General features: G+C 60.0%; 109 protein-coding genes and 4 pseudogenes (2 of these 113 only partly in view). 61 read left to right on the top strand and 52 right to left on the bottom strand.

The window, feature by feature from the left end; translation table 11 throughout:
• From JTJ32_RS26740 to JTJ32_RS08430, 3 genes and pseudogenes are all read left to right on the top strand, one after another.
• A pseudogene (locus JTJ32_RS26740) lies at window positions 1-458 on the top strand (HAMP domain-containing protein); its annotated part reaches 313 nt to the left of the window's first position; the annotation flags it as partial.
• Window positions 450-1,313 (top strand): methyl-accepting chemotaxis protein, encoded by an 864-nt coding sequence (locus JTJ32_RS26735; RefSeq protein WP_408004591.1) that lies wholly within the window; start codon window positions 450-452, stop codon window positions 1,311-1,313. The pseudogene JTJ32_RS26740 and the gene JTJ32_RS26735, both read left to right, overlap by 9 nt.
• A 119-nt stretch (window positions 1,314-1,432) precedes the next feature.
• Complete coding sequence (locus JTJ32_RS08430) at window positions 1,433-2,677, top strand: D-mannose isomerase (RefSeq protein WP_210041755.1); 1,245 nt, start codon at window positions 1,433-1,435, stop codon at window positions 2,675-2,677.
• Window positions 2,678-2,693: 16 nt separating this feature from the next.
• Here the strand turns inward: JTJ32_RS08430 and JTJ32_RS08425 are convergent, their stop codons facing one another.
• The gene (locus JTJ32_RS08425) at window positions 2,694-3,764 is read right to left on the bottom strand and encodes an AbrB family transcriptional regulator (RefSeq protein WP_210041754.1); all 1,071 of its coding nucleotides are present in this window, start codon (window positions 3,762-3,764) and stop codon (window positions 2,694-2,696) included.
• A gap of 157 nt (window positions 3,765-3,921) precedes the next feature.
• On the opposite strand from JTJ32_RS08425, the gene JTJ32_RS08420 reads away from it, so the two are divergent.
• Window positions 3,922-4,827, top strand: a complete 906-nt coding sequence (locus tag JTJ32_RS08420) for a LysR family transcriptional regulator (RefSeq protein WP_184323390.1) — start codon at window positions 3,922-3,924, stop codon at window positions 4,825-4,827.
• Between the two features lie 106 nt (window positions 4,828-4,933).
• The gene (locus tag JTJ32_RS08415; RefSeq protein WP_184323391.1) at window positions 4,934-5,149 is read left to right on the top strand and encodes a hypothetical protein; all 216 of its coding nucleotides are present in this window, start codon (window positions 4,934-4,936) and stop codon (window positions 5,147-5,149) included.
• Between the two features lie 91 nt (window positions 5,150-5,240).
• Here JTJ32_RS08415 and JTJ32_RS08410 read toward each other — a convergent pair whose 3' ends face one another.
• Window positions 5,241-5,738: a nucleoside 2-deoxyribosyltransferase gene (locus JTJ32_RS08410; RefSeq protein WP_184323392.1), complete on the bottom strand. Its 498-nt coding sequence runs from the start codon at window positions 5,736-5,738 to the stop codon at window positions 5,241-5,243.
• 170 nt (window positions 5,739-5,908) lie between these two features.
• On the opposite strand from JTJ32_RS08410, the gene JTJ32_RS08405 reads away from it, so the two are divergent.
• Entirely contained in the window at window positions 5,909-7,609 is a 1,701-nt protein-coding gene (locus tag JTJ32_RS08405) for a VRR-NUC domain-containing protein (protein WP_210041753.1), read from the top strand.
• 84 nt (window positions 7,610-7,693) lie between these two features.
• Here JTJ32_RS08405 and JTJ32_RS08400 read toward each other — a convergent pair whose 3' ends face one another.
• Window positions 7,694-8,002, bottom strand: a complete 309-nt coding sequence (locus JTJ32_RS08400; protein WP_099227913.1) for a hypothetical protein — start codon at window positions 8,000-8,002, stop codon at window positions 7,694-7,696.
• A gap of 115 nt (window positions 8,003-8,117) precedes the next feature.
• Entirely contained in the window at window positions 8,118-8,414 is a 297-nt protein-coding gene (locus JTJ32_RS08395) for a hypothetical protein (RefSeq protein WP_210041752.1), read from the bottom strand.
• A gap of 520 nt (window positions 8,415-8,934) precedes the next feature.
• Here JTJ32_RS08395 and pstS point away from each other — a divergent pair.
• From pstS to pstB, 4 genes are all read left to right on the top strand, one after another.
• The gene (pstS, locus tag JTJ32_RS08390) at window positions 8,935-9,954 is read left to right on the top strand and encodes a phosphate ABC transporter substrate-binding protein PstS (RefSeq protein ID WP_210041751.1); all 1,020 of its coding nucleotides are present in this window, start codon (window positions 8,935-8,937) and stop codon (window positions 9,952-9,954) included.
• An 82-nt stretch (window positions 9,955-10,036) separates the two neighbouring features.
• Window positions 10,037-11,032: a phosphate ABC transporter permease subunit PstC gene (gene pstC, locus JTJ32_RS08385; RefSeq protein WP_099227910.1), complete on the top strand. Its 996-nt coding sequence runs from the start codon at window positions 10,037-10,039 to the stop codon at window positions 11,030-11,032.
• Window positions 11,029-11,913 (top strand): phosphate ABC transporter permease PstA, encoded by an 885-nt coding sequence (gene pstA, locus JTJ32_RS08380; RefSeq protein WP_099227909.1) that lies wholly within the window; start codon window positions 11,029-11,031, stop codon window positions 11,911-11,913. Before pstC ends, pstA begins: the two co-directional genes overlap by 4 nt.
• The gene (gene pstB / locus JTJ32_RS08375; protein ID WP_004883964.1) at window positions 11,913-12,692 is read left to right on the top strand and encodes a phosphate ABC transporter ATP-binding protein PstB; all 780 of its coding nucleotides are present in this window, start codon (window positions 11,913-11,915) and stop codon (window positions 12,690-12,692) included. Before pstA ends, pstB begins: the two co-directional genes overlap by 1 nt.
• Here pstB and JTJ32_RS08370 read toward each other — a convergent pair whose 3' ends face one another.
• On the bottom strand, window positions 12,693-13,622 hold the full coding sequence (locus tag JTJ32_RS08370; protein ID WP_210041750.1) for a LysR family transcriptional regulator: 930 nt from the start codon (window positions 13,620-13,622) through the stop codon (window positions 12,693-12,695).
• Between the two features lie 241 nt (window positions 13,623-13,863).
• Here JTJ32_RS08370 and JTJ32_RS08365 point away from each other — a divergent pair, with 241 nt between their 5' ends.
• Window positions 13,864-14,862 (top strand): alpha/beta fold hydrolase, encoded by a 999-nt coding sequence (locus JTJ32_RS08365; RefSeq protein WP_210041749.1) that lies wholly within the window; start codon window positions 13,864-13,866, stop codon window positions 14,860-14,862.
• A gap of 170 nt (window positions 14,863-15,032) precedes the next feature.
• Here the strand turns inward: JTJ32_RS08365 and JTJ32_RS08360 are convergent, their stop codons facing one another.
• Window positions 15,033-15,860, bottom strand: a complete 828-nt coding sequence (locus tag JTJ32_RS08360) for an HDOD domain-containing protein (protein ID WP_210041747.1) — start codon at window positions 15,858-15,860, stop codon at window positions 15,033-15,035.
• On the bottom strand, window positions 15,847-16,233 hold the full coding sequence (locus JTJ32_RS08355) for a hypothetical protein (RefSeq protein ID WP_210041852.1): 387 nt from the start codon (window positions 16,231-16,233) through the stop codon (window positions 15,847-15,849). The genes JTJ32_RS08360 and JTJ32_RS08355 overlap by 14 nt, the downstream gene beginning before the upstream one ends.
• Between JTJ32_RS08355 and JTJ32_RS26730 the strand changes: the two are divergent.
• The 17 genes and pseudogenes from JTJ32_RS26730 to JTJ32_RS08275 all read left to right on the top strand — a co-directional run.
• Window positions 16,132-17,169, top strand: a pseudogene (locus tag JTJ32_RS26730) (HAMP domain-containing protein); the annotation flags it as partial. The gene JTJ32_RS08355 and the pseudogene JTJ32_RS26730 overlap by 102 nt on opposite strands.
• 90 nt (window positions 17,170-17,259) lie before the next feature.
• Window positions 17,260-18,024 (top strand): methyl-accepting chemotaxis protein, encoded by a 765-nt coding sequence (locus JTJ32_RS26725; protein WP_371682152.1) that lies wholly within the window; start codon window positions 17,260-17,262, stop codon window positions 18,022-18,024.
• 193 nt (window positions 18,025-18,217) lie between these two features.
• Window positions 18,218-19,051, top strand: coding sequence for a phosphonate ABC transporter ATP-binding protein (gene phnC / locus JTJ32_RS08345; RefSeq protein ID WP_210041743.1), 834 nt, complete (start codon window positions 18,218-18,220; stop codon window positions 19,049-19,051).
• A 68-nt stretch (window positions 19,052-19,119) separates the two neighbouring features.
• Window positions 19,120-20,127: a phosphonate ABC transporter substrate-binding protein gene (gene phnD, locus JTJ32_RS08340; RefSeq protein ID WP_210041742.1), complete on the top strand. Its 1,008-nt coding sequence runs from the start codon at window positions 19,120-19,122 to the stop codon at window positions 20,125-20,127.
• A gap of 61 nt (window positions 20,128-20,188) precedes the next feature.
• Window positions 20,189-20,977: a phosphonate ABC transporter, permease protein PhnE gene (gene phnE / locus JTJ32_RS08335; RefSeq protein ID WP_210041741.1), complete on the top strand. Its 789-nt coding sequence runs from the start codon at window positions 20,189-20,191 to the stop codon at window positions 20,975-20,977.
• Window positions 20,978-21,014: 37 nt separating this feature from the next.
• The gene (phnF, locus tag JTJ32_RS08330) at window positions 21,015-21,719 is read left to right on the top strand and encodes a phosphonate metabolism transcriptional regulator PhnF (protein WP_099227902.1); all 705 of its coding nucleotides are present in this window, start codon (window positions 21,015-21,017) and stop codon (window positions 21,717-21,719) included.
• A gap of 14 nt (window positions 21,720-21,733) precedes the next feature.
• Window positions 21,734-22,219: a phosphonate C-P lyase system protein PhnG gene (gene phnG, locus JTJ32_RS08325; protein WP_099227901.1), complete on the top strand. Its 486-nt coding sequence runs from the start codon at window positions 21,734-21,736 to the stop codon at window positions 22,217-22,219.
• Window positions 22,219-22,815 (top strand): phosphonate C-P lyase system protein PhnH, encoded by a 597-nt coding sequence (gene phnH, locus JTJ32_RS08320; protein ID WP_210041739.1) that lies wholly within the window; start codon window positions 22,219-22,221, stop codon window positions 22,813-22,815. Before phnG ends, phnH begins: the two co-directional genes overlap by 1 nt.
• Complete coding sequence (locus tag JTJ32_RS08315; protein ID WP_210041737.1) at window positions 22,815-23,894, top strand: carbon-phosphorus lyase complex subunit; 1,080 nt, start codon at window positions 22,815-22,817, stop codon at window positions 23,892-23,894. Before phnH ends, JTJ32_RS08315 begins: the two co-directional genes overlap by 1 nt.
• Complete coding sequence (locus tag JTJ32_RS08310; RefSeq protein ID WP_210041735.1) at window positions 23,891-24,763, top strand: alpha-D-ribose 1-methylphosphonate 5-phosphate C-P-lyase PhnJ; 873 nt, start codon at window positions 23,891-23,893, stop codon at window positions 24,761-24,763. Before JTJ32_RS08315 ends, JTJ32_RS08310 begins: the two co-directional genes overlap by 4 nt.
• 8 nt (window positions 24,764-24,771) lie before the next feature.
• A complete protein-coding gene (gene phnK, locus JTJ32_RS08305; RefSeq protein ID WP_184323461.1) occupies window positions 24,772-25,581 on the top strand; it encodes a phosphonate C-P lyase system protein PhnK in 810 nt (269 codons plus the stop codon).
• Window positions 25,582-25,603: 22 nt separating this feature from the next.
• Window positions 25,604-26,320, top strand: a complete 717-nt coding sequence (phnL, locus tag JTJ32_RS08300; RefSeq protein WP_210041733.1) for a phosphonate C-P lyase system protein PhnL — start codon at window positions 25,604-25,606, stop codon at window positions 26,318-26,320.
• Window positions 26,314-27,459 carry an alpha-D-ribose 1-methylphosphonate 5-triphosphate diphosphatase gene (locus tag JTJ32_RS08295; protein WP_210041731.1) on the top strand — a complete coding sequence of 382 codons (1,146 nt, stop codon included), beginning with the start codon at window positions 26,314-26,316 and terminating at the stop codon, window positions 27,457-27,459. The genes phnL and JTJ32_RS08295 overlap by 7 nt, the downstream gene beginning before the upstream one ends.
• Window positions 27,459-28,025: a phosphonate metabolism protein/1,5-bisphosphokinase (PRPP-forming) PhnN gene (gene phnN / locus JTJ32_RS08290; RefSeq protein ID WP_210041730.1), complete on the top strand. Its 567-nt coding sequence runs from the start codon at window positions 27,459-27,461 to the stop codon at window positions 28,023-28,025. The genes JTJ32_RS08295 and phnN overlap by 1 nt, the downstream gene beginning before the upstream one ends.
• Window positions 28,016-28,765 carry a phosphonate metabolism protein PhnP gene (gene phnP / locus JTJ32_RS08285; RefSeq protein ID WP_210041729.1) on the top strand — a complete coding sequence of 250 codons (750 nt, stop codon included), beginning with the start codon at window positions 28,016-28,018 and terminating at the stop codon, window positions 28,763-28,765. Before phnN ends, phnP begins: the two co-directional genes overlap by 10 nt.
• A gap of 456 nt (window positions 28,766-29,221) precedes the next feature.
• Entirely contained in the window at window positions 29,222-29,680 is a 459-nt protein-coding gene (locus JTJ32_RS08280) for an REP-associated tyrosine transposase (RefSeq protein ID WP_210041728.1), read from the top strand.
• A gap of 276 nt (window positions 29,681-29,956) precedes the next feature.
• Window positions 29,957-32,317: a glucose/quinate/shikimate family membrane-bound PQQ-dependent dehydrogenase gene (locus tag JTJ32_RS08275; RefSeq protein ID WP_210041727.1), complete on the top strand. Its 2,361-nt coding sequence runs from the start codon at window positions 29,957-29,959 to the stop codon at window positions 32,315-32,317.
• 40 nt (window positions 32,318-32,357) lie between these two features.
• Here the strand turns inward: JTJ32_RS08275 and JTJ32_RS08270 are convergent, their stop codons facing one another.
• From JTJ32_RS08270 to JTJ32_RS08230, 9 genes are all read right to left on the bottom strand, one after another.
• On the bottom strand, window positions 32,358-33,260 hold the full coding sequence (locus JTJ32_RS08270) for an AEC family transporter (RefSeq protein WP_210041726.1): 903 nt from the start codon (window positions 33,258-33,260) through the stop codon (window positions 32,358-32,360).
• Window positions 33,261-33,374: 114 nt separating this feature from the next.
• Window positions 33,375-34,898 carry an amidase gene (locus JTJ32_RS08265; protein WP_210041725.1) on the bottom strand — a complete coding sequence of 508 codons (1,524 nt, stop codon included), beginning with the start codon at window positions 34,896-34,898 and terminating at the stop codon, window positions 33,375-33,377.
• A gap of 220 nt (window positions 34,899-35,118) precedes the next feature.
• Complete coding sequence (locus JTJ32_RS08260) at window positions 35,119-36,267, bottom strand: M20 family metallopeptidase (protein ID WP_210041724.1); 1,149 nt, start codon at window positions 36,265-36,267, stop codon at window positions 35,119-35,121.
• Complete coding sequence (locus JTJ32_RS08255) at window positions 36,264-37,691, bottom strand: M20 family metallopeptidase (protein ID WP_210041723.1); 1,428 nt, start codon at window positions 37,689-37,691, stop codon at window positions 36,264-36,266. The genes JTJ32_RS08260 and JTJ32_RS08255 overlap by 4 nt, the downstream gene beginning before the upstream one ends.
• A complete protein-coding gene (locus JTJ32_RS08250) occupies window positions 37,688-38,698 on the bottom strand; it encodes an ABC transporter ATP-binding protein (protein WP_210041722.1) in 1,011 nt (336 codons plus the stop codon). The genes JTJ32_RS08255 and JTJ32_RS08250 overlap by 4 nt, the downstream gene beginning before the upstream one ends.
• The gene (locus JTJ32_RS08245; protein ID WP_210041721.1) at window positions 38,695-39,696 is read right to left on the bottom strand and encodes an ABC transporter ATP-binding protein; all 1,002 of its coding nucleotides are present in this window, start codon (window positions 39,694-39,696) and stop codon (window positions 38,695-38,697) included. The genes JTJ32_RS08250 and JTJ32_RS08245 overlap by 4 nt, the downstream gene beginning before the upstream one ends.
• A 16-nt stretch (window positions 39,697-39,712) precedes the next feature.
• Window positions 39,713-40,621 (bottom strand): ABC transporter permease, encoded by a 909-nt coding sequence (locus tag JTJ32_RS08240; RefSeq protein ID WP_210041720.1) that lies wholly within the window; start codon window positions 40,619-40,621, stop codon window positions 39,713-39,715.
• Window positions 40,622-40,629: 8 nt separating this feature from the next.
• Complete coding sequence (locus JTJ32_RS08235; RefSeq protein WP_184323413.1) at window positions 40,630-41,547, bottom strand: ABC transporter permease; 918 nt, start codon at window positions 41,545-41,547, stop codon at window positions 40,630-40,632.
• 68 nt (window positions 41,548-41,615) lie between these two features.
• Complete coding sequence (locus JTJ32_RS08230) at window positions 41,616-43,136, bottom strand: ABC transporter substrate-binding protein (RefSeq protein ID WP_184323414.1); 1,521 nt, start codon at window positions 43,134-43,136, stop codon at window positions 41,616-41,618.
• Between the two features lie 201 nt (window positions 43,137-43,337).
• Between JTJ32_RS08230 and JTJ32_RS08225 the strand changes: the two genes are divergently transcribed.
• The 4 genes from JTJ32_RS08225 (at window position 43,338) to JTJ32_RS08210 (ending at window position 47,162) form a co-directional block, all read left to right on the top strand.
• Complete coding sequence (locus tag JTJ32_RS08225; protein ID WP_099227884.1) at window positions 43,338-44,246, top strand: LysR substrate-binding domain-containing protein; 909 nt, start codon at window positions 43,338-43,340, stop codon at window positions 44,244-44,246.
• Between the two features lie 179 nt (window positions 44,247-44,425).
• Window positions 44,426-45,331 carry a GTP cyclohydrolase FolE2 gene (gene folE2, locus JTJ32_RS08220; protein ID WP_210041719.1) on the top strand — a complete coding sequence of 302 codons (906 nt, stop codon included), beginning with the start codon at window positions 44,426-44,428 and terminating at the stop codon, window positions 45,329-45,331.
• 11 nt (window positions 45,332-45,342) lie between these two features.
• Window positions 45,343-45,903 carry a gamma carbonic anhydrase family protein gene (locus JTJ32_RS08215; protein WP_004885233.1) on the top strand — a complete coding sequence of 187 codons (561 nt, stop codon included), beginning with the start codon at window positions 45,343-45,345 and terminating at the stop codon, window positions 45,901-45,903.
• Between the two features lie 92 nt (window positions 45,904-45,995).
• Window positions 45,996-47,162, top strand: coding sequence for an acetyltransferase domain-containing protein (locus JTJ32_RS08210; RefSeq protein WP_210041718.1), 1,167 nt, complete (start codon window positions 45,996-45,998; stop codon window positions 47,160-47,162).
• A 250-nt stretch (window positions 47,163-47,412) separates the two neighbouring features.
• On the opposite strand, the gene JTJ32_RS08205 is transcribed toward JTJ32_RS08210, so the two are convergent.
• From JTJ32_RS08205 to JTJ32_RS08185, 5 genes are all read right to left on the bottom strand, one after another.
• Window positions 47,413-48,141, bottom strand: coding sequence for a DUF4198 domain-containing protein (locus JTJ32_RS08205; protein ID WP_210041716.1), 729 nt, complete (start codon window positions 48,139-48,141; stop codon window positions 47,413-47,415).
• A 24-nt stretch (window positions 48,142-48,165) separates the two neighbouring features.
• Entirely contained in the window at window positions 48,166-50,286 is a 2,121-nt protein-coding gene (locus tag JTJ32_RS08200) for a TonB-dependent siderophore receptor (RefSeq protein ID WP_210041715.1), read from the bottom strand.
• 203 nt (window positions 50,287-50,489) lie between these two features.
• A complete protein-coding gene (locus tag JTJ32_RS08195) occupies window positions 50,490-51,029 on the bottom strand; it encodes a hypothetical protein (RefSeq protein WP_236059220.1) in 540 nt (179 codons plus the stop codon).
• Between the two features lie 95 nt (window positions 51,030-51,124).
• Window positions 51,125-52,153, bottom strand: a complete 1,029-nt coding sequence (locus JTJ32_RS08190) for an ABC transporter substrate-binding protein (RefSeq protein ID WP_210041714.1) — start codon at window positions 52,151-52,153, stop codon at window positions 51,125-51,127.
• A gap of 100 nt (window positions 52,154-52,253) precedes the next feature.
• Window positions 52,254-53,231 carry an ABC transporter substrate-binding protein gene (locus tag JTJ32_RS08185; protein ID WP_210041713.1) on the bottom strand — a complete coding sequence of 326 codons (978 nt, stop codon included), beginning with the start codon at window positions 53,229-53,231 and terminating at the stop codon, window positions 52,254-52,256.
• A gap of 202 nt (window positions 53,232-53,433) precedes the next feature.
• Between JTJ32_RS08185 and JTJ32_RS08180 the strand changes: the two genes are divergently transcribed.
• From JTJ32_RS08180 to JTJ32_RS08165, 4 genes are all read left to right on the top strand, one after another.
• Entirely contained in the window at window positions 53,434-54,249 is an 816-nt protein-coding gene (locus tag JTJ32_RS08180; RefSeq protein ID WP_210041712.1) for a class II aldolase/adducin family protein, read from the top strand.
• 32 nt (window positions 54,250-54,281) lie between these two features.
• Window positions 54,282-55,289 carry an ABC transporter substrate-binding protein gene (locus JTJ32_RS08175; protein ID WP_210041711.1) on the top strand — a complete coding sequence of 336 codons (1,008 nt, stop codon included), beginning with the start codon at window positions 54,282-54,284 and terminating at the stop codon, window positions 55,287-55,289.
• 54 nt (window positions 55,290-55,343) lie between these two features.
• Window positions 55,344-56,252, top strand: a complete 909-nt coding sequence (gene glsB, locus JTJ32_RS08170) for a glutaminase B (RefSeq protein ID WP_210041710.1) — start codon at window positions 55,344-55,346, stop codon at window positions 56,250-56,252.
• An 81-nt stretch (window positions 56,253-56,333) separates the two neighbouring features.
• Complete coding sequence (locus tag JTJ32_RS08165) at window positions 56,334-57,407, top strand: DUF1615 domain-containing protein (protein ID WP_210041847.1); 1,074 nt, start codon at window positions 56,334-56,336, stop codon at window positions 57,405-57,407.
• 76 nt (window positions 57,408-57,483) lie between these two features.
• On the opposite strand, the gene JTJ32_RS08160 is transcribed toward JTJ32_RS08165, so the two are convergent.
• Window positions 57,484-57,909: a DUF1810 domain-containing protein gene (locus JTJ32_RS08160; protein WP_099227874.1), complete on the bottom strand. Its 426-nt coding sequence runs from the start codon at window positions 57,907-57,909 to the stop codon at window positions 57,484-57,486.
• A gap of 91 nt (window positions 57,910-58,000) precedes the next feature.
• On the opposite strand from JTJ32_RS08160, the gene JTJ32_RS08155 reads away from it, so the two are divergent.
• The 4 genes from JTJ32_RS08155 to JTJ32_RS08140 all read left to right on the top strand — a co-directional run bounded on the left by JTJ32_RS08155 (window position 58,001) and on the right by JTJ32_RS08140 (window position 63,670).
• Window positions 58,001-59,812 carry an ABC transporter ATP-binding protein gene (locus JTJ32_RS08155; protein WP_210041709.1) on the top strand — a complete coding sequence of 604 codons (1,812 nt, stop codon included), beginning with the start codon at window positions 58,001-58,003 and terminating at the stop codon, window positions 59,810-59,812.
• A gap of 119 nt (window positions 59,813-59,931) precedes the next feature.
• Entirely contained in the window at window positions 59,932-60,969 is a 1,038-nt protein-coding gene (locus JTJ32_RS08150) for an NADP(H)-dependent aldo-keto reductase (protein WP_099227872.1), read from the top strand.
• An 81-nt stretch (window positions 60,970-61,050) separates the two neighbouring features.
• Window positions 61,051-61,851: a glucose 1-dehydrogenase gene (locus tag JTJ32_RS08145; RefSeq protein ID WP_210041708.1), complete on the top strand. Its 801-nt coding sequence runs from the start codon at window positions 61,051-61,053 to the stop codon at window positions 61,849-61,851.
• Window positions 61,844-63,670 carry a glycoside hydrolase family 15 protein gene (locus tag JTJ32_RS08140; protein ID WP_210041707.1) on the top strand — a complete coding sequence of 609 codons (1,827 nt, stop codon included), beginning with the start codon at window positions 61,844-61,846 and terminating at the stop codon, window positions 63,668-63,670. Before JTJ32_RS08145 ends, JTJ32_RS08140 begins: the two co-directional genes overlap by 8 nt.
• Window positions 63,671-63,695: 25 nt before the next feature.
• On the opposite strand, the gene JTJ32_RS08135 is transcribed toward JTJ32_RS08140, so the two are convergent.
• The 5 genes from JTJ32_RS08135 to JTJ32_RS08115 all read right to left on the bottom strand — a co-directional run bounded on the left by JTJ32_RS08135 (window position 63,696) and on the right by JTJ32_RS08115 (window position 69,650).
• The gene (locus JTJ32_RS08135; RefSeq protein ID WP_210041706.1) at window positions 63,696-65,126 is read right to left on the bottom strand and encodes a DUF2723 domain-containing protein; all 1,431 of its coding nucleotides are present in this window, start codon (window positions 65,124-65,126) and stop codon (window positions 63,696-63,698) included.
• A 66-nt stretch (window positions 65,127-65,192) separates the two neighbouring features.
• Window positions 65,193-66,152: a lysylphosphatidylglycerol synthase transmembrane domain-containing protein gene (locus JTJ32_RS08130; RefSeq protein ID WP_210041705.1), complete on the bottom strand. Its 960-nt coding sequence runs from the start codon at window positions 66,150-66,152 to the stop codon at window positions 65,193-65,195.
• A complete protein-coding gene (locus tag JTJ32_RS08125; RefSeq protein WP_210041704.1) occupies window positions 66,149-66,889 on the bottom strand; it encodes an SDR family oxidoreductase in 741 nt (246 codons plus the stop codon). The genes JTJ32_RS08130 and JTJ32_RS08125 overlap by 4 nt, the downstream gene beginning before the upstream one ends.
• Window positions 66,886-68,202 carry an FAD-binding oxidoreductase gene (locus JTJ32_RS08120; RefSeq protein WP_210041703.1) on the bottom strand — a complete coding sequence of 439 codons (1,317 nt, stop codon included), beginning with the start codon at window positions 68,200-68,202 and terminating at the stop codon, window positions 66,886-66,888. The genes JTJ32_RS08125 and JTJ32_RS08120 overlap by 4 nt, the downstream gene beginning before the upstream one ends.
• Window positions 68,199-69,650 carry a UbiA family prenyltransferase gene (locus tag JTJ32_RS08115; RefSeq protein ID WP_210041702.1) on the bottom strand — a complete coding sequence of 484 codons (1,452 nt, stop codon included), beginning with the start codon at window positions 69,648-69,650 and terminating at the stop codon, window positions 68,199-68,201. Before JTJ32_RS08115 ends, JTJ32_RS08120 begins: the two co-directional genes overlap by 4 nt.
• Window positions 69,651-70,007: 357 nt before the next feature.
• Between JTJ32_RS08115 and norR the strand changes: the two genes are divergently transcribed.
• On the top strand, window positions 70,008-71,561 hold the full coding sequence (gene norR / locus JTJ32_RS08110) for a nitric oxide reductase transcriptional regulator NorR (protein WP_236059219.1): 1,554 nt from the start codon (window positions 70,008-70,010) through the stop codon (window positions 71,559-71,561).
• Window positions 71,562-71,674: 113 nt separating this feature from the next.
• Entirely contained in the window at window positions 71,675-71,899 is a 225-nt protein-coding gene (locus JTJ32_RS08105) for a DUF6555 family protein (protein WP_099227863.1), read from the top strand.
• Between the two features lie 18 nt (window positions 71,900-71,917).
• On the opposite strand, the gene JTJ32_RS08100 is transcribed toward JTJ32_RS08105, so the two are convergent.
• Window positions 71,918-73,336 (bottom strand): MFS transporter, encoded by a 1,419-nt coding sequence (locus JTJ32_RS08100; protein WP_184323432.1) that lies wholly within the window; start codon window positions 73,334-73,336, stop codon window positions 71,918-71,920.
• 314 nt (window positions 73,337-73,650) lie between these two features.
• Here JTJ32_RS08100 and JTJ32_RS08095 point away from each other — a divergent pair, with 314 nt between their 5' ends.
• Both JTJ32_RS08095 and JTJ32_RS08090 read left to right on the top strand, forming a co-directional pair.
• The gene (locus JTJ32_RS08095) at window positions 73,651-74,958 is read left to right on the top strand and encodes an Nramp family divalent metal transporter (protein ID WP_184323464.1); all 1,308 of its coding nucleotides are present in this window, start codon (window positions 73,651-73,653) and stop codon (window positions 74,956-74,958) included.
• 63 nt (window positions 74,959-75,021) lie between these two features.
• Window positions 75,022-76,479 carry an MFS transporter gene (locus JTJ32_RS08090; RefSeq protein WP_236059218.1) on the top strand — a complete coding sequence of 486 codons (1,458 nt, stop codon included), beginning with the start codon at window positions 75,022-75,024 and terminating at the stop codon, window positions 76,477-76,479.
• Here JTJ32_RS08090 and JTJ32_RS08085 read toward each other — a convergent pair.
• The 3 genes from JTJ32_RS08085 to JTJ32_RS08075 form a co-directional block, all read right to left on the bottom strand.
• Window positions 76,476-76,673: a hypothetical protein gene (locus tag JTJ32_RS08085; protein ID WP_099227859.1), complete on the bottom strand. Its 198-nt coding sequence runs from the start codon at window positions 76,671-76,673 to the stop codon at window positions 76,476-76,478. The two genes, JTJ32_RS08090 and JTJ32_RS08085, sit on opposite strands and share 4 nt — an antisense overlap.
• 122 nt (window positions 76,674-76,795) lie before the next feature.
• On the bottom strand, window positions 76,796-76,999 hold the full coding sequence (locus tag JTJ32_RS08080) for a hypothetical protein (RefSeq protein WP_184323433.1): 204 nt from the start codon (window positions 76,997-76,999) through the stop codon (window positions 76,796-76,798).
• A gap of 63 nt (window positions 77,000-77,062) precedes the next feature.
• Window positions 77,063-77,557, bottom strand: a complete 495-nt coding sequence (locus JTJ32_RS08075) for a DUF3828 domain-containing protein (protein ID WP_099228039.1) — start codon at window positions 77,555-77,557, stop codon at window positions 77,063-77,065.
• A gap of 196 nt (window positions 77,558-77,753) precedes the next feature.
• On the opposite strand from JTJ32_RS08075, the gene JTJ32_RS08070 reads away from it, so the two are divergent.
• Entirely contained in the window at window positions 77,754-78,338 is a 585-nt protein-coding gene (locus tag JTJ32_RS08070) for a LysE family translocator (protein ID WP_210041700.1), read from the top strand.
• Between the two features lie 10 nt (window positions 78,339-78,348).
• Here JTJ32_RS08070 and JTJ32_RS08065 read toward each other — a convergent pair whose 3' ends face one another.
• The 3 genes from JTJ32_RS08065 to JTJ32_RS08055 form a co-directional block, all read right to left on the bottom strand.
• Window positions 78,349-79,170, bottom strand: a complete 822-nt coding sequence (locus JTJ32_RS08065) for a helix-turn-helix transcriptional regulator (protein WP_210041698.1) — start codon at window positions 79,168-79,170, stop codon at window positions 78,349-78,351.
• A gap of 124 nt (window positions 79,171-79,294) precedes the next feature.
• Window positions 79,295-79,603: an RcnB family protein gene (locus JTJ32_RS08060; RefSeq protein ID WP_184323436.1), complete on the bottom strand. Its 309-nt coding sequence runs from the start codon at window positions 79,601-79,603 to the stop codon at window positions 79,295-79,297.
• Window positions 79,604-79,700: 97 nt separating this feature from the next.
• Window positions 79,701-80,558, bottom strand: coding sequence for an SDR family oxidoreductase (locus JTJ32_RS08055; protein WP_210041697.1), 858 nt, complete (start codon window positions 80,556-80,558; stop codon window positions 79,701-79,703).
• 87 nt (window positions 80,559-80,645) lie between these two features.
• Between JTJ32_RS08055 and JTJ32_RS08050 the strand changes: the two genes are divergently transcribed.
• The 3 genes from JTJ32_RS08050 (at window position 80,646) to poxB (ending at window position 85,172) form a co-directional block, all read left to right on the top strand.
• Window positions 80,646-81,086: a winged helix-turn-helix transcriptional regulator gene (locus JTJ32_RS08050; RefSeq protein WP_210041696.1), complete on the top strand. Its 441-nt coding sequence runs from the start codon at window positions 80,646-80,648 to the stop codon at window positions 81,084-81,086.
• 135 nt (window positions 81,087-81,221) lie between these two features.
• Window positions 81,222-83,111: a penicillin-binding protein 2 gene (mrdA, locus tag JTJ32_RS08045; RefSeq protein WP_099227853.1), complete on the top strand. Its 1,890-nt coding sequence runs from the start codon at window positions 81,222-81,224 to the stop codon at window positions 83,109-83,111.
• A gap of 342 nt (window positions 83,112-83,453) precedes the next feature.
• On the top strand, window positions 83,454-85,172 hold the full coding sequence (poxB, locus tag JTJ32_RS08040) for a ubiquinone-dependent pyruvate dehydrogenase (RefSeq protein WP_210041695.1): 1,719 nt from the start codon (window positions 83,454-83,456) through the stop codon (window positions 85,170-85,172).
• On the opposite strand, the gene JTJ32_RS08035 is transcribed toward poxB, so the two are convergent.
• Entirely contained in the window at window positions 85,169-85,591 is a 423-nt protein-coding gene (locus tag JTJ32_RS08035; protein WP_210041694.1) for a GFA family protein, read from the bottom strand. The two genes, poxB and JTJ32_RS08035, sit on opposite strands and share 4 nt — an antisense overlap.
• 339 nt (window positions 85,592-85,930) lie before the next feature.
• On the opposite strand from JTJ32_RS08035, the gene JTJ32_RS08030 reads away from it, so the two are divergent.
• The 9 genes from JTJ32_RS08030 (at window position 85,931) to JTJ32_RS07990 (ending at window position 93,328) form a co-directional block, all read left to right on the top strand.
• Complete coding sequence (locus JTJ32_RS08030; RefSeq protein WP_210041693.1) at window positions 85,931-86,314, top strand: DUF4279 domain-containing protein; 384 nt, start codon at window positions 85,931-85,933, stop codon at window positions 86,312-86,314.
• A 194-nt stretch (window positions 86,315-86,508) separates the two neighbouring features.
• Entirely contained in the window at window positions 86,509-87,435 is a 927-nt protein-coding gene (locus JTJ32_RS08025) for a LysR substrate-binding domain-containing protein (protein WP_099227847.1), read from the top strand.
• 135 nt (window positions 87,436-87,570) lie between these two features.
• Window positions 87,571-88,197 (top strand): antibiotic biosynthesis monooxygenase, encoded by a 627-nt coding sequence (locus JTJ32_RS08020; protein WP_099227846.1) that lies wholly within the window; start codon window positions 87,571-87,573, stop codon window positions 88,195-88,197.
• Window positions 88,198-88,342: 145 nt separating this feature from the next.
• Window positions 88,343-90,181, top strand: coding sequence for an amidohydrolase (locus JTJ32_RS08015; RefSeq protein WP_099228036.1), 1,839 nt, complete (start codon window positions 88,343-88,345; stop codon window positions 90,179-90,181).
• A gap of 69 nt (window positions 90,182-90,250) precedes the next feature.
• Window positions 90,251-90,880, top strand: a complete 630-nt coding sequence (ycaC, locus tag JTJ32_RS08010; protein WP_004885305.1) for an isochorismate family cysteine hydrolase YcaC — start codon at window positions 90,251-90,253, stop codon at window positions 90,878-90,880.
• A gap of 520 nt (window positions 90,881-91,400) precedes the next feature.
• Window positions 91,401-91,718: a hypothetical protein gene (locus JTJ32_RS08005; RefSeq protein WP_099227844.1), complete on the top strand. Its 318-nt coding sequence runs from the start codon at window positions 91,401-91,403 to the stop codon at window positions 91,716-91,718.
• 230 nt (window positions 91,719-91,948) lie between these two features.
• Entirely contained in the window at window positions 91,949-92,320 is a 372-nt protein-coding gene (locus JTJ32_RS08000; RefSeq protein ID WP_184323442.1) for a hypothetical protein, read from the top strand.
• On the top strand, window positions 92,250-92,771 hold the full coding sequence (locus tag JTJ32_RS07995) for a chalcone isomerase family protein (RefSeq protein WP_099227843.1): 522 nt from the start codon (window positions 92,250-92,252) through the stop codon (window positions 92,769-92,771). The genes JTJ32_RS08000 and JTJ32_RS07995 overlap by 71 nt, the downstream gene beginning before the upstream one ends.
• A 17-nt stretch (window positions 92,772-92,788) precedes the next feature.
• On the top strand, window positions 92,789-93,328 hold the full coding sequence (locus tag JTJ32_RS07990) for a DUF3833 domain-containing protein (protein WP_099227842.1): 540 nt from the start codon (window positions 92,789-92,791) through the stop codon (window positions 93,326-93,328).
• A 13-nt stretch (window positions 93,329-93,341) separates the two neighbouring features.
• Here the strand turns inward: JTJ32_RS07990 and moaA are convergent, their stop codons facing one another.
• The 9 genes from moaA to JTJ32_RS07945 all read right to left on the bottom strand — a co-directional run bounded on the left by moaA (window position 93,342) and on the right by JTJ32_RS07945 (window position 102,960).
• Window positions 93,342-94,340, bottom strand: a complete 999-nt coding sequence (gene moaA, locus JTJ32_RS07985; RefSeq protein WP_210041692.1) for a GTP 3',8-cyclase MoaA — start codon at window positions 94,338-94,340, stop codon at window positions 93,342-93,344.
• Window positions 94,341-94,574: 234 nt separating this feature from the next.
• Window positions 94,575-95,927, bottom strand: coding sequence for a cation:proton antiporter (locus JTJ32_RS07980; protein WP_184323445.1), 1,353 nt, complete (start codon window positions 95,925-95,927; stop codon window positions 94,575-94,577).
• 386 nt (window positions 95,928-96,313) lie between these two features.
• Window positions 96,314-97,366: an ABC transporter substrate-binding protein gene (locus tag JTJ32_RS07975; RefSeq protein ID WP_210041691.1), complete on the bottom strand. Its 1,053-nt coding sequence runs from the start codon at window positions 97,364-97,366 to the stop codon at window positions 96,314-96,316.
• Entirely contained in the window at window positions 97,363-98,580 is a 1,218-nt protein-coding gene (locus JTJ32_RS07970) for an NAD(P)/FAD-dependent oxidoreductase (RefSeq protein WP_210041689.1), read from the bottom strand. Before JTJ32_RS07970 ends, JTJ32_RS07975 begins: the two co-directional genes overlap by 4 nt.
• Window positions 98,577-99,938 carry an FAD/NAD(P)-dependent oxidoreductase gene (locus tag JTJ32_RS07965; protein ID WP_210041687.1) on the bottom strand — a complete coding sequence of 454 codons (1,362 nt, stop codon included), beginning with the start codon at window positions 99,936-99,938 and terminating at the stop codon, window positions 98,577-98,579. Before JTJ32_RS07965 ends, JTJ32_RS07970 begins: the two co-directional genes overlap by 4 nt.
• Entirely contained in the window at window positions 99,935-100,243 is a 309-nt protein-coding gene (locus tag JTJ32_RS07960) for a (2Fe-2S)-binding protein (protein ID WP_210041685.1), read from the bottom strand. The genes JTJ32_RS07965 and JTJ32_RS07960 overlap by 4 nt, the downstream gene beginning before the upstream one ends.
• Window positions 100,244-100,264: 21 nt before the next feature.
• Window positions 100,265-101,059 (bottom strand): ABC transporter permease, encoded by a 795-nt coding sequence (locus JTJ32_RS07955; RefSeq protein ID WP_099227836.1) that lies wholly within the window; start codon window positions 101,057-101,059, stop codon window positions 100,265-100,267.
• Window positions 101,060-101,062: 3 nt separating this feature from the next.
• Window positions 101,063-101,935: an ABC transporter permease gene (locus tag JTJ32_RS07950; protein ID WP_184323450.1), complete on the bottom strand. Its 873-nt coding sequence runs from the start codon at window positions 101,933-101,935 to the stop codon at window positions 101,063-101,065.
• The gene (locus tag JTJ32_RS07945; RefSeq protein WP_210041683.1) at window positions 101,932-102,960 is read right to left on the bottom strand and encodes an ABC transporter ATP-binding protein; all 1,029 of its coding nucleotides are present in this window, start codon (window positions 102,958-102,960) and stop codon (window positions 101,932-101,934) included. The genes JTJ32_RS07950 and JTJ32_RS07945 overlap by 4 nt, the downstream gene beginning before the upstream one ends.
• 228 nt (window positions 102,961-103,188) lie before the next feature.
• On the opposite strand from JTJ32_RS07945, the gene JTJ32_RS07940 reads away from it, so the two are divergent.
• Both JTJ32_RS07940 and JTJ32_RS26370 read left to right on the top strand, forming a co-directional pair.
• Entirely contained in the window at window positions 103,189-104,040 is an 852-nt protein-coding gene (locus JTJ32_RS07940; protein WP_210041682.1) for an IclR family transcriptional regulator, read from the top strand.
• A pseudogene (locus JTJ32_RS26370) lies at window positions 104,022-104,129 on the top strand (methyl-accepting chemotaxis protein); the annotation flags it as partial. The gene JTJ32_RS07940 and the pseudogene JTJ32_RS26370, both read left to right, overlap by 19 nt.
• Window positions 104,130-104,144: 15 nt before the next feature.
• On the opposite strand, the gene JTJ32_RS07930 reads toward JTJ32_RS26370, so the two are convergent.
• The 5 genes from JTJ32_RS07930 to JTJ32_RS07910 form a co-directional block, all read right to left on the bottom strand.
• Window positions 104,145-105,107: a class I SAM-dependent methyltransferase gene (locus JTJ32_RS07930; RefSeq protein WP_184323453.1), complete on the bottom strand. Its 963-nt coding sequence runs from the start codon at window positions 105,105-105,107 to the stop codon at window positions 104,145-104,147.
• Between the two features lie 48 nt (window positions 105,108-105,155).
• Complete coding sequence (locus JTJ32_RS07925; RefSeq protein ID WP_099227830.1) at window positions 105,156-105,854, bottom strand: YoaK family protein; 699 nt, start codon at window positions 105,852-105,854, stop codon at window positions 105,156-105,158.
• 52 nt (window positions 105,855-105,906) lie between these two features.
• Window positions 105,907-106,134, bottom strand: coding sequence for a hypothetical protein (locus JTJ32_RS07920; protein WP_099227829.1), 228 nt, complete (start codon window positions 106,132-106,134; stop codon window positions 105,907-105,909).
• Between the two features lie 131 nt (window positions 106,135-106,265).
• The gene (locus JTJ32_RS07915) at window positions 106,266-106,607 is read right to left on the bottom strand and encodes an FKBP-type peptidyl-prolyl cis-trans isomerase (protein WP_099227828.1); all 342 of its coding nucleotides are present in this window, start codon (window positions 106,605-106,607) and stop codon (window positions 106,266-106,268) included.
• A gap of 119 nt (window positions 106,608-106,726) precedes the next feature.
• Window positions 106,727-107,005: a hypothetical protein gene (locus JTJ32_RS07910; RefSeq protein WP_099227827.1), complete on the bottom strand. Its 279-nt coding sequence runs from the start codon at window positions 107,003-107,005 to the stop codon at window positions 106,727-106,729.
• Window positions 107,006-107,654: 649 nt separating this feature from the next.
• Between JTJ32_RS07910 and JTJ32_RS07905 the strand changes: the two genes are divergently transcribed.
• Together JTJ32_RS07905 and JTJ32_RS07900 are read left to right on the top strand one after the other, a co-directional pair.
• Window positions 107,655-109,223, top strand: coding sequence for a TerC family protein (locus JTJ32_RS07905; RefSeq protein ID WP_099227826.1), 1,569 nt, complete (start codon window positions 107,655-107,657; stop codon window positions 109,221-109,223).
• 157 nt (window positions 109,224-109,380) lie between these two features.
• A complete protein-coding gene (locus JTJ32_RS07900) occupies window positions 109,381-109,653 on the top strand; it encodes a hypothetical protein (RefSeq protein WP_004886613.1) in 273 nt (90 codons plus the stop codon).
• Between the two features lie 109 nt (window positions 109,654-109,762).
• Here the strand turns inward: JTJ32_RS07900 and JTJ32_RS07895 are convergent, their stop codons facing one another.
• From JTJ32_RS07895 to tssI, 3 genes and pseudogenes are all read right to left on the bottom strand, one after another.
• Entirely contained in the window at window positions 109,763-110,338 is a 576-nt protein-coding gene (locus JTJ32_RS07895; RefSeq protein WP_184323456.1) for a GNAT family N-acetyltransferase, read from the bottom strand.
• A gap of 123 nt (window positions 110,339-110,461) precedes the next feature.
• Entirely contained in the window at window positions 110,462-111,694 is a 1,233-nt protein-coding gene (locus JTJ32_RS26365; protein ID WP_236059217.1) for a hypothetical protein, read from the bottom strand.
• A gap of 279 nt (window positions 111,695-111,973) precedes the next feature.
• A pseudogene (gene tssI / locus JTJ32_RS07885) lies at window positions 111,974-112,217 on the bottom strand (type VI secretion system tip protein TssI/VgrG); its annotated part runs 620 nt beyond the window's last position; the annotation flags it as partial.

The following is a 112,217-nucleotide window of genomic DNA, read 5'->3' as shown; positions in this document are numbered from 1 at the left end:
TTGTCGACACCCCGGAAGAGAAGGTCCTCGCCGATCAGTTTCTGGTCACCATGGGCCAATACCGTACCGCGCTGGATCAATCTTTCGTGCTGGCTTCTCAAGGCGACAGCAAGGGGCTGAACAAGCTGTTGCTGGCCGACATGAAGCAGATCGTCGACGGTTCCGGCAAGCAACTCAATGACCTGGCTGATTTCTATGTCACCAAAGTCGATGCGGAGGGCAAGGCGGCCGAGGCTCAGTACAAGGCGTCGCGCAGTATCGTCCTGGCGTTTGTCGTACTCGCCGCGCTGGGTACCATTGGTCTGGCGCTGTGGTTGACCCGTAGCATCGTCGGTCCGCTGCAGCGCGCCGTCAGTGTCGCCGAGCATGTGGCTCAGGGCGATCTGACCCAGAACATCGCGGTCGATGGCAACGATGAAGTCACTCGCTTGTTGCGGGCACTGGAGCAGATGCAGGGCAATCTGCGCGAAGCGCTGCGCCATATCGGCAGCTCCGCCGGTCAACTGGCGTCCGCCGCCACCGAACTGAACTCGGTCACCGAGGACAGCTATCGCGGGTTGAACCAGCAGAACGCCGAAATCGATCAGGCCGCCACCGCCATCAACGAAATGACGTCGGCGGTTGAAGAAGTGGCCCGCAACGCAGTGTCCACGTCAGACGCGTCCAGCCACTCCAGTTCGTCGGCGCAGGCCGGGCAGAGCCGGGTGATCGAGACGGTTCAGTCGATCCAGACCCTGACCGAAAACGTCCAGGCCACGTCGGTTCTGGTGCAGAACCTGGCGGATCAGTCTCAGGACATCGGCAAGGTGCTGGATGTGATCCGTTCGATCGCCGAGCAAACCAACCTGCTGGCGCTCAACGCCGCCATCGAAGCGGCGCGCGCCGGGGAGTCGGGTCGTGGTTTCGCCGTGGTGGCGGATGAAGTGCGGGCGCTGGCGCATCGCACCCAGCAGTCGACGCTGGAAATCGACTCCATGGTCAACGCCATGCGCAGCGGTTCGGCCCAGGCGCTGGAGTCCATGAACACCAGCCGCGACCGCGCCAGCTCCACGCTGTCGCTGGCCAAGGGAGCAGGCGAATCGTTGAGCGAAATCACCTCGTCCATTAACCAGATCTCGGAGCGCAACCTGGTGATTGCCAGCGCCGCCGAAGAGCAGGCCCAGGTCTCTCGTGAAGTGGACCGCAACATCGTCAACATCCGTGACTTGTCCATGCAGTCGACCCAGGGCGCCAATCAGATCAGTGCTTCGAGCCACGAACTGTCGCGTCTGGCCGCTGATCTGAACCAGGTGGTGGCTCGCTTCAAGGTCTGAAAAGCCGACATCGACAAGGCCTGAGCGCGCTTGCCGCCAACCGGCCGGGCGCGCATTATTGCACCCGGTCGCGAAGACCACCGTGCAGGTATGTCTATCGATGGAGGCTGCTCAGCGTCATGAACAATAACAAACAAACCTTCAGCAGTTGGCTGCGCTCGCCAGCCCATCATCAATGGCTGTCCCAGGAAGGCAGTCGTCTGCTGGCCTTTGCCAAGGCTGCGAAACTGCAGAACGGGTTCGGCAGCCTTGATGACTACGGCCGTCTGATGGTGGGAGCCACCGCCGAAACCATGAACACCGCACGCATGACGCACTGCTTCTCCATGGCCCACGCGCAGGGCATTCCCGGTTGCGCCGCACTGGTGGATCACGGCGTCGCCGCGCTCAGCGGTCCATTGCGCGACGCCGAGCATGGCGGCTGGTTCAGCGCGGCGCTCGAAGACGGTGGAACCACTGACAAGCAAGCCTATCTGCACGCCTTCGTCGCACTGGCGGCCAGTTCCGCGGTGGTGGCCGGAAGGCCCGGTGCGCAGGCACTGCTGTCGGATGCGATTCAGATCATCAATACGTATTTCTGGAGCGAGGCCGAGGGCGCGATGCGCGAATCCTTCGCCCGTGACTGGAGCGGCGAAGAAGCGTACCGCGGCGCCAACAGCAACATGCACAGCACCGAGGCGTTTCTTGCCCTGGCCGACGTGACGGGTGACGCGCTCTGGCTGGACCGTGCATTGAGCATCGTGGAGCGTGTGATTCATCAGCACGCAGGCGCCAACGACTTTCAGGTCATTGAACACTTCACTCAGGACTGGACGCCACTGCCGGATTACAACCGTGAGAATCCTGCCGATGGCTTCCGTCCTTTCGGCACCACGCCGGGCCACGCGTTCGAATGGGCGCGTCTGGTGCTGCACCTTGAGTCAGCGCGCCGTGATGCCGGGCGTTCCAGTCCCGAGTGGATGCTCGAAGACGCCCGTCAGTTGTTCGCCAACGCTTGTCGCTATGGCTGGGACGTCGACGGTGCGCCGGGTATTGTCTATACGCTGGACTGGGAGAACAAGCCGGTGGTTCGCCATCGTCTGCACTGGACGCACTGCGAAGCGGCTGCGGCTGCGGCGTCTTTGCTGCAACGGACCGGCGAGCAGCAGTACGAAGACTGGTATCGGGTGTTCTGGGAATTCAACGAAACGCTGTTCATCGATTACGAACACGGCAGCTGGCGTCATGAGTTGAATGAACAGAATATTCCCAGCGAAGACATCTGGCCCGGCAAGCCCGACCTGTATCACGCGTATCAGGCCACGCTGTTGCCGGTATTGCCGTTGTCGCCAAGCCTGGCCAGTGCATTGGCGGGGCTGGACTGAGGCCGCGTCCGAAACCTCAGTGTGACGCTGCGCGCTTGTCGGTCAGGCGGATGATCTGTCTGGCCAGAAAGCTGCCGGTGAGGATCACGCCGAACAGGCGCAAGGTCTGCATGGCCAACACGAAGCCGACATCGGCGTGGGTGTCGATGGCGATGATCGCCATGGTGTCCAGGCCGCCGGGGCTGGTGGCCAGGTAAACCGAAAGGTAGTCCTTGCCCATCATCATGGCGATCAACCAGGCGGACAGGGCGCACAGTACGATCAGCACCAGCGAGGCCAGAATCATCATCGGCAGACGCCGCCAGACATACAGTACGGTGGGGCGGTCGAAACGCAGGCCGACGTAGCAGCCAATTGCTCCGTAGCCCAGTGGCAGCAGCCATTGCGGGATGGTGATCTGCAGCATGCCACTCAATTGCAGCGCGCCGCCCAGTATCAAGGGCATCAGCAATGCACCGGCAGGCAACTTCGAGCCCAGCAGTACGCCGACTACGATGACCGCCAGACTCAGGCCCAGATCCAGCACGCTGGAGCCTTGCAGCAACACTTCGTTGCCGTGCGCCTCAGTGCCGCTGCTCGATGCGCCCATGAAATGGCTGACCAGCGCGCCGATCACGACCACACAGACCACCCGCACATACTGCATCGTCGCGACGACCCGCGAATCGGCACCGTAGTCCTCGGACATGGCGACCATTGCCGAAGCGGCGCCCGGCGATGTGCCCCAGGCCGCTGTGCTGCTCGGTATGCCGGCAAAACGCACCAGCAACAGGCCGACGGCGGCGCTTAGCACGACGGTCAGCAGCGTGGCCAGCAACATCACATGCCAGGACTCGAGAGCGGTCATCAGCACGCTGACTGACATGGCGTGCGCAATCAGCACACCCACCGTGCCCTGGCCGAATTGAAAGAGTCGTTTGTTCATGCGAATCGTGGCGCCCGACACACCGAAACCAATAGCGACCAGCATCGGTCCGAGAAACATCGCCGCAGGCATGTTGATCAATTTCAACAGTTGGCCGGCACTGCCTGCGAGAAGGATCAGACCCAGCCACTGAGCCGGCGGGGAAAGGGCGGGAATAGACATACTGTAAGCACGTTGCAAGAAGATTCTCCCTGTTGTTGCGAGTGTTGCGGGTTGATCGACAGGCACACGGCCCTGATCAAGTACGACAAGTATCGACATCACAACCCATCAAGTCTATTTTCTAATAATCATGAATTGATAACTTTGGTTGATAGATATGGACCTGCGCGATCTGACGTATTTTGAAACCATCGCCGAACTGGGCCACTTGGGCCGGGCGGCTGAAAAGCTCAACCGCAGCCAGCCCGCGCTGACCAAAAGCATTCAGCGACTGGAAGAGTCGTTCGGCACCAGACTGTTTCAGCGAGACGGCCGGCGTATCAAACTGACACCGGTGGGCGAACTGCTACAGGCGCGGGGCAAGGAGCTGCAACAGAGCATCGCCCAGACCCAGCGCGAGGTACGGGATTTTGCCAGCGGCATGGTGGGCAACATTCGCGTCGGCTGCGCGGCGACCATGGCTGAACACCTGATGCCGAAGCTGACCTCGGCCCTGTTGCAACGCACGCCGGACGTCACCTTCAAACTGGTGATCGGTCAGGACGACCTGCTGCGCGAATCGCTGCGCTCGGGGCAGTTGGACATGATCATCTGCGCGCTGGCACCGGACAGCGAAGGCGTCACCAGCTTTGCGGTGCTTGAGGACGAAGCGGTGGTCATCGCCAGCAAACAGCACCCGATCTTCAAGAGCACACCTCTGCAAATGAGCGACCTGTGCGCCTTTCGCTGGGTGTTGCCGCCGGTCAGCGTGTCGTCGCGCAAATGGCTGGATGCGACCTTTGCCGCGCACGGCTTGCCGTTGCCCACGGTGCAGATCGAAGCGAATTCGATCTCGCTGTTGCCCAACCTCATCGCGCAGAGCAACCTGTTGAGCTTCGTCGCCCGTGAGTCGCTGGAGTTCGGCAAGACCATGCAGCACCTGCGCGAGGTGCCGCTGGAACAGACCACCATGAAGCGTACCATCGGCGTCACCCTGCGCAGCGGTGGCTACCTGTCGCCGGCCGCGCAGGGCATGCTGCAGATGCTGCGCGACAATGGCGGGGACTTTCTGGTGTGGGCCTGAATATCTCGGCTTCGGTTGCTGGCTTTTGGACGCCGCTGGGTTAGTCTTTGGTGACGCGGACACCTGGAGTGTGTCCGATTCGTTGACGACTCACAGGAGCACCCAGATGATACAGACGTCTTCACATGCACAGATTTACGTGACTCGAGATATCCATCACTTCGGCGGCGACCAGTCACCCCTTAACGACGCAGACGCCGATGAAGACAGCGATCCCGAGGCCTATCTCGATCTGGACATCCTCGGTCTGGACGACTTCGTCGACGCAGACAAGCTCGACCCGATCGTGACGGGTGATATCGGATCTTCCACATTGGGATGAATGGTTCGGTGCTGGCCGGACGATGTGGTCGAATGTGATGCGTCGCGTCACGGGCGGCATGCCTGCGCTTCAGGCACACCGCCGATCTCCGTTACCGCTTGCTCAAATACAACGCCAGCGCCTCAGCCCCAAGCTCCACCGTTGAGCTGCTTCCGGCCCAGCTGCAGGCGAGCATCAGGTTGCGGGGCAGGGCGAAGTCCTCCACTGAAAAGCCGTTATCGTCGAATCCGTGCTTATCGTGCGGCACCAGATCCCGCAGCGAATCCACCGGCTCGAAATACGCCCACACCGGCTTGTCGAGCGCGACCGCCATCCCCACTTCGAAGGCGGTGCCTGAATCCGGCTCCAGACCTCGAAACACGTTCAGATTGGCGAGCACGGCAGTGCAGCGCTGAATCATCGCCACATTCATCGTATAGATCTGCCGCGCGGTTTCATGAGGAGATAGGCCGGGTGTTACGTCGTTATCGAACGGAAACAACCCCTCCAGGCCATGTGCGGTACACAGCGCTTTCAGGTAACGCCCGTGCTCGATGGCGTCCGGACGAAACACGTCGAAACCTGCGAGATAAACCAGAGGTGCCTGCATTACGGTCGCTCCGCCATTGGGAAAATCGCACTGATTCTACGGCGGGCAGTACGCTGAATGAAGAGCACCATTGATCGGCCCGCACGTAGACAGTGGCTTTTTGGGCTGGCATCTGTACGGATAGCCAGTATCCTTGACCAGTCTGTTCACCGAATCTGTGACCGTTGGCCTTGAATACCTCACCTCTCGACAATCCGTTTTATTACCTGGAAAACTTTCGCCAGGTGCTGGACTGGATCGCTCAGCGTTACGACGACCTGCTCGACGAATCGGAGCGCCAGTTCATCGAGTCGTTTGCCGGGCTGCCGGTGGCCGCTCAGGGCTTGCTGGTGCGAATGGTCATGCGCAAGGGCACGTTGTTTCGGGCGAGCAAGTTGAGCTACGACGAAATAGGCGACCCGATCGAAAGTGCAGGCCCGCTGCTTGAATTGGGATGGGTCGATGACCGTCCTGCGCTGGGTCTGGATGAGCTCTTCCAGTTGCTGCGCAAGGATGAGTTGAGCCAGTGCTTCAAGGCGCACGGCGTGAAGAGTGCCGAGCGCAAGGAGCTATGGTTCGACCGCCTGCAGCCACTCTATACAGAGTCCCGATCCCTTGATCAGTGGCATGCCTCGTTACCGGATGCCGTGTTTTCTCTGAAGGTCATGCCGCTGTGCGACCGTCTGCGATTGTTGTATTTCGGCAATCTCTATCAGGAATGGTCCGAGTTCGTGCTGGCCGATCTGGGTATCTATCGCTACGAGAAGGTCGAGTTTTCCATGGATTCCCGGGCAATCACGACGCGGGAAGACATCGAGGTCTGCCTGCAATTGCATGCCTGCCGCGAAGCACTGGAAACCAGTCTGGCGCTGCATGATCTGGCTGAGCAGACCATTGCCATTCACTGCCGTAGTCCCTGGCTACAGATGCGCCGCGCCAAGCTGCTGTTTCGCATCGGTCAACAGGCCGAGCGACTGCAGGACTGGCTGCTGGCGCTGTCTGTTTACCGGCAATCCAGCTACCCCGGTGCCCGCTCGCGACAGATCCGGGTGCTGGAGCGTAATGAACAATACGCCGAGGCCATGGCCCTGTTGCAACAGGCCCGGCTGGCGCCGGAAAACGATGCTGAGGTTCAGCATCTGGCGCGTGTGTTGCCACGCCTGCAGCGCAAGCTGGGCCTGGCAGCCGAACGCCGTCGTACGGCGAGGGTGGTCGAGCGCATGGACGTGCAAGTCACGCCGTTGCCTGGCTGCAGTGTCGAATACCTGATCCGCGAACATTTGCAGCAAGAGGGCGGCGAGGTGCATTACGTCGAGAATACGCTGATCAATTCCCTCTTCGGACTGTTGTGCTGGTCGGCGATTTTCTCACCTTTGCCGGGTGCGTTTTTCCATCCGTTCCACAGTGCTCCGAGCGATCTTTACAGCCCGGATTTCTACGAGCGCCGTGCCCACCTGTTCGACGGCTGTCTGGCCCAGCTCGAATCCGATGCATACCGCGCCACCATCCTTGAGAATTTTCTCGGCAAACATGGCTTGCAATCGCCGTTCGTGTTCTGGGGCGCGCTGACGCCCGGCTTGCTGGAGCAGGCGCTGGTTTGCCTGCCCGCCGAGCATCTGCGCCACTGGTTTCGTCGTCTGCTGCAGGATATCAAGGCCAATCGCACAGGAATGCCGGACCTTATCCAGTTTTTCCCTGAGCAGCGCGGTTACCGGATGATCGAAGTGAAAGGGCCCGGGGACCGCTTGCAGGACAACCAGTTGCGTTGGCTGGATTTCTGTGCGGAGCATGGGATGCCGGTGCATGTGTGCTATGTGAAATGGACGCTGGAAAGGGCCGAGGGAGGAGATGAGGCGCAGGGGATGTTGCAGGAAAGCCGTGTTCAAGCCTGAAAAAAAGAGGAGGCGAGGCGGTCCTTGAAGATGCTTGAAATGGGCCGCCGCGCTGCGCTTATGTGTTCTCGATCATGATCGGAATCACGGTGCGCTGTCGTCGTCATCGTCCTGATCGTCACCATCGGTGTCCATCCCGGCCTTACCGGAGTCATTCGTCTTGTCGCGCATACCGCTGTTGTTGCCTGGCTGGGGATCCATGCCTTTGGTGCCCGGACTGGTGCCTTGAGTGCCTGGGGTTGTGCCGTCAGTATTCTTTTCCATTCCCGTGCCCGGCACTTTCGGGCCGCTGCTGTCAGGATTGGTCGGCCCGGTCGAGCCTGCGAGTACGCCTGCACTGACGCTGCCCAGCAGCGCCGCAAGGGTCAATGCGCCTACTGTTTTCAGGTTCATTTCTGCGATTTCCTATGAGTGTGGTCCGTACATTGATTGAGCGCGCGACAAGGGCGCTGGTGCCAGTCGACCGACCAGTGGCAGGGGAGGTTCCCGGCCACTGTCATTCGGATAATCAGTTGACCTTTGGCTTCTCGGTCACGCCGCTCTTGTCGTGCGTACCGTGGGTGCCTTTGTCATGGGTCATGGTGCCGGAGCCGTTTTTCATCGACTTGTTGGTCTGCTCACCTTGCTGAGTGCCTTTGGTGTTGGACGAGTTGCGATCTGCCGGCGGCGGATTGGTACCTGGCAGCTTGGTCGCGTTGTCGTTCACGGGATTGGCAGGCGTTGGCGAGGTTTCAGCAAAGGCAGCACCTGATGCAACGGCCATCAGGCCAGCGAGGGTTAGGGCAGTCAGTTTGGTCTTGATCATGATGCGTACTCCAATTTTTTTAAGATACCCATGTTGGTCATTGGCCACTTGCCATAGGTGCCAGCGATCCCGACGAACGGTAGCACAATGATTATGGCTATATTTAATACCACCCCTTAATAAGAATCTCCGAACAGTCTTCCATCAGCGGTAGAGAAGCGAGTAAACAGAGTGTGAATGACGTCGTTTTTCAGGCGATCTGGTTATAAGCATTTTCCGCTTGGAAAACCTGATCTTCTAAAACAGCACATTTTTTTACACTTTTATAACGGTGATGGCTTTGAGCTATACGGCGATGGATGGCACATGGCTAGCTGTGCAGCCAGGCCCTTTAGGCCCCGGAAACATTGAGTCAAAGGAGTTTTCAGGAAAAAACGAGTGTAGGAAATTGACTCTAAAAAGCGACGTCATTCGAGGCTGCTCGACGGATTGTCATTAAACAGAAACATTTGAGCGTTTAAATCCGCCTCGGGCCTCCTCAAGTGGGCCACCACACAATCTCCTGGACTGAGGTATTACCGTGATTCTGCTGACTAAAAAACGCTTGTCGCTTCTGATCGCTTCGCTGTGCCTGAGCGGTGTAGCGCACGCGACTGATGTAACCGGCGCTGGTTCGAGTTTCGTCTTCCCGGTCATTTCCAAATGGTCCCAGGACTACAGCAAAACTGCCGACAACCGCATCAACTACCAGTCGATCGGTTCTGGTGGCGGTATTGCCCAGATCAAGGCTGCTACCGTTGATTTCGGTGCTTCTGACGCCCCGATGTCCGCCGAAGACCTGCAGGCTGCCGGCCTGGGTCAGTTCCCCAGCGTCATTGGCGGTATCGTGCCGATCATCAACGTGGAAGGCATCGAAAGCGGCAAGCTGAAACTTGATGGCGAAACCCTGGCCAAGATCTTCATGGGCACGGTCAAGAAGTGGAACGACCCTGCAATCGTCGCGCTGAACCCTGGCGTGACGCTGCCTGAGACCGCAATCACGGTCGTTCACCGTTCGGACGGTTCGGGCACCACTTACAACTTCACCAACTACCTGAGCAAAGCCAGCGCCGAGTGGAACGAGAAGCTGAAGTTCGGTTCGACCGTGCAGTGGCCGGCAGGCGTGGGCGGCAAGGGTAACGAAGGCGTTTCGGCTTACGTGAAGCAGATCAAAGGTTCGATCGGCTACGTTGAATACTCCTACGCTGTAACCAACAAGTTGTCCTACACCCAGCTGAAAAACGCTGCCGGCAAGTTCATCGCGCCGACCGCCAAGTCGTTCGCTGCTGCTGCCGACACCGCTGATTGGGCAAACGCCAAGGACTTCGGCCTGATCATGACCAACGCTCCGGGTGAAGAAGCATGGCCGATCACTGCCACCACCTGGATCATCATGTACAAGAAGGCCAAGAACGCAGAGAAGAGCGCAGCGGCGTTCGACTTCTTCAAGTGGTCTCTCGAAAACGGTCAGAAGCAGGCTGCAGAGCTGGATTACGTTGCCTTGCCGAAATCGCTGGTCGATCGCGTAGAAAACTACTGGAAAGCTGAATTCACCAAGTAAGTGATTCAAGCTTGTACGACCCCTGTCATCGGCCGCGATATCGGTCCGACGGCGGGGGCTTTTCCTTGCGAGTGGACTCAACATGACTGAAAACACCCAATACCTGTCCGCTGCCGTCAAAGCTGTCGAGACCGAAGGCGAGAAACGCGCCAAACGGGATCATCGCCATGACCTGTGGTTCAAGCGTTCATTGCAGGCCGCAGCCATGCTGGTGCTTGCTTTGCTGGGTTGTATTGCCCTGTCGACCCTCTGGGGTGGCAGTCTGGCATTCCAGACTTTCGGGTTTGGCTTTCTGACCAGTACCGAGTGGGATGTGAACGCCGGCAAGTTCGGCGCGCTGGTTCCGATCTACGGCACGCTGGTGACCTCTTTTCTGGCTTTGCTGATCGCCGTTCCGGTGAGTTTCGGCATTGCAATTTTTCTGACCGAAGTAGCGCCGCCGTGGCTTCGGATGCCCATCGCCTCGGCCATCGAGCTGTTGGCAGGTATTCCGTCGATCATCTACGGCATGTGGGGGCTGTTCGTGTTCGGGCCGTTCATGGCTGAGCACATGTCACCCTGGATCACCGAAAACCTGGGCGCGCTACCGGTGGTCGGCCCGATGTTCCAGGGCCCTCCGCTGGGTATCGGCATGCTGACGGCGGGTATCGTGCTGGCAATCATGATCACGCCTTTCATCACCTCGGTGATGCAGGAAGTTTTCCGCACTGTACCTGTCGCGCTCAAGGAGTCGGCCTATGCATTGGGCGGCACAACCTGGGAAGTGGTCTGGGACATCGTGCTGCCTTACACCCGCTCGGCGGTGGTAGGCGGTGTGTTCCTGGGCCTGGGTCGTGCGCTGGGTGAAACCATGGCGGTGACCTTCGTACTGGGCAACGCTCACCAGTTCTCGGCGTCGCTGATGATGCCGAGCAGTTCCATCGCCTCGGTCATCGCCAACGAGTTCAATGAGGCCTACACCGATATTCACCGTTCCGCGCTGATCGCCTTGGGCTTCCTGTTGTTTGTGGTCACCTTCATCGTGCTGGCCCTCGCACGTCTGATGTTGTCGCGTCTGTCGCGTAAGGAGGGGTTATGAGTCAGGACCTGACGGGCAGCGAGCGCATTTACCGTGTTCGCAATATCAAGAACAAGATAGCCATGGTGCTCAGCTGCGGCGCCACGGCGTTCGGTCTGTTGTGGCTGGTCTGGATCCTGCTGACCACCATTATCAAGGGCATCGACGCCCTGAACCTGCAACTGTTCACCGGCATGACGCCTCCGCCAGGCACCGAAGGCGGTCTGGCCAATGCTTTCTACGGCAGCGTGCTGATGTCCGGCATCGGCCTGCTCATCGGTACGCCAATCGGCCTGATGGCCGGTATCTGGCTGGCAGAGTTTGCGCGCTACACCAAATTGGGCAATGCGGTGCGTTTCATCAACGACATTCTGCTGTCGGCGCCGTCCATCGTGCTGGGCCTGTTCGTGTACACCGTCGTCGTTCTGCCGCTCAATGCGGTGACTGGCCATCAGGTCGGCTTCTCGGCAATTGCCGGTGCGCTGGCGCTGGCGTTGCTGGTGATCCCGGTGGTGGTACGTACCACCGACGAAATGATGCAACTGCAACCCTCGACCATGCGCGAAGCCGCGCTGGCGCTGGGTGTACCTCAATGGAAACTGACCCTGCAGATCGTTCTGCGCGCCGCCAAGGCAGGTGTCGTGACCGGCGTATTGCTGGCTCTGGCACGTATCACTGGCGAAACCGCGCCGCTGCTGTTCACCGCATTCGGCAACCAGTTCTGGAGCAGCGATCTGCTCAAGCCAATCGCCAGTGTTCCGGTGGTGGTGTTCCAGTACGCAATGAGTCCGTTCGACGACTGGCACTCCCTGGCATGGGCCGGTGCACTGGTCATGACGCTGTTCGTACTGATACTGAGTCTGCTTTCTCGCTTAATTCTTCTGCGCAATAGGGCGTCCTGATGAACAACCTTTCCCTGGCCAACGAAAAGACCAAGATTCAAGTGCGCGGTCTGGAGTTTTTCTACAACAACCAGAAGTCGCTGAAGTCCATCGACATGACCATTCCCGAGAAGCGCATTACTGCGATCATCGGCCCCTCGGGTTGCGGCAAGTCGACCCTGTTGCGTGTGTTCAACCGTATTTACGCGATGTACCCGAAACAGGAAGCGCGCGGCGAAGTGCTGCTCAATGGCGAAAACATCCTGGCGCCTGGCTACTCGATGAACCGCCTGCGCAGCCATGTCGGCATGGTGTTCCAGAAGCCGGTGCCGTTCCCGATGTCGATCTACGACAACATCGCCTACGCCATCAAACACCATGAAAAACTGTCGCGTCGTGAAATGGAAGATCGCGTCGAGCAGGCACTGCGTGGCGCCGCGCTCTGGGATGAAGTGAAGGACAAGCTCAAGCAGAGCGCCACCGGTCTGTCCGGCGGTCAGCAACAGCGTCTGTGCATCGCCCGGACCATCGCGCTGCGGCCTCAGGTGCTGTTGCTGGATGAGCCGACTTCCGCTCTGGACCCGATCTCCACCGGCCGTATCGAGCAATTGATCACCGAGCTCAAAGAGCAGTTCACTGTGATCATCGTGACCCACAACATGCAGCAGGCCGCACGCTGTTCGGACTACACCGCGTTCATGTTCATGGGTGAACTGATCGAGCACGGCGACACCGACACCATCTTCACCAAGCCTTCCAAGACCCAGACCGAAGACTACATCACCGGTCGTTTCGGCTGATCAGCCGGCCAGGGCGGGCGCTTCCCGGCGCTCGCCCATGAATTCCTCGATCCTGCTGCGCAACCAGCGTTCGGCAGGGTCGTTGTCCATCACGCTCAGCCATGTCATCGACAGGTCCAGTCCCGGCGTGGGGAAGGGCAACGGTTCGTCGTACACCAGCCCCAATGCACTCATGGCACTCGCCGCGTAATCGGACAGCCCCGAAATCAGGTCGGTACCGGCCATCAGCGCGGGCAGGGTGGTGAATTGCGGCACCGATAGCACCACCTGACGCTTGCGGCCCAGCGCGGTCAGCCACTCATCGGCGAAGCTGCTGACGCTGGCGACGTGCGATACCACCACGTGCGGCCGCGAACAGTACTCTTCCATCGACATCGGGCCTGACGGTTTATCGGCCCTGACCAGACGTGGCTGAACATTGCGCAGCGTCTTGCGTTTGGCGTTGGCGGGCAGCTCGCGCGTCAGGCAGACCCCGACCGTGATGTCCCCCGACATCAGGACCTCGGAAATATTCAGGTAATCGACGTGCTTGACCACAATCACTACGCCCGGCGCTTCCTTGCGGATCGCCTTGAGCATGGCGGGGAACAGACCGAATTCGACATCGTCGGACAGGCCGATGCGAAAGGTCATCTTGCTCACCGAAGGCTCGAAGTCCGTGGTCAGGCTCAGCGCTGTGGACATGGCGTCCAGAGCCGGCGTCAGGTGCTTGAGGATTTCATGGGCGCGAGCGGTCGGCTCCATGCGATGGCCGACGCGAATGAACAGCGGATCGTTGAGCAGGCCGCGCAGACGGTTGAGCGCCGCGCTGATGGTTGGCTGGCCGAGGAACAGTTTTTCCGCCGCACGAGTCACATTGCGCTCCTGCATCAGGGTCTCGAAGACCACCATCAGGTTGATATCGGCCTTGCGCAGTTCATTGCGATTCATGTGGGTTCCTTGGCATCAGACTGGTTCATCCGGATGGCGCCTGCAAGAGGATGCGCCAGTCTAGGGACGCGCCGCAGGGGACGTCCAGCATTTTGCCTCGCAGCCCGGAAACGTCTTCTTACGTTTCTGTAGGTAGGAAAAGGGCGAATCTGTTGTGGGATCTGGGGTCTACTTCCGGGGCCGGAACGCCTGTACCTGTGCGTTCCGGCATTCCCTACCCATACCCACAGGAGGTGCCCCTATGCGGGCTGCAAAGATTGCCGGTCTGTTGATGTCAATGACGCTGCCCTGCGTGGCGCTGGCTGAAACGCCCAGTTATGGTCAGCAACTGGAAGGCTTCACCTATCCCCACCCACTCAAGAAATTCGACTTCCAGTCCCAGGGCCAGGCGTTGGAGATGGGTTACATGGACGTCGCTCCCACCGGCAAGGCCAATGGCCGAACCGCCGTGCTGATGCATGGCAAGAATTTCTGTGCTGCCACTTGGGAAGACACCATCAAGGGCTTGAGCGCCGCAGGCTATCGGGTGATTGCCCCCGACCAGATCGGTTTCTGCACCTCGACCAAGCCTGGCTATTACCAGTACAGCTTCCAGCAACTGTCGGTGAATACTCATGCGCTGCTGGAAAAGCTCGGCATCGACAAGGTATCGGTCGTTGGCCACTCAACCGGTGGCATGCTGGCCACGCGTTATGCATTGATGTACCCGAAGCAGACCGAGAAACTGGTGATGGTCAACCCGATTGGCCTGGAAGACTGGAAAGCGCTCGGCGTGCCGTACCGCACCGTGGATCAGTGGTATGAGCGGGAACTGAAGACCACCGCTGAAGGCATTCGTGCCTACGAGCAGAAGACCTATTACGACGGGCGCTGGAAGCCTGAGTACGACAAGTGGGTGGATATGTTGGCAGGGCTGAACAAAGGGCCCGGTCAGAAAGCCGTTGCCTGGAACTCGGCGCTGATCTACGACATGATTTTTACCCAGCCGGTGTTCTACGAATTCCCGAAATTGCAGGTGCCGACTGTGCTGATGATCGGTGACGCTGACACCACTGCCATTGGCAGCGACATCGCGCCGCCGGACGTGAAGGCCAAAATCGGTCAGTACAAGGTGTTGGGCAAGCAGGTCACTGAGATGATTCCGGGTGCCAGGCTGGTGGCGTTCAAGGGTATGGGCCATGCGCCACAGATGGAAGAACCGGCTGCGTTCAACAAGGCGCTGGTCGAGGCGCTTGAATAAGCCCGAAGCGTGCCTGATGGATACCTACCTGTGAGAGGCGGCTTGCCGGCGATGGCGTCAGTTCAGTTGCTGATGTGTTGCATCAGCAACGCATCGCCGGCAAGCAGCCTCCCACGATCCCTTGATTGCTTCAGGGTCTGCCAAGCGCTTGGTGCAGGGATCACTGGCGATCAACTCAACAGCTGTGCAAACGCCTTGTCCGCCTCCAGCACCGCAGGCAATCCGGCGAACAGAGCATCCAGGTCGATGCCCTCCATGATGGGGCCGTCGGACGCTTTCTGCGCTTCAGGCGTAGCGCCGCCGTGGGCTTCCAGTGCATCGGATATCACGATGGCCTGAGCGACGATGCGCGGCAAGGGCGCGTCATTGGGAGCTTGCATCGGCTTGGCCTGATACGCGATTGCTTCCTGGATCACTTTGGGCAGTTGCCAGCGCCGCGCCAGTTCGGTGCCCACTTCCGGGTAGCCGAAACCCAGCTGCACGGTTTCATTGGCTGCGCGTCCGGCTGTTCCGGCCTTGGTCGCGCTGTTCAGGCGTTCGGCTACCTCTGGCGCGCCGGTCTGGATCAACAGCTCGCCGATGTTGTGCATCACGCCGCAGGTGAAGGCGATCTCTGCATCCGCACCGCTTTGCCTGGCCAGCATCCGGCAGATTCCGGCCACCTGGAAACTCTTCAGCCAGAACGCCTTGAGGTCAAAGCTCGGCCCCGCCTTGAACGCGCCGGTCACTGCCGATGCCATCACCAGCGTGCGCAGCGTGTTGAAGCCCAGGCGCATGGCGGCGTCTTCGATACTGGATGACTCACGGGAACCCCGGAAACGCGCCGAGTTGGCCAGACGCAGGACCTTGGCGGCAATCACCGGGTCTTTCTCGATATTGCGCGCGATGCTTTCCAGGTTGGAGGAGGGGTTGTCGAACTGCAGCATCAGGTCCTGAGCCACTTTGGGAATGCTCGGCAGACTGTGCAAATCGTCAAACAGCTTTTCAATACTCATCATGGCGGGGACCATCCTCTGGAATACGGGATGATTTGACCATAGCCAGTTTTTTCCGCTCTGCACGTTTTGCCGTCATTTGTGGGAAGGGTTTCTCACCCGGTTCGAAAATAAAAATAAAAGACTCGTCAAGGCTGGCCGATATACCACCAAGGGGCTGTTTGACTGTTTCGATTCGAGTTCCAGAAACCCCTTCGAAAAGCGGCACCGTTTCTGAAGATTGTCTGGCGATCACTGGATCGTCCTTATTGTTTATGCCGTGGAAGTGCTCGCTATGATGAAAAGCCTGGGTTTCAGCAAGAAAATCCTCTTGGCCGCCGCTTTGATTGTGATTGTCGCGTTCAGTTTGTTCATTGTCGTCAATGACTATCGACAACGTCAGTCCCTGAAGTCCAGTGTTCAGTCGGAGCTGCAACAACTCGGCACGTTGACTACACAGAATATTCAGACCTGGCTGGAAAGCCGCATTCAGTTGCTGCAGTCCATGTCCCAGCAGATCGCCATCGACGGCAAGGAACTGCCGCAGTTGCAGCGTGCCGTGGGGCTTTCGGTTTACAGCGATAACTTTCAACTGGGTTACTTCGGCACCACCGAAGGCGTGATGCTCTCCAACCCGTCTGCGACCCGGCCGGCCGACTACGATCCGCGCGCCCGTGGCTGGTACAAGGCGGCTCAGAATGCAACAGGCACCATCGTTACCGAACCCTACATTGCCGCGTCGTCCGGCAAGCTGGTCATGACCATCGCGACCCCGGTCAAGATCCAGAACCAGTTGGCCGGCGTGGCCGGTGCCGACATCTCGCTGGACAGCGTCAGCAAGATCATCAACTCGTTGAACTTCAACGGCCATGGCTACGCCTTTCTGGTCAGCGCCGAAGGCAAGATTCTGGTGCACCCGGACAGCAAACTGGTGTTGAAAAACATCAGCGAAGCGTACCCGAGCAATACGCCGAAGATCGCTGCGGGCGTCACGGAGATCGATTCCGGCAACAAGCCGGAGATCATCTCGTTCACCCCGGTGCAGGGCGTTTCCACGGCCAACTGGTATGTGGCACTGGTGCTGGAGCAGGACGCCGCCTATTCGATGCTCAGCGAATTCCGCGCTTCGGCCATCACGGCGATGGTCGTGGTGGTGGTAGTGATCATACTGCTGCTGGGCCTGCTGATCCGTGTACTGATGCAGCCACTGCACCAGATGGGCCGCGCGATGCGTGATATCGCGGACGGTGAGGGTGACCTGACCAAACGTCTGGCGATCACCTCGCAGGACGAGTTCGGCGCGCTGGCGCAATCGTTCAACCACTTCGTCGAGCGCATCCACGCGTCGATTCGTGAAGTTGCCTCCACGGCCGCTCAACTGGGGGCGGTCGCGACGCAGGTGGTGAAGGTCTCCAACGCCTCGATGAGTAACTCCGACCAGCAGGCAAACCGCACCGAGAGCGTGGCGGCGGCGATCAACGAACTGGGCGCTGCTGCTCAGGAAATCGCGCAGAACGCAGCGCGCACGTCGCAGCATTCAAGCGATGCAAGTGGGCTGGCCGGTGACGGTCAGGCGGTCGTGCAGCAGACCATCAAGGCGATGAACGAGTTGTCCGGCAAGATCAGCGAGTCGTGCGTGAACATCGAAAGCCTGAACGACAAGACCGCCAATATCGGGCAGATTCTTGAAGTGATCACCAGCATTTCCCAGCAGACCAACCTGCTGGCACTCAACGCGGCCATTGAAGCGGCACGTGCCGGTGAAGCAGGGCGTGGTTTCGCGGTGGTCGCCGATGAAGTGCGCAACCTGGCTCACCGGACCCAGGACTCGGCGCAACAGGTCCAGAAGATGATCGAAGAGCTGCAGGTCGGTGCCCGTGATGCAGTGATCAACATGACCGAAAGCCAGCGTCAGAGCGAAGACAGCGTGGGCATCGCCAACCGCGCCGGTGAACGTCTGGGCAGCGTCACCCGCCGCATCGACGAGATCAACGGCATGAACCAGTCGGTGGCCGCCGCGACAGAAGAGCAGACCTCGGTGGTGGAGTCGATCAACGTCGATATCACCCACATCAACACGCTTAACCAGCTCGGTGTCGACAACCTGCGCCAGACCCTGGAAGCCTGCAACTCGCTGGAAGAACAGGCCGCGCGCCTGCAGCAACTGGTGGGCAGTTTCCGTATCTGATAGCGGCTGGGGCATTCCCACGCTCTTGTGGGAATGTGCCCCGGCATCGGGCCTGACGCGCCTGCAACGCAACCTGCGAAAAACTGTTACGGGTTCGTCATCCCCGCTTCACGCCTCTGCAACACGTCCGGTTCAGTCTGGCTGACAACCGAATACGACCTGCACCGGGTCGTAGGGCAGACCGAGACAGACCATGACTCCAGCTATCCATGTCGAAGGGTTGAACAAGAGTTTTTCCCGTAAAAGCGCTTTGGTTGGCCTTGAGTTGTCTATACAACACGGCGAGATGGTTGCGCTGATCGGAGCCTCCGGGTCGGGCAAGTCCACCTTGTTGCGGCATCTGGCCGGGCTGGCGTGCTGTGATCGGGAAAACGGTGGCCGGGTCAAGGTGCTGGATCGCGAGGTGCAGGCTTCAGGTCGTCTCAACCGCCATGTACGCCGTCTGCGTGCCGACATCGGTTACATCTTTCAGCAATTCAATCTGGTCAATCGCCTCAGCGTGCTCGACAACGTGCTGCTCGGCTGCCTTGGCCGCATGCCTCGCTGGCGTGGCAACCTGGCGCTGTTCAACGCCGAGGAAAAGCAGTTCGCCATGGCGTCGCTGGAGCGCGTCGGGCTGGCCGACCTTGCCGCTCAGCGCGCTTCGACCCTGTCGGGTGGTCAGCAGCAGCGCGTGGCCATCGCCCGTGCACTGACCCAGCGCGCCGAAGTCATTCTGGCTGACGAACCCATCGCCTCGCTCGACCCCGAATCCGCTCGCCGGGTCATGGAAATCCTTGCCGACATCAACCGCCGCGACGGCAAAACCGTCGTCGTTACCCTGCATCAGGTCGACTATGCAATGCGCTACTGCCCGAGAGCTGTAGCGCTCAAAGGCGGACGCATCCATTACGACGGCCAGGCGCAAGGCCTCAGCGCCACCTTTCTCGATGACCTCTACGGCGCCGAACAGGGCAGCAGCCTGATCAGTACCGGGAAAAAGCTTCGCCTCGAAAAGCCTGCGCGTCTGGCGCTGGCCAAAGTCTGAGTCACTTTTGCCGTCAGTCCCCCTGACATCAACCGCTGTTGCACGAACCTCACTTCAGGAGTGCTTTCATGTTCAACCGTATCGGTCGCGTCCTCGCGTCTGCCGCTCTGCTGGCCACTTGCGCAATGGGCACTGCCCAGGCGGAAGAGAGGGTCATCAATTTCGGCATTATGTCCACGGAATCGTCACAGAACCTCAAAACCATCTGGCAGCCGTTTCTGGATGACATGAGCAAAAAAACCGGGCTCAAGGTCAACGCGACCTTCGCTTCGGACTACGCGGGTTTGATTCAGGGCATGCGTTTCAACAAGGTGGACGTGGCCTGGCTGGGCAACAAGGCAGCCATGGAAGCGGTCGACCGTTCCAATGGCGAAATATTCGCTCAGACCTCCGCAGCCAATGGTGCAGCCGGTTACTGGAGCCTGCTGATCGTGCGCAAGGACAGCCCGATCAATTCCGTTGAAGACATGCTCAAGAACGCCAAGACCCTGACCTTCGGCAACGGCGACCCGAACTCCACCTCCGGCTATCTGGTGCCGGGGTATTACGTATTCGCCAAGAATCATGTCGATGCCTCCACCGCATTCAAGCGCACGCTGAACTCCAGCCACGAAGTCAACGCGCTCAGCGTTGCCAAGGGCCAACTGGACGTGGCGACGTTCAACACCGAGAGCTGGGACCGTCTGGCAGTCACGCAACCGGACAAGGTCGAGCAGCTGAAAGTGATCTGGAAATCGCCGCTGATCCCGGCCGACCCGATGGTCTGGAGCAAGGCCCTGTCGGACGAAAACAAAGCGAAGATTCGCGAGTTCTTCGCCAGCTACGGCGATACCGATGAAGAAAAAACCGTCCTCAAGAACATGCAGTTGGGCAAATTCCTGAAATCCAGTGACGACCAGTTGCTGCCGATCCGCCAGCTGGAACTGTTCAAACAACGCACCGAAGTCGCGGCCAGCACCACGCTCGATGCCAAGGAAAAGGAAACGCGGCTGAAAGAAATCGACGCCGGCCTGAGCAAACTGCAGGAGCGTATTACCGAGCTGAACCAGCAAACGGCAACCCGCACCGCAGGCTGAACAAGCGGGGCGCGAACCTTCCGTTCGTGCCCCGACGGTCGCTATCAGGACATTGATTGCTATGAATACTCACGTTGCATACGCCCAGGTCGCGGGAAAACGCATCTGGCCTCGCTACCTGGGCTGGGGGCTGTTTCTGGTCGCACTGGCCTGGGCCTGGCAAGGGGCTGAAATGAACCCGATGTCGCTGGTACGCGATTCGGGAAACATGGCGACATTCGCCTCCGACTTCTTCCCACCGGATTTCCGCGAATGGCGCAGTTACCTCAAGGAAATGCTGGTCACGATCCAGATTGCGGTGTGGGGCACGGTGCTGGCGATCGTCTGTTCCGTTCCGCTGGGCATTCTGTGTTCCGAAAACATTACGCCGTGGTGGATTCACCTGCCGCTGCGCCGTTGCATGGACGCCTTTCGTTCCATCAATGAAATGGTGTTCGCGATGCTGTTCGTGGTCGCCGTGGGCCTTGGACCCTTCGCGGGCGTACTGGCGTTGTGGATCAGCACCACGGGAGTGCTGGCCAAACTGTTCGCCGAGGCCGTGGAAGCGATTGATCCGGGCCCTGTCGAGGGGGTGCGTGCCACTGGCGCCAGCGCATTGCAGGAAGTCATCTACGGGGTGATCCCGCAGGTCATGCCGCTGTGGATCTCCTACGCTCTATACCGTTTCGAGTCCAACGTACGCTCGGCAACGGTGGTCGGCATGGTCGGTGCAGGGGGAATCGGGGTGATCCTCTGGGAAAACATCCGCGCCTTTGCGTTCGTCCAGACCAGCGCCGTGTTGCTGGTGATTATCGTCGTCGTCAGCGTGATCGACATTGCGTCGCAACGCTTGCGCAAGCAATTCATCTGACCGGAGAGGGGTGTCCCGATGGGCACTTTTTTTAACCATGCAGTTGTCTAGACAAACAGAGCCGTTGTACCGCGAACTGGCCGACACGCTGCGCGCCGAGCTGGGCACTTACCGGCCCGGGGACTACTTGCCTGCTGAGTTTCAACTGGCCGAGCGTTTCAGCGTCAATCGCCACACCGTTCGCCGCGCTGTCGATGAACTGGTGCGCGAAGGCTGCGTGCTGCGCCGTCAGGGCAAGGGCACTCAGGTGCTGGAACGTCCGTTGATCTACCCGATGCAGGCCGACAGCGCGTACAGCCAGTCACTGTCGGCGCAAGGCATCGGGGTCGAGGCGATCCTGCTGCTGTGCCGCGACTGTCAGGCCAACGCCGAGGACGCCATGCACCTGGGGCTGAGCGCGCAGGCCCCGATGATCGAACTGCGTACGCTGCGCAAACTCGATGGCCAGCCCGTGAGCCTGATTCTGCATCGATTCAGCGCCGACTACCGCGAGTTGCTGGCTGATTACCCGGGCGGTTCGCTGCGTCAGCACCTGGCCGAGCGCGAACTGCCGTTGACCCGCAAACAGAGCCTGATCGGCGCCCGGCTGCCGACCCGCGAAGAAGCGGCGCAGTTGTTGATGCCACGCCATATGCCCGCGCTGACGGTCTTGACCGTCTCCTGCGACCGGTCCGGTCGGCCGGTGGAACTGTCCCGTTCCACCAGCCGCAGTGACCGCTTCCACTATCAAGTGACCACCTGATGCCGAGGTTATCCATGCAATCGTCTCAGCAATCCCCTCAACCCGATCCTGAAACAGCTGCCCGCCAGCACTGGATGGGCGTGCTCGCCCGGGCGCACGTCGATGAACACAGTCGCGAGCACATGAAGCGCCACGAAGCAGCCTTGCGCGACATTGACTACCAGATGATCCGTGCGCCGGAAATCGGCATGACGCTGGTGCGCGGGCGCATGGGCGGCACCGGTGCAGCGTTCAATCTGGGCGAAATGAGTGTGACCCGTTGTGTGATCCGTCTGGCGGACGGGCGCACCGGCTACAGCTACCTGGCCGGACGCGACAAGCACCACGCTGAACTTGCCGCGCTGGCCGACGCCCATTTGCAAGGCCCTCAGCAGGCATCGTGGCTGGCTGAACTGATCGAACCCCTTGCCCAGGCACACGCCCGGCGCAAGGCCGACAAAGACGCAGAAACCGCCGCGACCAAAGTGGAATTCTTTACTCTGGTCCGAGGAGAAGACTGATGAACGCCGTCCTGTTGCAACCTGCCTTCACCGACCCGGTACTCGACGCTCAGCGCAGCTTTCGCGCCGCCCTCAAGGCGCTCGCCGGCCCCGGCATTGCCCAGACCTTGAACGCTGCGCATCAGCCACCCGCGCTGTCGGGACTCGACAGCGCCAGCCACGCGCTGTGCCTGGCGCTTCTGGACCTTGACACGCCGGTCTGGCTGGCGCCGGCCTTCGACACGCCGGCGATTCGCGCCAACCTGTCATTCCACTGCGGCTGCCCGATTGTCAGCGAGCGGCAGAACGCCCGCTTCGCTCTGCTCGATGCCACGGTCGCACAGGACCTGGCCGGGTTCGATCTGGGCAACGATCGCTATCCGGATCAGTCCTGCACGCTGCTGATCCAGTTGCCGGCCCTTGAGGGCGGAACCCCGCTGGACTGGAGTGGCCCCGGCATCGAGCACTGCAATCGTGTGGCCTTGCCGCTGGAAAAGGCATTCTGGACCGAACGGTCGGCGCGCAACGACTTCCCGCGCGGGCTCGACGTATTCTTCCTGTCGGGCAGCCGGATGCTCGGCCTGCCACGCAGCACCCGCGTGCAGGAGTGTGCCTGATGTATGTCGCCGTCAAGGGTGGCGAACAGGCCATCGATAACGCCCACCGCCTGCTCGCAAACAGGCGTCGTGGTGATACCGCCGTTGCCGAGCTGGACGTCGAGCAGATCCGCCAGCAATTGCCCCTGGCCGTGGCCCGAGTCATGACCGAAGGCTCGCTGTACGACGAACAACTGGCCGCGCTGGCGATCAAGCAATCGGCGGGGGACCTGGTCGAAGCGATCTTCCTGCTGCGCGCCTATCGCACGACACTCACACGTTTCTGCGCCAGTCTGCCCATCGATACTTCGAACATGCAGCTCAATCGCCGCTTGTCCGCTACGTTCAAGGACGTACCGGGCGGGCAATTGCTGGGGCCGACCTTTGATTACACCCATCGTCTGCTGGACTTCACGCTGCTGGCCGAAGGGGAGCATCCGGGGCCGAGCGTAACGCCTGACGCCGCCCTGCAGCCGTGCCCTCGGGTACTGGGTCTGTTGGCGAAAGAAGGCCTGATGAACCCTGAAGTCGACAACGACGAGCCGATCGCCGACATCACCCGCGAGCCGCTGGAATATCCCTCCAGCCGCGCCGAACGGCTGCAGGCTCTGGCCCGGGGCGACGAGGGTTTTCTGCTGGCGCTGGGGTACTCGACCCAGCGGGGCTACGGCCGCAACCATCCGTTCGCAGGTGAAATTCGGATCGGCGAAGTGGAAGTCTGGATCGAGCCCGAGGAGCTGGGCTTTCCCATCCTCATTGGTGACATTGAAATCACCGAGTGCGAAATGATCAACCAGTTCGTCGGTTCGGCCACTGTGCCTGCGCAGTTCACACGCGGTTACGGTCTGGCCTTCGGCAATGCCGAGCGCAAGGCGATGGGCATGGCGCTGGTGGATCGCTCGTTGCGTGCCCACGAGTACAACGAGGAAATCCGCTCGCCGGCCCAGCAGGAAGAGTTCGTGCTGGCCCACTGCGACAATGTCGAGGCGGCCGGTTTCGTTTCGCACTTGAAGCTGCCGCATTACGTGGACTTCCAGTCCGAGCTGGAACTGATCCGCAAACTGCGCAAACCCACCGCGCCCGGGGAGAACGAGCAATGAGCACCCTCAACCCGCCCGTCGAGCGGGACACCGCGTACAACTTCGCTTATCTGGACGAACAGACCAAGCGCATGATCCGCCGCGGCCTGCTCAAGGCCGTCGCCATTCCCGGTTATCAGGTGCCGTTTGGCGGCCGCGAAATGCCGTTGCCTTATGGCTGGGGTACTGGTGGCATGCAGCTGACTGCCGCGATTCTGGGCGCCGAAGACGTGCTCAAGGTCATCGATCAGGGGGCGGACGACACCACCAACGCGGTCTCGATACGGCGCTTCTTCGCCCGTACCGCAGGCGTTGCTACCACCGAGCGCACGCCCGACGCGACGGTGATCCAGACCCGGCACCGCATCCCTGAAACCCAGCTGCACGCCGACCAGATCATGGTCTATCAAGTACCGATTCCCGAGCCGCTGCGCTTCATCGAACCGTCCGAAACCGAGACCCGGACCATGCATGCGCTGGACGATTACGGGGTCATGCACGTCAAGCTCTACGAAGACATCGCCACCTTCGGCCACATCGCTACCAGCTATGCCTATCCGGTGATGGTCGATGAGCGCTATGTGATGGACCCGTCGCCGATTCCCAAATTCGACAACCCCAAGCTGAACATGAGCCCGGCGCTGATGCTGTTCGGTGCCGGTCGCGAGAAGCGCCTGTACGCAGTACCGCCGTTCACCCGCGTGGTGAGTCTGGACTTCGAGGATCATCCGTTCGAAGTGCAGCGTTGGGAGCATTGCTGCGCGATCTGCGGCAGCCATGATTCCTTTCTCGACGAGCTGATTCTCGACGACGCGGGCACCCAGCGCTTCGTCTGCTCCGACACCGATTATTGCGCCCAGCAGGCCAGTCAGCAGGAGAACGCCCGATGATCAGTGCCATGTCGGTCAACCCGACCAACGCGCCACGACCCGAGTTGGACGAAGCACTGCTCAGGGTCCGCGGTCTGACCCGGCTGTACGGGCCGGAAAAGGGCTGTCAGAACGTCAGTTTCGACCTGTATCCCGGTGAGGTATTAGGCATCGTCGGCGAGTCCGGCTCGGGCAAGTCTACGTTGCTGTCGGTGCTCAGCGGCCGCTCCGCCCCGGAGAGTGGCGGCATCGACTATCGCAGCCAGGACGGCACATGGCTCGATCTGTACAGCGCCAGCGAGGCGCAACGGCGCACCTTGCTGCGCACCGAATGGGGCTTTGTCGAGCAGAACCCGCGTGACGGCCTGCGCATGGGCGTCTCGGCGGGGGCCAACATCGGCGAGCGTCTGATGGCCCAGGGCGTGCGCAACTACCAGCAGTTGCGCGGTGCTGCGCTGGACTGGCTGAGTCAGGTGGAAATCGATCCGCTGCGTATCGACGATCTGCCGCGCACCTTTTCCGGCGGCATGCAGCAGCGTCTGCAGATTGCCCGCAATCTGGTGTCTGGTCCCCGGCTGGTGTTCATGGACGAACCCACGGGCGGGCTGGATGTGTCGGTGCAAGCGCGCCTGCTGGACCTGCTGCGCGGTCTGGTGCGCGAACTGGACCTGGCGGTGGTGATCGTCACCCACGATCTGGCCGTGGCCCGATTGCTGGCAGACCGGCTGATGGTGATGCGCCGTTCGCACGTGGTCGAGGCGGGGCTCACCGATCAGATCCTCGATGACCCGCAGCATCCGTATTCACAGCTGCTGGTTTCCTCGGTATTGCAGCCATGATCCGCACACAGAGATAAGCCTGATGACTACCTTGATCGAGGTCCGTGACCTCTCGAAAACCTTCACGCTGCATCAACACAACGGCGTGGTGCTGAGTGTACTCTGCGGCCTGAACTTCTCGGTGCGCAGCGGCGAGTGTCTGGTGTTGGGCGGGGCGTCCGGCACGGGCAAGAGCACCTTGTTGCGCACCTTGTACGGAAATTACCTGCCCGCCGCAGGCAGCATTCGCGTGCAGCACGACGGTGAGTGGACCGAACTGGTCGGTGCCACCCCGCGTCAGGTGCTGGAAGTGCGGCGCAGGACGCTGGGCTATGTGAGCCAGTTTCTGCGCGTCATCCCGCGCGTGTCGAGCCTTGACGTGGTCATGGAACCCGCCCTGGCACGCGGCTGGCCGCGCGAACAGGCGAGGGCGCGAGCCGAGTTGCTGCTGACCCGTCTGAACATCGCGCCGCGTCTGTGGCCGCTGGCACCCAGTACGTTTTCCGGTGGCGAACAGCAACGCATCAACATCGCCCGCGCGTTCATGGTGCCCTGGCCAGTGCTGTTACTGGACGAGCCGACAGCTTCGCTGGATGAAGCCAATCGTCAGGTGGTGCTGGAACTGATCGACGAAGCCAAGCGCGAAGGCGCCGCGCTGATCGGCATTTTCCATGACCGCGACGCCCGCGAATCGGTGGCCAGCCGTCAACTGGACATGACCCCGGTGGACCTGACTGCCAAGGAGTTGCTGCAATGTTGAACGAACAGATTTTCACCAACGCCCGGGTGGTCACCGGTGATGCGTTGTTCTCCGGAACGGTGGTCGTGCGCGACGGCCTGATCGCCGAGGTCGATTCGGGCCGCAGCCCATTGAGTCAGGCGCAGGACCTGCAGGGTGACTACCTGCTGCCGGGGCTGATCGAACTGCACACCGACAACCTGGAAAAGCACCTGTCGCCGCGTCCCGGTGTGGACTGGCCTTCAACGTCGGCGTTGATCAGCCACGATGCGCAGATTGTCGCGGCAGGCATCACCACGGTGTTCGATGCGCTGTCGATTGGCGACATCAATCCCAAGGGCAAGCGCATGCAGCAACTGCCTTCGATGCTTGCCGCCATTGCGGCGGCCAGCGATGCAGGCCTGACCCGCGCCGAGCATCTGCTGCATTTGCGCTGCGAAGTGAGTCACCCGGACACCCTGAGCGTGTTTCGCGATCTGGTGGATCAGCCGCTGGTTAAACTGGTGTCGGTCATGGACCACGCGCCCGGCCAGCGTCAGTTCGCGCTGGAGTCCAAGTACCGCGAGTACTACATGGGCAAATACCATATGAGCAGTCAGGAGATGGACGGCTTCATCGTCGAACAAGTGGCCAATTCCATTGAGTACGCTGATCGATATCGCCGTGCGATTGTCGAACTGTGTCTGGCGCGCGGGTTGTCCATCGCCAGTCACGATGACGCTACCATGGCGCACGTCGAGGAATCGGCGGGCTTCGGCATGAACATCGCCGAGTTCCCGACCACGCTGGAAGCGGCCCGTGGCTGTCGGCGCCTGGGCATGAGTGTGCTGATGGGTGCGCCGAACATCGTGCGCGGCGGCTCGCACTCCGGTAACGTGGCGGCCGCGTCGCTGGCCAAAGAAGGGCTACTGGATATTCTCTCCAGCGACTACTATCCGGCGAGTCTTCTGCAGTCGGCGTTCATGCTGGCCGGACAGGACAACGACTGCGGGTTGCCGCAAGCCGTGAACATGGTCAGCCGCACACCGGCACTGGCGGCCGGGCTGGCGGATCGCGGTGAAATTCGTATAGGTCTGCGTGCCGACCTGATTCAGGCGCGCAGTCACGGCAATCTGCCGGTAATCGACAAGGTCTGGCGACAAGGCAAGAGGGTATTCTGATGGCAGGCAGGTTGATCTATCTCATCGGGCCGTCCGGTTCAGGCAAGGACAGTCTGATGGACGCAGCTCGCGACACCCTGGCAGAACGCAACTGCCGGGTGGTACGTCGGGTCATCACCCGTTCCGCCGAGGCCGTGGGCGAAGCGGCACAGGCCGTGGACGTCGAGCAGTTCGAGCACATGCGCGAGCACGGCGCGTTCGCGCTGAACTGGCAGGCCAACGGCTTGCATTACGGCATCCCGATTGTCATCGATCAGTGGCTGCTGGAAGGCCATGACGTGTTGATCAACGGTTCGAGGGCGCACCTTGAGCGCTCGCAACGCCGCTACCCCAATCTGCTGGCGGTGCTGCTGACGGTGGATCAGGACGTGCTGCGTCAGCGTCTGCTGGCGAGAGGCCGGGAAAGCCTGCCGGAGATCGAGGCACGGCTGGACCGTAACCAGCAATTTGCCGGTGATCTGCTGGCCAGCCACCCTGGTGTCTATCCGCTGGACAATTCCGGCGATCTGCAGCAGACGGTTGCTGCGCTGGTTCGCTACCTGGAGAAACACCCGGCGTGCGCCTGACCCTGCTGGGGACCGGCGATGCGCGGCAAGTACCGGTTTACGGCTGTCAGTGTCCGGCCTGTCTGGCGGCACTGAGCGACAGCACATTGTGTCGTCTGCCGTGCAGCGCGCTGATTGAATTCGACGACCAGCGCTGGCTGATCGACAGCGGTTTGACCGACCTCACCGAGCGTTTCCCGCCGCGCAGCCTCAGCGGCATCCTGCAGACCCACTACCATGCCGATCACGCTCAGGGCTTATTGCACCTGCGCTGGGGGCAGGGGCTGGTGATTCCGGTGCACGGTCCGATGGACCCGGAAGGATTGGCGGATCTGTACAAACATCCTGGCATCCTGGATTTCAGCCAGCCGTTTGCCGCTTTCGAATGCCGTTCTCTGGGCGCTTTGCGTGTCACCGCAGTGCCGCTGCAGCATTCCCGGCCGACATTGGGTTACCTGCTTGAAGGTGGCGGACGACGGATTGCCTACCTTACCGACACGGTGGGTCTGCCCGAAGCGACTCACGAGTACCTGCAACGCCTGCCGCTGGACGCCCTGATCCTCGACTGCTCCATGCCGCCCCAACCCCAGCCCCCGCGCAACCACAACGACCTGACCCTGGCGCTGCACATCATCGAACGGCTGAACCCGGCCAAAGCCGTACTGACCCACATCGGCCACACCCTGGATGCCTGGTTGTCGGAGCAGCATCGTTCATTGCTGGACAACATTGTGATCGCTCGTGACGGGATGGTGGTTTGACTCGTTTGTGGTTTATCTACGGACTTGGCGCAATCTTGCTGTGAGCAGCGGGCTGTGGGAGGCGACTTGCCAGCGATAGCGTGGGTTCAGTCACTGAATTTTCGCCTGAAAAGCTGCATCGCCGGCAAGCCGCCTCCCACAGGGATTGTGTTCGTTCAATGGGTTGGTGATGTTACCCGGGCCTGTGGCAAAGCCCTGCGTAAATTGAAGAAACGACTTTTATCGTGGGAGGCGGCTTGCCGGCGATAGCGTCGGTTCAGTCAATGAATTTTCGCCTGAAAAGCTGCGTCGCCGGCAAGCCGCCTCCCACAGGAATTGTGTTCGTTCAATGGGTAGGTGATGTTGCCCGAGATGAGTTGGCGGGCCTATGGCAACATTCTGCGTAACTATCGAGAGATGATCGCCTGCTTCTTTAACTATCTTTGCCTGCTCACCCATTAACGAGAGGGCAAGCGAATGGGTGGGCAGGGACGTTCACGAACCTTGCGCAACGGAAGGGTTTCACTACCGGGTCAGATCTACCTGGTGACCGCTACTACGATGAACAGGCATCCCGTTTTCAATCAGCTCGTACTGGGTCGGCTGCTAGTGCGCGAAATGAGACAAGCCGATGAAGCAGGCTTGGTTCAATCACTCGCCTGGGTCGTGATGCCAGACCATATGCACTGGTTGTTCGAGTTGCGCACCGATGCACTGGCAGGGGTCATGCGCAGCGTAAAGTCGAAAGCTGCGATATCGGTCAACAGAGCATCTGGACGCGAAGGACGGCTCTGGCAGGATGGTTATCACGACCGAGCTGTACGCAGAGAGCAGGACGTGATTAACGTCGCTCGCTATATCATTGCCAACCCTCTGAGAGCAGGGCTGGTGAAAAATGTCAGAAACTATGCGCTATGGGATGCCATCTGGATTTGATGTCGTTTGCGTTGCTACAGGTGTCGAAAAAAACTGCCCCATCACTGAAGAAACGATATTTAGCGTCTGCCAAGTCAGAAACTGCGCGCGTCGGCCAAATGCATCACATTTCGTTCGCTGATCGCCCACAAATTCAACGCCATACCGTTCCAAGCCTGCAGGCGCATTGTTATCCGCTTAAAGTCTGATTTCGAGCTGAAACAGTCTGCGACAATTTGTCATTATGAACCAGTTAGTACATTCTGCGCGGCTGTAAAAATCCGACAGGTTTGAAACATGACTAGCAAACAAGGCACAGGGGCGGGCGGCAGATTCTGGCTGCTCGCATTGGGGGGGCTCATCGCGCTGATCGGGCTTGGCCTGGCAGGCGGGGGTGGTTATCTGGTGGCACTGGGTGGGAGTTGGTTCTTCCTGCTCATTGGCCTGGCGATGCTGATCAGCGGTGTGTTGATTGCGAGGCGGCAGCCCAAAGGCGCGCTGATCTATGGCGTGGCGCTGATTCTGACTGCCATCTGGGCAGTCTGGGATGCCGGTCTTCATTACTGGCCGCTGGTGTCCAGAGTGCTGACCTTTGCCGTGATCGGCCTGGTGGTTGCGCTGATCTACCCGTCACTGGTTCGCGCTTCCGGCGCTCAGGCCGGGCGCGGCGCTTACGGCCTGGCAGGCATTCTGGCCATTGGCGTCGTGGCGACCATCGGCTACATGTTCGTGCCGACCCATGTGGTCAGCGCCAGCAGCGTGCCGGACATTGTGCCGGTTGCTCCGGGCAGTGAGCAGAAGGACTGGGCGCACTGGGGCAACACCCCGGCGGGCAATCGTTTCGCGGCGCTGGATCAGATCAACAAAGGCAACATCGACAAGCTGCAGGTCGCCTGGACCTTCCACACTGGCGACATCCCGCAGAGCACCGGCGCAGGGGCCGAAGATCAGAACACGCCGTTGCAGATTGGCGATACGGTCTACACCTGCACCGCCTACGGCAAGGTCTTCGCGCTGGATGCCGACACCGGCGAGCAGCGCTGGAAGTTTGACCCCAAGGGCAGTGCGCCCAACTGGCAGCGCTGCCGTGGCCTGGGCTACTTCGCAACCCCCACAGCCGAGGCGAGCGCTCAACCTGCAGCCTGCGCCAGCCGTATTTTCCTGCCGACCGGCGATGCACGCCTGATCGCGCTGGATGCCAGAACCGGCGAGGCCTGCACGGACTTCGGCACCCAAGGCGTGGTTGACTTGAAGACCGACATGGGTGAGGTCAAGGAAGGTTATTACCAGCAAACCTCGACGCCTCTGGTTGCTGGCAACGTCGTGGTGGTGGGCGGCCGTGTCGCCGATAACTTCTCCACGGGCGAACCGCCGGGTGTAGTGCGCGCCTTTGACGTGCACAGCGGTGAACTGGTCTGGGCCTGGGATCCGGGTAACCCGAATACCAGCAAGCGTCCACCGGCAGGCGAGACCTACACGCGCGGCACGCCGAACGTCTGGTCGGCCATGTCCTACGACGCAAAACTGGGCCTGATCTACCTGCCGACCGGCAACGCCACACCGGATTTCTTCGGTGGCACGCGTACCGCGGCCGATGACAAGTGGTCGTCCTCGGTCGTCGCCGTTGACGTCAATACCGGTCAGGTGCGCTGGCATTTCCAGATGACTCACCATGATCTGTGGGACTTCGATATTCCGGCTCAGCCGCTGCTTTACGACATCCCGGACGGCAAGGGCGGCACTCAGCCCGCTCTGGCACAGGTCACCAAGCAGGGCGAGATTTTCCTGTTGAACCGCGAAACCGGCGTGCCGATTTCCCGTGTCGAAGAGCGTCCGGTGCCGCAGGGCAATGTGCCGGGCGAGCGTTATTCGCCGACCCAGCCGTTCTCGGTGGACATGCCGTCGATTGGCAACCAGACCTTGAAAGAGTCCGATATGTGGGGTGCCACGGCGTTTGACCAGTTGATGTGCCGTATTGCCTTCAAAGGCATGCGCCATGAAGGGGTTTACACGCCACCCGGTATGGACCATGCGCTGCAGTTTCCAGGCTCGCTGGGCGGCATGAACTGGGGCAGCGTGTCGGTCGATCCGACCAACAGTTACATGTTCGTCAACGACATGCGCCTGGGGCTGGCCAACTACATGATCCCGCGTGACAAGATCGCTGCCGGTGCCAGCGGCATCGAGATGGGCGTTGTGCCGCAGACCGGCACGCCGTTTGGCGCCATGCGTCAGCGCTTCCTGTCGGCGGTGGGTATTCCGTGTCAGGCGCCGCCGTTCGGCACCATGTCGGCAATTGACCTGAAGACCAAAAAGCTGGTCTGGCAGGTGCCGGTCGGCACGGTCAAGGACACAGGACCAATGGGCATTCGTATGGGGCTGCCCATTCCGATCGGTATGCCGACCCTGGGCGCTTCGTTGTCCACGCAGTCGGGTCTGCTGTTCTTCGCGGGTACTCAGGATTTCTACCTGCGCGCCTTCGACAGTGGTAACGGCGATGAAATATGGAAGGCCCGCCTGCCAGTGGGCAGCCAGTCGGGTCCGATGACCTACGTGTCGCCGAAGACCGGCAGGCAGTACATCCTGCTCACCGCCGGTGGAGCCCGTCAGTCGCCTGATCGTGGCGATTATGTGATTGCCTACGCGTTGCCCAAGTAACCTGTGGCAGGCCCGAGAAGCCGTGGCTGCTTCTCGGGCCTTATCCGATCAGGCTCACCAGCCACATCCATAACGGCAGTGTCGCGGCCGACAGCACCGTGGTCAGGCAAATCGCCGAGCTGGTTTTCTGCACATGTGGCACGCTGCGGGCAAAGCCCAGCACGTTCACCCCGGCAGGACCTGCAGCCATCAGCACCAGCACGCCTCGCGACAAACCTTCGATACCCAGCAGCATGCACGCCAGCAATACCAGCAGTGGCATCAGGAACAGCTTGCCGACGGTAATGCCCAACGCCTGCGGGCTGGGCGTCAGTTTGAAGCTGGACAGGTTGGAGCCCAGCGCAATCAAGGCGCAGGGCAGCGCCGCCTGGGCGAGCCAGGTGGTCAGGTGATCGGCCCATTCGGGCAGCGCAAGGTTCGACAGGTTGACCACGATCCCCAACAACAGGCCAATGATCAGCGGGTTGGCCAGACTGGAAAACAGCGAGCGGGAGTTGAATGGCTGATCACCGGCCATGCTGTCGTACAGGCTCTGGAAGGTGAACAGGGTCAGGCTGTGCACGGCGATGACCGTGAACAGCAGCACCAGCCCTTGGTCACCGAACACACCGACCACCAATGGAATGCCGATCAGGATGTTATTGGAAAAGCTGGCGGTCAGACCGAATGGCGTCGAATGGGTGCCGGAGCGGTGCATGATCAGGTTGATGAGCACAAACACGATCAGGGCAGGAATGAAATACGCTGCCAGCACCCGCAGGTCGAGGCCGTCGTGCAGCGGGGCCTTGACCATCCCCGTGAACAGCACCATCGGCAGGAACAGTTTGAAAGCCAGCACGCTCAAGGCCTTGGTGCTTTCGGCGGTCAGGGTCTTGCGTTTGCCCAGCACATAGCCGAGCACGATCAACAGGAAAACGGGCAGGATGGCTTGCAGAACGGCCACGGGCTCTGGCTCCTTGAGAACATGGCCGCGCAGTATGAACGAGCGTCGCAACTTTACCTATGCTCCGCTGCGCCTCACCTAGCCCTTCACCTCGCTCTTTACATAGATAGCCCCTTACATCGCACCGATATCCGGCCTGACTGTCTGCGAGCCTTCGTAGACCGGCGGATGGGTGACGATGTGCGTCAGGTCGACAGCCGAAGCCAGCAGTTTCTGCAGATCGGGACGCGGGCGACACACGCGTGAATCTGCCGAGGTGGCCTGCTCCAGTGCGTGAGCGCAGGCCATCAACGCGGCATCGCCACGGAAGCCGCCGATCAGTTGCAGGCCGAACGGCATGCCCTTGTGATCGGTGCCGCAGGGCAGCGACAGCGCCGGATTGGTAGTCAGGGTTATGGTGTAGCAGAGCGCCAGCCAGCGGTAATAGTTGTCCAATTGCACGCCGTTGACTTCACGCAGGTACAGCTCGCTCCACGGAAATGGCGACACCGGCGTGGTGGGCGCCAGGATCAGGTCGTAACGCTCGAACTGCTTTTGAAAGCTGCGAAACAGACGACTCTGCTCCGCATGTGCCTTCACGCAATCCTGCAGCGACATGGCCGCGCCCATGTCGAAATTGGCGCGGGTGTTGGGGCCGAGCGCGTCGGGATCCTTGTCGTGGGCGTCCTGCAAGCCGGCGACGAAGGCCTCGGCGCGCAATACGTCAAAGGTGCGATGGGCGCTGCTCAGCTTCAGATCAATGGGCTCGCAGGATTTGAACAGTGATTTCAGGGCCCCGATCTTTTCCCGGAACACTGCACGAATCTGCTCGTCTACCGCGCAGGTGCCGAAGTCTTCGCTGTAGCCCACCCGCAATTGGCTCAGGTCGAGGGTGCGCGATGCGAATTCATTGTCCGTCACCGCATAGCTCAGCGGATCGGAGTGCGCCAGACCGGCGCTGGCACGCAGCTGCAGCAGCGTGTCTGCGACGTTGCGCCCCATGGGGCCCACCACCGACAGTGGCGTCCAGCCAAGCTTTTTGCGCTCGCTCGGCACAAGGCCAGGGGAAGGGCGCAGGCCGACGATGCCGCACAGTGCGGCGGGGATGCGCAATGAACCGCCGGTGTCCGAGCCGCTGCACAACGGCACCATGTCCACCGCCAGGGCTGCGGCGGAACCGCCGGACGAGCCGCCTGCATTCAGTTCGGGGTTGAACGGGTTGCCAGTCGCGCCCCACACCACGTTTCGCGTGTTTGCGCCTGCGCCCAGTTCCGGGACGTTGGTCTTGCCGACCATGATCGCCCCGGCGCTGCGCAAACGCGCTACCAACAGATTGTCCTGGCTTGGGATATTGTCGCGAAACAATTGCGAGCCGTAAGTGGTGAGGACGCCTGCGGTTTCTTCCAGGTCCTTGATGCCAATCGGCAGACCATGCAACAAGCCCAGCGGCTTGCCGTGCATCACCGCCTGTTCGGCCTGCACCGCTTCCTGCCTCGCCCGCTCGAAGCAGGTTGCGGCGAAGGCGTTGATCTTCGGGTTGAGGGCTTCGATGCGCTCGATGCTGGCGTTCAACAATTCGACCGGCGATAGCTGCTTGTTGCCGATCAGGGCACGCAGTTCGGTGGCGGATTTTTTCAGCAGGTCGGATGAGGCAGGCATGGGGTTTCCTCAAGTAATCAGGGGCGGCTCAGGGCTCGTAATGATCGTCTTCGTGCTTCGTATTCAGCGCGTATAGATAAACCCTGCAGCGACATCGGACAGTGGGAGGCGGCTTGCCGGCGATGACGTCAGTTCATTCACTGCGATGGCGCGTCGGAAATCGCGTCGCCGGCAAGCCGCCTCCCACAGGTTATGCATCTAATCAGGTACGTCCACATCCTCAATCTGCCAGCGCCACAATGGTGGCCACCAGCGCCTGGCCGCGTGGCACGAGGGTGTCAAGTTCCAGGTATTCGCGGTCCGTATGCACTTTGCCGCCCACCGGCCCCAGTCCGCACAGGGTGGGGATGCCCAGGCTTGCGGTGAAACCCGAGTCTGCGCAGCCACCGGTGAATTCGCCGTCCACGCTGAAACCCAGCTCCGTCGCGACGCTTTGGTAGCGCTGCAACAGGTCGGTGCTGTGCTGCGCCTCCATCGGCAGGAAAGTCGTGGCCTCCAGCAGTCTGGCCGAAGTGCCGGGCAGTTCCTCTGCATCGACGATGGCCCGAATGGCCGTGAGTATGGTGTCCCACTGGCGCAGTTCGATAAAGCGTACGTCGAGTCTGGCTGTAGCGGTCGGTGCCACGGTATTGCTGGAGGTTCCGCCCGAGATCAGCCCGACGTTAGTAGTGATGCCCGCCGCGTAATCGGTCAGCGCGTGCAGCTTGATCACCTTGTGTGCCAGCGCCTCAATGGCGCTGGCACCGTCGGCATGGTTGACGCCAGCGTGCGCAGCACGGCCGCTGACTTCGATGACCAGCGTCGCGCCGCCTTTGCGGGCGCTCACCACATTACCGCTGGCCCGGCCCGGCTCGGGATTGAGCACGGCGCGGGCAGCGCTGGCATGACGTTCGATGTGCTCGCGTGCACTGCCTGAGCCGATCTCTTCGTCGCCTGTATACAGAATCTGCACCGGGAACGGCAACGGACCGGCGCGCTTGAGTGCCTTGAGCGCAAAGCAGTTCAGCACCAGACCGCCTTTCATGTCGGCAACGCCGGGTCCGTAGGCCAGCTTATCGTCACGCGTATAGCCACGGGTCGCGGTCGTGCCCTTGGGGAATACCGTGTCTCGATGCCCCAGCAACAGGACCGGCTTGCCCGGCCCACCCGGCAGCTCAGCCAGCAACACATCGCCGAAACCCTCGACCGCGATGCGTTCCACGGGTATCCCGTCGGCCTGTAACTGGGCCGCAAGCAGGTCGCCGACGGCATCGACACCGGCCTTGTCGTAGCTGTTGGAGTCGGTGTCGACCAGTTGTTGCAGCAACGCCTCCATGGCGTCGAATTGCCCGGCCAGCCATTGGGTTGCGTCGAGTTGTGCCTGATTCATTGGCCTGTTTCCTGTGCCTGATGTTCGCGGGCCAGGCGTGCGCCGTCATTGCCCAGGTCCCAGAATAGCCCGGCCATGATCTGCAGGCTTTCTTTCACGACCGGGGCCAGCAAATGCTCATCGGGCGCATGTTGCGAGCACGCCGGATAGGAATGCGGAACCCACACGGTCGGCAGGCCGAGTACTTCGGCGAATACATCGTTGGGCAATGAGCCGCCCAGGTTGGGCAGCAGCGCAGGTTTTTTGCCAGTGGTTCTGCTCAGCGACTCCAGCGCCCAGCTGACCCAGGGGCTGTCCGGGGACAGGCGCGTGGCGTGCATCACGTCCATGCGTGTCTGCTTCACTTCCACCTGAGTAAAACCCTGTGCATCCAGATGCGCCCGTACAGCCGGAATGAACGTCGTGTAGTCGCTGTCGACCACGAAGCGCATGTGGCACAGCGCGTGGGCCTTGCCGGGAATGGCATGGACCGGAGCATCTGGATTGCCGGTCTTGAAGGCCAGAACGTCCAGTGTGTTCCAGCCGAAGACTTTCTCGCTCAATGAAAGCCCCGGCTCGCCCCAGTGCGCATCGATGACCGGATCGCCCGGGCCGCCGCCGACTTCGATATCCGCCAGTGCCGTGCGTACGGCGTCGGGAATGGCGGTCGGCATCAGCCCCGCGACTTTGACCCGACCGTGTTCGTCGACGAGGCTGGCAATGGCGTTGGCCAGAATGATGCCGGGGTTGGCCAGCAATCCACCCCAGTTGCCGGAGTGATGCGCGCCGTCGCGCAAGTGCACGCTCAGCTCGAAGTTGAAAACACCACGCGAGCCGAGAAACAGTGTCGGTCGTGCCGCCGCCAGACGCGGTCCGTCGGAGGCAATGAAAATGTCGGCAGCCAGATCTTGAGCGTGCTGCTGACAAAACAGGCTCAAGCCTGGCGAGCCATCTTCCTCGCCCATTTCCAGCAGCAGCTTGACGTTGAAACCCAGCCTGCCGTCCCGCGCCTTGAGCGTCTGTTCAAGCGCCGTCAGGTTAATCAGGTGCTGGCCCTTGTTGTCCGCCGTGCCCCGGCCATACCAGCGCTCGCCGCGCTCGACCACCTGCCAGGGCGACAGGCCCGGCCGCCATTGCGCATCGTAGCCGCGCACCACGTCGCCATGCCCATAGCTGAGCAGGGTGGGCAGGGATGGGTCTTCGATCCGCGTGGCAATCATCAGCGGGCCGCGCCCGGCTACCGGGTTGTCGTGAAGGCTGGCGGTGAAGCCCAGCCGCTCGACCTGCGGCGTGATGAAGTCGGTGAGGTAGCGGTACAGCTCGGACAGGCTTTCCGGTTCCTGACTCTGCGTCGGATAGGCGACGCTCTCGCCGAGCAGAGCGAAGAATGCGCCGTTGTCGAACTGTTCGGTGACGTTGTCGATGGCGTGCGAGCGGCTAGTCATGAGGGAATCAGCTCCAGGGTTTTCGGGGTGTCACGCAGATGGCAACGGACGGTTCCGCCTTCCATGCTGTCCACTGCGGGGTAATGGTTCTGACAGACGTTCATGCAACTTGGGCAGCGCGGATGAAACGCACAGCCGGAAGGCGGCGACACGGGATTGGGAAACGCACCCTGCAGACCCAGCTCGGGAATGCCCAGATGCGGGTCGGGTGTGAGCACCGAGTCCAGCAGCGCCTGGGTGTAGGGATGACCGGGCCGGGCGAACAGCGATTCGCGGCTGCGTTCTTCGACGATCCTGCCCAGGTACATCACGGCCACCCGGTCGGCCAAATGTTCGATGACCGCCAGGTTATGGCTGATCAGCAGATAGGTCAGGCCGAACTCCTGCTTGAGGTCCTGCAACAGATTCAGAATCTGCGCCTGGACCGACACGTCCAGCGCCGAGGTGGGTTCGTCGCAGATCAGCACGTCCGGGCGCATCACCAGCGCCCGCGCTATGGCCACACGCTGGCGCTGGCCGCCGGACAGCTGGCTGGGGTAACTGTCGATGACCCGCTTTGGCAGGCCGACCACCTCCATCATGTCTTCGGTGCGTTTACGGCGTTCTGCGGTGCTGCCGATGTCGTGCACGATCAGCGGCAGTGTGACGATCTCGCGCAGGGTCTTGCGCGGGTTGAGTGACGAGTAGGGGTCCTGAAAGATAGGCTGGATGCGCCGCGCCATCTCCTTGCGATCCGTTCCCGCCAGATGCTTGCCATTGACCAGCACGTCGCCGCTGCTGGGCGCCAGCAACCCCAGCAGCATCTTGGCCAGCGTGCTCTTACCGCAGCCGGACTCGCCGACCAGCCCCAGGGTTTCACCGCGCATCAGGCGCAGCGAAACACCATCGACGGCCTTGAGCGTGGCCGTCGGTTTGAAGAAGCCCCGGCTGATGGTGAACTCGCGGCGGATGTCACACAGCTCCAGGGCGATGTCTTTTTTTACGCCGGTTTTCAGTGCCTGATTCATGACCGTACGCCCTCGCTATGAAACACCGGCTCTTCGCCTGATTCCGCAAACAGACAGCGGGTCATGTGGTCGTGGCCGTTGACGGCCGGGACGTCGTCGGCGCAGGCAGGAATCGCTTGCGGGCAACGGTTGCGAAACGCACAGCCGTGCTGTTCGCCAACGAGGCTGGGCACCAGACCGGGAATCGAGCCCAGCGGCTGGCCCGGCCGAGTGCGGCCCGGAATCGGAATGCTCGCCAGCAAGCCGCGTGTGTAAGGATGCTGCGGGTTTTCGAACAGTTCGACGGCCGGTGCGGTCTCGACGATCTGCCCGGCGTACATCACCGCCACCCGGTCGGCGATGCGCGCCACCAGTCCCAAATCGTGGGTGATGAAAATCACCGCCAGGCCCAGTTCCTTCTGGATATCGCGGATCAACCGCAGGATCTGCGCCTGAATGGTTACGTCCAGCGCCGTGGTGGGTTCGTCGGCGATGATCACGTCCGGCTCGCACATCAGTGCCATGGCGATGATCACCCGTTGGCGCAGACCGCCCGAAAGTTGATGCGGATACTGGCGCAAACGCTCTCCGGCGTTGCTGATGCCGACCTTTTCCAGCATCTGCGCAGCCCGCAGCAGGGCATCCTTGCGTGACACCTTGCGATGCCGGGTCAGCACTTCGCTGAGCTGATCGCCAATGCTGTAGGCCGGATTGAGCGAGGTCATGGGTTCCTGAAAGATCATCGCCAGCCGGTTGCCGCGCAGGTCACACATCTGGCGTTCGCTCTGGCCCAGCATGTCGATGCCGTCCAGGCTCAACCGGGTCGCGGTGCGCCGGGCCTTGCGTGGCAGCAGGTCCATGAGCGCCAGCGACGTCAGGGATTTGCCGCAGCCCGACTCGCCGACGATGCACAGCATTTCGCCGCGTTCGACCTGAAAGTCCAGACCGCGTACCGCGTGCAGCGTGTCCTGCCCCAAGGGGATATCGACACGCAGGTTTTCAACATGCAACAGCGCCATGTCCGAATCTCCTCTGTCAGTTGCGCCCGTCGGGCAGGATCAGATCACGCAGGCCGTCGCCGACCAGATTGATGCCCAGTACCAGCACCATCAGCGCGACGCCGGGAATGGCGATGACCCAGGGGGAAAAGAACATGTACGGCTTGCCTTCGGCGATCATCAGGCCCCAGGACGGAATCGGCGGTTGCACGCCGACACCAAGGAACGACAGCGCCGACTCCAGCAGGATGGCGTGGGCCATTTCCAGCGTGGCGACGACGATCAGCGCACCGACCAGGTTGGGCAGGATTTCATTGGCCAGAATGCGCAGTGTCGAGCAGCCGAGGGCCTGGGCCGAAGCGACGTATTCGGCATCGCGAATCTGCTGCACGGCGGCACGCACGACGACGGCGAAGCGGTCCCACAACAGGCAGCCGAGCAGGATGATCACCACCTTCAGCGAACCACCGATCAGCGAGGCCGAAGCCAGGGCGATCATGACCACCGGCATCGCCAGACGTGTCGTGATCAGGTAGCTGATGACAGCGTCCACCTTGCCGCCGAAGTAACCGGCGAGCAGGCCCATGATGGTGCCGATGACGCCGGAAATCAGCGCCGCCGAGAAACCGATGAACAAGGAAATACGCGCGCCATACAGCAGCCGGGACAGGTAATCGCGCCCCAGCTTGTCGGTGCCGAGTACATAGTCCCAGGTGCCGTTGGCCATCCACACCGGGGGTTTCATGCGCAGCATCACATCCTGCGTGTAAGGGTCGTAAGGCGCGAGCCACGGCGCGAACAGCGCGCCCAGCACGATGATCATCAGCAATACGGCACCGATGGCAAATCCACGATGGCCGAAGCTCAGGCGTAACGTGCGAAACACGCTTCTGGCGGGCGGCTGGTAATCGTTGATCACCAGTGGCGATGCGGTGGTTGTGCTCATGGAACCTCCTATCTGACGCGGATGCGCGGGTCGAGCAGTGCGTTGAGCACATCGGCCAGCAGGGTGAGGACGATGTAGATCACGGCGATCAACAGCACGACCGCCTGCACCACCGGGAAGTCGTCACGGGCAATCGCGTCCCAGGCCAGTTGGCCGATGCCTTGCAGAGAAAACACGGTTTCGATGACCACCGAGCCGCCGAGCATGAAACCGAATTCAACGGCAGCCAGCGCGACGACAGGAATCAATGCATTGCGCAGCGCATGCTTGAACAGAACCGTGCCGGGGCGCAGGCCCTTGGCGCGTGCCGTACGGATGTAGTCGGAATTGAGCACGTCGAGCATGCCGGCGCGGGTCAGGCGCATGATGGCCGGGGTGGCGTAATAGCCCAGCGCAATGGCCGGCATCACGAAGTGCGCCCAGGTTGAATTGCCCGAGACCGGCAGCCACTTGAGCGTCACGGAGAACACCACAATCAGCATCAGCGCGAACCAGAAACTGGGCATCGCCTGACCCAGCACGGCGATGCTCAGTGCCAGCCGGTCAATCCAGGTGTCGCGTTTCACCGCCGCCAGCACGCCCAGTGGAATGGCGATTAACAGCGCGATGCTCAACGCCATGGCACCCAGCCCCAGAGTAATCGACAGGCGCGAGGCGATCAGGTTGTAGACCGATTCCTGAAAGAAGAACGAATCGCCCAGATCAAGGCGCAACACATCGCTCAGCCACTCGAAATACTGGGTGACCAGCGGCTTGTTGAGGCCGTATTGCACGCGGATCTGTTCGATCTGCTCGCTGGTGGCTTCCGGGCCGCCAATGGCAGTGGCCAGGTCGCCTGACAGGTGCAGCAGGGAAAAGCTGATCACCGAGACGGTAATCGCGACGCACAGGGCAATTCCCAGGCGGCGCAGCAGAAATCCAGACATGGCACGTGACCTTGTATCCATGGGATGACGGGGTGAGCCGCGTCAGGCGCGGCCACCCATTCAGGACGTTACTTCCAGCTCGACAACACGAAGCGCGGCAGTTCGTCCGGGTACGGCTTGAAGTTCAGGTCCGAGACGTAGGCGTAGTTCATCGAGTAGTTGAACAGCGGTGCCCAGTACGCCTGTTCGCTGATGCGCTGTAACGCCTTGCGGTAGTTGTCCTTGCGCACTTGCGGGTCCAGCGCGTTGTCGGCGGTTTGCAGCCAGCCCTGGACTTGCGGGTCCTTGATGTTGTCGTCGGGGTTGCCCTTGAACCAGGTGCCCGCCGAGGCCGACGTGTCGAGGATCGAAAACGAGCCCCAGGCCTGGAACGACATCGGCACCTTGCCGCCGCGTTGCTGGTCACGCAGGGCGGCGTATTTCAGATAGCGCAGCTTGGCGTTGATACCGACGGCACGCAGGTTGCCGATGATTGCCTCGACATAATCACGGTCGCGGTAAGCAAAAATCTCGGTTTCAAACCCGTTTGGATAACCCGCTTCGGCCAACAGTGCCTTTGCCTTGGCCGGGTCATAGTTGTAGACCGTGGCCGCCGTGGTGTCGCAACCGAACTGGCCTGGATAGCAGGCCACCTGCAGCGGTTTGCTTTCACCGCCCACCAGTTGGGTGGCCAGACCTTCGCGGTTGATGGCGTGATTGATCGCCTGCCGTACCTTCAAGTGCTTCATGGGCGAGTCGGCCGTCGACGTACCACGTGCATCGAGGATCAGAAAACCGATGCGCATCGTGGCGCCGCTGGTGACCACCAGATTGGGCATGGCCTTGAGGTTTTCGGCCTGATCCGGCGCGACACGCCAGGTCCAGTCGATGCCGCCGGTCATCAGTTCGGCAAGTCGGGTTTCAGCGTCGGCGATCACGCGAAAGTTGATATGGCTGATCTTCGGCTGACCTTGCGGGCTGTCCTTGAAGTAGTCCGGGTTCTTGTCCATTTTCACGCCTTCGCCGGTGGCGATGGCGGTGACCTTGTACGGCCCGGTGCCGATGGGGTTGCGGCTGAAGCCGGCGAGACCGACCTGTTCGAAGTACTTTTTCGGAAACATCGGCACCGCGTTGGACAGGTACTCCAGTGCCGGCGGGAAGGGCTTCTTCAGGTGCAGACGGACGCTGTAGTCACCGAGTTTTTCGGCACTCTTGATCCAGTCGACGTTCTGCACCGTCACCACCTTGGATTCGGGAGACACCACGTAATTGAGGGTGAACACCACATCATCAGCGGTGAATGGATCGCCGTTGTGAAACTTCACGCCTTCGCGCAGTTGAAAATCGAGGGTGGTGTCATCGACCTGTTTCCAACTGGTCGCCAGCATCGGTTCGTACTGACCGCTGTCGGGGTTGCGATAGACCAGGTTGTCCCAGATCAGGCGTCCGAGGATCACGCCTTCGCGCAAGTCATTGTGGTAGGGGCTGATATTTTCCGGCTCGCTGTCGGAGGCATAAACCAGTGTGTCGTCGGCCTTGCCGGCGAAGGCGGAAAAGCTGCTGAACAGGCCCAACAGCGCGATGCTGCGAGCGAAACCCTTGATGCCCATGCCGTCGTCTCCCTAAGGCAAAGTGATTGGATCAAAGGGCAGTTGGGTCGCAAATGCGAGAAGAGGGGGTATGTCTTGAGCGGCCATGATTTTCTTTTGGTCTAGCCGACGGCCTCGACACGACTCTAGGCAAAGCGTATCAATGCCACAAGTACAATATTTCGAACCTTTCATTGCCGAAAAGGCAACACAGGAGTCGCGATGCAACTTTACGGCGTTCAATCCACGGCCCTGCGCTATTTTCTGGAGGTGGCCAGGTGCGGCTCGATCAGTGAGGCATCCACCCGGCTCAATGTTGCGTCTTCGGCGGTCAGTCGACAGATCAGCAAGCTGGAGCGCGAACTGGACGCCGTCCTGTTCGAGCGTCAGGCGCGAGGCATGGTGCTCAGCGAAGCGGGCACACGGCTGGCGGCCTATGCGCGCAAGTCGCAGCTGGAAGCCGAGCAGGTGGTGCTGGAAATTACCGAGTTGCAGGGGCTGCAGCGAGGTCATGTGCGACTGGCCTGTTCCGAGGGATTTGCCCTGGATTTCCTGCCGCAGTGCATTGCCCGTTTCAGGCAGGTCTATGAAGGCATCCATTTTTCAATGGAGGTCTGTGCGCCCGCGCAGGCCACCGAACGTGTGCGTTCGGGCGATGCGGATCTGTGCCTGACGTTCAGCCTCACGCCGCAGAATGAGATCAAAGTCGAACACGTGCACAGCGGCGCGATCTGTGCGGTGGTCAGCCCCAACCATCCGCTGGCGTCACGCAAGGAAGTGGCGCTCGCCGAGCTGCAGCCCTATGTCATTGCCCTGACCAACACCGATACCACGCTGCGACAACTGTTCGACATCTGTTGTGGCGTGCAGGGCCTGATGTTCGATCCGGTGCTGACCAGCAACTACATCGGTGCGCTGCTGCGCTTTGTGCGCGAGGAGGGTGGAATCAGTCTGTCCAGCGAAATGACCCTGGACAAGCGCGTGCAGGAAAAACAACTCGTTTCCGTGCCGATCAGCGATGAGGGCATGAAGGCGCGACGCATCGAACTGCAGAGCATGGCAGGGCGCAACCTGCCGGCGGCCGTATCGGCATTCCGGGACTTTCTGATCGAGGAACTGGTGAAGACCTGAAACCTGTTGCCGGATTGTTCTTCGAATGCGTCCGCAGGGTCGGGACGGACCCTGTGTTCGGTTGATGCCGTTGGTGTTGATGATGTTATAGTGTAACGAATTTGTACGGGGCGGATAGACGCCCCATGACATCAGGCGTCGCGTCCAAGCGAGGCCAGCCAACGAGACGACCGACTCACATGAACAACTCTCTCCCTGATGTTGCCCTGACGGAAGCGTCCTCGGCCCTGATCGCCCTCGACTGGGTCGGCATGCAAGCCATCGAAGTGCCGATACGCTTGAGCGAGGAGGGTGTCAGCCATTCGGTGCATGCCTATGTTGACTTGCACGTTGACCTCGCCGATCCGAGTGTCAAAGGCATTCACATGTCGCGGCTGTACCGCTTGCTCGACCGGTTTGCCGAAGAGCGTGAGCTCAACGTCGCGTCCTTGTCGGACCTTTTGGAAGCCATGGTTGAAAGCCACGCCGGTTGCCGTTCGACCCGCTCGCGTATCAGGCTGAACTTCAACCTGCTGTGTCGCCGTCCCGCGCTGGTCACCGAAGGGCTCAGCGGCTGGAAATCCTATCCGGTTACCCTTGAAGGCCTATGGGAAGCGGGGCGTCTGTGCCTGGATCTGACGGTTGGCATTACCTATTCCTCTACTTGCCCATGCTCGGCGGCGTTGTCCCGACAATTGCTGGAAAGCGCGTTCATCGCCCATTTCGACCGCCAGACCTTTGTCGACACCATGCAGGTCGCGAACTGGCTGCGCACCAACGGCTCGCTGGCCACGCCGCACAGCCAGCGCAGCGTGGCGACGGTCCAGGTGCGTATTGCAGAAAACGCCACCGGGCTTGGTTTGATTACACTGATCGAGGCCACCGAACGTGCTCTCGGGACGCCAGTTCAGACCGCCGTCAAGCGCGCCGATGAGCAGGCATTCGCCCGGCTCAACGGCCAGAACCTGATGTATGTCGAAGACGCTGCTCGCAAGATCCAACAGGCACTGGAAGGCCTGTACACCGCTTCCAGCGTCGGCGTTCGCCATTTTGAAAGCCTGCACCCACATGACGCCGCTGCACAAACGTCCAACTACCCGACCTGAGGTTTGCCACCGTGATCCGTAAAAACCCGTCCGGCCATTTGCCGGTGATCGCCGAATCCGCTTACATCGACAAGACCGCGATCATCTGCGGCAAGGTCATCATCAAGGACAATGTTTTCGTCGGGCCCTATGCGGTGATCCGTGCCGATGAAGTCGACGCCACGGGCGACATGGAGCCCATCGTGATCGGCGCCAACTCCAACATCCAGGACGGAGTGGTAATCCACTCCAAATCCGGCGCTGCAGTAACCATCGGCGAGTTCACGTCGATTGCCCACCGCTCCATCGTGCACGGACCGTGTCAGGTCGGTGACCGGGTATTCATCGGCTTCAACAGCGTGCTGTTCAACTGTCAGGTCGGCAACGGCAGCGTGGTGCGCCACAACTCGGTGGTCGACGGCCGCGACCTGCCGGAAAACTTTTACGTGCCGTCCACCACCCGGATCGGGCCTAATACCGACCTGTCGCAATACCCGCCGGTAAGCATCTCGGCTTCGGAGTTCTCCGAGGACGTGGCACACACCAATATCGATCTGGTGCGCGGCTACAAGGCGCTGCAGAACGAGTTTTAACCGGTGTCGAAGGGCTTCCCGTTCTGGATCGGGAAGCCTGCAACATCCAGGACAATCGACACTGCCCACCCAACCACGGACTTCTATCTTTCATGACGACAGCTGTTCATCCCACCCGCGCGCCGACTTCCCGGCTGCGCTCCATCGACGCTCTTCGCGGGCTGATCATTCTTTTCATGCTGCTGGACCATGTGCGGGAAACCTTTTTTCTGCACCGTCAGGTACTGGACCCCATGGAAGTGGCGAACACCGAGCCCGAGCTGTTTTTCAGCCGCTTGCTGGCACACCTGTGTGCGCCGCTGTTCGTCCTGCTGACCGGGCTTTCGGCGTACCTGTATGGCGAAAAATACAGCGGCCGGGCGGACGTCTCGGCGTTCCTGCTCAAGCGCGGCCTGTTCCTGATCGCCCTCGAGTTCACGCTGGTGAGCTTTGCCTGGACCTTCCAGTTCCCGCCGACCGTGATCTACCTGCAAGTGATCTGGGCCATCGGCCTCAGCATGGTGGCGCTGTCTGCAATGGTCTACCTGCCGCGTTGGGCGCTGGTGGTGATTGGCGTGGTGATCATTGCCGGTCACAACCTGCTGGATTCGCTGCACTTCGGCGTCGAGTCGGCGATGCACATTCCCTGGGCCATCCTGCATGACCGTGGCTGGATCGACGTCTCGGACAACCTGCGCTTGCGTACCTCGTATCCGTTGCTTCCCTGGATCGGCATCATCGCGCTGGGTTACGCCGCCGGGCCATGGTTTTCGGCGGGGTACGACGCCGCCTCACGCCGCGCCAGATTGTGGATGTGCGGTCTGGGTGCGCTGCTGGGCTTTCTGGTATTGCGTCTGATCAACGGCTACGGTGAAAAGCCGTGGCGTGTGGGCGAGACCGAACTGCAGACCGTGATGAGCTTTCTGAACATCACCAAGTACCCGCCGTCGTTGCTGTTCATCAGTCTGACGCTGGGCATTGGCATGCTGATCCTGATCGCCTTCGAACGGTGTCAGGAAAAAGGCTGGCTGCGGCCGCTGGTGGTGCTGGGTTCGGCACCTATGTTTTTCTACCTGCTGCACCTGTATGTGCTGAAGATTCTGTACCTGATCGCACTGGCGATCTGGGGCCAGAACCAGGGCAGCTACTTTGGCTTCGACCACATGTGGGGTGTCTGGTTGACGTCAGTCGTACTCGCGGTCGTGCTGTTCCCTGCCGTGCGCTGGTTCGCGTCACTCAAGGCCCGGCGTCGGGACATCACCTGGTTGAAGTACTTGTAAGCCAGTGCGGTCATGGCGTACGGATGCGCGTGCCTCGCGCTAATGACCGTCTGAAGGAACGTTATTGCACATGTGGGAGGCGGCTTGCCGGCGATGACGTCAGACGCGCGACGGATAGGTCGACTGACAAAACGCATCGCCGTAAGCGGCTTCTCACAGTCATTGTCTGCTGCCAGACAGGGCTGTGTCAGCCGCAAAGAGGCCTCTCACAACCCAGTGTTCGCTGCGCATCAGCGCAGCGTGTCAGGCGTCAGTCGTGATGCGCTTCACCGACAAAGCTCAGCGAAGTGAACAGGCCGCGCTCGGCAATATCGGCATTGTCCTTCACCGGCAGCGTCACTTCGGCCGCGATGATGTTCAGGCCTTCGTTACGCACCACCACCGTGGCCATTCCCTGAGCATCGGTCTCGGCACTGACCACGTCCGGCGCGCTGCGGTAATCACCGATCAGCTTGATGCCCGCAGCCGGTTTGCCATCGACCAGCACCTTGACCGGCAGCGGTTTGCCGACCCCGACCTTCAGCGGATCAGCCTGCGGCACGATGACAAAATTCAGCTTTTCGAACGTCGGCAGCTTCGCACCTTCTTCATAAATCGCCACGCTGTACTTGAACGTGTGGATCGAGTCGGTGCCTTTGGGCACCTTGCTGCGTCCCTCGTTGATCCATTTCTTTTCGGCGTTGCGGGTCCACATGCCGTTGTCCAGTGCGACCGACAGGATGGCCGGCGGCTTGATCGGCACCAGACGCGCGTGATCGTCCAGACGCTGTACAGTGACCGGAATCATCCGTCCCTGACGGTCATACGCCCAGGCGCCGCTGACTTTCTGCGCCTTGAACGCGTTGTCCTCGGCACCGTGGCCGTAGACCACTTCGATGTTGCCTCGACGCTGTTCGGTCCATAAACCATGGGCACTGACCTGAGCGGTGAACAGTGCGCTGAGCAGGCTCAGGGCCACGAGCGGTTTCGATGAAAGCATGATGCATCCTTGTTGTTTTGGTGATCAGAGATTCAGTGTGAGGCTGACGGTGAAGTTACGCGGCTCACCCGGCGCGACCCAGTAATTGCTGAAGGAACGCTCATAATATTTTTCGTCGAAAATATTGTTGAGGTTCAAACCCACGGTGACGTTGTCGCTGGCCTTGTAATGCGCAAGCAGGTCCACTGTCTGGTAGGCGGGCAGCTCGAAGCGGGTGCCTGACTCGCCGGAACGGTCGCCGACATAGGTATAGGCTGCGCCCACGTCCGAACCGCGCAATACGCCTTCCTGGAATTCATAGACACCCAACAGACTGCCGCTGTGCTTTGCCACGCCCAGAATCCGGCTGCCGGTGGGGATCGTGCGGTCGCCCTTGGTGACTTCGGCGTCGATGTAGGCGAAGGCGCCGATCACGCGGACTGCTTCGGTTACCTGTCCGGTGAATTGCAGGTCGAAACCCTGGCTGCGAGCCTTGCCCACGGCGCGATTGGTGTCGGTAGATGGATCGAGTGCCAGCACGTTTTCCTTCTCGATGTGGAACGCCGACAGCGTGGTGCTCAGCCGATCATCGAACAGCTCGCCCTTGATACCGGCTTCATAACCAATGCCTTCTTCCGGGTCGAAGGTGTTGCCCGACGCGTCGAGCCCGTTGTTGGGTTTGAACGAAGTCGAGACGTTGGTGAACAGGCCCACCTGCGGCGTGAGCTGATACAGAAGCCCCGCACGCTGAGTGAACGCATCCTGTCGCTGACCGGACGTCCGGTTGGTGGTGTAGTCATCGATCTGCTGATCGAAATGCTCGAAGCGCGCACCGATCATCCCGCGCAGTCTGTCGGTGAATACAATCTGGTCTTGCAGGTTCAACGCACGGCTTTCGACATGCTCGAAGAAATCAGTGCCCGAGCGGGCACCATTGGGTTTTGGCTGACCGTAGACCGGATGGTAGAGATCGATGGCATAAGTGGTCCCCGCAACCGGCGCGATATTGGTGACGCGTTCGTTTTTGCGGTAGTTCTCGTATTCGGTGCCGATCAGTACTTCGTGCTCAAGGCCCATGCCTTCGAAACGGCCGCGCAGCTCCAACTGGGTAATGCTGTCGTGCCAGTTGTTGTCACGCTCGCGATAGCGGCGGTTGACCGTGCGGCCGTCGGCGCTCAGCGGGCGCGACTCGCTGGCGTAGCCCGACATCTCGCCTTGTTTGTAATGGCTGGCCAGGCGCAGTGACCAGATGTCATTGAGCTGATGATCCAGTGCGAACTGGACCATGTTGTTATCGTTATCAATGTCGTCGTCAGGTTCGCCGAGAAAGGTCGAGCGCGACACGCCGCTCCATTTGTTGTTGGGCGCAACGACGCCGCGGTCGAAGGTCGATGTGTGACGGACGAACTCGGTTTCCACTAACAGGTGCGTGTCAGGATTCAGTTGCCAACTGAAGGAGGGCGCAACGAACACCCGTTTGCTTTCGACGTGATCGCGAAAGCTGTTGTTGTCTTCGACTGCCAGATTGACCCGCGACAGCAGGTTGCCTTCCTCATCGAGGGGCGTGTTGACGTCCAGCGCGGTGCGGTAGCGGTCCCAGCTGCCTGCGCTGGTCTGCAGGGTGGTAAAGGCTTCGCGCTGGGGCTTCTTGGTGACGATATTGACGGTGCCGCCCGGGTCGCCTCGGCCATACAGGCTGGCGGCGGGACCCTTGAGTACCTCGATACGCTCGATGTTCGCCGCATCAGGGGTGGCGGGGTAGCCTCGGTTGGCGCTGAAACCGTCCTTGTAAAACTCGGAGGTGGTGAAGCCGCGAATGCTGTACTCGTAGAGCGTCAGGCCACCGAAATTATTCTGCTTCGACACGCCGCCGGCGAAATCCAGCGCACGGTCGACGCTGTTGCTGCCCAGATCCTTAAGTACAGAAGCAGGCACCACGCTGATCGACTGCGCAATGTCCTTGATGGCGGTATCGGTCTTGGTCGCCGTGGCGGAGCGGGTCGCACGGTAACCCTGAACAGGACTGGTTGCCGTTTCAAATTGATAGTCGGAGGTAACGTTGACGCTTTCCAGCTCGAGGGTGTGTGGCTGATCTTCCGCAAAACCGGTATTGCCGAGCATCCCGATGGCCAAGCCTGCCAGAGACGCAATTCTACGAGACGACATGTGAGACTTCCTGATAGTTATGGATACAATATAACATCTCCGATGAGAATCGTTTCCATACAGGAATGCCCAGAACGAACAAATTTTGCAAAGCCCGACGCAGCCGAATCCTTGAGGTTTCAGCGCATTGGGACAGGGGAAGGGGATTCGAGACTCAAACGAACGGAGCGCAGCCCCGTTCGTGTTCTGCCGTCAAGGCGTGGTTACTTGACGCGGTTGCTGAGGGTGCTGACCGTGCCTTTCAGCGAATTGAGTTCACTGCGCGTGTTGCTGATATCGTTTTTGAGGCTGGAAAGATCGCTGCTGCTGGCGCTGGAACCGGAATTACGCTTCAAGTCACCGACCTGACTCTGCAGCGCTGCGAGAGCCCGGCTCTGATCGTCGATTTTGCTTTTAAGGCCGGAAACATCGCTGTCGCTGCTGCGCGACGGGTTGCCATTGTTGCGTTTGAGTTCCTCGATAAGGCGTGCCTGAGCCTCGACGGTCTGTTTCAGACTTTCAATCCTCGCCGCATTCTGTCTGGAGTCGTTCAGCAGCGCCTGAAGATCGCCCAGAGTGACATTGGTACTGCGTACCGAATAAACCGAATTGACCGCCTCGTAATGGGTTGTGGCCAGGTTGTCCTGACTGGATGCGCTGCCAGGATTGAACTCGAGTGCTTGCGCCTGCGAAAAGGCCAGACCGCTTATCAATAACGCCGCGAAACGAGAACCCCAACGCGATGAAAAAGAATGACTAGCCATTACCTGAGTTTCCTTGTCGGGTGCCGAAAATGGCACATTGATATGACTGAGATTCAGGTATCGGGTTCATGACCTGCCAGGGTTTATTTCTTTCCTCAACTGCCCTGTAACGGCTTCTCATCCTGAAAGAAATAGTCCTTCCATGAAGCAGGCTTGTTCTTGATAGCGCCGACGCGGTACAGGAATTCGGCCAGCGGATAAGTGTTCTTCGGGGTGATGGTGAACTGGAATTCCGGCCGGTCGATGATCTTGAGCAACTCGGGCCGGTCGATTTTCGATTTCGTCACACGGAGGTAGGTGTCGGCGGCAGCACCGATGTCCTTGCGGACGAACTGCTCGGCCTCGCTCAATGCTTCGATGAACGCCTTATAGGTCTTGGGATTTTCGTTGCGGAATTTCTCGGTGGCAAACAGAACGGTCGGGGAGTTCGGACCGAACAGGTCGTAAGTGTTCAATACCACGTGCACGTTGGGATTGCGCAGTTCCTGATCCTGATAGGGCGGGTTGGAGAAGTGTCCGGTCAGCTCGGTACCACCGGCAATCAGGCTGGCGGCGGCATCCGGATGCGGCAGGCTGAGGGTGTATTTGTCGAGCCGCGCGAACTCCTTGTCGCCCCATTGTCTGGCCGCAGCATATTGCAAGTAGCGCGACTGCACCGAAACACTGACGGCAGGCACCGCGATGCGGTCCTTTTCGGTGAAGTCGGCGATGCTCTTGACCTTGGGGTTGTTGCTGACCAGGTAATACGGGAAGTTGCCCAGCGAGGCGACTGCCTTGACGTTCTGCCTGCCGAGTGTGCGGTCCCAGATGGTCAGCAGCGGGCCTACGCCTGCACCCGCGATATCGATGGAGCCGGACAGCAGCGCGTCATTGACCGCCGAGCCACCGGACAATTGGGTCCAGTCGACCTTGATCTCCAGACCGTCTTCCTTGCCGTGTTTCTCGATCAACTGTTGATCACGCACCACGTTGAGCAGCAGATAGACAATCCCGAACTGTTCGGCAATGCGGATTTCCCCTTCGGCCTGCGCCGTTGCCGGGGCCAGCAGTGAACCGGTGATCAGTGTGGCGGCGAGGCCAAGGGCTTTTGCCAGGCGTGAGGTGGGTTTGTCGATCGTTGACATGTGCTGCTCCAGTAACTGCAATATTTTTCGAGAGTAACGCTATAAAAAATATTATTTAAATAACGTTAATGAATAACGATAGGCCGCTTGAGCAGGCGCTTCATCCCAGCTGAAACTCCCGGTCCCAGAGTGGCGATACGTCAATCTTTTCGCTCAGCACACCCGCTTCGAAAAACACGTCAGCGACTTCCTGCTGTGACGCGATGGCCTGATCATCAATGGCTCTGAGCTTCCATGGCTGGCTGCGGTTGGCGATCTGATCAGCGAACACCGCCTTGTCGATGCCCAGCAGTTTTCCGGATTTCTCAGCCCACGCTTCAGGGTGATCGTTGATCCATTCCAGGGTCTGGCGCTGACGCGTGAGGTAGTCGGTGATGGCTTGGCGGCGCAGGGGGTCGGCCAGTGCAGCGGGGCGGGCGGCCAGCAGGTAGTTGCCGGACAGGTAGCCCAGGGCTGTTTTCAGCACGCGAGCGCCGTTGCGAAATTTGGCGAGCTGGATGAAGGTGCCGTAAGTCACCCAGGCGTCGAGCTGGCCACTTTGAAAGGCGGTGAAACCGTCCTGCGGTGTGAGCGCAATGGCATTCACGTCATCCATGCTCAGGCCTTGTTCCTTGAGCGCCTTGATCAGGAAGTAATGGGCCGTGGTGGCTTTGACATACCCGACGCGCTTGCCCCGCAATTCAGCGACCGACTCAATGCGTGACGCGTCGGGAATCAGAAACACCTGATTGTTGACGTCGCCTTCCATCACCGCGATCAGCCTGGGCTGGCGATGGCTCTGAATCGAAAAGATTGGCGGTATCTCGCTCATCGAACCAAGGTCGATACTGCCTGAGGCTATCGCTTCGACGATGAGATTACCGCCCGGAAACTCGGAAAACTGCACCTTGTAAGGCCGTTTGTCGTTGCCGGCGTTTCCATTGAAATTGGCGTCTCCGCCTCGGTAGGTCGCGACCTGCAGGGTCAGGTCGGCCAGTGGATCCTGAGCGAACAGACGGGGCGTCAGACCCAGCGTCGCCGCGCCGAGGGCCACGGCGCTGGCCGTCAGAAAACTTCTTCGGTTGAACGTTTTGCTCATGCGGTCTCGTCCATGCGGTCCGGCAAGCCGGAATGTGGTCCAGTTCCTGAAGCGCTCAGAAACATCGAGCATCGATGTAAGCATAACGTCGAGTTTTAATATTCTACTTTTTTATAATTAGCTTATAAGTAAATGTGCTTTTTAAATGATTTATTATGCGCATAGGCTTGTTTTATCGCCTTCGATAGTCAGGGACATCATCATGAGCAACGTCAGCGCATTGCCGATCCAGCCAGGCACGGCCTCTTCGTCCGGCCTCAGTGTGCAGGACAGGGTTTCGCCGCAAGAATGGGAAGTGCGGGTCAAGCTTGCCGCGGCGTATCGTCTCGCCGCGCTCAAGCGCTGGACCGATCACATCTACACGCATTTTTCCGCCCGCGTGCCGGGGACGGACGAGCACTTCCTGATCAACCCCTTCGGCCTGCTGTTCGACGAGATCACCGCCTCCAATCTGGTCAAGGTCGATATCGACGGCACCGTTGTCGATGACCCCACCGGGCTGGGCATCAACTACGCCGGCTACGTGATTCACAGCGCCATTCATGCTGCGCGTCATGACTTGCAGGCGGTGCTCCATACCCACACCCGCGACGGCATCGCCGTGTCCGCGCAGAAGGACGGCCTGCTGCCGATTTCCCAGCACGCGATCGCCTTTTCCGGCCGCGTGGCGTACCACGGCTATGAAGGTATCGCGCTGGATCTGGACGAGCGCGAACGACTGGTGGCAGACCTTGGCGACAAGAGCGTGATGATCCTGCGCAACCACGGGTTGCTGACCGGCGGCGTCAGTGTCGAGCATGCCTTTCAGCAACTGCACAATCTGGAGTACGCCTGCAATATCCAGATTGCCGCGCAATCGGCAGGCAATGCAGAGCTGGTAATTCCGCCGCGCGACGTCATTGCCAAGGTGGAAGAACAGGCCAACGTCATCAAGGACGGCCACGGACCTGGGGTGGCCCGGCACTGGAACGCGCTGATCCGGGAACTGGAACGCACCGGCACCGACTACAAGACTTGACAGACGCATCACCCGCACAAGGACGCACATTCATGGGTTTCACAGATTGGGTCAGAAGCTGCGCCGCCGTGCTGGCGTTCAGTGCATTGTTCGGCTGCGGCAATGACGACCGGCAAGTGGTTTCCAGCAACGAAACGGTGGACTGGTCGACGGTAAAACTGGTGCTGGGCGATCAGGCGAAGGGCCTGCGCACGGTGGTCGAGGCATCTAAGGCTTTCGACGGCGTGCCCTATCAGGTCGAGTGGGCCAACTTTCAGGGCGCAGCTCCCTTGTTCGAAGCCCTGCGCGCGGGCGCTGTCGACCTGGCACCGGCCGGTGACACCCCGGTTCTGGCAGCGGCTACCGGCGGCGCGCCGTTACGCATCGTTGCGGTGCGCCGCAGTCAGGCGCGCAGCATTGCGATTCTGGTGCCCAAGGATTCCCTGATCCAGACAGTGGCCGATCTCAAGGGTCGCAACGTGGTGATCTCTTCGGCGCGTGGCAGCATCTCTCAGTACCTGTTGATCCGGGCGCTGGCCAATGCCGGGGTCAATGAATCGGAGGTGAACATCGGTTTCGTCATGCCGACCGATGCGCTGCCCGCATTCAACGCAGGCAAGATAGAGGCCTGGGCGACATTCGGCGTCTATCAGGCGTTTGCCGAAGAGCAGGGCGCCCGCGTGTTGCGTAGCGGTGAGGGCATCAATACCGGCCTGACCTTCATCACTGCCTCGGACGATGTACTGAGCGATCCCGTCCGGCGTCAGGCCCTCAACGACGTGCTCAAGCGTCTGGCCAGCGCACTGGACTGGGCCCGCACCCACACCGATCAGTACGCCGAAGTCTTTGCCAGGGTCAACGACATTCCGCTACCGGTATCGCGTCGACTGCAGAGCTGGGGTATCGAAGCACTGGAACCGGTCGAAGATCGCGACGTCGAGGCCCTTCAGCAGGTCGATGATCTGTTCGTCGAGAAGAAAATCTTTCCCCATTCCGTCAAGGTCGCGGAGCTGGTGGACCGGCAGGTATTCGAGAAGAGCCGGGATTTCACTTCGCGATGATGCCAGCCGCTTGTTGTTGGTGTAGTGTGCGCACCCAAAACAAGGGGCGCCTACATGCAAGACCTGCTGAACGAAATCCTCGATGAAGTGAGACCCTTGATCGGTCAGGGCAAGGTCGCCGATTACATTCCCGCGCTGGGGGGCGTACGGCCCGATCAACTGGGCATCGCGGTGTACGGCAACGATGGCCAGATGTTCAGCGCAGGCGATGCTGAAAAGCGGTTTTCGATCCAGAGCATTTCCAAGGTGTTCAGTCTGGTGCAGGCCATCGGCCATTCGGGGGAGGACATCTGGCAGCGTCTCGGCCACGAGCCTTCCGGTCAGCCGTTCAATTCGCTGGTGCAGCTGGAGTTCGAACGGGGCAGGCCACGCAACCCGTTCATCAATGCCGGTGCGCTGGTGATCTGCGACATCAATCAGGCGCGCTTCGCGGCACCGTCGCTGTCGATGCGCGACTTTGTCCGGCGTCTGTGCGGCAACCCGTCGATTACTTCCGACTCCAAAGTCGCCGAATCCGAATACCAGCACCGTTCGCGCAACGCCGCAGCGGCGTACCTGATGAAGTCGTTCGACAACTTTCATGGTGACGTCGAAGACGTGCTGCGCAGCTATTTTCATCATTGCGCCCTGAGCATGAGCTGCATCGATCTGGCCCGCGCTTTCGGTTTTCTGGCCAATCAGGGTTTCTGCACCCACAGTGGCGAGCAGATACTGAGCGCTCGACAGGCCACGCAACTGAACTCGATCATGGCCACCAGCGGTCTTTACGACGAGGCGGGCAATTTTGCCTACCGGGTCGGTCTGCCGGGGAAGAGTGGCGTAGGTGGCGGCATTGTCGCCGTTGTGCCAGAGCGGTTCTCGGTCTGTGTGTGGTCCCCGGAATTGAACGCAGCGGGCAATTCGCTTGTCGGTATGGCTGCGCTGGAAAAGCTCAGTGCAAGGATCGATTGGTCAGTGTTCTGACGCAGGACACTGAGCCCGGACTCAGACGTGTACAGGTAGCGGGGTCAAGGATTGAATCAAAGTCTGTTCAAATCGCTCACGATGAGCGTCGCGTTGATGCTGCTGGCCGCGTGCGGCACCCAGCGACCTCAGGAACCCGAACTGAGCCCCGATCAGGCGCGGGCGCGAATCCTGCGCCTGATGCCGGCCACGGTCAGTGACCGGCAGGCGTGGGCCACCGATATCCATGCGGCCTTCGCGGCGCAGAAAATTCCCCTGACCACTGAGAATGTCTGTTCGGTACTGGCCGTGACCGAGCAGGAGTCCACCTATCAGGTCGATCCTGCCGTTCCGGACATGGGGCGCATCGCCCGTGCCGAGATCAATCGTCGTGCGGCGCGGCTGCACATTCCCAAAGCCTTGATCGACACGGCGCTGCGCGTCCGCTCGCCAGATGGCAAAACCTACGGCAAGCGCCTGGATACCGCCCGCACCGAAAAAGAGCTGAGCGCGATCTTCGATGACTTCATCGGCATGGTCCCGCTGGGACAGGCGTTGTTCGGCAACTTCAACCCTGTTAAGACTGGCGGTCCGATGCAGGTCAGCATTGCCTTCGCAGAAAAGCGTGCCGAGGATTATCCCTATACGGTTGACGGTTCTATCCGACGCGAGGTGTTTACCCGGCGTGGCGGCATGTATTTTGGCATCGCGCACTTGCTGGGCTATCCGGTGAGCTACGATAAAACCCTGTACCGGTTCGCGGATTTCAACGCAGGCTGGTACGCGAGCCGCAACGCCGCGTTTCAGGCAGCGGTGAGTCAGGCCACAGGCATCAATCTGGCGCTCGATGGCGACCTGATTCGTTTTGACTCCACGTCGCCGGGTTCGACCGAATTGGCGGTGCGGACACTGGGTGACCGGCTGGGCATGAACAAGTCGCAGATATGGAGCCAGCTCAAGCAGGGCGATACCTTCGAGTTCGAGGAAACCGAGCTGTACCGCAAGGTGTTTGCGATGGCTGACACGGCGGCCGGCAAGCCGTTACCTCGGGCAATCCTGCCGGGCATTACCCTGAAGAGCCCCAAGATCACCCGCACACTGACCACCGCCTGGTTCGCCGAGCGAGTGGATGACCGGCGTGAACGTTGCGTACAGCGTGCGCCAGCGGGGATGTAGCCCAACCCGCTGACGTTCCCGCGCGTCCTGCGTGGTAACGCCGCTCAAGACGCTCGGAATCCGCTGTGAAACCGATTCAACCGCGTACCAGCTTCACTGTCATGGCATCCGGCTCACCGTCGAAAAATGTGTCCAGCACTTCCTGAAACACCGGCCGGTCGGGCGCTGCGAGTTTGAACAGGGTCATGCTCGAATGCAGCTTCATGTCGTCCGGCGAATTGAATATTTGCCGCGCCGTACGTTCTACCTGTGGGGCAATGAGGTGGGCGCACTGTTCAAGGCGCGGTCCGAGCACCGGATGTTGCAGGTAGGACCTGGCCTCATCGAGGCTGCTGATGGCATAGCGCTGGGCCATTTCGCTGCGACCCAGTCCACGGATCTGTGGAAACACAAACCACATCCAGTGGCTGCGTTTCTTCCCGGCTTCAAGCTCCGCCAGTACCTGAGTGAATACGGGTTGTTGAGCCTCCACAAAGCGCTGCAGGTTGTAAACATCGTTCACGATGAGCCTCCTGTTTTTTAGCGAGCCTGCGTTTGCGGCCGTATGATGGCCGACCTTTCAGGTTGGTCCGGTATCAAGAGTTCTATTGCGTATGCCCGTTTTCAAGCGTTTTTCGTCGTTCATGCAGCAGGCCTTTCGGGCGATGCAACTGGTCTGGACCACGTCCAGATGGCTGTCGCTGGGCTTGATCCTTGCCACGCTGGTGGCTGGCCTGTTGCCCGCACTGGCGGCCTGGCTGGGTCAGCGCATTGTGGATGCTGTGGTCAGCGCCATGCAATTGCATGCCAGCACCGGCGAAGCGCCGCTCTGGCCGGTGTTGCGCTACGTGCTGTTCGAGGCGGGCGTCCTGGCATTGCTGGCTGCCGCTCAGCGCGGCCTGTCGGTGCAGCAGGCACTGTTGCGGGTATTGCTGGGGCAGAAGGTCAACACCCTGATTCTGGAAAAGGCGCAGACCCTGTCTCTGATGCAGTTCGAAGACTCGGAGTTCTACGACAAGCTGGTGCGCGTGCGGCGTGAGGCCTCGACAAGGCCGCTGGCGCTGGTCACCAAGTCGCTGGGCCTGCTGCAGAACCTGATCTCGTTGATCAGCTTTGCCGTGCTGCTGGTGCATTTCTCACCTTGGGCGCTGGTGATCCTGGTGCTTGGCGCATTGCCGGTGTTCTTTGCCGAGGCGCACTTTTCCGGTGATGCATTCCGTCTGTTCACCCGTCGCGCTCCGGAAACACGCCGCCAGAACTACATCGAAACGCTGCTTTCCCACGAGGGTTACATCAAGGAGGTCAAGCTGTTCGGTTTCGCGCCGCTGCTGCTCAAGCGCTACCGCGAGACCTTCGAACGGCTGTACGCCGAAGACCGTCGCCTGACTGTACGCCGTGACGGCTGGGGATTTGTACTTGGTCTGCTGGGCACTGCCGCGTTCTATCTCGCTTACGCCTGGGTGGTGGTCGATGCGGTGCATGGCCGTATCACGCTTGGTCAGATGACCATGTATCTGGTGCTGTTCAAACAGGGTCAGGCTGCCGTGAGCAGCAGCCTCAGCGCGATCAGTGGTCTCTACGAAGATGGTCTGTATCTGGCGGATCTGTATGTCTACCTCGCCCAGCCGGTCATCCTGCCGACCGGCAGCCTGACTCAGGGCGCGTCTCCGGGCGATGGGCTGCGTTTCGAGGACGTTTGCTTCACCTATCCCGGCACCAGCCGCCCTGCGCTGGAGCACATCGACCTGCATCTGGCGCCGGGCCGCAGCGTGGCACTGGTTGGCGAAAACGGCTCCGGGAAGACCACCCTGATCAAACTGCTGACGCGGCTCTACAAGCCCGATCATGGACGCATCCTGCTCGACGGCAGCGATCTTCAGGAATGGGACGAAGAGGCGCTGCGCACCCGTATCGGGGTGATCTTTCAGGACTTCATTCGCTACCAGTTTCTGGTCGGCGAGAACCTCGGCGTCGGTGACACGGAAGCGTTTCACGACGAAACCCGCTGGCGCGAAGCTGCGGCTCAGGGCATGGCTGCGCAGTTCATCGAACAGCTCGATAAGGGGTACGAAACGCAATTGGGGCGTTGGTTCGCGGGCGGACAGGAGCTGTCCGGTGGCCAATGGCAGAAGATTGCGCTGTCACGTGCCTACATGCGCCGCGATGCCGACATTCTGATTCTCGACGAGCCGACGGCCGCGCTGGATGCCGGGGCGGAAGCAGCGGTGTTCGATCACTTTCGTGAGTACGCCAAGGGGCGCATGACCCTGCTGATCTCTCATCGATTTTCCAGCGTGCGCAATGCCGAACACATTGTGGTGCTGGAATACGGCAAGGTCCTGGAGCGGGGCAGCCATGACAGCCTGATCGAGGCGCAAGGCCGCTACGCGGCGCTTTTCGACCTGCAGGCCCAAGGCTATCGCTAGATGAAGGCTGTCATGAAAAGCGACAAAAGTCCTTGCAGTGCGTCATCGACAGGCGTTTTATAGGGCTCGTTTTTACGGCACCCCTGTGTGCTTTTTTCTGAAACCGGATGGAGTCATCAATGCAATTTCGTTCATTGGGCAAGACTGACCTGTCGGTCAGCGCCATCACTCTGGGCACCATGACCTGGGGCGAGCAGAACACGCAGGAAGAGGCATTCGAACAGATTCGCATGGCCAAAGACGCCGGCGTCAACTTCCTCGACACCGCCGAGATGTACCCGGTGCCGCCGCGTGGCGAAACCTACACCAAGACCGAAAGCATCATCGGCGAATACTTCAAGAAGTACGGCGACCGCAGCGACTGGGTCCTGGCGAGCAAGGTGGCCGGGCCAGGCCGCATGGAGCACATCCGCGATGGCAACCCGCGTCTGGATCGCCATAACATCACCGTCGCGCTGGACGCCAGCCTCAAGCGTCTGAATACCGATTATCTGGACCTGTACCAACTGCACTGGCCGGACCGCAAGACCAACTTCTTCGGCGTTCTGGGCTACACCCATGACCCGGACGACGTGTCGGTCGAGATCGAAGAAACCCTGTCGGTACTGGGTGATCTGGTCAAGGCGGGCAAGATCCGTCATTTCGGCCTGTCCAACGAAACGCCGTGGGGCACTCAGCGTTTCCTGCATCTGGCTGAAAAACTGGACCTGCCGCGCGCCGTATCGATCCAGAACCCGTACAACCTGCTGAACCGCACCTTCGAAGTCGGCCTGGCGGAAATCGCCATTCGCGAGCAGATTGGTCTGCTGGCGTATTCGCCGCTGGCGTTTGGTGTTCTGGCTGGCAAGTACCTGGACGGCGCACGTCCTGCCGATGGCCGTCTGACCCTGTTCGAGCGCTTCCAGCGTTACAACAATGCGCAGGCCGTCAGTGCGACCGCCAAATACGTGGCACTGGCCCGCGAGCACGGCCTGGACCCCTCGCAGATGGCGCTGGCCTATGTCACCAGCCGGCCTTTCGTGACCAGCAACATCATCGGCGCCACCAAGCTGGATCAACTGGCGGTCAACCTGGCGAGCATCGATGTCACGCTGTCGGACGAAGTGATTGCCGGGATCGAAGCCATACATATTTCGCAACCTAACCCGGCTCCGTAAGCGGAACGCCACTGAACTAACTTTCAGCCTCGCCAGTCAGCATCTAACGCATGCCCTAGCAGACTTCGAGGCTGAAATTCGATGCATATCTCTCTCAAGCAACAAGTCGCACTCGTCACCGGCGCCAGCTCCGGTCTGGGCGCTGCGGCCGCGCGCGCTCTGGCAGATGCCGGCGCTGCGGTCGTGATCAATTACCACTCCAAGGCTGAACCTGCCGAAAAACTCGCGAACGAGATTCGTGCGGCGGGTGGGCAGGCAATCGCCATGGGCGCCGACGTTTCCAAAGAAGACGAGGTCGAGCGATTGTTCGCCCAGACCATCGAGCAGTTCGGGGCGCTGGACATTCTGTTCGCCAACTCCGGTCTTCAGAAAGACGCCGCGTTCGTCGACATGAGTCTTGAGGACTGGAACACGGTCATCAACGTCAACCTCACCGGCCAGTTCCTCTGCGCCCGCGCCGCCGTACGCCAGTTCATCAGCCAGGGCATGCGCAAGGACGTGTCACGGGCAATGGGCAAGATCATTCACATGAGTTCGGTGCACCAACTCATTCCCTGGGCCGGGCACGTCAATTACGCGGCCTCCAAGGGTGGCGTCGATCTGCTGATGCGCAGCATTGCCCAGGAAGTGGGCGAGCAGAAGATTCGTGTCAACAGCATTGCGCCCGGCGCCATCCGCACCCCGATTAACGCCGATGCGCGAAAGGGTGATGCGGAAAAGAAAATGCTCGAACTGATTCCCTATGGCCGCATCGGCGAGCCGGAGGACGTGGCCAATGCCGTGGTCTGGCTGGCGTCCGACGCCTCGGATTACGTGCACGGCACGACGCTGTTCATCGACGGCGGCATGACCCTTTATCCGGAGTTCCGAGGCAATGGCTGACTTTCCAGAAGAGGCACAGAATGCGATCGAGAATCACGGCATCATTGGCGACATGCGCAGTGCTGCACTGATCGCCGACACAGGCAGCATCGACTTCTGCTGCTGGCCGGATTTCGACAGCCCCTCGATCTTTACCGCACTGCTCGACACCCACGACGCGGGCATCTTCCAGCTGGCACCGGACCTGCCTGATGCGCGACGCCTGCAGATCTATCTGCCGGACACCAACGTGCTGCAGACCCGCTGGATATCCGAAGAGGCGGTCGTCGAGGTTACCGACCTGATGCCCATCGGCGAGGACGAGGACGACCTGCCGCGCATCGTGCGGCGGGTTCAGGTTCGCTTCGGCAAAGCCACCATGCGCATGCGTTGCAGGGTGCGTATGGATTACAGCCGCGCCGAGACCGCCGCGCATCAGGAAGGCAACGACGTCTGCTTTCAGGCCGAGGGCCAGCCGGGCATGCGCCTGTCTGCGGCGACGCCTCTGCATGTGGAGCACGACGCAGCGGTTGCCGAGTTCCAGATGGAAAAGGGCCAGACCATCGAGTTCATTCTCGGCGGTGTCGATGACCCGCATGTGGCTGCCGGAAAATGTTCACGTTACTTCGACGACACCCTGGCGTTCTGGCGTCGCTGGGCGGGGCAATCCGAATACAAAGGCCGCTGGCGCGAGATGGTCATGCGTTCGGCGCTGGCGCTCAAGCTGCTGACCTCGCGCAAGCATGGCGGCATCATTGCGGCGGCGACCTTCGGCCTGCCGGAAACTCCCGGCGGCGAACGTAACTGGGATTACCGCTACACCTGGATCCGTGATGCATCCTTCACCGTTTATGCCTTCATGCGGCTGGGCTATACCGATGAAGCCAATGCCTTCATGGGCTGGGTGCGGGGGCGTCTGGATGACAGCTGCGAGCGCACGCAGAAAATGGGCATTCTTTATGCGCTGGACGGCCACGACAAACTGCCTGAAGAACACCTGGATCACCTGACTGGCTATGGCGGCGCGCTGCCGGTGCGCATTGGCAACGAAGCGTACGAGCAGACACAGCTGGACATCTATGGCGAGCTGATGGACGCCGTCTACCTGGCCAACAAGTACGGCGATGCCATCTCCCACGATGGCTGGAAGCACGTGGTGCGTCAGGTGGATTACGTCTGCGAGCACTGGAGCGATCGGGATGTGGGCATCTGGGAAATGCGCGGTGGCGATCAGCATTTCCTGCATTCGCGGCTGATGTGCTGGGTCGCACTGGATCGGGCGTTGCGTCTGGCGTTCAAGCGTTCGCTGTCCGGGCCTTTCGAGCGCTGGACCAAGGTGCGCGAGCAGATTCACGACGACATCTGGGAAAACTTCTGGAACGAAGAACTGGGGCATTTCGTGCAGCATAAGGGCAGCCGCAATCTGGATGCCTCGATGCTATTGATGCCGCTGGTTCGGTTTGTCGGTGCGAGCGATCCCAAGTGGCTGGCGACGCTGGATGCCATCGAGCGCACGCTGGTGCGTGACGGCATGGTGTTCCGTTATCGCAACGACGACGATCATGACGACGGTCTGGCAGGAGAAGAGGGCGCGTTTGTCGCCTGCTCGTTCTGGTACGTCGAATGCCTCGCCCGCGCCGGGCGGGTAGGCCAGGCGCACCTGGAGTTCGAACAACTGCTGCGCTACGCCAACCCCCTGGGCCTGTACGCCGAAGAGTTCGACTCGCATGCGCGTCACTTGGGCAACACGCCGCAGGCGCTGAGTCATCTGGCGCTGATCAGTGCGGCCAGCTTCCTTGACCGCAAGCTCGGCGGTGGCCAGGCACTCTGGCAACCCTGAGTGCCGTTGCAGAAGGGGATTTGCGTTACTTGGTGTGTAACGCAAACCCCACTGACTTGTCCTCCAGAGCGTAATGCTCCGCAATCATTGCGCAATAGCTCAGACGCGCCAGATAGACACCCGGATTGCCGAGGTAGGCGCGGATGTCGATGTTGTCGCCGCACATTGCCAGCCTGCGACCACGCAACCGTCCCACCGCTTGTGCGGAGCGAATCGCGCCCATGGGTGTCCAGTCGGCGATGATCAGTGCGCCTTCAGGCACCGACTGTTCGTAGGCGTTCACGAACTGTTCGGCAGACCGGTCGGGCAGGTAAGGCACCATGAAATAGTGGATGTCCTCGCGAAACGGCAGTTTCTCTTTGTGAGTGGGGAGATTGACCACGCCGCTGGCATACAGCGACCAGGCCAGCATGATCACCAGGGGCGACGTCAGCACCGAGGCATTGAGCAGTGCAGTGCCAGCTCGATTGCGTGGCAGCAGCGCGGGCAGTTGGATCATGCCAATCACGCTCAACATCGCGATCCCCGGCAGGAAAAACGTGAAACGGTCGGTGACGTTGTAGGAAATCGCGAAAATCAGATTCAGCATCGCCGCGCTCCAAAGGAGGCGCAGTCGACTGTCCTTGGGGAACAACAGCAGTCCGGCTATCTGCGGACCGATCAGCGACAACAACAGCAGCACCACCGAGTTTTTCTCGTGCCACAGGTCATCGAAACGAAACAGACTGCTCTCCCATTCCGGTCCGGCGATGGTGGTCGAGGCACCCGTCAGGTAACGGCGGGCGATATCGATCAGGCTCATTCCGGCGTTCAAGTCGTTGAACACCGCCGGCGCGGCAGTGGCGAATCCGAGCATGAAGCCAGGAACCGTCATCAGGATTCGCGCCTTGTGCTGGTACAGCAACTGGATGTAAAGCGGCAGCATCACGATGAAGGTCAGTTGGTGAATCGAAGCGCTTACGCCCGTCAGCACACCGATGATGAACAGCTTCCTCAGAGGTGTCAGGCGCGGATTGGCACTGAACTGCACGGCATAGCCCAAGAGCACGAACAGTGTGTGCAACAGATACACCTCGGCTTTTGTCGACACCCAGAACACCGCGTGGGCCAGCACGGTGGCGGTGGCTGCAAGCAGCGCCTGGTGGGCTGTGGCACCGACACTGATGGCCAGTCGGTAAATGATCCATGCCAGAGGCAGCAGGAGCAGCGAGTTCATCAGGCTGAGCACTTGAGAACCGAACAGGGCGTAAAACAGTGAGCTGAACGCGTGATAGAACGGATGATCGAGCGGGCCGAGTGACTGACTGAAATACTTGCCTGTGGTGGCATCGGCCAGAAATACCCCATTGTCCATCCACTGGATCGGACCGCTGGAAGCGATGAAGCTTGCCGCGATGGCCGCGCATAACAGCAGCAACGGCACAATGACGGAGTGTCTGGCGTTGGATGAATTCATTAAGCGGCGCCTCGTTGAGATGAGCAGTGGACAGTCCTGTGTTTCCGGGGCGAAAAATCGCGTTGTTCAGCGGCTGAAGGTTGTCGAATCCCTGAACCTTCCAAGCATCACTGCACCAATCGCCACCGCGAACCACAGTGTCGCGAGGCGGATCAGAAGGGTCGCGGCAATCGCATCGGCAGCCGGCATGCCCTTGAACATCAGCAGCCCGATCATCACCGCCTCGGCACCGCCGAGCCCGCCAGGCATGAAGCTCAGGGCACCGGCCAGCATCGCCAGCGCGTAGGTAAACACCGCGAAGGTCATTGGAATCTCCGCGCCCATCCAGCCGAGCACCCAGTGAAACGCCAGCGCCTCGGCACTCCAGGCGCTCAGACTGAGCAGGCTGGCGGCCAGCAACACATCCAGCCGATGGCATTGGCGAGCGGCCAGCAACACGTCCAACAGGTGCCTGAGCAGCGTCTTTAATCGAGAAGTCGTCGGCGGAACCCTGCCGTGCAGCCATTCCAGCAGGCCTCGTTGCGACAGGGTCAGCAATCCCAGCAGCACCAGCGCCAGACCAATCACGATCATTGGTTGCGCGGGCGGATACCAGGACAGGCCGAACAGCGTCAGCAGGGCGATCGCCAGCAGGTCGGACAGGCGCTCGCTGACGAAGGCCGCAAAACTCTGCGGGTAAGGCACGCCCTGCGGTTTAAGCAATACGCCACGTAGCGCTTCTCCCGCCTTGCCCGGCGTGGTGGTCAGGGCAAATCCTGCGAGATAGGCGGCGAGGCTGGCACGCCATGCCAGCGGATGGCCGAGCACACGCAGGTAGAGCTGCCAGCGCACGAAACGCAGTCCGTAGTTGAGGGCCGACATCAACAGTGCAAGGCCGATACCCGCCGCGCCGACCCTTGCTGTAGCCTGCGCCACCTCGTGCCAGCCGCCCCACAGGCAAAAAGCCAGATAGCCCAGCGCCGATCCGATGACCGACACCACCACGGCCCGGTAACGCCAGCCGGATAGCCAGGGCGCGGCCGTCACAGGTTCAGCCTCTTGAACATCGGCTGCGGAATCGAGCGGATCACCAGCATGATCAGTGCCCAGAATCCCGGTGCGTACAGGCTGGTGGCCTGGCGTGCGATACCGTTGACGATCCGTTCGGCAACCTGTTCCGGCTGCGCAAGCAACGCCGCTGGCAACGACAGCCCCCGAGTCATCGGCGTATCGACAAAGCCGGGCTTGATGGTCAGCACGTGTACACCGACCTTGAACAGGCGCGCCTGCAGACCGTCGCAAAAGGTCGAAACCGCAGCCTTGGCAGCTCCGTACAGGTAGTTGGAAGGCCGGCCGCGCTCACCCGCGACCGAAGAAATAACCGCCAGCGTGCCGCAACGCTGGACCTCGAAATGTCGGGCAAGCAGCGTCAACAGTGCGATCACCGACGCGCTGTTGGTGATGAATTCCTGCAGGGCCAGCCCGACATCCTGTTCGCAGGCGCGCTGGTCCGGCAGGGTGCCATGGGCAATCAGCACCACATCGATCTGGCCGAGCACCTCGAGGCAATCGGCGAGCATTCTCGGGTGTTCGGCAAAATGCGTGGCGTCCATTTCATGCAGGGTGACCTTCCTGGCCCCGCGCCCCTCGAGATCGGCGGCCGTGACCTGCAGCTTGTCGGCACTGCGCGCCACCAGGAAGAAATCACAGCCTTGCGCGGCCCAGAGACGCGCGCATGCATGGGCGATGGCCGAGGTGGCCCCAATGATCAGAATTCGTTTCATGGCAGGACTCGTTTCCAGAAGCGGGACATCAGGGAAGGGTCGCGCAGGGCTTCCAGGCGTTCCCAGGCCGGATAGGCCTGGCGGAAATCGCTCCCGTTCATGTGGGCGTCCTTGGCCGGGTACAGACGCCCGCCTGCCTCATGGACAATGGCGTCCAGACGCGGGAACAGCGAGCCGGCAAGGTCGCGGTGTTGCGGAAAATCCAGCGCCAGTGAAGTGCCCGGCATCGGGAACGACAGCAGGCCCGGCGAGGCGATATCGCCGCAGCGCTTGAGCACCGCCAGAAATGAACCCTGACCGGACTCGGCGATGGTATCGAGCAGTGCCTGCATGGCGTCCTGCGCACCGTGTTCGGGGATCACGCATTGGTACTGCTGAAAGCCCTTGCGCCCATAGACCCGGTTCCAGTGCAGCACGCGGTCCAGCGGATAGAAAAACGGCTCATAGGCGCTGCGCACAGGCGTCGGTCGGGCAGGGTGGGCATGCCAATACAACGAATTGAACACGCGCAGCGACAGGTTATTGATCAGCGACAGCGGCGGGGTAACCGGCACGCTCAGTTTGCTGCGCCGTTCGACCTCAAGCGAGCCGAAGCGCGCATGGTCGCCCACGATGTACACCCCGCGCCCGCTATTGCTGCCCCGCGCCAGACAATCCACCCAGGCCACGCTGTATTCGTGGCGATGGTCGAGTTCCCGAGAGAGGGTGAAAAACTCACCAAGATTGGCAAATCGCACCACGGTGCTGTCGATCTGGGCGGTGCGGATCGGCATCAGTTGCAGGTCCGCCCAGTGTATGACCCCGGTCAGCCCCAGACCGCCGATGCTCGCCGCGTACAGCAGTGGGTTTTCCACGGGCGAGCAGATCATCGCCTGCTCGCCCTGACGCAACAGGCCGAAGCGCAGCACATGGCAGCCGAACGTCCCGCGCAGATGGTGGTTCTTGCCATGCACGTCGTTGGCGATTGCCCCCCCCACAGTGACGAATTGCGTACCGGGTGTGACCGGCAGAAACCAGCCTTGCACAATGGCCGCTGTGAGCACCTGAGCCAGCGTCATGCCAGCCTCGACGCGCACGATGCCGGTCTTCCAGTTGGCGGCGATGAACCGGTCCAGGCGATGCATGTGCAGCACGTGGCCGCTGCTCGCCAGGCAACTGTCGCCGTAGCTGCGGCCATTGCCGAACGGCAGGCTGGTTTTATGCCGGTCCAGTGTGGCTGCCATGTGCTGCGGCAGGTCATCGATCCACGTGCATGCATGGCCCTGCTGCGCGAACCGGGGATACCGACCCCACGGATAGAGAGGCGCCGTCATGCGGCAACCCAGAACACCAGCAGGAACAGCGCACCGATCCCCTGGCTGATGCGGTCGCGGATGGCGAAGACCACGGGATCATCGTTCATCAGCCCGCGGTGGGTGAGCATCCATATGCGGGTGATCCAGAACAGCAGCAACGGACACGCCAGCCAGATGACGTGCGGGTGCTGATAAAGCGCGATGGTGGCACCTTCGTGGATGTACAGCGCCAGAACCATCACCGCGAGGTTGCCGGAAGAGGCGCCGAGCGAGGCGATCATGTCCAGGTCGCCGGGGTAGTAACCGCGGCCGCGGGTCTTGCCTTCCACCTCACGCACTCGCGCTTCACGCAGTTCGGCGTAGCGCTTGACCAGCGCCAGACTCAGAAACAGGAACATCGAAAACGCCAGAATCCAGAACGTCAGTGGCAGATGGAATGCTGCTGCGCCGGCCAAAATGCGTGTGGTGTAGAGCATCGCCAGCACGATGACGTCTACTGCCATGTGCCGCTTCAGGTACAGCGAGTACACCAGCGTCAGCAGGTAATAAGCCCCCAGTACGGCCGAAAACTGCCACGGCAGGACCGCCGCAGCACCGCCAAACGCCAGCAGCAACAGGGTGGGTACGGCGATCAGTCCGGATTTTATCGGTAGACGGCCGCTGGCAAACGGACGGTTGCGTTTGCTGCGGTGGTGACGATCGTCTGCCAGATCCAGCAAATCATTGAGTACGTACACGCTCGACGCACAGAGGCCGAAGAATAGAAATGCCAGCAGACCATCGATCACCTGTTGCGATTGCTGAATCTGATGCGCTGCCAGCAGCGGTACGAAGATCAGCGCGTTCTTGAGCCACTGGTGCAGGCGTAGCGCTTTGCGCCAGTCCTTGAGGTTTATTGCGTGCGCGTTGAGCACTTGATCGACATTGCCTTGGGCTTGCGCCCGGCGCTGTACGCCGGCATGCGGATTGGCAACGATGGCTTTGCGTGCCGTCGCCCAGATGCACAGATCGTCAATGGAATTGCCGATGTAATCGAAGCCGCTCTGGCCGTAGTGATCGATCAGAAGATCACGTTTGCGATGGGCCGAAAGATTGACCTCGCCGTCGGACGCCCACACTTGATCGAACAGGTTGAGGTGCCTGGCGATTTGTGTGGCGAGTGTTTCGTGAGCGGCGGTCGCAAGGACGATCAGCCGTCCGGTCCTGCGCGCTTGCTGAATGTACTCAATGACATCTGCGTCATAGGGCAGCAGCGCGATGTCCAGCTTGACCGACAGGGCGAGCCCTCGCTTGAGCGAAGCCTTACCCTGTAACAGCCAGAGCAGCAATTTGAATACTTGCAGTGGGTATTGCCGTATGAACGCCATGGCGGTTTCAAACAGCACGTCCGAACGCAGCAATGTTCCATCCAGATCGACCACCAGCGGAGGGTGGGTTTGCAGAACTCTTCCCTGAATGCCGGACATGGACAGTGGCTCCTGTGAATATGAGCGCACTATGGAACGAAAACGGACAATCGCCTCTTGAATAAAATTAAACGCAACGGAATTTATTGCCGCCGCCATGACGTCAGAAAATGTCGGCGTAATAGCTGTTTCAATGGCGGAGCCTATTGTTTCATTCGGCTGACACTTTCACCGATGACTTTACTGTGCAAAAACATATAAGCCCCGTAGTGACTGGACGGCGGGGTTGAATATAGGTCTATACATGGGCTTCATGCCGGCGCCCGCGGATACCCTGATGTAAGGCCGTTGAGACAGGTGTCGTGGTGATGGTAAATCGAGTCATAATGACACCTTCGATTTCGCTGTCCCGGAGTCATGATGACCCATCCATTGCTGCGTGCTCTGGTGCCACTGGTTGCCGACCTGTCCCGTGAACTGCCCGATGAGGAGCGGTATCGACGCCTGTTGCAGTCTCTGCGCCAGTGGTTGCATTGCGATGCCGCCGCGCTGCTCAGGCTGGATGAAGGCGTGCTGACGCCGCTGGCGGTGGATGGCCTGAGCCCCGACACTCTGGGTCGCCGCTTTCGGGTGGAAGAGCATCCGCGCTTCAAGGCGTTGCTGGAGAGCCCGGTACCGGTGCGCTTCTCCTATGACTGTCCCCTGCCGGATCCTTATGACGGTCTGGTGGAGGGGCAGGGTCCGCTGGAAGTGCACGACTGCGTCGGGTGCGTGCTGCATTTTCAGGAGCGCCCGTGGGGGCTGATCACGCTGGACTCGCTGGACCCGTCGAGCTTTGGCAAGGTCGACCTGGATAATCTGCAGGCCTTTGCCAGTCTCGCTGCCGCTACAGTCATGGCCAGCGAGCGCATTCAGCATTTGTCGCGTGGCGTCGAGGATCAGCGGCAGCTGGTGGAGGTTTACAAGCGTGCTGCAGGTGGGCGGGCTCCTCGCGAACTGATTGGTCAGAGTGAAGTGCTGGAGCGCTTGCAGCAGGAAATCCAGTTGGTCGCCAACAGCCCGCTGACCGTACTGGTTACCGGTGAAACCGGCGTCGGCAAGGAGCTGGTTGCCGAGGCCATCCATCTGCATTCCCCCAGAGCCCACAAGCCGCTGATCAGCCTCAACTGCGCGGCGTTGCCGGAAACGCTGGTAGAGAGCGAACTCTTCGGCCACGTGAAGGGTGCTTTTTCCGGTGCCGTGAATGGGCGCAGTGGCAAGTTCGAGCTGGCCGATGGCGGCACGCTGTTTCTCGATGAAGTCGGCGAGCTACCGCTTTCCGTGCAATCCAAGCTTTTGCGAGTGCTGCAGAGCGGCCAATTACAGAGGGTTGGCTCGGATCTGGAACATCGGGTGGACGTGCGCATCATCGCTGCCACCAACCGTAACCTGGCTGAAGAGGTACGTTCTGGCCGGTTTCGCGCCGACCTGTATCACCGCCTGAGCGTCTATCCTTTACAGGTTCCGGCATTGCGCGAGCGGGGCCGCGACGTGTTGTTGCTGGCCGGCTACTTTCTGGAGGAGAACCGTCTGCGCATGGGGTTGCGCAGCCTGCGGCTGAACACCGAGGCGCAGCGAATGCTGCTGGCGTATGCCTGGCCCGGCAATGTCAGGGAGTTGGAACATCTGATCAGCCGAGCCGTACTCAAGGCGTTGTCCGGCCATGCACAGCGTCCGCGTATCCTGACCATCGAGCCACAGGCCCTGGGCCTGGATGAGGCGGTCGACAGCCTGCCACTGTCGCAGCCGGTATCGGACATTGCGGCAGTCATTGAGGGGCATGGGCTCAAGGGGGCAGTGGATGCCTATCAACGCGCAGTTATCTGCGATGCACTTGATCGGCATCAGGGACGATGGAGCGAAGTTGCTCGCGAGTTGTCGGTAGATCGGGCCAATCTCAACCGGCTTTCAAAACGATTGGGAATCCGTTGATGTACGGAGAGCGAGGTTCATTGGTCGCTGATATCTAAAAAAGACTGAATTTTTTCATGATGACTTGGGTCACCTGTTACTCAAGCCACCACTGAAAAAGGATCAGGCTTTCAATGGCACTGCCCAAACACTATCGAATCGATTATCTATTGAACGGCTCTTTCAAGAGTTTCTATATACGAACCGAACATATGGATAATGTCGAAGCCTGGCATTACGCAAGTGTCGACGCAGGCCTTGCGCGTATCCCGAAATACCGTCTGGAGAAAGTGCCTCGCGTCTCGAAACCCTATGCAGAGCATTTTGGCGTGACTGATGTCGAGTGGGCTCAGGCTTGAGCCCACTGTCTGCGTGATCTAGCGGTGGGCGATGTTTTCCAGCGCCAGATTACGAGTACGGGGACCAAAACCGCCGATGGTGATGATCACGATCAGCATGCTGCTGACGATGAACGCGAGAACCCCCGGTGTGCCGAAGTGCTCCAGAAATATCCCGATCAGCAGGCTGCTGAAAACCGTGGACAGGCGACTGAACGAGTAGCAGAAGCCCACGGCGCGCGCCCGGATGTTGGTCGGAAACAGCTCACCCTGGTAAGAGTGGTAACTGAAACTCAGCCAGGCGTTACTGAACGTGATCATGATACCGCAGAAGATCAGCCCCGCGGCACTGGTCTGAAACGCGAACAGCGTGCCGAAGATCATCGAACTCAGGGCCGAGCCCACGATCTGCCATTTGTTCTCGAACCGATTGGCAAACTTCACGAACAGCAGCGGACCCAGCGGATACGCCAGAGTAATCACGAAGGCGTAACTGAGGCTGTGAGTCACGCTCACGCCTTGGCCCGACAGCAACGCTGGCAGCCAGTTGCCGAAGCCGAAGAACCCGATGGCCTGGAAGATGTGGAAGGCGATCAACATCAAGGCGCGACGCCGGAACGGCGGCTGCCACATATCGGCAAAACGGCCCTTGCCCTCGACCGCCACGGTGTGCGGCTCAGGCTGATCCAATGGCTGTTTGTGATCCTTCAGGCAGCGTGCTTCCAGATCCTCCACGACCCGCTCGGCCTCCGCGAAGCGCCCATGCTGCGCCAGCCAGCGTGGCGACTCAGGCAGCGAAGAACGCAGCCACCAGATGAACAGCGCGAATACCGCACTGCTGATCACCACCCAGCGCCAGCCGGCATAGCCGAGCGGATCCTGCGGCACCAGCCACCACGACATCAGCGCCACGCTGGGCACGGCCAGGAACTGAATCGAGAAGGCAAATGCGAATGCCGAGCTGCGTATGCGTTTGGGAACCAGTTCCGACAGGTAGGCATCGATGGTGACCAGTTCCACGCCGAGGCCAATGCCGACCAGAAAGCGCATGCCGATCACGCCCATTGCCGAGGTCTGCAGGCCCATCATGACGGTTGCCACGGTGTACCAGATCAGCGCGCAGGTGAAGATGGCACGACGGCCGAAACGATCGGCAATCGGACTGACCAGGCTGGCGCCGAAGAACAGACCGAGAAAGGTCGCCGAGGCGAATGCTGCCTGATCGGAGAAGCCGAATAACCCCTGGCTGCCAGTCGCAAAAATACCTTCGCGAATCAGACCGGGGCTGATGTAGGCTGTCTGGAACAGGTCATAAAGCTCGAAGAACCCGCCGATGGAGAGCAGGGCGATCAGTTTCCAGATGGTGGCGACGGCGGGCAGTCGGTCGATACGTGCCGAGATGAGGGCGGCGCGAAGTGGGTCGGCGTGCGTATTGTTGTTTGAATTGGGAGAGACCATCGTAGGACCGTCCGGCAGGATAGGGACCGTCATCGTACTGGTTTTACATTTGGTAATAGTTGCGTAATAAAGCGATTTTAAGTGGGTTTTTGGCGAATTATTGCGAGTAATGAACGGATTTCAAATTTTACTGAACGTTCGCTAAAGTTTTTTTTACAAATCGCCATCGGCAGTTTTGCCCTCGAATGCATGATCAACGGCATATGAAACGACATGGAACGGCCCTTGTTTGCCACTCATGTATCAAGATATGTCGCAAAACCTTAGGATAGGGCTTCGATTTTTTGCCCTTCCGGATTCTCGTGACGTACAAACTGCCCACCACGGCGACAGCGCCGTTTTGCCCTTCGGCGACCACCGAAAGTGTCGCCATTCCGGCCAATGCGTCGCCCCTGCGCAAGATGATGTTGTTCATCGGTCCCGGCTTGCTGGTGTCGATTGGCTACATGGACCCCGGCAACTGGGCCACGGCCATCGAAGCCGGGTCGCGCTTCGGCTACTCGCTCCTGTTCGTGGTGGTGCTGGCGAGCCTTTCCGGCATGGTGCTGCAAAACCTGTGTTCGCGTCTGGGCATTGCCACGGGCCGGGATCTGGCGCAACTGTCTGCGGCCCGTTACAGCCGCAACGTCGCCAAGGGTCAATGGTTGTTGGCAGAGCTGTCGATCATCGCCACGGATCTGGCCGAGGTGCTGGGGGCAGCGCTGGCGTTTCATCTGCTGCTGGGCGTGTCGATCACCGTCGGCGTTGCCCTGACGGCCTTCGACACCCTGATTGTTCTGGCTTTGCAGGGTGCCAATTTCCGGCGGCTCGAAGCCATTGTGCTGGGGCTGATCGCGACCATCGCCGCATGCTTTGCCGTCGAGCTGATCCTGATCAAACCGTTCTGGCCGGACGTGGCGGCGGGTCTCAAACCCAGTTGGGATGTGCTGAGCAGTCAGGAACCACTGTACATCGCCATCGGCATCCTTGGCGCAACGGTGATGCCGCACAACCTGTACCTGCATTCGTCTGTGGTGCAGACACGCGTCAACGGTTCCGATCTGGCGAGCAAGGCCACCGCCATCCGTTACGCCCGCCTGGACACCATCGGTTCGCTCAGCCTCGCACTGCTGATCAACGCCGCGATCCTGATTCTGGCCGCCGCCGCTTTTCACAAGACCGGCCACACCGATGTGGTCGAGATTCAGGACGCCTACCACCTGCTTGATCCGCTGGTGGGCGGCGCGATTGCCAGCGTGTTGTTTGGCGTGGCGTTGCTGGCAGCGGGGCAGAGCTCGACCTTTACCGGCACCATTGCCGGTCAGGTCGTGCTCGAAGGTTTTCTGCAGGCGAAGATTCCCTGCTGGCAGCGGCGCCTGATCACCCGTGCACTGGCGCTGATCCCTGCGCTGATCGGTGTGGTCTGGCTGGGCGATAGCTCGGTAGGGCAGATGCTGGTGCTCAGCCAGGTGGTGTTGAGCCTGCAACTGCCATTTGCACTGTGGCCGCTGATCCGGTTCACGAGTGACAAAAGTTTAATGGGGCAGTTCGTCAACGGTCGGCTGGTACAAATCGCCGCCTGGGGCCTGTTTGGTCTGATATCTGCCGCCAACCTGACGCTGTTGTGGTTCTGGATCAGCTGAACTTAGCGTCTCGGGATCGGCTCTCAATCCTGACATTCAGGTCCGCCGTGAAGGAATCCCGACATGACAACGATCCATGTACCCGACAAGGGCAAGGTGTTCGAGACCGACCTGCCTGCTCGACTGGATCGATTGCCCTGGGGCCGTTTTCACACGCTGCTGGTCGTGGCTCTGGGCATCACCTGGCTGCTTGACGGCCTGGAAGTGACCCTCGCCGGTTCTGTCGCGGGCGCGTTGAAGGCCAGTCCGGTACTGAACCTCAGCAACAGCGAGATAGGTCTGGCGGGCGCTGCCTACATTGCCGGAGCGGTACTGGGGGCCTTGTTTTTCGGCTGGCTGACCGACCGTCTTGGGCGACGCAAGCTGTTCTTCATCACCCTGGCGCTGTACATCAGCGCTACCTTTGCCACGGCATTTTCCTTCAGCGTCTGGAGCTTCATGCTGTTCCGGTTTTTGACCGGCATGGGTATCGGCGGCGAATACACCGCCATCAATTCGACTATTCAGGAATTCACGCCAGCTCGTTATCGCGGCTGGGTGGACCTGACCATCAATGGCACCTTCTGGCTGGGCGCGGCACTGGGCGCTGTCGGCTCCATCGTGCTGCTGGATCCACAGTGGGTCGGCGCTGAATTGGGGTGGCGGCTTTGCTTCGGCATCGGCGCCGTGCTCGGTCTGTTCATCATGCTGATGCGCCTGTGGCTGCCGGAGAGCCCTCGCTGGCTGATGATTCATGGCCGCTCGGACGAAGCGCGCAAGATCGTCGAACAGATCGAATCGGATATGGAGCGCCGCGGACATGTATTGCCAGCCGTCGAAGGCAAGCCATTGCGATTGCATGCCCGCGACCACACACCACTGGGCGAAATCTTTCACACGCTGTTCGTGTCGTTCCGCCAGCGCTCGCTGGTCGGGCTGACATTGCTGACCGCTCAGGCGTTTTTCTATAACGCGATCTTCTTCACTTATGCGCTGGTGCTCACCGACTTCTATGGCGTGCCTTCCGAGCGGGTTGGCTGGTACGTGCTGCCGCTGGCGCTGGGCAATTTCTGCGGGCCATTGCTGCTGGGTCGGCTGTTCGATGTGGTCGGGCGGCGCATCATGATCAGCCTGACCTACGGGGTGTCTGGCGTTTTGCTGGCAATCAGCGGCTATCTGTTTCAGCAGGGCGCGCTGGACGTTACCCAGCAGGCCATCGCCTGGATGGTGATCTTCTTCTTTGCGTCGGCCGCCGCCAGTTCGGCGTACCTGACCGTGGCCGAAACCTTCCCGCTGGAAATTCGCGCGCTGGCCATTGCCGTCTTCTATGCCTTCGGCACGGGATTGGGCGGGATTATCGGTCCGACACTGTTTGGCGAGCTGATCGAAACACACGACCGCAGCAATGTGCTGATCGGTTATCTCATCGGGGCGGGATTGATGCTGTTGGCGGCGTTCGTGCAGTCGATCTGGGGCGCGGCAGCCGAACGCAAATCGCTGGAAGAAGTGGCGCGACCGTTGTCTCAGGCAAGGGATGACTAGCTGAAAACGCCGCGCAGGTCCATGACGGACGCTCTGAGCCCCTGAATCTGCTCGCTCACAGCCTTGGCTTCATTCGCCCGCGAATTGTGCTGCAGGTAGGCCAAGTGTCCGGACATGTTGCTCGAGACGCGCTCAAGGTCGTCAGCCGTGCGCTGTACATAAGCCTGAATGTCTTTGAGCTGCTCGATGTGCACGAATGTTTTCCTTTAGGTCGCATCCGAGCGCACTGATTGAAGAGGGTGGGTAAGCCTGCTGACAGTCTATCGGCGTTGATGGCTATTTGCTTTAGGTCTGGCGATAAATAAATCGAGGCCGCCTAATCTTCGTCTTCATCGTCCTCCCCGGAATAGGAATCGAGCAGCTCTGCCAGCGCCAGGGTGCGTTTCAGTCCGCTCATGCTGGACATGATCTCAGCCACTGCTTGTGTCGCCGCAATCCTCGCGGCTTCGCGTTCGGCATCAGTGTTATTGGGCGTGGCATCCTGCGCCGCTTCAATAATCGACTGCTCAAAGGTATTCATGTAGCTCGCTCTTGATATCCGGCAGACTGTGATACAGACAATGACCTATTGTTTCAAGACCCGTCAGTCCCCTTCGTACGGGAAGTCCTGCAAGGTCTGCGTCAACGCGACCTCCTGCGGGCCTTGCAGGTCGTCCAGCGCCCAGCAGCCATTGGGGTTCTTGACCAGTCGCAGTCGCGACGTCTGACTCGCGGGCGCCTGCTGAGGTGCATCCTTGTAACCCAGCATGTACGTCATCTCGACCACCGCCTGTTTGTCTTCGTTGGACACCAGCTTCCACTCGATCGGCTTCTGCACGTCGCCGTCCTGCGCGTCGGTCCATGGATTGGCTGCGATGGCGCACTGATCCCCACCTGGACCCTGGCACGTCCAGTCTCGTTTCAACAGGCTCAGCAACGGTTTGGACAGGTAATCCGCCGAGCCCTTGCCGTTGATGTAGAAATCCTGATGTTTCTCATAGATCCATCGGCCCGTATCCACGGGTGTGGCGGCCGGGCAGGCGGCATGCGCGGTGGAAGAGAGCAGGCAGGCAAGGACGAGCGCAAGAGATCGGGACATGTAGCGGACTCGCAGTGAGGTTGATTGCACAGGGGTGAAATCGCATTTGTAGTCCACACGGTCAAAAAAGCAATCGTTTTGTTCTATACGCATATTGCGTGCGAGAGCGCCAGGAAGGGTAATTTCCTTCAATACGCCTGTGGTCCCGTCACCTTACCTTGGCCCGGTCTGTCTGATCGTGGTCGAGGAGTTCTTCATGAGTCTGTTCATTTCCATGGCCGCCTTTGCGCTGGCATCGTCCATTACACCGGGCCCGGTGAATATCGTCGCCCTGAGCACCGGCGCACATTATGGTTTCTGGTCCGGTATGCGCCACGTACTGGGCGCGACGCTCGGTTTCACGCTGCTGCTGGTGCTGATCGGCTTTGGTCTGCACGAAACCCTGCGCCAATGGCCGTTTCTGACTCGGATCATTCAATGGGCGGGTGTCGCTTTCCTGCTGTACATGGCGGTCCGGCTGGCAATGGATGACGGCCAACTGACGGTGTCCGGCGCGGGCCGAGCACCGTCGATGCTGCAGGGAGCGATCATGCAGTGGCTCAACCCCAAGGCGTGGCTGGCGTCGATAGCAGGCATGGGCGTGTTCGTCGCCAACGGCGAGGCGTTACTGATCGGCCAGTTTGCGACGATCTATTTCGTTGTGTGTTACCTCTCCCTTGGCTGCTGGGCTTACGCGGGCAGTTTTTTGAGCCAATACCTGCGCAGCGCCCGAGGTGTGCGGGTGTTCAATCGGGTCATGGCGTTGATGCTGGCGGGGTGTGCGCTGTACCTGGTCGTCTGAATCCGGTGGCTCAGAACCGATATTGTCCCGGCGTTGCGGCCAGGTGCTTTTTGAACTCGCGCTGGAAATGCGCCTGATCGGCAAAGCCTGTTTCCTGCGCCACGTCGGCGATCAGTCGGCCTTCCCGCAACCGGTTGCGGGCATATTGAATGCGGCGATTAAGCAGGTAGGCGTGGGGCGTCATATGGTAACGCTGTTCGAACGCCCGAATCAGGTAGGACGCTGACAGGTTGGCTGCCTCGCAGATATCGGACAGCCTGACGGCCTGTGTGAAGTGCTCGTTGATGTACTCGGCAGCGCGGGCCACTTTGGGTGCAGGCGGGTCGATGGCGGACGCCTCGCCGCTCAGTGTTTCATGCATGAGGGTGAAGAATGACACGGCCATGCAGTGCTTCTGCAGCGTATCGGCCTGCGTGTCGATCAGGGTTCCATACAGCGCCGTCAGTGCGGCGAACAGCGCGGGTTCGCGACTGTGGGTCGGTGTCAGCGGTCGAAAAGCCGCGCCGGGTTCGTCCTGGACAGAACCCAGCCAGTCACTGTCGACGTACAGCATCAGGTATGACCACGGCTGATCCTCGATTGGATTGCAGGCATGCACATCCCCCGGATTCATCAGCACCACGGTGCCTGCGGTCACGCGTTGAGAGGTTTTTTCGTGCAGGTAAGTGCTTTGTCCACGGGTGATCGCGCCAATCGAGAAGATGTCGTGGGAATGACGTGCGTAACACACCTTGCGGCCATCCTGAACCGAACGTGCTTCGATGAACGGCAAACGCTCATCGCGCCAGAAGAACGGCGTACTGTCGGATGGACTGAGAGGCTGAGTGGTCATGCTGATGTCCCTTCGGCTTGTTCCTTGCGTGCCGAGGGTAACTGATTTGAGCCAGGCGCTGCCATGGCACCTGATGAAGCGGGAACGACCTGCGGCCGCTCCCGTGAACCTTGCCGCGTGCAGCTTACTTCTTGACCGGTACGATATCGACGATCTGTCCATTGACCTTCTGGAAACGCACGTACTTGTCGTTGATCTGCACCCACTCGCTTTCCTTGGCAGGCGCTTCCAGACCCTTGGCTTTCCAGTCCTTGATGCTGGAGTCGCTGCGGCGATATTTCTCGGGCACACGCGAACCCATTTCAAGCTCGTGGGTGTTGTCTTTGGATTCGGCCACTTTTGGTTCGGGCGCATCGGCAGCGTGAACGGGCAGGGTGGCGACCGAGAAGCAGCCGAGCAAGGTCATGCAGGCGATCAACGATTTGCTTTTCATGTAAAGACTCCCAGTCTTTGTCGTAATGCGATGGCTTTATGCCTCGTAAAGACTGGGACCTTCACCGGTGAAAATCATTCGATCAGGTTTTTGCGCGTCAGCGTTTCAGGGCTTCGGCGATGGTTACGGACAGCGGTGTAGTCGGGCGACCGATCAGGCGGCTCAACTGGCGGGTATCGTCGAACAGCGCGCCCTTGGAGGCTGCCGTGTCCGAGTCGGCGAACAGCTGGGCATAGATCGCAGGCACACCTGCCTTCACCAGCGCCGCTTCGAAGTCAGCCTGCGACAGATTCACATAAGGGATGTTCTTGCCGCTCTGTTTCGACAGTTCGGCGGCGAACTCGGACAAGGTGTAGGTCTCGTCACCTGCCAGCTCGTAGACACGCCCTGACTGATCCTCCTCCGACGTCAGTACAGTCGCAGCGGCCTGAGCGAAGTCAACACGTGCGGCCGAGCTGATACGGCCCTGATCCGCGCTGCCGATGAATGCGTCATGGGCCAGCGCGCCAGGGATGGAGGCGGCATAGTTCTCGGTGTACCAGCCATTGCGCAGCAAAGTGAACGGCACGCCGCTGGCGCGCAGGTAGGCTTCGGTCTCGACATGTTCATCGGCCAGTCCAAGCGCCGATGTGTCCGCACGCAGAATGCTGGTGTAGGCCAGCAACTTGACGCCGGCCTTTTTGGCGGCATCGATAACGGTCCGGTGCTGGGGAAAGCGCTGGCCTATTTGGTTGGATGAAATCAGCAGCACTTTGTCAGCGCCTGCGAATGCACTGTCCAGGGTGGCAGGCTGTGAATAGTCACCCTTGCGGACATGCACGCCCAGCGCTACAAGGTCAGCGGCCTTTTCCGGACTGCGTACTGCGGCAACGATCTCGTTCGCAGAGACGGTTTCGAGCAGCTTTTCAATGACGAGACGACCCAGTTGGCCGTTGGCAGCGGTGACGACGATCATGACGCGTGTCCTTGTATTGGTTTGAAAGAAAGGCGAGCATAGCGATCGTACTTACCTTTCGTAAGTACGTACAAAAAGGTAAGTACCATGCGCGAATCAGATACCCCAACCGCAGTCAGTGCTGGCGAGTCCCTGTTGACGACGATCCGTCAGGGGCAGGTGCTGGCCAGTGACTGTCCTTCCCGGATCATCCTCAACCACGTATGCGGTCGCTGGGGTGTGCTGGTGCTGATCGTGCTGCGCGGCGGCATGCATCGCTTCAGTGAAGTGCGACGCAAGATCGGCGGGGTCAGCGAAAAAATGCTTGCGCAGACACTGCAACAGCTGGAGCACGACGGTTTTGTCGATCGCAAGGCGCTGCCAGTGGTGCCGCCTCATGTCGAGTACAGACTGACAGCGATGGGGGGAGAGGTGGCGCTGCAGGTCGAAACGCTGGCGGTCTGGGTCGAGACGAATCTGCCACGGATCATGCAGGCACGTGCTGCGTCGGAACTGGCTGTTACGCACGCACCCGCAGAGCCGGCATGACCCTTCGCTGACAGATTTTTCATCCAGTCACCGTCAGGTCGGCCCCCTGCAATCACCACTTCTTGGTATGGTGCGCGCCGAAACATTCATTTACATGTTCCGTTGTGCCGTGACTTTTACCGAGAAGCTGTAGAAATGCCCGAACCGATTCCTTTAAAGGACCATGAAAAAGAGACGCGGCTGGTCAATCAGCGCTTGATCGCCTGCGCCATACTGGTCGCCGTACTGGCGGGCTCCCTGATCGCGCGGATGTATTTCCTGCAGGTCACCGAATTCGAATACCACTCGACCATTTCCGAGAACAACCGGGTGCATGTGTTGCCGATCCCGCCCGAGCGCGGGCTGATCTATGACCGCAATGGCGAGGTTCTGGCCGACAACCGCCCCAGTTTCAATCTGACCCTGACCCGCGAGCGCGCCGGGGATTGGCACAAGGTCATCGACGAACTGATGACGCTGCTGTCGTTGCCCGATGAAGACCGCATTCTGTTCGACAAGGAACTGAAGCAGGTGCGTCATCCGTTCGAGCCGGCGACGCTGCTGTACGAACTGACCGAAGAACAGATCGCCATTCTGGCCGTCAATCAATACCTGTTGCCGGGCGTCGATGTCGCGGCGCAGTTTGTGCGTCATTACCCGCTGGGCGATCACTTTGCCCATTCCATCGGTTACGTCGGGCGTATCAACGAAAAAGAAGCCTCGCAACTGGACAACGAATACCGCGGCACGCAGTCCATCGGCAAGACCGGCATCGAGCGGTTCTACGAGTCCGAGCTGCATGGCCACGTGGGCTATGAAGAAGTCGAAACCAACGCGCAAGGTCGCGTGTTGCGGGTGCTGAAACACACCGATCCGGTGCCCGGCAAGAACATCACCCTGAGCCTGGACGTGCACCTTCAAGAGGCTGCCGAGAAAGCGCTGGGTGATCGTCGTGGTTCAGTGGTGGCGCTGGACCCGGATACGGGCGAGGTGCTGGCGATGGTCAGCAAACCCAGCTTCGACCCCAACCTGTTCGTGACCGGTATCAGCTTCAAACAGTACGCCGCACTACGTGATTCCATAGACCGGCCGCTGTTCAACCGCGTGTTGCGCGGGCTTTACGCGCCGGGCTCGACGGTCAAGCCGGAAGTGGCGATTGCCGGGCTGGACAGCGGGGTGGTCAATGCATCGACCAAGGTCTTCGACCCCGGTTATTTCCAACTGCCGGACTTCGATCACAAGTACCGCAACTGGAACCACAGCGGCGACGGCTGGGTGGACATGGACACGGCGATCATGCGCTCCAACGACACCTATTTCTACACGCTGGCGCACAAGCTGGGCATCGACCGACTGCACGACTACATGACTATGTTCGGCATCGGCCAGAAGGTCTCGCTGGACATGTTCGAGGAGTCGGCGGGCCTGATGCCGTCCCGCGAATGGAAACGCGCTACGCGCCGTCAGGCCTGGTTTCCCGGCGAGACCGTGATCCTCGGTATCGGTCAGGGCTACATGCAGGTCACGCCGTTGCAACTGGCGCAGGCGACCTCGCTGATCGCCAGCAAAGGCGTCTGGCATCGGCCGCACCTTGCGATGGACGTGGGCCATGTGGCGCCGGTCGATGAGCACCCGATGCCCAACATCGTGCTGCACGACCCGCGTGAGTGGGAACAGGTCAACGAAGGCATGCAAATGGTAATGCACGATCCGCGCGGCATTGCCCGGGATGCGGCCAAGGGTGCGCAATACCGCATCGCGGGCAAGAGTGGTACCGCTCAGGTTGTGGCGATCAAGCAGGGTGAGCGTTACAACCGCCTCAAGACCCTGGAGCGCAACCGGGACAACGCCTTGTTCGTCGGCTTCGCCCCGGCAGAGCATCCAAAAATCGTCGTCTCGGTGACCATCGAAAACGGCGAGGCGGGTGGTCGTGTGGCAGGTCCCGTGGTGCGTGAAATTCTCGACGCCTGGCTTCTGGACAGCGATGGCAAGCTCAAACCGCAATACGCCGCGCCGACCAAGCCTGCGGGCAACCCGCACGCCTGATATTGCCTCCACGCTGATCGTGCTCATCGCGGGTGAGCATGAATGCATACCCCGTGGGAGTCGGCTCGCCGGCGATGGCGTCAGTTCAGTCACTGACAGGTCGCTTCAGACAACGCCTCGCCGGCAAGCCGCCTCCCACAGTTCGTTGGCTGCAGCTAGACCGCGCATTCAGTGAACCTTGCACTTGGGTGCACAGGTGTCTGGCCTGCCAATCTGAACACCCCTCGGTTTCCCGGAACTGTAGAGCGCGCATCGGGTCGACCACAACAGGCGTAGCAGAGCGCTGCACCTGTTTCTTCCCGTAAGGAAGCCGAACCCCTTTGCCTCGACAAGGAACCCCGCATGTCCAAGACCATTGCCGATCATCTTGCGCAAACCCTCGCAGCGGCAGGTGTTTCTCACATCTGGGGCGTTTCCGGTGACAGCCTCAACGGTCTGACCGACAGCCTGGAACGCACCGATTCGATTCGCTGGATGCACACCCGTCACGAAGAAGTCGCCGCGTTTGCCGCAGGCGCTCAAGCCGCGAGCAGCGGCAAGCTGGCGGTCTGCGCCGGCAGTTGCGGACCGGGCAACCTGCACCTGATCAACGGCCTGTACGACTGCCACCGCAACCGGGTGCCGGTGCTTGCCATTGCTGCGCACATACCGTCTTCGGAAATCGGTCTGGATTATTTTCAGGAAACCCATCCTCAGGAACTGTTCAAGGAGTGCAGCCATTTCGTTGAAATGGTCAGTAATCCCGAGCAATTCCCACGAGTACTGGAGCGTGCGATGCGTGCGGCGATCAGCCAGAAAGGTGTCGCGGTGATCGTATTGCCCGGTGACGTCGCGCTGAGCGCTGCGCCTGACGTTCCAGCCAAATGGGTTGAGCCCACGCCACCGACTGTCGTTCCGGCTGAAAACGACCTGCAGGCCATGGTCGAGCTGCTCAACGACTCAAAAGCCACGACGCTGCTGTGCGGTGCTGGCTGTGCGGGAGCCCACGAACAGGTCGTCGCGCTGGCCGAAAAGCTCGGCGCGCCTATCGTGCATGCCCTGCGCGGCAAGCAGCATGTCGAATACGACAACCCGTTCGACGTCGGCATGACCGGCCTGATCGGCTTCAGCTCCGGCTACCACGCCATGCTGTCCTGCGACACGCTGGTCATCCTCGGCAGTAGCTTTCCGTACCGAAACTTCTATCCCGAGAAAGCCAAGGTCATCCAGATCGACCTTGACCCGACTCAACTCGGCCGTCGCACGCCGGTAACGCTGGGGCTGACCGGTGGCGTGCGGGAAACGCTCGACGCGCTGCTGCCCAAACTCAAACCGCACTCCGATCGCCGTTTCCTCGACAAGGCCCTCAAGCATTACGCCAAGGCCCGCGAAGAGCTGGACGAACTGGCCACGCCAACGCCTGCCGACACCCCGATCCACCCGCAGTACCTCACGCGCCTGATCGACGAGCAGGCCGACGCTGACGCCATCTTCACCGTTGACGTCGGCACACCGACACTGTGGGCCGCGCGCTACCTGCACATGAATGGCCAGCGCAGCCTGCTGGGCTCGTTCAACCACGGCTCAATGGCCAATGCATTGCCTCAGGCGCTGGGTGCCAAGGCCGAACACCCGGATCGCCAAGTGGTTGCGCTGTGCGGCGACGGCGGCCTGTCGATGTTGATGGGCGACCTGTTAAGCATTCGTCAGTTGAATTTGCCGATCAAAATGGTCGTGTTCAACAACAGTTCGCTGGGTTTCGTCGACATGGAAATGAAAGCCGCTGGTTATGTGCCTCACGGCACCGATTTCCACGAAACCAACTTCGCCGGTGTCGCGCTGGGTGCCGGTATTCTGGGCATACGCGTACAAAGTGCGGAAGAACTGCCTGGCGCCTTGCGTAAGGCCTTCGACCATCCCGGCCCGGTGCTGATCGACGTCGTGACCGCCAAGCAGGAACTGGGCATCCCGCCAAAAATCAAACTCGCCCAGGCCAAAGGCTTCAGCCTGTACATGATGCGCGCCGTGTTCAGCGGCCGTGGCAGCGAAGTGCTTGAACTGGCCAAAACCAACCTGCGTTAGTCACACAAGGGCAGGGGCTCGGCAGGCCGGTCGGCGGGGTGATTGACCCCGTCACTGGTCTGCACCGGCCCCAGATCGAACGGGTTTACACCGTCCAGGCACGCGACGTTGTAGCCGAACTCATGCGGATTGGAACGTCGCCGATGGTGCGTATAGATCCCACACCGGCCACAAAAGTAATGCTCTGCCGTACGGCTGTTGAACTGATACAGCTTCAGCATCTTCTGGCCGTGAATCACGCGAACGCCATCTTCCGCCACCGTCGCAACGATGGCACCTCGGCGTCGACACAGCGAACAGTCGCAGCGTCTAGGGTCTACAATGCCGTCCGGCAAATCCAGCTCCAATACGACTGCTCCACAGTGGCAGGATGCGAGATGGGTGGGTTTGATCTCGGTCGCTCCGACGGATTTGATCATGGATTTTTCCTCCTTGTTTCTGTCAGGTTAACGCTAGAGGGAGGGTATGATCTTGCCGGTGGTCGATAAATGGATTTTATACGGTCTCAGTGCAGGCTTGATGTGTGCTGTAAGGTGTATGACTAAATTGAAGATTGTAAATGCCTTGAGTTGAATTTTCAGATGTGTTTGTTTCTTTTTTTTAGATTTGGTTTCTGGTGTTCTCGAGGGCGTCATTGCCTGGGGCTATAGTTGATAGTCTTTGATTGCATGGTTTTTCAACCTCGTGTTGAGGTGGCTGCAAGAAAGCTGATTCTAAGTGCCATGAAGCATAAGCATTAATACTGTTCGGAGGTTTATATGGAAAGCCTTGCTCGGTTGATGATTACGAGTGATCACATGACCTCAAGTCAAATCACCGATTTTATTGGGTTTGCGGGAGACAATATATGGAATGCTGGCGACAGCAAAGCTGACGCTAAGGTTGTCGAGTCCGATAGCGGCTTGGTTTTTGAGTCAAGACTGGCGAGATCTCTGGATCTAAGTTTCCATATTGGAAGCATTATGAGCAGGTTAAAAGGGGCGGAGCGTGAACTCTTGAGTTTCTCTGCGCTCTCCGGCTGTGAAATTCAGCTCTCATGTGTCGTTTATTCTGATAGTGCGCCACCCTTGAATTTTGAAAAGGCAGTCATGCGCTGGGTCGGCGATATAGGCGCATCATTGGATATAGATATTTATCTATAATTTTTTGGCTGGACATGGCCGCAGAATGTCGGTCAGGTCGAACATGCTTTCAAGAGGCGACTCGATCACCGCCTATTGAACGCTAACCTCTGCCACTCAGCACACCCATACAATCCTCCCGCCCCACATTCGTGCCTACTGACGTCAAAGCCTCGCCTCGCAGGCACCTGATCATCAGTCACGGAACCTCTCTCATGAATCGCAACGACCTGCGCCGCGTCGACCTTAACCTTCTGGTGATTTTCGAAGCGTTGATGTTCGAGCGCAATCTCACACGGGTGGCGGAGAAGCTCTTCATCGGCCAGCCGGCGGTCAGTGCCGCGCTTGGGCGTCTTCGCGATCTGTTCGACGATCAATTGCTGCTGCGCAACGGGCGGGCGATGGAGCCGACTGTGCGGGCGCTGGACATTCTCAAGGAGATACGCCCGGCGCTGGACACCATTTCCGGGGCGGTGAGTCGGGCCAAGGAGTTCGACCCTTCGACCAGCAGTGATGTGTTTCGCATCGGTTTGTCCGATGACGCAGAGTTTGGCTTGCTGCCGCCGCTGCTCTCGCGTCTGCGGGAAGAGGCGCCGGGCATCATTGTGGTGATTCGTCGGGCCAACTACCTGTTGCTGCCTGCGCTGCTAGCCTCTGGAGAGATTTCGGTCGGGGTCAGTTACACCGTCGATCTGCCGGCCAATGCCAAGCGCAAGAAGCTGCGGGACATCGGTTGTAAGGTGATCCGGGGCGACTCGCGACCAGAGCCGTTGACGCTGGACGAGTACTGCGAACGGCAGCACGCCATGGTGTCGTTCTCCGGGGATCTGAGCGGCAATATCGATCTGGACCTCGCTCGCGTCGGTCGGGCCCGCAAAGTGGTGTTGGCGGTGCCCCAGTTCAACGGTCTGCGGGCACTGCTGGCCGGTACCGAGTTGATCGCCACGGTGCCGGACTATGCCGCGTGTGCCTTGATTGAAGGCTGTCAACTGCGCGCTGAAGAGCCGCCGTTTCCGATCGTGCCCGCCGAGCTGTCGATGGTCTGGAGCGGGGTGCACGACAACGACCCGGCCGAGCGCTGGTTGCGTGGTCGTATTGCCGAGTACATGTCGGGTCCACTGGATATCAAAGCGCCAGTGTAAACCGGGCAAAAAACAAGACAGCACATACGTTCAATTTCTGACGCTGGTTTGACGGCAGTATCGTCGACATCCTGAGCCGTACAGATTCGACTGGCCAGGATCCGAATTCAATTTCTGTTTCTGGAGCCTCTGGCCATGTCCGAACCCATCCGTCTTGATACCGAAGCTCGTGTCGTCGGCAGTGCGGTCTTCAATGAAGTCGTCACCCTGGTGATCAAGCACCGGGTCAAGACCGGGCAGGAGAGTGCCTACGAGAGCTGGCTGCGTCGGATCGTGACCATTGCCAGCGGCAAGCCCGGTCACTTGGGCGTCGATGTGATCCGCGCGAAGGAAGGCGGACTGCAGATGTTCACCAGCGTGCTGCGCTTTCATTCGACTCAGGCCATGCAGGACTGGCTGGACTCCGATGAACGGAAAAAGCTGGTGCAGGAAGCCGAGCCGATGCTCGCCGACGGCGATCAGACGCTGGTCAATCCGCACAACGAATTCTGGTTCACCCCGACCACCGAAGAGGGCAGTCCGCCGCCGCGCTGGAAGCAGGCGTGCGTGTCTTTCATGGTCATTCTGCCGCTGACGCTGTTCGTGCCGCTGTTCTGGGGGCCGATTTTTGCCCGCTTGCCGTGGCTGTCCAGCTACTTCGTCAGCACTGCGCTGGTGACCATCACCATCGTGCTGCTGGTGGTGTACCTAATGATGCCTGCCGCGACTCGCCTGATGGCGCCGTGGCTCAACGCGTCCGCGAAAAAAACACAAGGAAAGTGATCCGATGACAGATGACAAAACCGATCTGCAGCGGCGTCGCTTCATTGCCAAAGGCTCGTTGTTGAGCGCGGCTGCGGCAATTCTTCCTTCTCTGTCTTTCTCCGGCCTTGCCGGTGCCTCTCAATCTTCCGCCAAAGGTGTAGCGATGAATGTCGAACTGATTCTGTTCAATGGTCAATTTCATACGGTTGACCGCGAAAAGCCTAAAGCCAGTGCTGTAGCGATCAGCGATGGCCGGTTTGTTGCGGTGGGCAGTGATGCTGAAGTCATGGCCATGCGCGGCAGTGCGACACAGGTGATCGACCTCAAGCAGCGCACGGTGATCCCGGGCCTCAACGACTCTCACCTGCACCTGATTCGTGGCGGTCTGAACTACAACCTTGAGCTGCGCTGGGAGGGCGTGCCATCTGTGGTCGACGCGCTGCGCATGCTCAAGGATCAGGCTGACCGCACGCCGACGCCGCAATGGGTGCGTGTGGTGGGGGGCTGGAACGAATTTCAGTTCGCCGAAAAACGCATGCCGACGCTTGAAGAATTGAACCAGGCCGCGCCCGATACGCCGGTGTTCGTCCTGCACTTGTATGACCGCGCCTTGCTCAACCGTGCCGCGTTGCGCGTTGCAGGCTACACCCGCGACACGCCGAACCCGCCGGGCGGCGAGATCGTTCGTGACTCGCAGGGCAACCCGACCGGCATGCTGGTCGCCAAGCCCAACGCGATGATTCTGTATTCGACGTTGGCCAAGGGGCCAAAGCTGCCGCTTGAGTACCAGGTCAACTCGACGCGGCAGTTCATGCGCGAACTCAACCGTCTGGGCCTGACCAGCGCCATCGACGCCGGTGGCGGCTTTCAGAATTATCCCGATGATTACGCGGTGATCGAACAGCTTGCGCGGGAAAAACAGCTGACCGTGCGTATCGCTTACAACTTGTTCACGCAGAAGCCCAAGGAAGAGTTGGCCGACTTCAAGAACTGGACCAGCAGCGTGAAGCTGCATCAGGGCGATGACTTCCTGCGGCATAACGGGGCAGGGGAGATGCTCACCTTCTCGGCCGCTGACTTTGAAGACTTTCTCGAACCTCGCCCGGACCTGCCGCCTGGTATGGAAGGCGATCTGGAGCCTGTCGTACGGCACCTGGTCGAGCATCGCTGGCCGTTCCGCCTGCATGCCACCTACGACGAGTCCATCAGCCGCATGCTGGACGTGTTCGAGAAGGTCAACCGCGACATCCCGTTCAATGGCCTGCCGTGGTTCTTCGATCACTGCGAGACCATCACCCCGAAAAACATCGAGCGGGTTCGTGCGCTGGGCGGCGGGATCGCGATTCAGGACCGCATGGCGTTCCAGGGTGAGTATTTCGTAGAGCGCTATGGTGCCAAGGCTGCGCAGATGACGCCGCCGATCAAGCGCATGTTGTCCGAAGGCGTGCCGGTTGGCGCAGGTACAGACGCCACGCGTGTGTCCAGCTACAACCCATGGACCTCGCTGTACTGGATGGTCAGCGGTCGCACGGTCGGCGGTCTGGAACTCTACCCCGAGGGATTGCCGCGCGAGACTGCGCTGGAACTGTTCACTCACGGCAGCGCCTGGTTCTCTTCGGAACAAGGCAAGAAAGGCCAGATCAAGGTTGGGCAACTGGCCGACGTCGTCGCGCTTTCGGCGGACTACTTCAGCGTCGAGCCTGAAGCGATCAAGTGGATCGAGTCGGTACTGACCGTGGTTGACGGCAAGGTCGTTTACGGCAGCGGCGATTTCGAAACCCTCGCGCCGCCGACCCTGCCGGTGCTGCCGGACTGGTCTCCGGTGGCCAAGGTTCCGGGCCACTGGCGTCCGACTTCGCCGATGGTCGCTCAGGTCCATCAGTGCAGCGGCCCTTGCGCCGTGCACTCCCACAGCCATGAACGCGCGCGCCTCTCCAATGCGCCGGTCAGCGACTTCCAGGGTTTCTGGGGCGCGTTCGGCTGTTCCTGCTTCGCTTTCTGATCGGATTACCCATGACGCACGGAGCCGCCGCGCCCCGTGCGATTAGCCATAACCTTGAAGGAGTCAACCATGAGCACTGCAACCCCTTACAACCGTTTGAACAAAGACGACGCCGCGGTTTTGCTGGTCGATCATCAAACCGGTCTGATCTCGCTGGTGCAGGATTTCTCGCCCAACGAATTCAAGAACAACGTACTGGCACTGGGCGATCTGGCCAAGTTCTTCGGCCTGCCGACCATTCTGACCACCAGCTTTGAATCCGGCCCGAACGGTCCGCTGGTGCCTGAGCTGAAGGAAATGTTCCCGGACGCGCCTTACATCCCACGTCCCGGCCAGATCAACGCCTGGGATAACGATGATTTCGTCGCAGCGGTCAAGGCGACCGGTCGCAAGCAGTTGATCATTGCCGGTGTCGTGACTGACGTCTGCGTGGCGTTTCCTACCCTGTGCGCGCTGGCTGAAGGTTTCGAAGTGTTCGTGGTGACTGATGCTTCCGGCACTTTCAACGAAACCGTCCAGAAAGCGGCCTGGGCACGCATGAGCGCGGCCGGTGCACAACTGGTCAACTGGTTCTCGGTAGCCTGCGAGCTGCAGATCGACTGGCGCAACGACATGGAAGGCCTGGCCAACCTGCTGTCCCAGCGTATCCCGAACTACCGCAACCTGATGAACAGCTACAGCGCTTTTACCGCCAAATAACCTGCGGTTCCAGGCGGCACAGTGACTATACGGTCACTGTGCCGTTTTTTTTTGCCTTGTCGGACAATTATGTAGTGCCTGAAAATAATCACTACATATTTGTTGACGCCCCCCGTTTCCTTTTGCATTATGCAGCTGTCTCCCTGATCGGGAGCGCCGCAAAGATGTATTGAACAGGCTCGGCAAGCCGTCGAGATGTTCCCGGATGTAGGCTGCCCACAAGGCAGATTGATGAAGCTGAACCGGCATGATCGTCCTGATGAGCAGGCGAGAGGCTGGCGAAACGTCCTCATGAAGCTTGTGGTTGATCATTGAATGATCATCAGGCCTTTGGGTTTCGCGACTTCTTCTCTCTTCGATGACGCTGCCATGTAGCGGCTTTGCATCAAGGCTACCTGCAATTCCTTGAGGGCTGGATCTGTATTCGACGAACACTCCATCGTGTTTCGTGCATGAATCGTCTGGCACATGAACTTGATGTATCAACCATTGAACTGCTTACGAGCGAAGGAGCATCAACATGAACATGAACAATCAACCGAACATCGATGAACTGGCTCGTCTGTTTGCCGCCCGCAAGGATACTCTGGATAACCACATTGCCTGGATTTCCGATTCCGGTGAAGTTCATGTCGACCCCATGACGCCGCACACTCAGGAAGATGAGTTCCGTGACGCTCACCCAGAGCTGCGCGCCGCGCTGGGCATGTTCCGTCGGGGTTTGGGCTACGTCGGCAAGAAGGCGGCCGCCGACCGTTCCTACATGGAAAGCACGCTGCAGGCGCTCAGAAGCGAGTGGCAGAACAGCCGTCGTCATGCGCACAGTCGAGTGGCGTGACAGGGCTGACTTGAATCCCAAAGTTGTATTAACACGCACTTCCAACTAAAGAACCGGTCCGCTTCCTTGTCAGGCAAGGTGGCGGACTTGTTCTTGGTTACCTGATAGTAACCACGCATTGAAGCTGAGCACTCCGTTCAACTCTGTGTACGCTTTCTGTGCGTTGTACGTTCAATGTCTGTCCAATATTTTTTGCGTGACGGCTGTTGATGCTCGGGTCAGGTGGGAGGTTGCGTTACCTGTTTCAGCCTCTGTCGCGTGTACCGGTCCAGACACATCGCAGACGTGAAGTCCTGCCAATTTCCGACGTTTTCCCTGATCCCTTTGTATCAACACCGATAACTGACTGTTTCAACGGTGAAAAAAAATCTTGTCTAATTGTTGTACAAAGTGATTTTACTGGTATAGATTTTTACTCACGGGTCGGCGTGTTTGGCGCTGTTTTTGCCGGTTTCGGTATAGACCACACCGCCGACCCTGCTGATTTTCATCCGTTGGCATCCCTGCCAGCGGTCCTGACCGAGGCTGACAATGCTTGCGCCGAGATGGTTGTTGATCGTGGTGCTGCTGCTCAGCGGCGCTGCTCAGGCCAGTTGGCGTGATGCGCTGCCCAATGCTCAGGTCGTCGGTTCCGGCGAGCTCACCCTGTTCGGTTTCCGGATCTACACTGCCAGACTGCTGAGTCCCGCCACTCCGTTCACAGTCAATTCGCCCATGGCGCTGGAACTGACCTACCACCGTGACATCGACCGACAGGATCTGGTGGACGCCAGTATTGATGAAATCAAGCGCATATCCGGCGCCTCTGTCACCGCCGAGCAATTGAGTGCCTGGCGGCAGCAGATGAGTCAGGCGTTTGTCGACGTGCAGCCAGGTATGAAAATCGTCGGTGTCTATCTGCCCGGGCGCGAAGCGCGATTCTACGTGGGCGAAAAGCTTCAGCATGTCGTTCAGGACAGTGCGTTCGCCAAAGCTTTCTTCGACATCTGGCTCGACCCAAAGACCCGCAATCCTGATCTCAGGGAACGCTTGCTGGGCAAAGCGCAATCTTGAAAATTCATGGAGGGCTCATGCTCAAGAAGTGGTTGTTGTTGCTGTGCCTGGGCTCGGTTCTCGCAGGCTGTGGTGGCGTTCCGGTAACCCGTTACAGCGAGGAAACGCCGAAGCTCGACCTTCGTGAGTACTTCACCGGTCGCGTCGAAGCCTGGGGCATGTTTCAGAAACGCTCAGGCGAAGTAACCAAGCGTTTCCACGTGATCATCAATGGTCACAGCGAAGGTGAAGTGCTGGTGATGCATGAGGCCTTCAGCTACAGCGACGGCACCAGGCAGGTGCGGGAATGGCGCCTGCGTCCAGACGGACCGGGGCGCTGGACCGGTACAGCGGGTGATGTGGTCGGGGTGGCCAGTGGCGAGGTGTCGGGCAACAGTTTTCACTGGCGCTACGTGCTGAGGCTGCCGGTAGACGACACCGAGTATGACGTCAGCCTGGACGACTGGATGTACCTGATCGACAAGCAGACCATGGCCAACCGTTCGTCCATGACCAAACTGGGTGTCGAAGTCGGTCAGATCACCCTGTTTTTCCGCAAGCAGGACATGCCGAAATAACCGTGAACCGGCGTTAGCCGCCGGTCATGTTCATGAAGCGCACCACCTGCACGCCATCATCATGGGTGAAGTTGTGGCTCCACGGCTTGATCTGCATGGCATCAATGATCGCCTTTTCCAGCTTGTGCGGCTGACCCGGGTTGGCTCTTAATACGGATTTCAGGTCAACCGAGTGCTCGTTGCCCAGGCACAGCAACAAACGACCTTCCACCGTCAGGCGAACCCGATTGCAGGTACCACAGAAATTGTGGCTGTGCGGCGAGATGAAACCGATACGAATACCCGGGGCGTCGGCCAGTCGCCAGTAGCGCGAAGGGCCTTGCGTCGAATCCGTGGACGGCACCAGTGTGTAGCGTTCGGCAATACGCTCACGGACCTGATCGCTGGAGCAGAAGGATTCAGCGCGGCTGTGTTCGCTGATGATGCCCAGCGGCATTTCTTCGATAAACGACACATCCAGATTGCGATCGATGGCGAAGGCCAGCAGATCGTTGACCTCATGATCGTTGCGACCCTGCATCACCACGCAGTTGAGCTTGGTGTGGGTGAAGCCTGCGGCATTGGCCGCGTCGATGCCGGCGATGACCTTGTTCAGGTCGCCGGTGCGGGTCAGTTCACGAAAACGGGCCGGGTCCAGGCTGTCGAGGCTGATGTTCAGGCGCGTGACGCCCGCGTCGAACAGTAGCTTGGCCAGTTTGTCGAGTTGCGAACCATTGGTGGTCATGCACAGTTCGCGCAGGCCGGGCAGGGCGGCGATGCGCTCGCACAGGCCCACCACACCGGCGCGCACCAGTGGCTCGCCACCGGTCAGACGAATCTTGCGGGTGCCCAGCGCGACGAAACGCTCGGCAACCTGAAGGATTTCTTCCAGCGAAAGAATCTGTTGCCGAGGCAGAAACGTCATCTCTTCGGCCATGCAGTACACGCAGCGGAAATCGCACCGGTCGGTCACCGACATGCGCAGATAATCGACTTTGCGGGCAAAGCGGTCCATCAGGACGGGTTCTGACATTTAACCTTCTTACTTGGTCGATCAATGAAGTGGTTGCCCGGTTTGGACGCTACTGCACTAAAGGAGTTTGATTTTTCGGGCGTGCTGTTCAGACCCATAGTAGCTACAGGTGCCGGTTATTGCACTGCCATTGAACTGGCTTCATGCCAGCAACGCTACCGAGTCGAAATGCCGCAGTCCAATCGCTTGTTCCAATGGCCTGATCGACTTGATCTATTGCGTCCCTCGTGCCCTTTATTCCGGGGCAATGCCGGCCTTGGAACTGCGCTCGTAGCGCTCCAGCAGCGGCTGGATGCTGATGCCGTGTATCAGGATACTCAGCGCCACGACTGACAGCGTCATACCGATAACCAGGTGGCCTGCATCTTCAGCCAGGCCGTGGGACAGGGCAAAGCACAGGTAATACAGGCTGCCGATGCCGCGAATGCCGAACCAGCCGACCAGCGCTTTCTGTCTTTTATTGAGCAGGCGCTTGCTGATCAACAGCCATACGCTCACTGGCCGGATGATGCAAAACAGCGCCATTCCCAGGCCAATGGCGCGCCAGTCCCAGTAAATGGCCAGCGCTGCGCCCAGCAGGGTGATGAGCAGCACTTCCATCGCCCGCTCGACCAGGCTGCCGAACGCCAGCATGTCGCCCATCATGACGCCTGCGGCAAGCTGCGAATCGCTCAGGTCTTCGACTTCGGCGACCGTACCTTTCTCGATCGCACCGGTCATGTGGCCCAGTACAGGTTGGGCAATGTGTTCGGAAGGCACGTCCGAGCGGGTGATGCGTGCTTCGGCCTGACGCAAGCCAACCCCGGCCGCGAACACCGACAGAAAACCAAAGGCATCCACGCTTTGCGCGACCACGTAGGACAGCGCAATCAGGGCCAGCGCCAGATAGTCATTCGGAGACGAGGTGCTGTCAGAATTTCTGATGCGCAGGAAAATCATCAAATGCCCGACGCCGCGGCCCATGCCATAGCCGATCAGCAATCCTGCAGGCACTGCCCAGATCAGATGCTTGAAGAACCACAGCTGTACCCAGTCTGTCGTGCTCTCGCCAGAACTCAGGTACAGCAGTGCGAAGATCACGAACGGAAACGCTGTGCCGTCGTTCAAACCTGCCTCGCCGGACAGCCCGAAGCGCAGGCGGTCCTGATCCTGAGCATTGTTGACCTGCACCATCCCGGCCAGCACCGGGTCGGTCGGCGATAGCATCGCGCCGAGTAACAACGCGATCCCCCACGTCAGGCCGAACAGGTAATGCGCGGCGATGGACACCCCGGCAATGGACGCCAGCATCACGGGGCCCGCTAGCCAATAAGCCGAGTGCCAGGCTTTGCCGCGCAACGGCAGCCGCAACTTGATGCCGGTGCTGAACAGCGAAAACAATACGGCCGCTTCGGTGAGGCGCTCCAGCCATTCGTAGGACTCCTTGAAGTCCAGGTCCAGAACGCCAAGCCCCATGGGGCCAATGCCGAAGCCAAACGCCAGGCACACCGCCGAAGTGGTGACCGGCATCCAGCGCAGGTAGGAAGACGTCAACGCCAATAGCATCAACAGCGCGCCGAGCACGCTCATGCAGACAATGAAACTCATAGTGGGAGGGTCGCCGTGAAAGCGCCTTGAAAAGAGGGCGTAATCCTGTGACTGCCGACAGGGGAAATAAGTTGAAATAATTTGTTCACTCATTGATGAGCGTTCTGTTCGCTGATCGTTCTCGCGTTGCGCGCACATCGTTATGCACAACTCTTGCTGCAACCAACGAACTGCGGGAGGCGGCTTGCCGGCGATGTTTCTGAAGCGAAACATCAGCGATTGAACTGACGCCATCGTCGGCGAGCCGCCTCTCACGAGCTACGTATTCAGTCAGACACTCTCGTTTTGGCCCGTTTCACGCGTCTTTCGGGTTTGTATACCGCTGAGCGTCGAGCGATAAGCACGATCAGTGTCGAGGCAGGCTCATCATCCTGCGTCAGTCGAGACTACCGCTCGATGCTACGACTCCACCGCGCATTCCACTCTGGTCGAATCTGGTTCACCTGGTCCCAATCGATGGTCACGGCGGTCTCCAGATACTTGTTCATCGCCTCGACCTGAGTACGGGTCTTGTCGGTGGTCGGGGTTTTCGGGTTGGACGGGATCTGATCCCCGAACTCCAGCGCCGGAGCCTGCGCTTCTGGCGTGAGCAGATAAGCGGCGAGTTTCTGAGCCAGTTCCGGCTGGGTGTTGTTGGCGATGGCGCACTCAGCCACGTTCAATACCACCCCACCTTCCTTCGGCGCTGCGTACTCAACCGCAACCCCTTTGAGCTTCAACGCGGTGACCTGGGTCGGCGTCAGCGGGAACAGCGTAGCTTCGTCGGTCTGCACCATCTCGGAAATCTTTGCCGAGCTCGCGATGTATTCCAGCACGTTCGGCCCAACGGTTTTCGGCCATGCCTTGAAGCCCGGCTCGACATCCTTCTCGCTGCCGCCCTGGATGCGGTTGAACATCAGGAAACCGTGCAGGCCGAAGGTCGAGGACGCCAGCGACTGAAACACCACCTTGTCCTTGAAGCGCTTGTCCGCCAGGTCCATCCACGAGGTCGGCGCGGCCCAGCCTTGCTCCTTGAACATGCGCGTGTTGTACGCCAGGCCCGTCACGCCGAGGCTGACTGCTGCGGCCTGCTCCTTGATTTTTGCCTTGGCCGGCAAGTCGCTGAGCGCAGCGCTGGGTTGCAGCGTGTCGCACAGGCCCATGGAAATAGCGCGGTACATGATGCCGTCGTCAAGAAAGATAACGTGCATCTGCGGGTTGTCCTTGCTCGCCTGAACCTTGGCCAGAATATCCGCCGAGGTGCCCGGCACGATCACCACTTTTACATTGTTGGCTTTCTCGAAGGCAGGCAGCACCTGATCGGCGTATAGACGTTCCATCGTGCCGCCATTCATGCCCAGGTAAAGCGTGGTTTCGGCGCTGGCGGGCATGGACGTGAGCAAGGCCGCCAAGGGCAGGCAGGACAGACCGGTGAGAGCGACACGTTTGGCGATGTTCATAAAGGCGACCTTCCTCTGTGCAATGGGATGACGTTCGAAACGGGTTCAGGAGCAGAGCGGGGTGAGACGATGAGCGTCGAGTCGGCAACGGATAGAGACTGTTCGGCCCGGAACCGACCGATTGAAAAGGCATCGAGCGATATCGAAGAGTGACCGGCGCAGACCCACTCAGCCAGTGCTTCGCCCGCCGCAGGCCCGATCTGGAAACCCGCGCCGGCAAAGCCGAAACCGTGCAGCAGGCCCGTTTGAGTCAGACTGGGGCCAAGTACCGGTTCACGATCCGGTAGATAGCCTTCGGTGCCGCTCCATGTGCGTATGGCCTGAGCGCCCTTGAGCGGGGGATACAGTTCGACGGCGTTGCGCAGGATGTCCAGCACGGCAGCCTGACCCGGACGCGCACGCGCAGGATCCAGCGCAAAACCCTGACCGCCGCCCAGCACGCAATTGCCTCGCGCCACTTGACGCGCATAGATACCGCCGCCTTCGACGCCGGTGCTGACGTCCATGAACATAGGGAGCGGCTCGGTGACCAGCATGGCCGGGTGCCCTGAATGCATCGGGACCGGTTCGTCGAATTGCGCAGCAAGCTGACCGGCCCAGGCGCCCGCGCAATTGAGCAGCCAGGGTGCGCGCAGTTTCAGGCCGTTTGCGGTGTCGACGACGAACGCCTGCCCGTCGTGACTGACGTGCGTCACCTGTGCCTGCTCGAAGACCTGAGCACCGGCCAGACGTGCGGCGCGGGCAAAGGCGGGCGAGACCAGTCGTGGGTTGGCGTGTCCGTCATCGGCGCACAACGAAGCGCCGACCGCGACATCGCCCGCCCAGGGGAAACGTGCCCGAAGCTGGGTGCGATCCAGCAATTGCAAGTCCAGCCCGAAACCCTGACTGGCCTGGGCATAGGCTCGCAGCGCATCCATATCCTGTTCGGAGCGGGCCAGCTTGAGATGTCCGGAACGCTGATATTCGCCATCGATGCCGATCAGATTGCGCAGATTTCCCCAGATCTGATGGGCGCGTTGCGACAGCGGGAGCTGTGACAGCGGGCGGCCCTGACGACGAACGCCACCGTAGTTCACACCGCTGGAGTGCGAGCCGCAAAAGTCACGCTCCAACAGCGCGACGCGTTTGCCTTTCAGTGCCAACGCCAGCGCCGCCGAAGCACCGACAATGCCGCCGCCGATGATCAGCGCATCGGTTTCCATCCACGTGCTCATGTCTGCGTCTCCAGACCAAACGGAATCGGTTTGATCGGCGACTGCCCGCGCAGACGACCGACTTCCTGCACCGTACGCCCGCTTTCACACGCGACCAGTTCTGCTGCCGCCAGACCGCACATGCGGCCCTGACAGCGCCCCATGCCGACCCGGCACATGGCTTTGACCCTGTTCATCTCCCAATGGCCTTCCTGCACGGTGCGACGAATATCGCCTGCGCTGACTTCCTCGCAGCGGCAGATCAGCGTTTCATCGGGGACGTTGGCCGCCCAGCCATCCGGAAACGGGAAGGCAGTTTCCAGCCCATGGCGAAAACGCGTGATGCGCTTGAGCTGTAATTTCAACCGGTCGATGCGTCGCTCATCCACTTCGCGACCACTGTCCTGCAGCAGGCTCAACGCGGCCAGTTCTCCGGCCATTTCGGCGGCATCTGCGCCCATGATTCCGGCTCCGTCGCCCGCCAGATAAACGTGCGCCACGCTGCTGCGCCCGGCCTCGTCGCGAACCGGCAGCCAGGCGCGGTTGAGGGGGCTCCAGTCGAACGTGCAGCCCAGCAGGTCGGCGAGCTGTGTTTCGCTGCGCAAGGCGTGGGCGAACGCGACGGCGTCGCACTCCAGGTGTCTGGTCTGACCGTTGCGCTCCCAGCTCACACCGCCAACCCGCAGCTCTCCTTCGACACGCTCAAGGTGCGCGCCTTGATGCACCGCAATGCCATGCGCCGTCAGCCAGGCGCGGTAATACAATCCCTTGGCGAGGGTTGGGGGCTGACCTAGCAGCGCGGGAAGCGCGCGGCACTGTGCGGAAAACGGCGCGCTGTCGAGCACCGCCAGCACCCTGGCACCTGCTTTGGCGTATTGATAGGCGACCAGGTACAGCAACGGTCCGCTGCCGCAGAACACCACCCGTTCACCGATGGCGCAGCCCTGATATTTCAGGGCAATCTGCGCCGCACCCAGGCTGTAAACGCCCGGCAGGGTCCAGCCAGGTACCGGCAGCACACGGTCGGTCGCGCCCGTGGCCACGATCAGGTGGGAGTAATCGACATGACCATAATGCGTGTCCTGAAGAACATCGAGCCGGCCCTGCTCAGCGCTCCAGACCAGCGTTCGGGGCCGATAATCGATGCTGTCCGCCAACGCATCCAGCGTCTGATGCACGGCGACAGCCTTGTGCGCTTCAAAGCCGTAAAGTGCTTCTGGCGAACGTTTGAAGTTTTCGGGCTGGCGGCGGTAGATCTGACCGCCACCGCGCAGACCCTCGTCGATCAGGCAAGCCTTCATGCCATGGGCCTGAAGCGTTTGCGCCGCTCGGATGCCCGCAGGACCGGCCCCGATAATCACAACCTTTTCAGTGCTCACGAGTGTGGCTCCCCGGAAAGACAACGCCCCGGCTCACGACTGACCGTCTGGCCGGCCTCGAGCAGTGTCGAACAGGCGCGTACCCGCTGACCGTCACCCAGGCGCACCCAACAATCCTGGCAGGCACCCATCATGCAGAAGCCTGCGCGGGGTTCGGCGCTGAAGTCGCTGCTGCGCACGTGGTCACTGACCGTGAGCACCGCTGTCAGGAGCGTGTCGCCCAGCAGGCCGCTGGCCGGTTGTCCGTCGAGCGTGAAAGGCAGGGTCGGGCGGTCGTGCTCGGCCAATCGTTTAAGCAGTGCCATCGTTATGCTCCAGGCCCGGAATCAATGTTTGCCAACCAGCACGCGGTCCAGTCCATATACCCGGTCGAGCAGGATCATGGTGGCGGCCGTGAGGGCGATGACCAGTGCAGACACGGCGGCCATCATCGGGTCGATGGATTCGGTGGCGTATACGTACATGCGCACCGGCAGGGTCTGTGTCGCAGGCGAAGTGACGAAGATCGACAACGTCACCTCGTCGAAACTGTTGATGAACGCCAGCAGCCAGCCGCCCGCAACGCCGGGCAGAATCATCGGCAGGGTGATCTGGCGAAACAGCGTGAAGCGACTGGCACCCAGCGATTCGGCAGCGTGTTCGGCGCTGCGATCAATGCCGATGGCAGCGGCCAGTACCAGGCGCAGCACGTAAGGCGTGATGACCAGCACATGCGCGAAGATCAGCCAGGTGAAGCTGCCGTTGACGCCCATCAAGGCAAACAGGCGCAGCATTGCCACACCCAGCACCAGGTGCGGAATGATGATGGGCGACAGAAACAGGGCGTTGAAAAAATTGCGTCCCGGGAAGCTGTGCCGAGTGATCGCCAGTGCGGCGGGCACTGCAATCAGAGTGGCCAGCGTCGCTGAAACGAACGCCAGAATCAGGCTGTTGTAGAACGAGTCAATGAAGTCGGCCCGTTCGAATACCGCCTTGAACCAGCGCAGCGAGAAATCGGTGGTCGGCAGGCTCAGGGTGTTTTCCGGCGTGAACGCCACCAGGCAGACGACCACCAGTGGCGCCATCATGAACACCACGACCAACGCATGAAACGACAGGGCCAGAGGACCGTTCTTGGACATGGATCATTCCCCCAGGGATTTCTTGTAGCGGCCTTCGATCATGCGGTTCCACGACAGCATCACCAGCAGGTTCACCAGCAACAGCGCAACGGCCAGCGTCGCACCCATCGGCCAGTTCAACTCGGACAGGTATTGGTCGTAGACCACCGTGGCGACCATTTTCAGGCGGCGTCCGCCGAGCAGTCCGGGAATGGCGAAGGAGCTCGCAGCCAGACCGAAGACGATCAGCGAACCTGACAGTACGCCGGGCATCACCTGCGGCAGCACGATCAGGCGCATCACTTTCGCCTGACTGGCACCCAGCGACAGCGCCGCCTGTTCTGCGGTGGGGTCAAGCTTCTGCAGCGAGGTCCAGACCGGAATGATCATGAACGGCAGCATCACATGCACCAGCGCAATGATTACCGCGAACGGCGTATACAGAAGCTTGACCGGACGTCCGCCCATGGCCTGGATGCCCTGATTGATCAGACCGTCCGCGCCCAGCAGCAGGCTCCAGCCAAACGCCCGTACCACGACCGAAATCAGCAGCGGCGTGAGAATCAGGATCAGGAAGAGCGAACGCCAGGGTGTCCCCATGCGGCTCAGGATGTAGGCCTCGGGCACACCGATCACTACGCAGAGCAGGGTGACCAGTGCGCTGATCCAGAAGGTGCGCAAAAAGATTTCGTAGAAATAACTGTCGGTGAGCACTGCGCCATAGTTATCCAGCGTGTAGCTGTCGCTTTTCACGCCCACCTGATAATCGAACACGTTGAACGACAGCAGGAGCGTCAGGCCCAGTGGCAACACCAGCAGGCCGATATACAAGGCCAGCGCCGGGGCGGACAGCCAGTAGCCTCGCCGCCCCTGATGCATTTGAGTCAGCAGGCTCATGCGCGCACCTCGTCGGCGTCCAGTACGCGTAACAGATCCGACGACCAGTCCAGGCCAACCGCGGCGCCTTGTTCAAGCGGTGGCTGCCCGTCATTGCGGCGCACCACGGTCAATTCGCCGACGCCGGTCTGAATGCTGTACAGCCATTGGCTGCCGAGGAAATAACGGGTGACGATACGCCCCGAGAGACGACCACAGCCGGGCGCGACCAGATCGATCTTTTCCGGCCGCAGGCTGAGGGTCAACGCACCGTCGCCCGGCAACTGACGTATCTGCGGTACGCCACTGCCGTCCAGATCACCCTGCAACATATTGGCCTTACCGACGAAGCCGGAGATAAAGCGGGTGCGTGGATGCTCGTAGAGTTTGTAGGGTTCATCGATCTGAGTGATACGTCCGGCTTGCATGACGACAACCCGGTCGCTGATCGACAGCGCTTCTGCCTGATCATGGGTGACCATCAGTGTGGTAATGCCCACTTCGTTCTGGATGCGGCGAATCTCGAACTGCATCTCTTCGCGCAGATTGGCGTCAAGGTTGGACAACGGCTCGTCGAGCAGCAGCACCGGTGGCTCGATCACCAAGGCACGCGCCAAGGCCACGCGCTGACGCTGACCGCCTGATAATTCTCGTGGATAGCGTTCTGCATGCTGATCCAGGCGCACCAGTTTCAGTACCTTGCTGACCCGGCTCTGGATCTCTGAAGGTGCCACTTTGCGCATACGCAGGCCGAACGCCACGTTGTTGGCGACTGTCATGTGCGGGAAGAGCGCGTAACTCTGAAACACCACGCCCAGGCCGCGGCTGCTCGGTTTGGCGTGAGTGATGTCCCGCCCATCAAGCACGATGCGTCCGTCACTGACGTCGACGAAGCCGGCGATCATCTGCAAGGTGGTGGTTTTGCCGCAACCGGACGGGCCCAGCAGTGAAACGAACTCACCCTTGTCCACGTTCAGGTCAGTGGCAACCACGGCATCAATCGAACCGTAGCGTTTGGAAAGACCTTCGAGCTGCAGAAATGCCATGCCTGCTTCCACCTTATAGACGTACGCGCCGGGGCACGCTTTTGTTATGGGCAGATGCGAAGTGAGCCTGTGCAGCATTGGACGTTGGTGCTCGATCTGAGTCGGCTACCGGTGATTGTTCAAATCGCCCCTGTGGACTGAGAGTAGGACGAAGGCTAGGATGCGCTCAATGATGAATTTCACTGAACAACATCTTTTTTCAAATTTATTCATCAGGTGGAAACTTATATGAGTAATCAAAACAGTAATTCCACTGATCGGAATAACAAGTCTGGGGATGTTGGCGTTGGCGCAGTCTCACGCCTGTTTGCAGTGCTGCGATGCCTGGGTGAGTGCGATGAAGGCGGCGAACGCGTGACACAACTGGCGCAGCGCGTCGGTCTGTCCCAGCCCACGACTCATCGGTTGCTGCGCAGCCTGATGGAAGAGGGCATGGTCGAACAGGACCTGCTCAGCAAGCGCTATCGACTGAGCATCGAGTTCTTCGCGCTGGCGGCCAAGGCAGGCAACACCGGTAACCTGCGGGATCTGGTCAGGCCCAGCCTGCTGCGTTTGTCCGCCTCGCTCGGAGACTCTCTGTTTCTATTGGCGCGTAGCGGCTTCGACGCCATCTGTCTGGATCGCAGCGAAGGCCCCTATCCGATTCGCACGTTCACCGGCGATATCGGCGGGCGCGTAGCCTTGGGTGTAGGGCAGGGCAGTCTGGCCATTCTGGCGTTCCTGCCTGAAGACGAGCGCGAAACGGTGATCGCCTACAACCTGCCCAGACTCAAGGATTTTCATCTGTACGACGAAGTCTTCCTGCGCTCCGAAGTCGAGAACGTCAGACGCCTGGGTTATGCCGCACGCAACACCGGCGCACTGCCGGGAATGGCCGGGCTGGCGGTACCCATTCTTGACCGTAACGGCCGTGCAGTCGCGGCGCTCAGTGTCGCGACTATCTCTGACCGTCTGGGGCCGGATCGGCTGACGACGGTGGTCGAGTTGCTCAAGCGCGAAGCCACGGCGGTCAGCGCGCGGATCAATCCATTCGATCCTTCATTGAGGCGCCCGAGTCAGGTCTTCGGTCAGGCCGAGTAGCAGGCAGTATCCCGAAAGTGATTCGCGGCATTGCCGGGCAGACCAATCTGCTGGCCTTGGACGCAGCTATGGAGGCCGCAAGGGCGGGGTGCGTTGAAAATCGCTCAGGCCCAGCCTGTCCGGCTCAATCCTTCAGCCTTGAACACCAGCGCCTTCAAGCCGCCGTCCACGCGTGAATCGGGAAACTCCGGTGGGTTTTCCAGGCGCTGCTGGTAGCGCAGGCAGGGTGCTTCGATGGCCGTGTGCTCAATCAAAAACTCAGGCCCTACCGCCGGATCGTTCATGCAGGCCAGCACCAGACCGTCCTCTTCGAGCAACTCCGGCAGACGCCGAAGGACGCGCTGGTAATCCTTGTCGAGCATGAAACTGCCTTTCTGGAAGGAGGGCGGGTCGATGATGATCAGATCATAAGGGCCTGAGCGAGTGACCTTGGCCCAGGACTTGAACAGATCGTGACCCAGAAAGGTGACGCGGCTGAGGTCATGTTCGTTCAGGCGGTGGTTCTCGCGACCCCGATTGAGCGCTGCGCGTGCCATATCCAGATTCACGACATGGTCGGCACCACCGGCAATTGCCGCGACCGAAAAGCCGCAGGTATAAGCGAACAGATTGAGAATGCGCTTACCCCGAGCCTGGGCTTGCACCCATTCCCGGCCATAGCGCATGTCCAGAAACAGTCCGCTGTTCTGCTTCTTGCCGAAATCGACCTTGTAGCGCAGACCGTTTTCAGTGATGACCCACTCATCCACTTCTTCACCCGTCAGCCATTGGGTGGTGCTTTGCGGCAGGTAGCGATGTTGCAGCAGCAAGGTATGAGCCTGACTCTGTTGCCATTGCGGCGTTTCGATCAGCGCCAGCAGCAGACGATTCAGTGAGGCCAGCTCGGACTCCTGCGGCTCTTTGAACAGTGACACCAGCACCACGCCCTGCATCCAGTCGACAGTGATGTGCTCCAGTCCGGGCCAGATACGCCCGCGGCCATGGAACAACCGGCGTGTTTCAGTCGGGACGTGGCTCAGTGCGTTGAGCAGGTGCTGTTGCAGGATGGCGAGCGCTTCGGGATTCATGGGGCGGGGTCGGTCGGAAAAAAGGCGCGTATGGTAAACCTATTTGCCTCAACGCGGCATGTAGAGGCGCTGCCATCGATGTGGAATGCCGAGCGAGACCAGCCCCAGCAATGCCGAGAGACCTGCGCTGACCAGCAGGGCGTTCAACCCGAGGCGACGTTCTATCAGCGCTCCGACGACCGCGCCGATGAACATGCCGAACCACGGAATCAACTGGGCCTGCCAGCCATTCCTTCGCTCCCCCATCAACCAGCGTCCCAGGCCACGTCCGAAGCGGGACAGGGCGCCGGTCACATAGGTCAGCCCCACCGACTGACCGTTTACCTGTTCAACCGCAGCGTTGAGCATGCCCATTGCCAGAATCGCCCAGACCAGCGCCAGCAGATTCTTCTCCATTGGCCAGGCAGCGGCTGCACACAGGAGTGTCGCGACAACCAGCAGCAGTGGCAACGCACGGCGGTTGCCCAGGCGGGCGATGACAATACCCAACGCGTTGCCCGCGATGAACACGCCGATAGCCAGGCTCAGGCGAGCGGTCATGCCCATGTCGCCTTCGCCCAGCGCCACCGCCAGTCGCGTGGTGTTGCCGCTCATGAAAGAGACAAAGTCGCCCGTTGCCATGAAGCCAATGGCGTCCGTCATACCCGCCAGAACCGAAAGACTGGCGGCCAGAGTCATGCCGACCCGGGTCCGCCGTTTCTGTAACGCCACGTATCGAAAACGTGCATGAGTGAACGCTGACGGCATCGACGGTTCTCTGGAACGTTTAGGACTGCGATATCAAAGGGCGTTCTGTGATTCAAGGTAGCTTGGCGCGCACGATTCTCTTCGATTTGACTTCATCGGCGTAGGCCTTGAGTTGGTCCGCGTCGCTATAAAGGCGATTGACCATCTGCAGAATGGCCGTGACATCGACCTCTTTCATCTGCGACGCAAGCTTGAGAATTTCATCTGCGGTGGTTTCGAGGTTGGTGGCCGTGCCCTTGAGGTGCTTTTTCAGCTCCTGGGTCGACTTGTTGAGCGCCATGGGTTGTCCTGTCAGAAGTCATTGAATTCCATACCCTGAGCATGGCTTTTTCTGCGTGCGCGCGCAATCCGGCAAACGAAGTGTGACCGGACATGCTGAAAAATAAACACGCAACCCGGCCCGCCGTCCGTTCAGTCGTCGCGTGTCAGGACTTCCAACAGTTCAATCTCGAAAGTCAGGTCGGAGCCCGGCTGAATGTGAGCCCCCATTTTTCGGTCGCCGTAAGCGAGGTGAGCCGGGACGAACAACTTGCGACGCCCCCCGACTTGCATGCCCATCAAGCCCTGGTCCCAGCCTTTGATAACGCGCCCCGTACCGATCACGCACTGAAAAGGCTTGCCGCGCTCGTGGGAAGAGTCGAAGACCGTGCCGTCGGTCAGGGTTCCGGTGTAATGGGTGGTGATCAATGCGCCCTTGACCACGGCCTTGCCTTCGCCAATCTGCAGATCGGTTATGAGTAGTTCGTCGTTCATTGCCAGACATCTCCTTGTGTGTGCGGCCAGGTTTCTCGCAGAAACTCAAGCGTCTGACAAGCGTTTAAACGCAAACGGGGAAGCCTCAGCTTCCCCGTTCGATGTTGCACACAGGCTGCTTACAGATTCTGCGAGCTGACCACCATCGCTTGCGCGATATTGGCTTTCTGCTCCTGGGTAAAACCGTCCCACACGTTGACCTTGGCGTAGTAGCCCAAACCGGCCAGGCAATACAGGCTCAAGGTCAGAATGATTGCGATGGAAACGAAGGTCCAGCGACCTTCATCGTTCTCACGGGTGAAGTCACGGGACTCGCTGTAATGCGACCCACGGGACAGAAGGCCGGAAGACAGGCGCTTGAGCCATTGGAACAGATGAACAACAACGATACGCAGCATGAAGCAAGATCCTCAAAGGTCAAAAAAACGCGTCGACTGCCATGCGTGCGACATTCTTTGGCCGCATGGCGTGCAAAAGCTAAAAACGAAAAAAGCCCGTCTATGACGGGCTTTCTTTTTATGATTCTTGTCAGGTGGCGTCAGGGATCAGCGAACAGCAGATCGGCCTGCGCAGGTGTGACGTTATTGCAACATTTTAAAACAATTGCCCATCGCCATCTACCGTGCATCGGGCGTCGTCAGACAACTGGTCATGAATTTGGGTGCGACAAAACGTCGCTCGGAAGGGGCTCGGACGATCAGGGCAGCCGTTTTTCCGTCAACTCTTGTAATACTTATTCGGCGCGCTAATCCGATCTGTGTATTGTAGGATCATCGCCCGTATCAAATTTCAGGACTGTATGAACACCCTCCAGGAACCTCCGAGTCGTTTTCCTTTTTCAGCATCGGGCTGTCCATTTGTCTGCATCCCATGCGGAATCAAGCCTGATTCAAGCCTCGCTTCATCCTCTCTTTTGCGTTCAAACCCTGCCCAAGGCTATTCAGCCTGCTCGGATGCCTCTCTGCATTCGGCGCCGAATTTCCGTGCTCAGCGCAACGCATCAGGCGCTCCCGCCCAACATTCTGTTCAGAAGGCTGACTAATTACCATGGAATGGATTGCTGACCCGACGGCCTGGCTTGGCCTGCTGACCCTTATCATTCTGGAACTGGTACTGGGTATCGATAACCTGGTATTCATCGCCATCCTGGCCGACAAGCTTCCGCCTGCACAACGCGACAAGGCACGTGTGATCGGTCTGTCGCTGGCATTGATCATGCGCCTTGGCCTGCTGGCCAGTATTTCCTGGATGGTCACGCTGACCGAGCCCTTGTTCGACATTTTTGGCAAGACGTTCTCCGGCCGCGACCTGATCATGCTGTTCGGTGGTGTGTTCCTGCTGTTCAAGGCCACCATGGAATTGCACGAGCGACTGGAAGGCCACGTCAGTCAGAAAGCCGGCAATGCCGGATACGCGCTGTTCTGGCCTATCGTGGCGCAGATCGTAGTGCTTGATGCGGTGTTCTCGCTCGACGCTGTTATTACTGCGGTGGGCATGGTCGAGCACCTGTCGGTGATGATGATTGCGGTCATCTTCTCCATCGGCCTGATGATGATTGCGAGCAAACCGTTGACCAAGTTCGTCAACAGTCGCCCGACCGTCATCATGCTGTGCCTGGGCTTCCTGATGATGATCGGCTTCAGCCTGACCGCTGAGGGCCTGGGCTTCCACATTCCAAAAGGCTATCTGTATGCGGCCATCGGTTTCTCGATCCTTATCGAGGTGTTCAACCAGATCGCCCGCAAGCGCAGCAAGAAGTCCGCGCATGGTCATCTTCCACGCCGTGAGCGTGCTGCCCATGCGGTCATGCGCCTGCTGGGTGGTCGCAGGCTGGAATCGGGTGATGTCGACGAAGAAATCATTGAAATGATGGAGGGCGAGAGCGCCGAGCCAGTGTTCGACCGTCGCGAGCGCGTGATGATCAGCGGTGTTCTGCAGTTGGCAGAGCGTCCGATTCGTACCGTGATGACGCCGCGCGCCGAGATCGATTACATCGACCTGAGCGACGACGCTGACAAGATCCGCCTGAAATTGATGCACTCGTCCTATTCGCGCCTGCCATTGATCGGCGAGGGCGGCATTGATGAACCGCTGGGCTTCGTTCACAAAAAGGAACTGCTCAAGGAGTTGCTGTCCGGTAACGAGCCTGACCTGAAGCTGCTGTCGCGCAAGGCCATCAACCTGCTGGAGAACTTCACGATCCTCAATGCACTGGAACAGATGCGCAAGGAGTCGACCCACATCGCGTTCGTGGTCAATGAGTTCGGTGATTTTATCGGTGTGCTGAGCATGACCGACATTCTGGAGTCCATCGCCGGCCAGTTGCCTGACGCCAGCGAAGTGGAAGGTCCGGACATCGTGGCGCAGGGTGATGATTTCATTGTCTCGGGCGCGTTGAACCTGAGCCTGATCCGCGAGCGGACCGGTTTCCAGGCCAAGGCCACCGACGATTATCAGACACTGGCCGGGCTGGTCATGAGCCTGCTGGATCGTCTGCCCACTATGGGCGACAGCCTTCAGTGGCAGGGCTGGGATCTGAAGGTTGTCGGTGTGGAAGAACGCCGTGTCACCCGTGTATTGCTGCAGCGTCAGCCGGAAGTCGGCGCTGGCAAATAGCGATACGGGACGTCAGTGATAAACGGGCCGAAAGGCCCGTTTTTCGTGGTGTTGCGGTTGGTCGTCCGGTCGCAACGAAGGCCTTTCAAGCGTGGTCTATCCTGCGACAACCACGTGGCTTCACCGTGCAGTCAGCCACTTCACAACGGAGACTGCCATGACTGCTGCCTTCATCTTCAACCCCAACCTGACCTACGACGTCATCTCCAGCCGCAAGCGCTATCCGGTATGGCGCATTCGTGAACGTAAGGTTTACGCCTACCTCGAACATGACCCGCGAAGGGACTGGAGTGGCGAAATAGGCACACTCAGCCTCGGGACCCCGCAACGTCTGGTCGACCATGACGGGCAGACCATCGCGTACATCGTGGGGACCGAAGTACGTGACACCAAGGGACACCGTTTCTCGCTGAGCGAGGTCAAGGAATAGGCCGTCAGACAATAAAGCTTCAAGGGATTAAACGCTGAGGGATGCAGGGAAGATGGCTCCCTTCAAGGTCGCAACCTGACCTGACGTGAGGGAGCCTGCACCAGACGGGCTATTTGCGGCGGGGGCGTGACACGACAGACTCGATGTTCTTGCGACCAATCAGCATGGGTCGCGCAGGTTCTTGAACCTCAGGCGCTTCGCCCAGCCATTTGAACATCACCAGACAATCCACCAGCCCCAGGCGGGCATGCCGATAAGCATTGGGCAAGCGACCTACTGTTTCAAAACCGAGCTTGTGCCACAGCGCGACGGCCACTTCATTGGTGGCAACCACCGAATTGAACTGCATTGCCAGAAAGCCGCTGTCGCGCGCAAGCTGCTGCGAGTGCTCACACATCAACCGCGCCACCCCACGACCCCGCGCTGCGTCCGTCACCATATAGCCACAGTTGCAGACATGACTCCCCGGACCCGCCGCGTTCGCCTTCAGGTAATAACTGCCCAGCAGCTGACCGTCTTCTTCCGCAATCAGCGTGTGCAGGGGTAGCTTCATCCATACGTCACGAGCCTGTTCGAAGGTCAGCGTCGGGTCGTAGGCGTAGGTTTCCTGCGCCTGGACGACCGAATGGAAGGTCGGCCAGAAGTGGTCGAAGTCGTCTGGGGTCATGGGGCGGATGTGGATCATTTGGGGCCTTTGGTGAAGGTATTTCGGGGCTGAGTGCGATGCAGAGCACCTTATTCGCTGGGTGGCGAGGGTGCAAGGGGAGCAGGTCATCTGCGGTGACTGCGGTTCGTAGCAATGAACCACTCACTGCGCCCCCTGATCCATTTGATACAAGAATGAAAAATTGTCCGCCTTGGGGGAGATATCGATCCCTTCCGCTTCCAGAGATCGGTAGTAATCTTCAATGTTCAAGGTATCGCTTATTCGAGCTCTCACGATGCAAGGTGATTGCTGCCACGGGTAGCGCTTCAATTGCTCAGTCAACCGTTTTTCACCGGCTGCTTTCCAGCTCTTTATCGACTGGTCTCGCCATCGGCGTTCAGGTCGGCCGGTTCGTGCATCATGGGCTGCAGTTACCGGGTCCAGGTGCCGACTTTGTTCCAGTACTGGCAGGTCTGGCAGCGGGTGGGTAACGTCCATGTAACGCTGCAGGCTGTCCCAGAATGCCAATGCATTGACCTTGTCCAGCCCCAGCGCATGGACCTTGACGGCCAGGCAAAGCTTTTTGTTGGTGTAGCGGTGGTATAGCCATATGATATAGTCATGAGAACCATGGCCTGTCGGTATGGTCCTGAGTACCGGATCAAACTCCTCGAATGGTGCGACGAACAGTGTCCTGAAGCGTCGCTTGAAACGCACCATTCCATCGATGCGGTTGAATTCGCTGCCATCGTGTTTGCTGAACAGGCTGTAAAGGTGCAGCACGGCATCACAACCTATGGCACCCATGAAGTAGAGAAACGTGCCGATCCAGAATGAGATATGCATTTCGGTCGTGCCCCATAGGGTGCCGGTAACCCATAGAACAACGCTGGCGCAGACAACGAAACCCGTGATGTTTAAGCAGTGACCGGCCTTTCTGGTTGTTATGGAAAGTAATGGAGAGGCTAAAAGCAAAACAGCTGAGAGTGTCGCAATCAGGGTGGCAAGCGCAGTGCCGGTGTTGCCGTTACCAAGTTCGGATGTTATATCGGTGGATATACCTACTCCCCAAAATAGCCATAAAAAAGAAAAACAGACTATTTTCAAAGCAAATATCAAGTGCGGGACGTTCCCGGAGTACTGGAAGCGCCAGCGCTGAGCGTCGCAGTAGGCTTCCGGTTCCTTGTTTTTTTCTTGGTTTTCGTAGATTTTATGCTCGTTTGCCTGAAGCTGGGCTGTGATCTCTATTGCGGAATCCAGACGGGCGTAATGCCCGAACGAAAGAGAGGTAGCACTCCTGGAGTTGCAATTTGAGGTTCTGATAGGCGTAGGAAGGTGCTTCGTAATGTCGCTGCGGTAGGCAGAAGATTTATATTTAATATTAAGAGGGTTCATAAGGGGTGCTCATTTGTTTCGATCTGCCAATACAGCACCTCGTCATTTGAAAAATTGTCTTTCGGCAGACGACGATGACTGTTCATAAAAGGTTTCCAGTTTGCGGGGGCTGGCTGTGGCAACACGAGAGGCTGCGTGTCAGGTTCCGCGTAAAGTTCGGCTTGCAAGCAAACTCTTAGACCTTCAGTCATTTGGTATCGATAACGCTGTCTCATACTGAGAACAGGCGTTTCGAAAAAAGAAGGCAGCACATAGATCACGCTAGTCGCATCCAATGCTATCGCCCCGAGCTTGGGCGAGCCGGTAATCATGGCGATGGCGTTCCAGAGCGCGGGCGGCCAGATGGGTGCCGCGGTCGCGGTAGGTAAACAGGCCGGGGTAATCGTAATCCTCTAGGTCCGGCCGGGCGTCGCCGGGTACCGCACCCTGCATGGTCAGGCGCGGCTTTTCGAAATGGTAATCGCGGCGCGTGGTGCGAGTCGGCCGGGTTTCAAGCCGCAGGTTGAAGCGCTGGACGACGGGC

Source organism: Pseudomonas alliivorans (assembly GCF_017826695.1).
GTDB lineage: Bacteria > Pseudomonadota > Gammaproteobacteria > Pseudomonadales > Pseudomonadaceae > Aquipseudomonas > Aquipseudomonas alliivorans.
Note: the sequence above shows the minus strand (reverse complement) of the source record. Positions and strands in the feature narration are given on the sequence as shown.

Excerpts from the sequence above, each read along its gene's own strand:
- JTJ32_RS26735 (WP_408004591.1), top strand. The coding sequence starts at position 450 with ATGCAGGGCAATCTGCGCGAAGCGCTGCGCCATATCGGCAGCTCCGCC.
- JTJ32_RS08430 (WP_210041755.1), top strand. The coding sequence starts at position 1,433 with ATGAACAATAACAAACAAACCTTCAGCAGTTGGCTGCGCTCGCCAGCC.
- JTJ32_RS08425 (WP_210041754.1), bottom strand. The coding sequence starts at position 3,764 with ATGTCTATTCCCGCCCTTTCCCCGCCGGCTCAGTGGCTGGGTCTGATC.
- JTJ32_RS08420 (WP_184323390.1), top strand. The coding sequence starts at position 3,922 with ATGGACCTGCGCGATCTGACGTATTTTGAAACCATCGCCGAACTGGGC.
- JTJ32_RS08415 (WP_184323391.1), top strand. The coding sequence starts at position 4,934 with ATGATACAGACGTCTTCACATGCACAGATTTACGTGACTCGAGATATC.
- JTJ32_RS08410 (WP_184323392.1), bottom strand. The coding sequence starts at position 5,738 with ATGCAGGCACCTCTGGTTTATCTCGCAGGTTTCGACGTGTTTCGTCCG.
- JTJ32_RS08400 (WP_099227913.1), bottom strand. The coding sequence starts at position 8,002 with ATGAACCTGAAAACAGTAGGCGCATTGACCCTTGCGGCGCTGCTGGGC.
- JTJ32_RS08395 (WP_210041752.1), bottom strand. The coding sequence starts at position 8,414 with ATGATCAAGACCAAACTGACTGCCCTAACCCTCGCTGGCCTGATGGCC.
- pstC (WP_099227910.1), top strand. The coding sequence starts at position 10,037 with ATGACTGAAAACACCCAATACCTGTCCGCTGCCGTCAAAGCTGTCGAG.
- pstA (WP_099227909.1), top strand. The coding sequence starts at position 11,029 with ATGAGTCAGGACCTGACGGGCAGCGAGCGCATTTACCGTGTTCGCAAT.
- pstB (WP_004883964.1), top strand. The coding sequence starts at position 11,913 with ATGAACAACCTTTCCCTGGCCAACGAAAAGACCAAGATTCAAGTGCGC.
- JTJ32_RS08370 (WP_210041750.1), bottom strand. The coding sequence starts at position 13,622 with ATGAATCGCAATGAACTGCGCAAGGCCGATATCAACCTGATGGTGGTC.
- JTJ32_RS08365 (WP_210041749.1), top strand. The coding sequence starts at position 13,864 with ATGCGGGCTGCAAAGATTGCCGGTCTGTTGATGTCAATGACGCTGCCC.
- JTJ32_RS08360 (WP_210041747.1), bottom strand. The coding sequence starts at position 15,860 with ATGATGAGTATTGAAAAGCTGTTTGACGATTTGCACAGTCTGCCGAGC.
- JTJ32_RS26725 (WP_371682152.1), top strand. The coding sequence starts at position 17,260 with ATGAGTAACTCCGACCAGCAGGCAAACCGCACCGAGAGCGTGGCGGCG.
- phnC (WP_210041743.1), top strand. The coding sequence starts at position 18,218 with ATGACTCCAGCTATCCATGTCGAAGGGTTGAACAAGAGTTTTTCCCGT.
- phnD (WP_210041742.1), top strand. The coding sequence starts at position 19,120 with ATGTTCAACCGTATCGGTCGCGTCCTCGCGTCTGCCGCTCTGCTGGCC.
- phnE (WP_210041741.1), top strand. The coding sequence starts at position 20,189 with ATGAATACTCACGTTGCATACGCCCAGGTCGCGGGAAAACGCATCTGG.
- phnF (WP_099227902.1), top strand. The coding sequence starts at position 21,015 with ATGCAGTTGTCTAGACAAACAGAGCCGTTGTACCGCGAACTGGCCGAC.
- phnG (WP_099227901.1), top strand. The coding sequence starts at position 21,734 with ATGCAATCGTCTCAGCAATCCCCTCAACCCGATCCTGAAACAGCTGCC.
- phnH (WP_210041739.1), top strand. The coding sequence starts at position 22,219 with ATGAACGCCGTCCTGTTGCAACCTGCCTTCACCGACCCGGTACTCGAC.
- JTJ32_RS08315 (WP_210041737.1), top strand. The coding sequence starts at position 22,815 with ATGTATGTCGCCGTCAAGGGTGGCGAACAGGCCATCGATAACGCCCAC.
- JTJ32_RS08310 (WP_210041735.1), top strand. The coding sequence starts at position 23,891 with ATGAGCACCCTCAACCCGCCCGTCGAGCGGGACACCGCGTACAACTTC.
- phnK (WP_184323461.1), top strand. The coding sequence starts at position 24,772 with ATGTCGGTCAACCCGACCAACGCGCCACGACCCGAGTTGGACGAAGCA.
- phnL (WP_210041733.1), top strand. The coding sequence starts at position 25,604 with ATGACTACCTTGATCGAGGTCCGTGACCTCTCGAAAACCTTCACGCTG.
- JTJ32_RS08295 (WP_210041731.1), top strand. The coding sequence starts at position 26,314 with ATGTTGAACGAACAGATTTTCACCAACGCCCGGGTGGTCACCGGTGAT.
- phnN (WP_210041730.1), top strand. The coding sequence starts at position 27,459 with ATGGCAGGCAGGTTGATCTATCTCATCGGGCCGTCCGGTTCAGGCAAG.
- JTJ32_RS08280 (WP_210041728.1), top strand. The coding sequence starts at position 29,222 with ATGGGTGGGCAGGGACGTTCACGAACCTTGCGCAACGGAAGGGTTTCA.
- JTJ32_RS08275 (WP_210041727.1), top strand. The coding sequence starts at position 29,957 with ATGACTAGCAAACAAGGCACAGGGGCGGGCGGCAGATTCTGGCTGCTC.
- JTJ32_RS08265 (WP_210041725.1), bottom strand. The coding sequence starts at position 34,898 with ATGCCTGCCTCATCCGACCTGCTGAAAAAATCCGCCACCGAACTGCGT.
- JTJ32_RS08260 (WP_210041724.1), bottom strand. The coding sequence starts at position 36,267 with ATGAATCAGGCACAACTCGACGCAACCCAATGGCTGGCCGGGCAATTC.
- JTJ32_RS08255 (WP_210041723.1), bottom strand. The coding sequence starts at position 37,691 with ATGACTAGCCGCTCGCACGCCATCGACAACGTCACCGAACAGTTCGAC.
- JTJ32_RS08250 (WP_210041722.1), bottom strand. The coding sequence starts at position 38,698 with ATGAATCAGGCACTGAAAACCGGCGTAAAAAAAGACATCGCCCTGGAG.
- JTJ32_RS08245 (WP_210041721.1), bottom strand. The coding sequence starts at position 39,696 with ATGGCGCTGTTGCATGTTGAAAACCTGCGTGTCGATATCCCCTTGGGG.
- JTJ32_RS08240 (WP_210041720.1), bottom strand. The coding sequence starts at position 40,621 with ATGAGCACAACCACCGCATCGCCACTGGTGATCAACGATTACCAGCCG.
- JTJ32_RS08235 (WP_184323413.1), bottom strand. The coding sequence starts at position 41,547 with ATGTCTGGATTTCTGCTGCGCCGCCTGGGAATTGCCCTGTGCGTCGCG.
- JTJ32_RS08230 (WP_184323414.1), bottom strand. The coding sequence starts at position 43,136 with ATGGGCATCAAGGGTTTCGCTCGCAGCATCGCGCTGTTGGGCCTGTTC.
- JTJ32_RS08225 (WP_099227884.1), top strand. The coding sequence starts at position 43,338 with ATGCAACTTTACGGCGTTCAATCCACGGCCCTGCGCTATTTTCTGGAG.
- folE2 (WP_210041719.1), top strand. The coding sequence starts at position 44,426 with ATGAACAACTCTCTCCCTGATGTTGCCCTGACGGAAGCGTCCTCGGCC.
- JTJ32_RS08210 (WP_210041718.1), top strand. The coding sequence starts at position 45,996 with ATGACGACAGCTGTTCATCCCACCCGCGCGCCGACTTCCCGGCTGCGC.
- JTJ32_RS08205 (WP_210041716.1), bottom strand. The coding sequence starts at position 48,141 with ATGCTTTCATCGAAACCGCTCGTGGCCCTGAGCCTGCTCAGCGCACTG.
- JTJ32_RS08200 (WP_210041715.1), bottom strand. The coding sequence starts at position 50,286 with ATGTCGTCTCGTAGAATTGCGTCTCTGGCAGGCTTGGCCATCGGGATG.
- JTJ32_RS08195 (WP_236059220.1), bottom strand. The coding sequence starts at position 51,029 with ATGGCTAGTCATTCTTTTTCATCGCGTTGGGGTTCTCGTTTCGCGGCG.
- JTJ32_RS08190 (WP_210041714.1), bottom strand. The coding sequence starts at position 52,153 with ATGTCAACGATCGACAAACCCACCTCACGCCTGGCAAAAGCCCTTGGC.
- JTJ32_RS08185 (WP_210041713.1), bottom strand. The coding sequence starts at position 53,231 with ATGAGCAAAACGTTCAACCGAAGAAGTTTTCTGACGGCCAGCGCCGTG.
- JTJ32_RS08180 (WP_210041712.1), top strand. The coding sequence starts at position 53,434 with ATGAGCAACGTCAGCGCATTGCCGATCCAGCCAGGCACGGCCTCTTCG.
- JTJ32_RS08175 (WP_210041711.1), top strand. The coding sequence starts at position 54,282 with ATGGGTTTCACAGATTGGGTCAGAAGCTGCGCCGCCGTGCTGGCGTTC.
- glsB (WP_210041710.1), top strand. The coding sequence starts at position 55,344 with ATGCAAGACCTGCTGAACGAAATCCTCGATGAAGTGAGACCCTTGATC.
- JTJ32_RS08165 (WP_210041847.1), top strand. The coding sequence starts at position 56,334 with ATGAGCGTCGCGTTGATGCTGCTGGCCGCGTGCGGCACCCAGCGACCT.
- JTJ32_RS08155 (WP_210041709.1), top strand. The coding sequence starts at position 58,001 with ATGCCCGTTTTCAAGCGTTTTTCGTCGTTCATGCAGCAGGCCTTTCGG.
- JTJ32_RS08150 (WP_099227872.1), top strand. The coding sequence starts at position 59,932 with ATGCAATTTCGTTCATTGGGCAAGACTGACCTGTCGGTCAGCGCCATC.
- JTJ32_RS08145 (WP_210041708.1), top strand. The coding sequence starts at position 61,051 with ATGCATATCTCTCTCAAGCAACAAGTCGCACTCGTCACCGGCGCCAGC.
- JTJ32_RS08140 (WP_210041707.1), top strand. The coding sequence starts at position 61,844 with ATGGCTGACTTTCCAGAAGAGGCACAGAATGCGATCGAGAATCACGGC.
- JTJ32_RS08135 (WP_210041706.1), bottom strand. The coding sequence starts at position 65,126 with ATGAATTCATCCAACGCCAGACACTCCGTCATTGTGCCGTTGCTGCTG.
- JTJ32_RS08125 (WP_210041704.1), bottom strand. The coding sequence starts at position 66,889 with ATGAAACGAATTCTGATCATTGGGGCCACCTCGGCCATCGCCCATGCA.
- JTJ32_RS08120 (WP_210041703.1), bottom strand. The coding sequence starts at position 68,202 with ATGACGGCGCCTCTCTATCCGTGGGGTCGGTATCCCCGGTTCGCGCAG.
- JTJ32_RS08115 (WP_210041702.1), bottom strand. The coding sequence starts at position 69,650 with ATGTCCGGCATTCAGGGAAGAGTTCTGCAAACCCACCCTCCGCTGGTG.
- norR (WP_236059219.1), top strand. The coding sequence starts at position 70,008 with ATGATGACCCATCCATTGCTGCGTGCTCTGGTGCCACTGGTTGCCGAC.
- JTJ32_RS08105 (WP_099227863.1), top strand. The coding sequence starts at position 71,675 with ATGGCACTGCCCAAACACTATCGAATCGATTATCTATTGAACGGCTCT.
- JTJ32_RS08100 (WP_184323432.1), bottom strand. The coding sequence starts at position 73,336 with ATGGTCTCTCCCAATTCAAACAACAATACGCACGCCGACCCACTTCGC.
- JTJ32_RS08090 (WP_236059218.1), top strand. The coding sequence starts at position 75,022 with ATGACAACGATCCATGTACCCGACAAGGGCAAGGTGTTCGAGACCGAC.
- JTJ32_RS08080 (WP_184323433.1), bottom strand. The coding sequence starts at position 76,999 with ATGAATACCTTTGAGCAGTCGATTATTGAAGCGGCGCAGGATGCCACG.
- JTJ32_RS08075 (WP_099228039.1), bottom strand. The coding sequence starts at position 77,557 with ATGTCCCGATCTCTTGCGCTCGTCCTTGCCTGCCTGCTCTCTTCCACC.
- JTJ32_RS08070 (WP_210041700.1), top strand. The coding sequence starts at position 77,754 with ATGAGTCTGTTCATTTCCATGGCCGCCTTTGCGCTGGCATCGTCCATT.
- JTJ32_RS08065 (WP_210041698.1), bottom strand. The coding sequence starts at position 79,170 with ATGACCACTCAGCCTCTCAGTCCATCCGACAGTACGCCGTTCTTCTGG.
- JTJ32_RS08060 (WP_184323436.1), bottom strand. The coding sequence starts at position 79,603 with ATGAAAAGCAAATCGTTGATCGCCTGCATGACCTTGCTCGGCTGCTTC.
- JTJ32_RS08055 (WP_210041697.1), bottom strand. The coding sequence starts at position 80,558 with ATGATCGTCGTCACCGCTGCCAACGGCCAACTGGGTCGTCTCGTCATT.
- JTJ32_RS08050 (WP_210041696.1), top strand. The coding sequence starts at position 80,646 with ATGCGCGAATCAGATACCCCAACCGCAGTCAGTGCTGGCGAGTCCCTG.
- mrdA (WP_099227853.1), top strand. The coding sequence starts at position 81,222 with ATGCCCGAACCGATTCCTTTAAAGGACCATGAAAAAGAGACGCGGCTG.
- poxB (WP_210041695.1), top strand. The coding sequence starts at position 83,454 with ATGTCCAAGACCATTGCCGATCATCTTGCGCAAACCCTCGCAGCGGCA.
- JTJ32_RS08035 (WP_210041694.1), bottom strand. The coding sequence starts at position 85,591 with ATGATCAAATCCGTCGGAGCGACCGAGATCAAACCCACCCATCTCGCA.
- JTJ32_RS08030 (WP_210041693.1), top strand. The coding sequence starts at position 85,931 with ATGGAAAGCCTTGCTCGGTTGATGATTACGAGTGATCACATGACCTCA.
- JTJ32_RS08025 (WP_099227847.1), top strand. The coding sequence starts at position 86,509 with ATGAATCGCAACGACCTGCGCCGCGTCGACCTTAACCTTCTGGTGATT.
- JTJ32_RS08020 (WP_099227846.1), top strand. The coding sequence starts at position 87,571 with ATGTCCGAACCCATCCGTCTTGATACCGAAGCTCGTGTCGTCGGCAGT.
- JTJ32_RS08015 (WP_099228036.1), top strand. The coding sequence starts at position 88,343 with ATGAATGTCGAACTGATTCTGTTCAATGGTCAATTTCATACGGTTGAC.
- ycaC (WP_004885305.1), top strand. The coding sequence starts at position 90,251 with ATGAGCACTGCAACCCCTTACAACCGTTTGAACAAAGACGACGCCGCG.
- JTJ32_RS08005 (WP_099227844.1), top strand. The coding sequence starts at position 91,401 with ATGAACATGAACAATCAACCGAACATCGATGAACTGGCTCGTCTGTTT.
- JTJ32_RS07995 (WP_099227843.1), top strand. The coding sequence starts at position 92,250 with ATGCTTGCGCCGAGATGGTTGTTGATCGTGGTGCTGCTGCTCAGCGGC.
- JTJ32_RS07990 (WP_099227842.1), top strand. The coding sequence starts at position 92,789 with ATGCTCAAGAAGTGGTTGTTGTTGCTGTGCCTGGGCTCGGTTCTCGCA.
- moaA (WP_210041692.1), bottom strand. The coding sequence starts at position 94,340 with ATGTCAGAACCCGTCCTGATGGACCGCTTTGCCCGCAAAGTCGATTAT.
- JTJ32_RS07980 (WP_184323445.1), bottom strand. The coding sequence starts at position 95,927 with ATGAGTTTCATTGTCTGCATGAGCGTGCTCGGCGCGCTGTTGATGCTA.
- JTJ32_RS07975 (WP_210041691.1), bottom strand. The coding sequence starts at position 97,366 with ATGAACATCGCCAAACGTGTCGCTCTCACCGGTCTGTCCTGCCTGCCC.
- JTJ32_RS07970 (WP_210041689.1), bottom strand. The coding sequence starts at position 98,580 with ATGAGCACGTGGATGGAAACCGATGCGCTGATCATCGGCGGCGGCATT.
- JTJ32_RS07960 (WP_210041685.1), bottom strand. The coding sequence starts at position 100,243 with ATGGCACTGCTTAAACGATTGGCCGAGCACGACCGCCCGACCCTGCCT.
- JTJ32_RS07955 (WP_099227836.1), bottom strand. The coding sequence starts at position 101,059 with ATGTCCAAGAACGGTCCTCTGGCCCTGTCGTTTCATGCGTTGGTCGTG.
- JTJ32_RS07950 (WP_184323450.1), bottom strand. The coding sequence starts at position 101,935 with ATGAGCCTGCTGACTCAAATGCATCAGGGGCGGCGAGGCTACTGGCTG.
- JTJ32_RS07945 (WP_210041683.1), bottom strand. The coding sequence starts at position 102,960 with ATGGCATTTCTGCAGCTCGAAGGTCTTTCCAAACGCTACGGTTCGATT.
- JTJ32_RS07940 (WP_210041682.1), top strand. The coding sequence starts at position 103,189 with ATGAGTAATCAAAACAGTAATTCCACTGATCGGAATAACAAGTCTGGG.
- JTJ32_RS07930 (WP_184323453.1), bottom strand. The coding sequence starts at position 105,107 with ATGAATCCCGAAGCGCTCGCCATCCTGCAACAGCACCTGCTCAACGCA.
- JTJ32_RS07925 (WP_099227830.1), bottom strand. The coding sequence starts at position 105,854 with ATGCCGTCAGCGTTCACTCATGCACGTTTTCGATACGTGGCGTTACAG.
- JTJ32_RS07920 (WP_099227829.1), bottom strand. The coding sequence starts at position 106,134 with ATGGCGCTCAACAAGTCGACCCAGGAGCTGAAAAAGCACCTCAAGGGC.
- JTJ32_RS07915 (WP_099227828.1), bottom strand. The coding sequence starts at position 106,607 with ATGAACGACGAACTACTCATAACCGATCTGCAGATTGGCGAAGGCAAG.
- JTJ32_RS07910 (WP_099227827.1), bottom strand. The coding sequence starts at position 107,005 with ATGCTGCGTATCGTTGTTGTTCATCTGTTCCAATGGCTCAAGCGCCTG.
- JTJ32_RS07905 (WP_099227826.1), top strand. The coding sequence starts at position 107,655 with ATGGAATGGATTGCTGACCCGACGGCCTGGCTTGGCCTGCTGACCCTT.
- JTJ32_RS07900 (WP_004886613.1), top strand. The coding sequence starts at position 109,381 with ATGACTGCTGCCTTCATCTTCAACCCCAACCTGACCTACGACGTCATC.
- JTJ32_RS07895 (WP_184323456.1), bottom strand. The coding sequence starts at position 110,338 with ATGATCCACATCCGCCCCATGACCCCAGACGACTTCGACCACTTCTGG.
- JTJ32_RS26365 (WP_236059217.1), bottom strand. The coding sequence starts at position 111,694 with ATGAACCCTCTTAATATTAAATATAAATCTTCTGCCTACCGCAGCGAC.